This window comes from Gordonia sp. ABSL11-1 (assembly GCF_030315685.1).
GTDB lineage: Bacteria > Actinomycetota > Actinomycetes > Mycobacteriales > Mycobacteriaceae > Gordonia.
Genome location: NZ_JASXSI010000014.1, coordinates 57,672 through 164,700, shown reverse-complemented (window position 1 = coordinate 164,700; position 107,029 = coordinate 57,672). Strand labels below are relative to the sequence as shown.

The 107,029-nt window shown below is 65.9% G+C and carries 100 protein-coding genes and 4 pseudogenes (1 of these 104 running past the window's edge); 28 read left to right on the top strand and 76 right to left on the bottom strand.

The features are described from left to right. Positions 1–15 precede the first annotated feature (15 nt). Both QSJ19_RS16740 and QSJ19_RS16735 read left to right on the top strand, forming a co-directional pair. Positions 16–1,086, top strand: a complete 1,071-nt coding sequence (locus tag QSJ19_RS16740; RefSeq protein ID WP_286322011.1) for an HNH endonuclease — start codon at positions 16–18, stop codon at positions 1,084–1,086. A 5-nt stretch (positions 1,087–1,091) separates the two neighbouring features. Continuing rightward, complete coding sequence (locus QSJ19_RS16735) at positions 1,092–2,057, top strand: alpha/beta fold hydrolase (protein ID WP_286322009.1); 966 nt, start codon at positions 1,092–1,094, stop codon at positions 2,055–2,057. Between the two features lie 5 nt (positions 2,058–2,062). Here the strand turns inward: QSJ19_RS16735 and QSJ19_RS16730 are convergent, their stop codons facing one another. The 7 genes from QSJ19_RS16730 to QSJ19_RS16700 all read right to left on the bottom strand — a co-directional run bounded on the left by QSJ19_RS16730 (position 2,063) and on the right by QSJ19_RS16700 (position 5,916). Continuing rightward, a complete protein-coding gene (locus QSJ19_RS16730) occupies positions 2,063–2,476 on the bottom strand; it encodes a PIN domain nuclease (RefSeq protein ID WP_286322008.1) in 414 nt (137 codons plus the stop codon). Next, positions 2,467–2,688, bottom strand: a complete 222-nt coding sequence (gene vapB / locus QSJ19_RS26810) for a type II toxin-antitoxin system VapB family antitoxin (protein ID WP_353507151.1) — start codon at positions 2,686–2,688, stop codon at positions 2,467–2,469. Before vapB ends, QSJ19_RS16730 begins: the two co-directional genes overlap by 10 nt. Before the next feature lie 147 nt (positions 2,689–2,835). After that, a complete protein-coding gene (locus QSJ19_RS16720; protein WP_286322006.1) occupies positions 2,836–3,591 on the bottom strand; it encodes an SGNH/GDSL hydrolase family protein in 756 nt (251 codons plus the stop codon). A 39-nt stretch (positions 3,592–3,630) separates the two neighbouring features. Further along, positions 3,631–4,392, bottom strand: coding sequence for a hypothetical protein (locus QSJ19_RS16715; protein ID WP_286322005.1), 762 nt, complete (start codon positions 4,390–4,392; stop codon positions 3,631–3,633). Positions 4,393–4,501: 109 nt separating this feature from the next. Further along, positions 4,502–4,867, bottom strand: coding sequence for a hypothetical protein (locus tag QSJ19_RS16710; RefSeq protein ID WP_286322004.1), 366 nt, complete (start codon positions 4,865–4,867; stop codon positions 4,502–4,504). Positions 4,868–4,909: 42 nt separating this feature from the next. Beyond that, positions 4,910–5,338 (bottom strand): ABC transporter permease, encoded by a 429-nt coding sequence (locus tag QSJ19_RS16705; RefSeq protein ID WP_286322003.1) that lies wholly within the window; start codon positions 5,336–5,338, stop codon positions 4,910–4,912. 62 nt (positions 5,339–5,400) lie between these two features. Beyond that, positions 5,401–5,916 carry a hypothetical protein gene (locus QSJ19_RS16700; protein WP_286322002.1) on the bottom strand — a complete coding sequence of 172 codons (516 nt, stop codon included), beginning with the start codon at positions 5,914–5,916 and terminating at the stop codon, positions 5,401–5,403. Positions 5,917–6,153: 237 nt separating this feature from the next. Here QSJ19_RS16700 and QSJ19_RS16695 point away from each other — a divergent pair, with 237 nt between their 5' ends. Continuing rightward, complete coding sequence (locus QSJ19_RS16695) at positions 6,154–6,525, top strand: hypothetical protein (RefSeq protein WP_286322001.1); 372 nt, start codon at positions 6,154–6,156, stop codon at positions 6,523–6,525. 11 nt (positions 6,526–6,536) lie between these two features. On the opposite strand, the gene QSJ19_RS16690 is transcribed toward QSJ19_RS16695, so the two are convergent. From QSJ19_RS16690 to QSJ19_RS16650, 9 genes are all read right to left on the bottom strand, one after another. Next, positions 6,537–7,199: a YoaK family protein gene (locus QSJ19_RS16690; RefSeq protein ID WP_286322000.1), complete on the bottom strand. Its 663-nt coding sequence runs from the start codon at positions 7,197–7,199 to the stop codon at positions 6,537–6,539. Positions 7,200–7,246: 47 nt separating this feature from the next. After that, positions 7,247–7,717: a RidA family protein gene (locus tag QSJ19_RS26805; RefSeq protein ID WP_353507150.1), complete on the bottom strand. Its 471-nt coding sequence runs from the start codon at positions 7,715–7,717 to the stop codon at positions 7,247–7,249. Between the two features lie 170 nt (positions 7,718–7,887). After that, complete coding sequence (locus QSJ19_RS16680; RefSeq protein WP_286321998.1) at positions 7,888–9,489, bottom strand: gamma-glutamyltransferase family protein; 1,602 nt, start codon at positions 9,487–9,489, stop codon at positions 7,888–7,890. Further along, the gene (locus tag QSJ19_RS16675) at positions 9,486–9,845 is read right to left on the bottom strand and encodes a Rieske (2Fe-2S) protein (protein ID WP_187585766.1); all 360 of its coding nucleotides are present in this window, start codon (positions 9,843–9,845) and stop codon (positions 9,486–9,488) included. Before QSJ19_RS16675 ends, QSJ19_RS16680 begins: the two co-directional genes overlap by 4 nt. 27 nt (positions 9,846–9,872) lie before the next feature. Beyond that, positions 9,873–11,330, bottom strand: a complete 1,458-nt coding sequence (locus tag QSJ19_RS16670) for an aldehyde dehydrogenase family protein (protein WP_286321997.1) — start codon at positions 11,328–11,330, stop codon at positions 9,873–9,875. After that, positions 11,327–12,559, bottom strand: a complete 1,233-nt coding sequence (locus QSJ19_RS16665) for an NAD(P)/FAD-dependent oxidoreductase (RefSeq protein WP_286321996.1) — start codon at positions 12,557–12,559, stop codon at positions 11,327–11,329. The genes QSJ19_RS16670 and QSJ19_RS16665 overlap by 4 nt, the downstream gene beginning before the upstream one ends. Further along, positions 12,556–12,933 carry a Rieske (2Fe-2S) protein gene (locus QSJ19_RS16660; protein WP_286321994.1) on the bottom strand — a complete coding sequence of 126 codons (378 nt, stop codon included), beginning with the start codon at positions 12,931–12,933 and terminating at the stop codon, positions 12,556–12,558. Before QSJ19_RS16660 ends, QSJ19_RS16665 begins: the two co-directional genes overlap by 4 nt. Before the next feature lie 85 nt (positions 12,934–13,018). Next, the gene (locus QSJ19_RS16655; RefSeq protein ID WP_286321992.1) at positions 13,019–13,738 is read right to left on the bottom strand and encodes an iron-containing redox enzyme family protein; all 720 of its coding nucleotides are present in this window, start codon (positions 13,736–13,738) and stop codon (positions 13,019–13,021) included. Between the two features lie 200 nt (positions 13,739–13,938). Then, positions 13,939–14,388: a GlcG/HbpS family heme-binding protein gene (locus tag QSJ19_RS16650; protein ID WP_286321991.1), complete on the bottom strand. Its 450-nt coding sequence runs from the start codon at positions 14,386–14,388 to the stop codon at positions 13,939–13,941. A gap of 246 nt (positions 14,389–14,634) precedes the next feature. On the opposite strand from QSJ19_RS16650, the gene QSJ19_RS16645 reads away from it, so the two are divergent. Continuing rightward, entirely contained in the window at positions 14,635–16,290 is a 1,656-nt protein-coding gene (locus QSJ19_RS16645) for a PucR family transcriptional regulator (RefSeq protein WP_286321990.1), read from the top strand. Here the strand turns inward: QSJ19_RS16645 and QSJ19_RS16640 are convergent. Further along, positions 16,281–17,678 carry an MFS transporter gene (locus QSJ19_RS16640; protein ID WP_286321988.1) on the bottom strand — a complete coding sequence of 466 codons (1,398 nt, stop codon included), beginning with the start codon at positions 17,676–17,678 and terminating at the stop codon, positions 16,281–16,283. The two genes, QSJ19_RS16645 and QSJ19_RS16640, sit on opposite strands and share 10 nt — an antisense overlap. Positions 17,679–18,058: 380 nt before the next feature. On the opposite strand from QSJ19_RS16640, the gene QSJ19_RS16635 reads away from it, so the two are divergent. Further along, the gene (locus tag QSJ19_RS16635) at positions 18,059–19,669 is read left to right on the top strand and encodes a hypothetical protein (protein WP_286321987.1); all 1,611 of its coding nucleotides are present in this window, start codon (positions 18,059–18,061) and stop codon (positions 19,667–19,669) included. A 116-nt stretch (positions 19,670–19,785) separates the two neighbouring features. Next, the gene (gene def / locus QSJ19_RS16630; protein ID WP_286321986.1) at positions 19,786–20,349 is read left to right on the top strand and encodes a peptide deformylase; all 564 of its coding nucleotides are present in this window, start codon (positions 19,786–19,788) and stop codon (positions 20,347–20,349) included. 123 nt (positions 20,350–20,472) lie between these two features. On the opposite strand, the gene QSJ19_RS16625 is transcribed toward def, so the two are convergent. Beyond that, entirely contained in the window at positions 20,473–21,774 is a 1,302-nt protein-coding gene (locus QSJ19_RS16625) for a lipase family protein (protein WP_286322019.1), read from the bottom strand. Positions 21,775–21,972: 198 nt separating this feature from the next. Here QSJ19_RS16625 and QSJ19_RS16620 point away from each other — a divergent pair, with 198 nt between their 5' ends. Continuing rightward, positions 21,973–22,644 (top strand): TetR/AcrR family transcriptional regulator, encoded by a 672-nt coding sequence (locus QSJ19_RS16620; RefSeq protein ID WP_286321985.1) that lies wholly within the window; start codon positions 21,973–21,975, stop codon positions 22,642–22,644. 149 nt (positions 22,645–22,793) lie between these two features. After that, a complete protein-coding gene (locus tag QSJ19_RS16615) occupies positions 22,794–24,416 on the top strand; it encodes a long-chain fatty acid--CoA ligase (protein WP_286321983.1) in 1,623 nt (540 codons plus the stop codon). Positions 24,417–24,527: 111 nt separating this feature from the next. Here the strand turns inward: QSJ19_RS16615 and QSJ19_RS16610 are convergent, their stop codons facing one another. The 9 genes from QSJ19_RS16610 to QSJ19_RS16570 all read right to left on the bottom strand — a co-directional run bounded on the left by QSJ19_RS16610 (position 24,528) and on the right by QSJ19_RS16570 (position 33,312). Beyond that, positions 24,528–25,340, bottom strand: coding sequence for an aspartate dehydrogenase domain-containing protein (locus QSJ19_RS16610; protein WP_286321981.1), 813 nt, complete (start codon positions 25,338–25,340; stop codon positions 24,528–24,530). After that, positions 25,337–27,724, bottom strand: coding sequence for a xanthine dehydrogenase family protein molybdopterin-binding subunit (locus tag QSJ19_RS16605; protein WP_286321980.1), 2,388 nt, complete (start codon positions 27,722–27,724; stop codon positions 25,337–25,339). Before QSJ19_RS16605 ends, QSJ19_RS16610 begins: the two co-directional genes overlap by 4 nt. Then, positions 27,721–28,263 carry a (2Fe-2S)-binding protein gene (locus tag QSJ19_RS16600; protein WP_286321979.1) on the bottom strand — a complete coding sequence of 181 codons (543 nt, stop codon included), beginning with the start codon at positions 28,261–28,263 and terminating at the stop codon, positions 27,721–27,723. Before QSJ19_RS16600 ends, QSJ19_RS16605 begins: the two co-directional genes overlap by 4 nt. Then, the gene (locus QSJ19_RS16595; protein ID WP_286321978.1) at positions 28,260–29,090 is read right to left on the bottom strand and encodes an FAD binding domain-containing protein; all 831 of its coding nucleotides are present in this window, start codon (positions 29,088–29,090) and stop codon (positions 28,260–28,262) included. Before QSJ19_RS16595 ends, QSJ19_RS16600 begins: the two co-directional genes overlap by 4 nt. Then, complete coding sequence (locus QSJ19_RS16590; RefSeq protein WP_286321976.1) at positions 29,090–29,893, bottom strand: ABC transporter ATP-binding protein; 804 nt, start codon at positions 29,891–29,893, stop codon at positions 29,090–29,092. Before QSJ19_RS16590 ends, QSJ19_RS16595 begins: the two co-directional genes overlap by 1 nt. After that, positions 29,886–30,776, bottom strand: coding sequence for an ABC transporter permease (locus QSJ19_RS16585; protein WP_286321975.1), 891 nt, complete (start codon positions 30,774–30,776; stop codon positions 29,886–29,888). The genes QSJ19_RS16590 and QSJ19_RS16585 overlap by 8 nt, the downstream gene beginning before the upstream one ends. Continuing rightward, complete coding sequence (locus tag QSJ19_RS16580) at positions 30,773–31,564, bottom strand: ABC transporter permease (RefSeq protein ID WP_286321974.1); 792 nt, start codon at positions 31,562–31,564, stop codon at positions 30,773–30,775. The genes QSJ19_RS16585 and QSJ19_RS16580 overlap by 4 nt, the downstream gene beginning before the upstream one ends. Positions 31,565–31,567: 3 nt before the next feature. Further along, positions 31,568–32,548, bottom strand: coding sequence for an ABC transporter substrate-binding protein (locus tag QSJ19_RS16575; protein WP_286321973.1), 981 nt, complete (start codon positions 32,546–32,548; stop codon positions 31,568–31,570). 218 nt (positions 32,549–32,766) lie between these two features. Beyond that, positions 32,767–33,312 carry a MarR family winged helix-turn-helix transcriptional regulator gene (locus QSJ19_RS16570; protein ID WP_286321972.1) on the bottom strand — a complete coding sequence of 182 codons (546 nt, stop codon included), beginning with the start codon at positions 33,310–33,312 and terminating at the stop codon, positions 32,767–32,769. 178 nt (positions 33,313–33,490) lie between these two features. On the opposite strand from QSJ19_RS16570, the gene QSJ19_RS16565 reads away from it, so the two are divergent. Beyond that, complete coding sequence (locus QSJ19_RS16565; RefSeq protein WP_286321971.1) at positions 33,491–34,483, top strand: XdhC family protein; 993 nt, start codon at positions 33,491–33,493, stop codon at positions 34,481–34,483. Between the two features lie 9 nt (positions 34,484–34,492). Here the strand turns inward: QSJ19_RS16565 and QSJ19_RS16560 are convergent, their stop codons facing one another. The 20 genes from QSJ19_RS16560 to QSJ19_RS16465 all read right to left on the bottom strand — a co-directional run bounded on the left by QSJ19_RS16560 (position 34,493) and on the right by QSJ19_RS16465 (position 55,291). Next, positions 34,493–35,677, bottom strand: coding sequence for an FAD-dependent monooxygenase (locus QSJ19_RS16560; RefSeq protein WP_286321970.1), 1,185 nt, complete (start codon positions 35,675–35,677; stop codon positions 34,493–34,495). 183 nt (positions 35,678–35,860) lie between these two features. Further along, positions 35,861–37,138 carry an MFS transporter gene (locus tag QSJ19_RS16555; protein WP_286321969.1) on the bottom strand — a complete coding sequence of 426 codons (1,278 nt, stop codon included), beginning with the start codon at positions 37,136–37,138 and terminating at the stop codon, positions 35,861–35,863. Between the two features lie 60 nt (positions 37,139–37,198). After that, positions 37,199–37,597, bottom strand: a complete 399-nt coding sequence (locus QSJ19_RS16550) for a RidA family protein (RefSeq protein WP_286321967.1) — start codon at positions 37,595–37,597, stop codon at positions 37,199–37,201. Beyond that, a complete protein-coding gene (locus QSJ19_RS16545) occupies positions 37,594–37,959 on the bottom strand; it encodes a hypothetical protein (protein ID WP_286321966.1) in 366 nt (121 codons plus the stop codon). Before QSJ19_RS16545 ends, QSJ19_RS16550 begins: the two co-directional genes overlap by 4 nt. Next, positions 37,956–39,053 (bottom strand): Rieske 2Fe-2S domain-containing protein, encoded by a 1,098-nt coding sequence (locus QSJ19_RS16540; RefSeq protein ID WP_286321965.1) that lies wholly within the window; start codon positions 39,051–39,053, stop codon positions 37,956–37,958. Before QSJ19_RS16540 ends, QSJ19_RS16545 begins: the two co-directional genes overlap by 4 nt. Before the next feature lies 1 nt (position 39,054). Beyond that, positions 39,055–39,288, bottom strand: a complete 234-nt coding sequence (locus QSJ19_RS16535; RefSeq protein ID WP_286321963.1) for a recombinase-like helix-turn-helix domain-containing protein — start codon at positions 39,286–39,288, stop codon at positions 39,055–39,057. Next, positions 39,285–39,740: a hydrolase gene (locus tag QSJ19_RS16530; protein ID WP_286321961.1), complete on the bottom strand. Its 456-nt coding sequence runs from the start codon at positions 39,738–39,740 to the stop codon at positions 39,285–39,287. Before QSJ19_RS16530 ends, QSJ19_RS16535 begins: the two co-directional genes overlap by 4 nt. Continuing rightward, positions 39,737–41,434: a thiamine pyrophosphate-binding protein gene (locus tag QSJ19_RS16525; RefSeq protein WP_286321960.1), complete on the bottom strand. Its 1,698-nt coding sequence runs from the start codon at positions 41,432–41,434 to the stop codon at positions 39,737–39,739. Before QSJ19_RS16525 ends, QSJ19_RS16530 begins: the two co-directional genes overlap by 4 nt. Before the next feature lie 33 nt (positions 41,435–41,467). Further along, entirely contained in the window at positions 41,468–42,250 is a 783-nt protein-coding gene (locus QSJ19_RS16520) for an SDR family oxidoreductase (RefSeq protein ID WP_286321959.1), read from the bottom strand. A 46-nt stretch (positions 42,251–42,296) separates the two neighbouring features. Then, positions 42,297–43,052, bottom strand: a complete 756-nt coding sequence (locus QSJ19_RS16515) for an SDR family oxidoreductase (protein WP_286321958.1) — start codon at positions 43,050–43,052, stop codon at positions 42,297–42,299. Further along, complete coding sequence (locus QSJ19_RS16510) at positions 43,049–43,849, bottom strand: alpha/beta fold hydrolase (protein WP_286321957.1); 801 nt, start codon at positions 43,847–43,849, stop codon at positions 43,049–43,051. Before QSJ19_RS16510 ends, QSJ19_RS16515 begins: the two co-directional genes overlap by 4 nt. Beyond that, complete coding sequence (locus QSJ19_RS16505; RefSeq protein ID WP_286321956.1) at positions 43,846–44,844, bottom strand: VOC family protein; 999 nt, start codon at positions 44,842–44,844, stop codon at positions 43,846–43,848. Before QSJ19_RS16505 ends, QSJ19_RS16510 begins: the two co-directional genes overlap by 4 nt. Positions 44,845–44,856: 12 nt before the next feature. Continuing rightward, positions 44,857–45,804, bottom strand: coding sequence for a PDR/VanB family oxidoreductase (locus QSJ19_RS16500; RefSeq protein ID WP_286321954.1), 948 nt, complete (start codon positions 45,802–45,804; stop codon positions 44,857–44,859). 31 nt (positions 45,805–45,835) lie between these two features. Next, positions 45,836–46,354 carry a cupin domain-containing protein gene (locus QSJ19_RS16495; RefSeq protein WP_286321952.1) on the bottom strand — a complete coding sequence of 173 codons (519 nt, stop codon included), beginning with the start codon at positions 46,352–46,354 and terminating at the stop codon, positions 45,836–45,838. Positions 46,355–46,400: 46 nt separating this feature from the next. Beyond that, positions 46,401–46,769: a RidA family protein gene (locus QSJ19_RS16490; protein WP_286321950.1), complete on the bottom strand. Its 369-nt coding sequence runs from the start codon at positions 46,767–46,769 to the stop codon at positions 46,401–46,403. 38 nt (positions 46,770–46,807) lie between these two features. Then, positions 46,808–48,346 carry an aldehyde dehydrogenase gene (locus QSJ19_RS16485; RefSeq protein ID WP_286321949.1) on the bottom strand — a complete coding sequence of 513 codons (1,539 nt, stop codon included), beginning with the start codon at positions 48,344–48,346 and terminating at the stop codon, positions 46,808–46,810. Positions 48,347–48,584: 238 nt separating this feature from the next. Next, positions 48,585–49,124: a MarR family winged helix-turn-helix transcriptional regulator gene (locus QSJ19_RS16480; RefSeq protein WP_286321948.1), complete on the bottom strand. Its 540-nt coding sequence runs from the start codon at positions 49,122–49,124 to the stop codon at positions 48,585–48,587. Between the two features lie 267 nt (positions 49,125–49,391). Then, a complete protein-coding gene (locus QSJ19_RS16475; protein ID WP_286322017.1) occupies positions 49,392–51,134 on the bottom strand; it encodes an ABC transporter ATP-binding protein in 1,743 nt (580 codons plus the stop codon). A 5-nt stretch (positions 51,135–51,139) separates the two neighbouring features. After that, complete coding sequence (locus QSJ19_RS16470; protein ID WP_286321947.1) at positions 51,140–53,767, bottom strand: ABC transporter ATP-binding protein/permease; 2,628 nt, start codon at positions 53,765–53,767, stop codon at positions 51,140–51,142. Between the two features lie 228 nt (positions 53,768–53,995). Next, positions 53,996–55,291, bottom strand: coding sequence for a lipase family protein (locus QSJ19_RS16465; protein WP_286321945.1), 1,296 nt, complete (start codon positions 55,289–55,291; stop codon positions 53,996–53,998). Positions 55,292–55,384: 93 nt separating this feature from the next. On the opposite strand from QSJ19_RS16465, the gene QSJ19_RS16460 reads away from it, so the two are divergent. From QSJ19_RS16460 to QSJ19_RS16440, 5 genes are all read left to right on the top strand, one after another. After that, the gene (locus QSJ19_RS16460) at positions 55,385–55,945 is read left to right on the top strand and encodes a DUF1990 domain-containing protein (protein WP_286321944.1); all 561 of its coding nucleotides are present in this window, start codon (positions 55,385–55,387) and stop codon (positions 55,943–55,945) included. A gap of 97 nt (positions 55,946–56,042) precedes the next feature. Beyond that, complete coding sequence (locus tag QSJ19_RS16455) at positions 56,043–56,531, top strand: enoyl-CoA hydratase (protein ID WP_286321943.1); 489 nt, start codon at positions 56,043–56,045, stop codon at positions 56,529–56,531. A gap of 74 nt (positions 56,532–56,605) precedes the next feature. Beyond that, on the top strand, positions 56,606–57,106 hold the full coding sequence (locus tag QSJ19_RS16450) for an enoyl-CoA hydratase (protein ID WP_286321942.1): 501 nt from the start codon (positions 56,606–56,608) through the stop codon (positions 57,104–57,106). A 48-nt stretch (positions 57,107–57,154) separates the two neighbouring features. Further along, complete coding sequence (locus QSJ19_RS16445; RefSeq protein WP_286321941.1) at positions 57,155–58,417, top strand: hypothetical protein; 1,263 nt, start codon at positions 57,155–57,157, stop codon at positions 58,415–58,417. A 36-nt stretch (positions 58,418–58,453) separates the two neighbouring features. Then, entirely contained in the window at positions 58,454–58,936 is a 483-nt protein-coding gene (locus QSJ19_RS16440) for an enoyl-CoA hydratase (RefSeq protein ID WP_286321940.1), read from the top strand. A 773-nt stretch (positions 58,937–59,709) separates the two neighbouring features. Here the strand turns inward: QSJ19_RS16440 and QSJ19_RS16435 are convergent. After that, the gene (locus QSJ19_RS16435; protein ID WP_286321939.1) at positions 59,710–62,034 is read right to left on the bottom strand and encodes a TPR repeat domain-containing protein; all 2,325 of its coding nucleotides are present in this window, start codon (positions 62,032–62,034) and stop codon (positions 59,710–59,712) included. Positions 62,035–62,058: 24 nt separating this feature from the next. Beyond that, positions 62,059–62,307, bottom strand: a complete 249-nt coding sequence (locus QSJ19_RS16430; RefSeq protein WP_286321938.1) for a hypothetical protein — start codon at positions 62,305–62,307, stop codon at positions 62,059–62,061. Between the two features lie 414 nt (positions 62,308–62,721). On the opposite strand from QSJ19_RS16430, the pseudogene QSJ19_RS16425 reads away from it, so the two are divergent. The 4 genes and pseudogenes from QSJ19_RS16425 to QSJ19_RS16410 all read left to right on the top strand — a co-directional run. Then, positions 62,722–64,327, top strand: a pseudogene (locus QSJ19_RS16425) (SulP family inorganic anion transporter); the annotation flags it as partial. 109 nt (positions 64,328–64,436) lie between these two features. Continuing rightward, complete coding sequence (locus tag QSJ19_RS16420; protein WP_286321936.1) at positions 64,437–65,312, top strand: hypothetical protein; 876 nt, start codon at positions 64,437–64,439, stop codon at positions 65,310–65,312. Between the two features lie 73 nt (positions 65,313–65,385). Then, complete coding sequence (locus QSJ19_RS16415) at positions 65,386–66,747, top strand: MFS transporter (RefSeq protein ID WP_286321935.1); 1,362 nt, start codon at positions 65,386–65,388, stop codon at positions 66,745–66,747. Between the two features lie 137 nt (positions 66,748–66,884). After that, positions 66,885–68,126 carry a TY-Chap domain-containing protein gene (locus QSJ19_RS16410; RefSeq protein ID WP_286321934.1) on the top strand — a complete coding sequence of 414 codons (1,242 nt, stop codon included), beginning with the start codon at positions 66,885–66,887 and terminating at the stop codon, positions 68,124–68,126. Positions 68,127–68,130: 4 nt separating this feature from the next. Here QSJ19_RS16410 and QSJ19_RS16405 read toward each other — a convergent pair whose 3' ends face one another. From QSJ19_RS16405 to QSJ19_RS16395, 3 genes are all read right to left on the bottom strand, one after another. Beyond that, on the bottom strand, positions 68,131–68,841 hold the full coding sequence (locus tag QSJ19_RS16405; protein ID WP_286321933.1) for a GNAT family N-acetyltransferase: 711 nt from the start codon (positions 68,839–68,841) through the stop codon (positions 68,131–68,133). Between the two features lie 185 nt (positions 68,842–69,026). After that, positions 69,027–69,347 carry a nuclear transport factor 2 family protein gene (locus QSJ19_RS16400; RefSeq protein WP_286321931.1) on the bottom strand — a complete coding sequence of 107 codons (321 nt, stop codon included), beginning with the start codon at positions 69,345–69,347 and terminating at the stop codon, positions 69,027–69,029. Between the two features lie 16 nt (positions 69,348–69,363). Beyond that, the gene (locus QSJ19_RS16395; RefSeq protein ID WP_286321930.1) at positions 69,364–70,140 is read right to left on the bottom strand and encodes an SDR family oxidoreductase; all 777 of its coding nucleotides are present in this window, start codon (positions 70,138–70,140) and stop codon (positions 69,364–69,366) included. Positions 70,141–70,239: 99 nt separating this feature from the next. On the opposite strand from QSJ19_RS16395, the gene QSJ19_RS16390 reads away from it, so the two are divergent. Beyond that, positions 70,240–71,136, top strand: coding sequence for a LysR family transcriptional regulator (locus QSJ19_RS16390; RefSeq protein WP_286321929.1), 897 nt, complete (start codon positions 70,240–70,242; stop codon positions 71,134–71,136). 15 nt (positions 71,137–71,151) lie between these two features. Here QSJ19_RS16390 and QSJ19_RS16385 read toward each other — a convergent pair whose 3' ends face one another. Continuing rightward, positions 71,152–71,787: a TetR/AcrR family transcriptional regulator gene (locus QSJ19_RS16385; RefSeq protein WP_286321928.1), complete on the bottom strand. Its 636-nt coding sequence runs from the start codon at positions 71,785–71,787 to the stop codon at positions 71,152–71,154. Positions 71,788–71,892: 105 nt separating this feature from the next. On the opposite strand from QSJ19_RS16385, the gene QSJ19_RS16380 reads away from it, so the two are divergent. Next, the gene (locus QSJ19_RS16380; protein ID WP_286321927.1) at positions 71,893–72,915 is read left to right on the top strand and encodes a hypothetical protein; all 1,023 of its coding nucleotides are present in this window, start codon (positions 71,893–71,895) and stop codon (positions 72,913–72,915) included. Positions 72,916–72,966: 51 nt separating this feature from the next. Here the strand turns inward: QSJ19_RS16380 and QSJ19_RS16375 are convergent, their stop codons facing one another. The 6 genes from QSJ19_RS16375 to QSJ19_RS16350 form a co-directional block, all read right to left on the bottom strand. Then, positions 72,967–74,064: an LLM class flavin-dependent oxidoreductase gene (locus QSJ19_RS16375; RefSeq protein WP_286321925.1), complete on the bottom strand. Its 1,098-nt coding sequence runs from the start codon at positions 74,062–74,064 to the stop codon at positions 72,967–72,969. A gap of 14 nt (positions 74,065–74,078) precedes the next feature. After that, entirely contained in the window at positions 74,079–75,011 is a 933-nt protein-coding gene (locus QSJ19_RS16370) for a transporter substrate-binding domain-containing protein (RefSeq protein WP_286321923.1), read from the bottom strand. A gap of 37 nt (positions 75,012–75,048) precedes the next feature. Continuing rightward, positions 75,049–75,843: an amino acid ABC transporter ATP-binding protein gene (locus QSJ19_RS16365; protein ID WP_286321922.1), complete on the bottom strand. Its 795-nt coding sequence runs from the start codon at positions 75,841–75,843 to the stop codon at positions 75,049–75,051. After that, positions 75,840–76,850 carry an amino acid ABC transporter permease gene (locus QSJ19_RS16360; protein WP_286321920.1) on the bottom strand — a complete coding sequence of 337 codons (1,011 nt, stop codon included), beginning with the start codon at positions 76,848–76,850 and terminating at the stop codon, positions 75,840–75,842. Before QSJ19_RS16360 ends, QSJ19_RS16365 begins: the two co-directional genes overlap by 4 nt. A 102-nt stretch (positions 76,851–76,952) precedes the next feature. Next, the gene (locus tag QSJ19_RS16355) at positions 76,953–78,140 is read right to left on the bottom strand and encodes a low temperature requirement protein A (protein ID WP_286321918.1); all 1,188 of its coding nucleotides are present in this window, start codon (positions 78,138–78,140) and stop codon (positions 76,953–76,955) included. A gap of 101 nt (positions 78,141–78,241) precedes the next feature. After that, the gene (locus tag QSJ19_RS16350) at positions 78,242–79,069 is read right to left on the bottom strand and encodes a Mesocentin (protein WP_286321916.1); all 828 of its coding nucleotides are present in this window, start codon (positions 79,067–79,069) and stop codon (positions 78,242–78,244) included. A gap of 312 nt (positions 79,070–79,381) precedes the next feature. Between QSJ19_RS16350 and QSJ19_RS16345 the strand changes: the two genes are divergently transcribed. Continuing rightward, complete coding sequence (locus tag QSJ19_RS16345; RefSeq protein ID WP_286321915.1) at positions 79,382–81,106, top strand: DUF3556 domain-containing protein; 1,725 nt, start codon at positions 79,382–79,384, stop codon at positions 81,104–81,106. Between the two features lie 320 nt (positions 81,107–81,426). Here QSJ19_RS16345 and QSJ19_RS16340 read toward each other — a convergent pair. Further along, positions 81,427–81,567, bottom strand: a pseudogene (locus QSJ19_RS16340) (VOC family protein); the annotation flags it as partial. 52 nt (positions 81,568–81,619) lie between these two features. Further along, a pseudogene (locus QSJ19_RS16335) lies at positions 81,620–82,537 on the bottom strand (DMT family transporter); the annotation flags it as partial. Positions 82,538–82,609: 72 nt separating this feature from the next. Between QSJ19_RS16335 and QSJ19_RS16330 the strand changes: the two are divergent. Then, positions 82,610–83,215, top strand: coding sequence for a TetR/AcrR family transcriptional regulator (locus QSJ19_RS16330; RefSeq protein ID WP_286321912.1), 606 nt, complete (start codon positions 82,610–82,612; stop codon positions 83,213–83,215). 151 nt (positions 83,216–83,366) lie between these two features. Here the strand turns inward: QSJ19_RS16330 and QSJ19_RS16325 are convergent, their stop codons facing one another. Then, on the bottom strand, positions 83,367–86,765 hold the full coding sequence (locus tag QSJ19_RS16325) for a DEAD/DEAH box helicase (RefSeq protein ID WP_286321910.1): 3,399 nt from the start codon (positions 86,763–86,765) through the stop codon (positions 83,367–83,369). Positions 86,766–86,848: 83 nt separating this feature from the next. Between QSJ19_RS16325 and QSJ19_RS16320 the strand changes: the two genes are divergently transcribed. The 4 genes and pseudogenes from QSJ19_RS16320 to QSJ19_RS16305 all read left to right on the top strand — a co-directional run bounded on the left by QSJ19_RS16320 (position 86,849) and on the right by QSJ19_RS16305 (position 89,576). Continuing rightward, positions 86,849–88,033, top strand: a complete 1,185-nt coding sequence (locus tag QSJ19_RS16320) for an alkaline phosphatase family protein (RefSeq protein WP_286321908.1) — start codon at positions 86,849–86,851, stop codon at positions 88,031–88,033. 137 nt (positions 88,034–88,170) lie between these two features. Next, positions 88,171–88,576, top strand: a pseudogene (locus tag QSJ19_RS16315) (FAD-dependent oxidoreductase); the annotation flags it as partial. A 2-nt stretch (positions 88,577–88,578) separates the two neighbouring features. Then, the gene (locus tag QSJ19_RS16310) at positions 88,579–88,710 is read left to right on the top strand and encodes a hypothetical protein (protein ID WP_286321906.1); all 132 of its coding nucleotides are present in this window, start codon (positions 88,579–88,581) and stop codon (positions 88,708–88,710) included. Positions 88,711–88,844: 134 nt separating this feature from the next. Then, the gene (locus QSJ19_RS16305) at positions 88,845–89,576 is read left to right on the top strand and encodes a GntR family transcriptional regulator (RefSeq protein WP_286321904.1); all 732 of its coding nucleotides are present in this window, start codon (positions 88,845–88,847) and stop codon (positions 89,574–89,576) included. A gap of 115 nt (positions 89,577–89,691) precedes the next feature. Here QSJ19_RS16305 and QSJ19_RS16300 read toward each other — a convergent pair whose 3' ends face one another. From QSJ19_RS16300 to QSJ19_RS16235, 14 genes are all read right to left on the bottom strand, one after another. Further along, positions 89,692–90,789, bottom strand: a complete 1,098-nt coding sequence (locus tag QSJ19_RS16300) for an MSMEG_0565 family glycosyltransferase (protein ID WP_286321902.1) — start codon at positions 90,787–90,789, stop codon at positions 89,692–89,694. 4 nt (positions 90,790–90,793) lie between these two features. Further along, positions 90,794–91,669, bottom strand: coding sequence for a carbon-nitrogen hydrolase family protein (locus tag QSJ19_RS16295; protein ID WP_286321899.1), 876 nt, complete (start codon positions 91,667–91,669; stop codon positions 90,794–90,796). 30 nt (positions 91,670–91,699) lie between these two features. Beyond that, positions 91,700–93,142, bottom strand: coding sequence for an MSMEG_0567/sll0787 family protein (locus tag QSJ19_RS16290; protein ID WP_286321897.1), 1,443 nt, complete (start codon positions 93,140–93,142; stop codon positions 91,700–91,702). Between the two features lie 4 nt (positions 93,143–93,146). Continuing rightward, a complete protein-coding gene (locus QSJ19_RS16285; protein WP_286321896.1) occupies positions 93,147–94,202 on the bottom strand; it encodes an MSMEG_0568 family radical SAM protein in 1,056 nt (351 codons plus the stop codon). Positions 94,203–94,219: 17 nt separating this feature from the next. Further along, positions 94,220–95,665, bottom strand: coding sequence for an AMP-binding protein (locus QSJ19_RS16280; RefSeq protein WP_286321895.1), 1,446 nt, complete (start codon positions 95,663–95,665; stop codon positions 94,220–94,222). A gap of 6 nt (positions 95,666–95,671) precedes the next feature. Beyond that, a complete protein-coding gene (locus QSJ19_RS16275) occupies positions 95,672–96,073 on the bottom strand; it encodes a cupin domain-containing protein (protein ID WP_286321892.1) in 402 nt (133 codons plus the stop codon). A 35-nt stretch (positions 96,074–96,108) separates the two neighbouring features. Continuing rightward, positions 96,109–97,386, bottom strand: a complete 1,278-nt coding sequence (locus tag QSJ19_RS16270; RefSeq protein WP_286321889.1) for an MSMEG_0569 family flavin-dependent oxidoreductase — start codon at positions 97,384–97,386, stop codon at positions 96,109–96,111. After that, on the bottom strand, positions 97,383–97,706 hold the full coding sequence (locus tag QSJ19_RS16265; RefSeq protein ID WP_286321888.1) for an MSMEG_0570 family nitrogen starvation response protein: 324 nt from the start codon (positions 97,704–97,706) through the stop codon (positions 97,383–97,385). The genes QSJ19_RS16270 and QSJ19_RS16265 overlap by 4 nt, the downstream gene beginning before the upstream one ends. Next, positions 97,699–98,598, bottom strand: a complete 900-nt coding sequence (locus QSJ19_RS16260; protein ID WP_286321886.1) for a carbon-nitrogen hydrolase family protein — start codon at positions 98,596–98,598, stop codon at positions 97,699–97,701. Before QSJ19_RS16260 ends, QSJ19_RS16265 begins: the two co-directional genes overlap by 8 nt. A gap of 28 nt (positions 98,599–98,626) precedes the next feature. Beyond that, on the bottom strand, positions 98,627–99,151 hold the full coding sequence (locus tag QSJ19_RS16255; protein ID WP_286321884.1) for an MSMEG_0572/Sll0783 family nitrogen starvation response protein: 525 nt from the start codon (positions 99,149–99,151) through the stop codon (positions 98,627–98,629). Between the two features lie 349 nt (positions 99,152–99,500). Continuing rightward, positions 99,501–101,222, bottom strand: a complete 1,722-nt coding sequence (locus QSJ19_RS16250) for a dipeptide ABC transporter ATP-binding protein (protein WP_286321883.1) — start codon at positions 101,220–101,222, stop codon at positions 99,501–99,503. Beyond that, the gene (locus QSJ19_RS16245; RefSeq protein ID WP_286321882.1) at positions 101,219–102,109 is read right to left on the bottom strand and encodes an ABC transporter permease; all 891 of its coding nucleotides are present in this window, start codon (positions 102,107–102,109) and stop codon (positions 101,219–101,221) included. Before QSJ19_RS16245 ends, QSJ19_RS16250 begins: the two co-directional genes overlap by 4 nt. After that, positions 102,106–103,128, bottom strand: coding sequence for an ABC transporter permease (locus tag QSJ19_RS16240; protein WP_286321881.1), 1,023 nt, complete (start codon positions 103,126–103,128; stop codon positions 102,106–102,108). The genes QSJ19_RS16245 and QSJ19_RS16240 overlap by 4 nt, the downstream gene beginning before the upstream one ends. Continuing rightward, complete coding sequence (locus QSJ19_RS16235) at positions 103,125–104,792, bottom strand: ABC transporter substrate-binding protein (RefSeq protein WP_286321880.1); 1,668 nt, start codon at positions 104,790–104,792, stop codon at positions 103,125–103,127. Before QSJ19_RS16235 ends, QSJ19_RS16240 begins: the two co-directional genes overlap by 4 nt. 219 nt (positions 104,793–105,011) lie before the next feature. Between QSJ19_RS16235 and QSJ19_RS16230 the strand changes: the two genes are divergently transcribed. Both QSJ19_RS16230 and QSJ19_RS16225 read left to right on the top strand, forming a co-directional pair. Continuing rightward, complete coding sequence (locus QSJ19_RS16230; RefSeq protein WP_286321879.1) at positions 105,012–106,355, top strand: LLM class flavin-dependent oxidoreductase; 1,344 nt, start codon at positions 105,012–105,014, stop codon at positions 106,353–106,355. Then, positions 106,352–107,029, top strand: the 5' portion of a protein-coding gene (locus QSJ19_RS16225; protein WP_286321878.1) for an acyl-CoA dehydrogenase family protein. It continues 522 nt past the right edge of the window; 678 of the gene's 1,200 nt are visible here — the first part of the coding sequence; its start codon is at positions 106,352–106,354; the stop codon falls past the right edge of the window. Before QSJ19_RS16230 ends, QSJ19_RS16225 begins: the two co-directional genes overlap by 4 nt.

Below are 107,029 nucleotides of genomic sequence, written 5' to 3'. Positions count from 1 at the left end.
TTAGGCTGAACCTTGATGCCGCCCCTCACCGATCCGCTGACGCTCGGCCAGAAGTTGGTCGCGGTGCTCGAGAGCGGTCGTCGCACCGCCACCTACAAGCTGGCCGTGCTGATGGCGCTGCTGGATCTCGCGGTCGAATCAGTGCCCGACGATGCGAACGACGTCGTGGACATCAACCTCGACGATCTCACCACCCGCGTCATCGAACTCTACTGGCGACAGATGCGACCACTTGACGGTCACCGGTTGCGGCAATCTTCCGACGGCCGCGGTGTCATCTTCGACGCCGTCGCCCACCTCCGCTCGTCCGTCACCGGCGCGCATCGCACACCGTCGGTGGATCTGGTCGTCGCACAGGGCTCGCCTGAGTGCATTGCGGCACACGCCACGGTGAAGCAGGCGCTGGTTCGCTATCCGCTCAAGCTGCTGCAGAATCTCACCACCGGTGCAGATAACGAACGCTTTCTGTACGACGACTCGTGGATGGGCACGGGGTCGAAGCGGGTGATCGCCGAGCACGGCAACGCACTGACCCTCTTCCCCGGCGTCTGCGTGACCCTCGCGCGTCTCGCGCCACTGCTCAAGCCTGCATTTCAGCTCGCCTGGGTCGACGACGTGCGGCGCATGAACAGGTCCGTTCTCGACGACGGCCCCGACCTCGCTCACCACCTCTTCGGCGCGGATCGGATCTCGCTGCAGCGGGCCGGCGACGCACTCACTCAAGAGTTCGGCGCGTCGTGCTTCTACTGCGACGCATCGGTCCGCGCGGCCCGTCATGTCGACCATCTCCTGCCGTGGTCGCGAGTTGGCATCGACGGCCTGACAAATCTGGTGTTGGCGTGCGCGGGCTGCAACTCGAGCAAGTCGGACCTACTGCCGGCGCCTGAGCATGTCGGTCGAGCGCTCGCGCGTGGACGGACAGTGCTCGATCAGCTTGCTGTGGAGATCAATTGGCCTAGTCAATACGACCGTGTCGTGTCTGCTGGGCGCGGCCTCTACACAACGCAGCCGATGAGCACTCCGGTGTGGCAGGGGCGCAATCAGATTCAGATGCTGACACGAGTGGACTTCGTATGGCCGGGGTGAACAACATGAGTACCGAGACAACTACGAGAACCCTCGAGGTCAACGACATCGACCTCTCGATCACCGAACAGGGCAGCGGTGATCCCGTCATCCTCTGTCACGGCTTCCCCGGACTCGGCTACTCCTGGCGGCACCAGCTCCCGGCGATCGCCGGCGCCGGGTGGCACGCCCTTGCCCCCGACATGCGCGGCTACGGTCGCAGCAGCCGACGGACCGACGTCGGCGCCTACGACCGCGCGACCACCGTCGCCGACATGGAAGGCCTGCTCGACGCGCTGGGTGTCGAGCGTGCGGTCTTCGCCGGCCACGACTTCGGCGCGCACCTGGTGTGGGATCTGGCTCGCTGGATTCCCGAGCGCGTCGCTGGGCTGATCCAGCTGAGCGTTCCCCTGACACCACGAGCACCGATGCGGCCCAACGAGATCTCCGCATACCTCGCCCGTGACCATTTCTTCCACATGCACTACTTCCAGCAGCCCGGTGTCGCGGACGCGGAGCTCGACACCAACGTCAACGAGTTCCTCCGTCGGGTGCTCTGGGCCTTGAGTGACACCGACCGCTACCTCAGCTGCTGGGAGCATCCGACCGCCGACAACGGCTACCTCGATGTGCTGCCACCGGCTCCGCCACTCCCCTGGGAATGGCTGACGACCGACGAATTCCAGTACTACGTACATGAATTCATACGGACGGGATTCACCGGCGGACTCAACTGGTATCGCGCCGCCGACCTCGTGTGGGAACAGAACGCCGAGCTGCACGACAAACCGGTCCTCGCACCGACCGTCTTCATCGCGGGCGGCCGCGACCCCGTTCTCGCGATGATGGGCCGTGACCCGCTCGCGTCCATGACGGCGCTCGTTCCCGATCTACGCAACGTCGAGCTCATTCCGGGAGCTGGTCATTTCGTGCAGATGCAGGAGCCGGCTCGGGTCAATGCGGCGATCGTGGCGTTTCTTGAAAGTCTATGATCAGGTCACGTCGACAATCGCTCGACGCGCTGTCCCGTAATCCCGGCAATGAGCTCGAAATCCTTGTCCACGTGAAGGACACAATGACCGGCTAATTCTGCGGTTGCCGCGATCAACAAGTCTGGTATCGAGGGTGCGCGATGGTGTCCCTGCTCTGCCAACTCGAGTTGGACCTCGAGCGCTCTGTCTTCGATCACTGGCGTGAGGTATTCGACGGGCATCGCCGACAGCGGAGGCCGTCGCAGAGCTGTCCGCGCGTCGTGCACATTCCTAGCTGAGTAGCCAACCTCGAGTCGGGTCATCGTCGTGATGACGACAAGTCCCCGTTCGATCCGTCGCGCCCACTCAGGGGCGTCCGGACTACCGGCAAGCCGAACCAGTGCCGATTTGTCGATCAGCCACGAGTTCGTCACTGCCACGCTTGCGACATCAGGTGATCGTCAGCCAGGGCGGAGAACGTGTCGGCAAACGACTGCAGATCTTCGACGGACACTGGGGTCGACTCGACACCAGCATCGAGAGCAAGCCGACGGCGCAGGTACTGGGTCCGCGAAAGACCCAGCCGCGCGGCGCGCGCATCGACTGCGGCCACCACGTCATCGGGGACGTCTCGAATCAGGATATCGCTCACTGGAACCTTTCTACCTGGTGATATCGTACGCTATCGCAAGCAAGCGGGACACCGTAGCGGCACCACATACTGTTACGACGACGCGGGGTTCCGTGTGGCGCTCCCCATGACTCTTGGACGCAGACTCCTCCGGGTTGGTTCCCTCGCTCAGCGTCCCGATGAACTCGTCGAACCACACTCCGTCGGTGAGCCAGCAGCCCACAACTGTCGAATGATGTCCGAGGCAAGCTGTCGATGTCCGCGCAGGGTCGGGTGCGCGCCATCGGCCTCGAACAGCCGCGGGTCCGACAGCCAGTGCAGCGCGATGGGATCGATGAATTGGACATCCTTCGCCGCCGTCGCCTGCACCAGCGCATCGCGTACTCGTTCGAGCTGAGGCAATGGAACCGCCGGAACCTGGACCGGGCCGACCGCAACCAGGCGGGCATCTGGCAAGGTCGCACGGACGGCGTCGTAGGTGCGTTCGGCGGCGCGCGCGATCTGGTCGGATGGGTATCGAATGTCGTTGTCGCTGCCTTGAATCAACACGATGCGGGGGTGTGCAGTCACCGCGCGCGGGACCCGCTCGAGGTAGGTCGATTGCCCGTTCTTGCGCGAGCCCGGATTGACGTACCCGGTGCCGTCTTCACCGTCGACCTCCACGTCCCAGCACGTGCGGTCTTCGATGACCTCGGGATAGGCGTTGTCCTCGCCGTGGGTGAAGCCAGTCGCGTACGAGTCACCGAGGACGTAGAGGACGGGCGCACCCGTGGTCGGTGATGGTTCGGGCTCAGGTGATGCTGTGGCGCAGCCGGCAAGGAGCAGCGCCGCCAGGAAACACAGAAATGGGCGGAGCCTGTGGTCTCGCGAGGTCCGGCGGTCAGGCGTCGACGCAGTCGCTAACGCGGTCGACGACGAACTCATGTGTTCACGAAAGCACAGTTGGTCGGCAGAGGAGTGGTCTCACTGCGAAGAGCGCACCGTCAGCTCCACGCTTTCCTCCACGCCAACGTCGGCGGGCGGCTGAACAAGGAGCATGGCCTGGATCTCAGCAGGTGTGGCGCGACGACCGTCGGCATGCCAGGTCTGCAGTTGCTCGAGGGTAGAGAGCAAGGTGTTGAAATCCAGGCCGTATGGGCGATGCAGCAGGCGACGAGGTCGGCGGGTCACGCCTGGACTGGTGAGCTCGATCGTGGGTACGGCGTTGCTCATGACCATGAAACGAATTGTCGTCGAATCGAAGTCGAACGTCATGCCGTTGCCGAACCGGATTGATTCGGGGCCGATGAGCAGCGGACCGCGTTCTCGATAGCTGAAGAAGAGCAGCACTGGGATCACGGCGGCACCCATCAAAGACGGAACAAACATTCGTCCGGCGTCGTCGTAGCCAAGGAACACTGCTGCGAGCGACCCTCCAAACATGATCCCGATGACCGCAGACAACGTGATCCCCGCATGTGCGTAGAACGGCTGTCGATGGACCGCGACACAATCGCGCCGAATCACCAGTTTGGTACGGACAAGTACGCGAACCACGATCGGCAGCAACGCAACTCCGACAGAGAAGATCACCATCGCCGACATGGACAACGCCACCGAGACGACGCCGCACCACACCGCGATCACAAGAAGGCCGATACCCGACGCGCGAGACTGCTGATAAACCCAGTCGGTCCGTTTGGTCCAGATGAAGCGGACGTCGTGTCCGCCGGCGTTCAGCGACACGGCGCGGTCGATCTCATCATCGCCAGAAAGTACGAGAATCCGAACACCGATGACCAGCGGGACAATTCGGACACTGGCAGATCCTCGTCAGATGCCTTCCTGCGATGCGCTAGAACCCGCCCAGGTCGATCACCAATGCGATCGGTGCGGCGATGACAAAGATCGGCGTGAACCCCGCCCAGAAGGCGCCGAGGAACCATCGACACCTCGTGAAGCGGCCGAACGCGATGCCGCCGACGCCGTATACAACCAACACCGGCAGCGCCCAGACCAGCCAGAACGTGAGCGGCGGGTCCGACACGTTCGAGTTGTAGTGATCAGACGTCCCGACGGCGGCACCGGGCAGTTGCGGAGTGATTGTCGACGCCAAGTACGGTAAGTAGACGCCGAGAGCGGTTCCCACGAGGAAGACGAGGCCGGGAATCGCGATGTCGACGACGTCCAGCCACCGACGACGATTCGGATCGATTCTCAACGGCCTTTCCGCATTCACCCACCATGGTGGGACCGGTGCCAATCATCGCGTCGGCACGTCCCGACTCCCCGACAATGTCAGGAACTGGTGGACTGTCGCAAGGACAACCGCGACGAGTGCCATGGGGACGGCGACGAGAAGGAGAATCCAGAACCCCGCCCAATTCGCGACACCCGCGAACGACAGCCCGCCGTATGCCGCGACAGCCAGCCAGGAACTCCATCGTCGCATCACCAGTGCGGCCACCACCGCTTGCCCGCACAGAAGTAGCGCGAGCACAACGAACGGCCAGATGCCAAGCACTTCGACGATCGCGGTGTCGCAATCGGCTCCGGGCGCGCTGTCGAAATCGAGTCGCCCCATCTTGGAGCACCCCAGCGACACTGTCGACACGGGCTCTCGTGTGCTCGTCACGGCATACACCAGTGCGAGCACAGCCATGAGTGACCACACGACGCGCACGGTTCTCACGCGCGTAGTCTATGGTGCCGGTGGTTGCGCCTCGCGTCACACGGGCGTCGTGCCGGGCTCGTTCACAGCGACGGCAGATTCGCGAAGAAGTCATCAATATCGATGAGATGTCGCCACGCCGTGTCTTTCTCGCGGTCGTCGATCCAGTTGCAGACTTCGAATCCATCGGCACCATGTCCGATCAGCACTCGCGGGATCTGCATTCCCGGTGCGCCGAAGACGATGTTGTGCGTTGAGTTGTATTGGTAGAGCGCTTTGTAGACCAACAGTGCGAGGTCGACGTCCATGTCGTCATCGATGAACTCGTAACCACGGGCCAGAGTTTGACCGATGGTCTCCCCCGGCAACTGGGTCATCACAGGCGGGTCATCGCGGATCAACGCTTCGTTCGTTTCCAGCCATTCGAACATCGGTTCGAGAAACAGATCCGCCTGAATGAGCACCTCGGCTGGCTGGTCGTCCAACTCCAGGAGGATCAGGGACAGATCCGGACACATTGTGCCGAATCTCGGGTTGTCTTGGCGGGGGTCACTCTCGACGAACCGAAGACGTCGCACACCTTCGACGTTGTCACTCATTGCCACAGCTCCCCCTAACTGTCATCGGCAGATAGTACGAGGGTGCCAATAGCGGTTACCACCAGAACAATCCGGACAAACGAGGCGAACCGGCTCCGGCTGCGGTCGAATCTCGGCATCTGCCAATGAATGGCTACCGACTTCATCCGATCAAACGACAATCCCAGTCATTCACGCGCGCGACAATCAGCCTACGCGTTCAGGACTTCGTATCGTCGGCAGGCGGATCGCCCCACCGTGGCACTCGCCGCAGGAATCGTCGCACCCGTTACCGGCCCCGTGTCGGCGGCTCCCGCACCGACCGTCATCCACGACTGCTCCGGCAAAGCGTTTGTCGAACCCGAGATGATCGAGTCGATCTTCTGTGCCGATGTCGGCATCATCGTCACCGACATTCGGTGGTCACGATGGACAGCAGAGCTCGCCGTCGGAAACGGCGTCGAGCATCGCAAGACGTGCGTACCGAACTGCGCTGAGGGGCCGATCGCGGTGCAGCCTGTCGACGTCACCTTGCTCGCTCCGGTAAACGGCGAGTTCACCCAAATCCGACTCGGCGACGAGTACGGCGTCAGCAACACCTACAAACTCACGGGCACTCTGCGGAGGTAGCCCTCCACGAATCAACCGGTCCTCGTCCTGCTCGACGCATGACCGATCCCGACAACCGCCGCACCGATCCCCGCTGCGACCGCGAACACCAGCCAGAGCGCCACCTGTTCCAGGAGCGCACCGACCAACGCGCCCAACAGGATCGCGACGATGGCAGCAAGTCGGCGGTTGACGATCGTTGTGCGGTGGGGTCGGGCGAACATGTCGGTAGCCCAGACAGTGATGGTCGATGTCACGACGACCGTGGTGACGTCGGCGACCCCGACCTTTCGGGCCGCCGCGGCCTGCATCCCCATGGCGCACGCGGTCATCGCCGCGGCAACGATCACCACCGTCGGATCGGTCGAGCTGATTGCGAGCATCACTGCCGTCGCAGCTACGAGCAGAACCGACGTCACCGCCACGGCAGTGAGCCGCGAACTCCAGCCGGGCGGCGATGAGCGCATCGACAACCCGGCGAGGCCGGCGCCGAAAATGAATGTTCCCAACGCAAGTGCGGGACCGAACACGGGGAGTGCATCGGCGCCCGCGGCACCCATCCCGAGGATCACGACGTTTCCGGTCATGTTCCCGACGAAGACCCGGTCCAGGCCGAGGTAACCGCCAGCGTCGACGAGACCGGTGACGAAGGTCAGCGCGAGCATCAAGCCCAGGTGGCGGGACGCGTCTTCCATTCGAGCGAGGGTTGTCATCGGAGATCGGCGGGTGGTGGGCGTGAGGGTCATGGGGTGGCCCTTCGTGACGCCCGCTCGTTCCTCGCGGGCTCCTCAGGGGCCGATTTGGGTACGTCCAGCTCATACCTCGCGGGCTCCTCAGGGACCGATTTGGGTGCGCCCAGTTCGTTCCTCGCGGACTCCTCAGGGACCGATCTGGGCGCGTCCAGCTCATACCTCGCGGGCTCCTCAGGGACCGAGATCTGCGACCGAAGTCCCGCAACCGGAACGGCTTCCGCAACCAACGCGACTTCGACCGGCGCGCCGCCGGGCAACGCGTAGACCCCGACGGCGCTGCGGGCGGGCAGGCCGTCGAGACCGAACTCGACGGCAAGCGCATCCGAGGCACCGTCAGCCACCGTCGACAACGCGGTGAAGTCACTGCTACATGCGATGTAGACGGACATCTCGACGCAGCGAACGGACTCCCCGACCTCGAGCATCGATCGGGCGGCGACGACGGCATTGCGGACGGCCACGGAGGCGGCATCGCGCGCGGCGGCAAGGTCGACCTCGACTCCGACTCGACCGACCATCAACAACTGACCCGTCGCGGCGTGGAGTCATCCCGGCGGTACGGATCGTGGACCCGCTACGGGTCGCCGGAACGTACCGTCCCTGAGGCTTCGGAACATCCACGGTGGCACTCTCATTCGAGGCCAAGTGCCACCCCCTCCTGCCGCGGATCGCTGCCGCCGAGCAGGAAGCCCTGTGAGTCCATCGAGATCACCTGCGCGCTCCCTGCTTCGCCGAAGGGTTCGATATCGCGCACGCGAAATCCTCGGCGACGCAATTCATTGCGAGTGTCGGATGCCACGGTGGTCTCGATGCGCAGCTCGGACTCCTTACCGACGGCATTCGCGTCCGATCCGGGGAAGACGGTGAATCTGGGTGCGGACACCGCTTCCTGCGGGTCCAGACCATGGTCGAGCAGATGAGACAGCACCTGCATGTTCCACTGCACCTGACCATCACCACCGGGCGTGTTGCCGACAGACATGAGCTTTCCGGAATCGTCGGTCGCGACCCAGGCGTTCAAGGTGTGCAAAGGCTTTCGTCGTGGATTCACCTCGCTGGGGTGGCCGTCGATCAGGTACGCGCCGCGGCCCAGTCGGTTATTCAGCACGATCCCGGTACCCGGAACACTGAACTTGGCACCGAAGGTGAACGCCAGGGAATGGATCAGACTGACCGACCTGCCCTCATCGTCGACCACAACCAGTGACGTGGTGTCGCCTCCGGCCACGGCGAACTCACGGGAGCTCGTGGATCGTTCCACCATACGTCGACGGCCCTCGGCGATCATGTCGGCAGTGAGCGCCCGACCTGGGCCGTCGTTGTCGGATCCGCAGAACGCGAACCGATCCTCGAACGACACCCGCGCGGCGCCGGCCAGACGCTCGATGGCGTCCGTGCTCATCCACGGAGTGAGTCCCAGCTCAGGTCCGCACAGCCCTGCCTGTTGCAACACCATCCACCCGGCCGATGGTGACGGTGTCTGATGGATCACCGCGCCGCCGTACTCGGTGGTCAATGCCACATCCGGCGCAACGGAACCGGTCAACTGCCACTCGTCGCCGCTGAAGGGCGCTCCGCCTTCCGTGAGCGCGGTGACACACTGCTCAGCGAGTTCGCCTGTGTAGAACGACGTCGGGTCGGCCGCAAGTCGCCGGATGGTCTCGGCGAGCTCTGCTTGCGCCCGTCGCGATCCGACCAGAGGCACGCGACCGCCGTCGGTGAAGGCGGTGCGCAGATTCTCGTCGACCTGGATCGCAGTCAGGGCGTCGCCGACATCATCGCGGGTCTTGGCGGAGCACGGCAGACCGCGCTCTGCGATACGGGCGGCAGGCTCCCAGAGCTCTCCGAGACTGCGGGTGGCACCGTTCGCGTGCAAGGCGGCAAACGCGGCCGGTGCACCCGGAACCGCCACGGCTAGTGGGCCGTCCAGAGGAATCGCCGACAACCCACACTCACGGTAGAAGTCGGGCGTCCCACCGTCCGGCCCGAAACCGCTTCCGTTGACGGTCCACACCGTCCCATCCGGCTCGGCGACTACGGCGAACGCGTCGCCACCGATCCCGCACTGGCCCGGCAGAGTCAGCCAGGTGATGGCGGCGGCGGCCAACGCGGCGTCGACCGCGTTGCCACCCGACGACAGCACTTGCAATCCGGCGGCGCTGGCCAACGGATGGCTGGTGGCCACCATTCCGCGCGTGGCGATGGTGGGTGGGCGTTGCGGAATGCCGGTCATGAGGAGGCCCTGAGCTTCCGGCGTCGCGGTCCCTCCGGCGGTTCGGTCGGATCGATGCCGACGAAGATCTCGCCGTCGCGCTCTTCGCACGGATAGGTCTTGATCGGTTCGGTGGCCGGCGGGCAGATCGGCTCGCCGGTCTCGAGATCGAATGCGCTTCCATGGCAGGAACATCCGATGCCGTCTTGGACCAGCTTGCCCGACGAGAGCAGGCAGTCCAGATGTGAGCAGTAGTTGGAGGTGGCGTAGGCCTTGCCGTCGAGTCGCGACACGGCGACCTCGTACTCCTCCGCGTAGAACCGCCGGACGATACCTTCGGGGACCTGACCCGACCGGGCAACCCGCTTGAATTCCATGGCTTTTCCTCTATGAGAGTCGGTCCGTCAGCCGGTCGGCGTCAGGTAGATGGTCTTCTCGGACTGGTAGAACTGCATCATCGACGGTCCGGCCTGCTCCTTGAACGTCTGGGTACTCGACGCCTTGTACCCTCCGAACGGCGCGTTCATCGCCATACCGGTGGTGGGCTGATTGATCTTCACCAGACCGGTCTGCGAGGCGTGCGCGAACTCCATGGCCCGCTGAAGATCCCGGGTGATGATGGCGGCGCTCATCCCGAATCTGGTGGCATTCGCCAGCTCGATCGCCTCCGCGTGATCGCGTGCTCGTTGAACCGCCAGGACCGGACCGAAGATCTCCTCGCGCACGATGCGCATGTCGGGAGTGGCATCGGTGAAGATCGCTGGTCGGGCGAAGTAGCCTGCACGCTGGTCGGATTCAGGTTCCGGAGTCCGCAGCACGGCACCCTCGGCAAGCCCGGACGCGACGTAGCCGCGGTACTTCTCGAGCTGCGCCGCACTGGCCAACGGCCCCATGGACACATCGCCATCCAGACCCGCGCCGACGACCAGTTTCGCAACTCGCTCGACAATCGCATCAACCAGCGCGTCGTGGATCTCGTCGACGACGATCAGTCGGCTGGTACCGGTGCACGCCTGCCCGGACAGACCGAACGCACCTTTGACGACGGTCGCTGCGGCCACGTCGATATCTGCGTCGCCGAGTACGACGGTCGGGTTCTTGCCGCCCATCTCCAGTTGCACACGGCGCTGCGGCCCCACCTGGCGGTGGATGGCGTGGCCGACGTCCGTGGAGCCGGTGAACGTCACCGCGTCGACCCGGTCGTCGGCGGCCACCGCGGCGCCCGCCGAGCCACCACCCTGGACCAACGCGATGGCTTCCTTCGGCAGTCCTCCGGCCAGGAGTGCTTCCACCAACCGCTGACCCATCAGCGGGGTGACCTCGGACGGCTTGAACAGCACGGTGTTTCCCGCGGCGAGCGCCGGACCGATCTTGCGAGATGGGATGTTCAGTGGGAAGTTCCAGGGGGTGATCGCCCCGACGCATCCGACCGGTTCGCGGACGGTGTACACCAGACTTCCGGACGCCGCCGGGTACGTGGTGCCGCCCGACCGGACGGCCTCTGCCGCGTAGAACCTCAGATTCATGGGCGTACGACCGACTTCCATGGTCGCCTCGGCACGCGTCTTGCCCTCCTCCCGCACCATCTCTTCGATCAGCTGGGACGCATGGGATTCGAGTTCTGCAGCCGCAGCCTCGAGGACGCGAGCGCGTCGCTCGGGTGCAGTGCCGGCCCAAGCGGGCGCGCCCTTCACGAGGGCGTCGACAGCGGCGTGGACGTCCTCGGCGGCGGAATCCGGAAAGGTGCCGACGACCTCAGCGGGATCGGCCGGGTTCACGCTGACGAAGGTCTCGCCGGAGGTTGCGGGAACCCACTCGCCGCCGATGAAGTTCGCACCGTCTACCGGGTTGCGGGCGGTCATGCCGGCACCTCTTCCTCGCCGAGTTCCCACAGGTCGATGTCCTCATCAGCCAGCACTGCTCGATCGACCGTGCGGCCGATCATCTCGCGGGCGGCCATGATGTCTTCACCCCGATCGATGGCGAAGGCACCGCACATCTGGCCCTCGCGCAGGTAGAAGGCCGAGAACTCGCCGTCGTCGATGTCGCCGCGGAACACCAGATCGTCGACGCCGACGCAAGTTCCGGTGAACTGCAGGTTGAGTTCGTACTGATCGGACCAGAACCAGTGCGCGCTGTCGTCGGGCCTGTCCTCGCCGAGAATGGCACGGGCGACCACCGCGCCCTGACGGTTGGCGTTGTCGACGTGTTCGACTCGCACGTGGCGGCCGGCAGACTCGGAGAACCGTGCGGCAACGTCCCCGACGGCGAAGATCCCCGGCACTGAGCTGCGGCCACGGGCATCGACGACGATCCCGTTGTCGACCCTGATGCCTGCGGCGCTCGCCAGTTCGGTATTGGGTTCGATTCCGATGCCGACGATCACGTCGTCGACGTCGAGCACGGTCCCGTCAGACAGCGTGAGCTGCGCACTCGAGTCGGTGATCTCCGAGGACGTGACGCTGACGCCGCATCGGAGATCAACGCCCCTGCCGCGGTGGATGTCGGCGCACAGATCGGCGATTCGGCTTCCGAGGCGTGGCTCGAGAATCTGGGTGCCGCTTTCGATCAGGGTCACGCCCAGTCCGAATCCTCGAGCGGTGGCAGCGATCTCCAACCCGATGAACCCACCGCCGATGATCGCCAGGCGCGCACCATGGCGGAGCCGATCACGCAGCGTTCGAGCGTCGTCGAGGGTGCGTAGATAGTGCACGCGCGGCGACGACCTGATCGTGAATCCGGGCAACTGGCGCGGTCGACCGCCGGTGGCGATGACGATGGCGTCGGCGGTCAGGGTGTCGCCGCCAGCGAGTCGGAGGACTCGACGCTCAGCGTCGATCCCGTCGACTCGAGTACCGGTCCGGATGGTGATGTCGTTGTCGGCGATGACCTTCGGGGTCAGCAGCGCCATCGTGGACTCATCGGAGGTTCCGGCCAGGAACTCTTTCGACAACGGTGGGCGCTGGTAGGGCGCGTGGAGTTCGTCGCCGAGAAGGGTGACGGTGCCGTCGAACCCGCGCCGACGGAGAGTGCGCGCGGTGACGGTTGCGGCGTGGCCGGTGCCGACGATCGCGACACTTCGGATGCTCATGAGATCTTCCTCTCCTGGTCAACACCCGTGCGCGGGGCGGCCAGGTCCACATAGATGGTGTCGTCGACCACGCGCACCGGATAGGTCGGTTGGCAGACGTCTTGATCCGATTCGTATCCGGTGTCCAGATCGAATCGCCACTGGTGTCCCGGGCAGATCACCCGCCCGTGCAGTAACGTGCCCTTGGCCAGAGAGCGGTCTTGATGAACGCACAGGTCGGCGAACGCGTAGACGTTGTCGCCGACACCGAAGAGGGCGATCGCGGTGCCATTCACCTCCACGCGTAACTTGCGTCGGCGCTTCAGTTCTCGTGTGGTCGCGGCGGCGAGCCATTGTCCGGACCCGGTCACCGCCGTGGACGAATCGTCTGCCATGTGGTCTCTTCCCTCCGGGGCTCGCCGCCGTGAGGTCCCGGGGATCGGGGCCCTCACGGCGCGATGCCGCTCACAGATGCCTGCGTCAGACGCCGGCCAGCTCCAGGTCGGACGCGACGTAGGTGTCGTACAGACCCTTGGTGTAGGAGAACCGCATCTCGGCTCCCCACCGCACCAGCTGCAGGCACCGCTCCTGCAACTGTGGGGTGTCCGCGCAGTCGAGCACGATCTGGTAGCCGCGCTCGCCATGGACCACGTCCGAGGTGATGTGCAGGTCGAAGAACTCGATCTCGTCCTCGGTGAAGCCGTACACCTCGCGCAGCGGGATGATCTGCTTCTTGTAGATGCTCGGGACCTGGGACTCGAGGCCGACGACCAATGCCGCGGTCGCCACCACGAAGTGCTCGCGCTGCGAGACCGCATAGCACCACGACTGCAGACCACGCGTGATGGCGTTCATGTTGCTCGGATCCTCGATGCGCTCACGGGTCGTCCCGCATGCCTCACCGAACTTGATGAGCAGGTCGGTGTGCCGGATGTCCGCCAGTTCCTCCTCGTACATGTTCTGCAGGGTGAAGTCCTTGGCATCGGTGAAGTGGTCCGGCGTGTTGGCGTAGATGTTCGCGAGGTAGTCGGCGAACGGACCGACGTAGTGGTAGTGATTCTCGGCCCACCGAGCGAAGTGGTCCTTGGTGAGTTTGCCGTCGGCCCAGGCCTTGCTGAACGAGGCGTTCTTGGCCTCGCGTCCCTTGATCGCGTTCTCGAGTGCGGCCCGGAACTCGTCACGTCCCATGAGAGTCGTCATGGTTGGTCCTTTCAGAAAATGTTGGTGGAGAACATATGTGGGCTGGATGCTGACTATCTGCTCCGCAACAGTGCGGGGAAATGTCGAGAAGCGCTCGCCCTGAAATGCTTTCGACACTGGCGAGACTAGGAGCGCCTGCAGGTCGTTGCCACGGTCACTGTGTCCGCATATCGGCAGCCGATCCGGTGAAAGTGCACGTCTCAGCTGACACCGGCGGACACGACGGCCTCGAACTCGGCGAGCATCGCGGCGCCGACGGCCTTGTCCTGTTCGCCGTTGCCGCCGCTGATGCCGACGCCACCGACGATCTGTCCTTCGTGGACGAGCGGGAATCCGCCCACGAACGTGGCGAACCTTCCGGGCAGCATGTGCGAGATTCCGAATGCCTCGTTGCCGGGAAGCGCCGGACCGTTCGGCGGTTCGTTGAACAGATGGGTGGCGCGCTCGTGACCGGCAGCGGTGTAGGCCTTGGCCATCGAGATCTCGACACCGGTGATGCGTGCTCCGGGAAGTCTGTGCAGGGCAATGACATTGCCGCCGTCGTCGCAGACACAGAGCGTCTGCTTGACGCCGATCTCCGCCGCCTTGGCGGCGCCGGCCGCGAGAATCGGGAGTGCGTCGTCAAGAGTGATCCGCAGAATCCGATGCATGTGAGTCAACCTTTGATCGCGTGGTGGGGCTGGGGTGCTCGCCGGTCGAGTGCGGCGTAGTGATCATGAAACCGGATCCGTCGCCGTCACGAACGTGTCAACATGACCTGAGAATGTGCGATTCGTTGACTACTCTGCACATAGTGATGGTGTGAGTGCCCTGGTAACTGAACAGGGACGGCACTTTCGTGTCAGGTGCACAGCCCCGCACCGCCCTACCGACAGCCCCGGTGAAAGCAGGTCCAGATGGAACCGCACCCCCGCTTGACCCTTGGTGGTCTTCTCGATGAAGCGCTCATGGAGGGTGCGCGAGTGGTGTCCACCCATGCCGACAGCGAGTCGCCGGTCACCTGGGCGCTGCCGTTCGCCGAGGTGATGACCCGGTACGACGACCTCGCCGCCACCGTTGTCTACGCACGCCCCGAATCACTGGCCGCCAAACCATCGAGCATGAGTTCCCTTGCCGCACGAGGAGCCTCGGCGGTCATCGTCGACGGGCCACTCCCACCCGCGGTCACGCGTGATCAGATTCCGGGCGATCTCGTGGTGATCGAGATGGGCTTCCCGATCGGTTTCTCGGCGCTCAATCGTCTGCTGGCTGAACGGACGCTGACGCAGGAGGTCCACGTCATGCGTTACGCGACGCATGTGCATCAGTCTCTGGCGGGACTGCTGCATCGCGGCGCCGGCATGTCGATGTTGCTCCGTGAGGTCTCTGCGTTGTCGCATTCTCCGGCACTCGTGTTCGACGCCCGGTGCGAGATCGTGGCGCACAACGCTCTCGAGAAGTCGTCGCTCGACCTGCTCGTCCCGACGCTGCGCGAGCGTCTTGCCGAGCGCGAGGACATTCGCGATCATCACGACGCGGCCACTCTGACGGTGACGACGCCGGGCGGCGACTGGACGTGCACCGTCGCGCCGATCCACCTCGGCAAGTACTTCGAAGGATGGGTCGCGATCCTCCACCACGGCGATCGCCCCGGAGTACACGAACTGGCTCAGCATGAGGTGGTCGCCTGCCAGGCCACGGCGATCATCGGGTCGGAGATGTTGCGGCAGCGCAGCGTCGAGGAGGCGGAGGAGCGGGCACGCGGCGACTTCGTACAGGCGTTGGTCCACGGCGGTTTCGTCTCCGAGTACGAGATGCGCACTCGCGCGGAGTATCACGATATCGATCTCAATGCCACCTTCGCCGTCTTCGTCACCCGGACGTCGGTGTCCCGGGTGGAGGGCGCCGAGCCCCAAGCGGACCGGACGCTGCTGCGGTTGGCCCGTTACGCGGCAAGTCTGATGCCGCGCAAAGGGGTTCGCTCGTACATCACGGTGCTCGGCGACATCGTGGTGGTGGTCCGCACGGTCCTGGCCTCCACCCCGGCCGAGGTCGACGAGGAGGTACGGGAGTACGCGGTGGCGATGGCCGACGACCTGACGGATCGAGGGCATGCGTTGTCTGCCGTTGCATTCGGTGCGGCAGCGGTCGGCGCGACGCAGATCCGGGAGAGTTATCGGGAAGCCCGCGTCGCCCTCGACATCGCCGACCGGATGCACATCACCGGTGCGATCGCGTACCAGGAACTGCGGTCCTTCGGGGTACTCGAGCAGATCGCCGACACCGATCGCAGTCGTCAGTTCACGTCCGATGTGCTCGGTCCGATCCGGCTCGGCACCGAACTACACACCATTCTTCTCGCCTATCTGGAACACGGCGGCAACGTGAACGCGGCGGCCCGAGCGTTGACCATGCATCGCAACACGATGTTGTCCAAGATCGATCGGCTCTCCCGTGCGTGCGGTTGCGATATCCGAGTTCCGGAGAACCAGTTCACCGTGTGGCTGGCGTTGCGGCTCGAATTGCTCGACAGCCTCGGGTCGTCACTGGCACGTGAGATGAGCTACCGCTGACCGGATAACTCGGGTTCGGGCTTCTCGGCGGCCTCGGGATTCGCACCGAGGAACGACGCGGCCAGACCGCAGGCGGCGATGGCGGTGGTCAGTGCGAACAGCACGGGATAGTCCCATCGGTGCAGCGCCACCGACACCCAGGCCGCCCCCAGGGCCGAACCACCGAATCGGAGCAGGTTGAACAAGCCGAGACCGGTGCCCTGCGCTCCCGCTGCGGATCGGGTGGAGCCCGCCGCCGCGGGAGTCTGCACGAGGGCGACGCCGATACCCGTGAGGATCAGGACGGCGGCGAGCCATCCGATGTCGACCGCGACGCCGGTCGCCAACGCCAACGCCGTCTGCGCGACGATGAGGATGATCAGGCCGGTCCGCAGGATGGGTCGCGCGCCGAACTGATCGCTGACCCGTCCGACCGGGGGCGCCAGGATCGCCATCGTCGCAGGTAGCGCAAACAGCAGGACTCCCGCCACGGTGGTGCTCGCTCCGTGCGCGACAGCATAGAGCGGGATGGCGAGCAGCGTCGCGCCGAGCGCGAACATCTGCGCAAACGCTGCGCCGGCACTCCGGGCGAATCGTGGCTCGGTGACGGCCCGCATGTCGATGAACGGCACTTGCACGCGTAGGCAGTGCCAGATGGCAAAGGCCAGCAGGATCACCGACGACGCGAGCAGCGCGGCGATGATCCATCCCGCGGTCGACTCCGCCCCGACCAATGTGACGCCGAGGATCAGCAACGCCGACCCGAGTGTCAGGGCGACCGCACCGACGATGTCGAGCCGCATCACCTTGCCCGGATAGCGCGGGACATTTTTCAGGGTCAGGAAGAGACCGAGCACCGCGATCGGTGCCAGCGGCACGAACACCCAGCGCCACCCGGCGACGTCGGCGAGCACGCCCCCGACGGATGGACCGATCGCTTGACCGATGCCGTTGACACTGGCCCACGCACCCACCGCGCGAGCTCGTCGTCGGGGTCCGAACAGCCACGCGATGAGGCCCATCACCGCCGGCGCGAACACCGCGGCCGCCAGCCCGGCGAGCGCCCTCCACGCGATCAGGATCTCCAGGGTGGGCGCCGTCGCCGCCCCGATCGAACAGACCGCGGTGACCACCAGCGCCACACAATAGATTCGTCTCCGCCCGAACCGGTCGCCCACATATCCGGCCAGGGGCATGGCGGCCGCGAATGTGATGAGGAATCCGACGACGACGAGCACGCCGCTACCGAGCGGGGCGTCGAAGTCCGCGAGGATGGCCGACAGCGGCACATTGACCACACCGTTGCTCAGAGTCCCGACGAACGTGCCGGTGAGCAGCGCCGCGAGCGCGAGCGGGGTCCCGGAGTCGTCCCCGTCCGTCGATTCGGGATCGGTTCTGCCTGCCGTCATCGCATCCTCTGCCTGGTGCTCTCGGATTCTCCGGAATCGTGTTCCTGAGCCCCGACTTGTGGTCACGATGTTTCCACCCGAACGGGAGGATACGAACTCGTGCACACCCACAGAATGCACACGGAAGGGACCTGCTCCCTGTGCACAGTGCCCATCGACACCGCAGCGATACTGACCGCGGTGACCTCGCGCGAAACAACCCATTCGCAGCCGGGTTACACGACGGTCACAGGACACGACGAAACTGCGAAAACAGTTCAGTGTGCACACGAAACCCGGGAGCTACGTGTGCATCGTTCTGATTGACCGGTGAGGAAGGCGGGTGGAGTGTCTTCACCACCACAGCCCCGTTCGTTCCTCTCCCGTTAAGGATCTTCACTGTGCAGCCCATAGATCTCACTGCCGCCCATTGGGTTTACCTGGCCGGCGTCATCGTCATCATCGCAACAATGGTCATGCGCAAGAACATCGTCGTTCCTGCCGTCATCGCAACGTTTCTCACCGCGTTCGCGTTCTCGGACAGCATCGTCACGGCGATCGCGTCGATCTTCAACGCCAGCCTGGTGGCGGCGGAGGAGTTGTTCAACATCTTCTTGATCATCGCCCTGGTGACCGCCATGCTCGGCGGCCTACGCCAGATGGGCGCCGACAGATTGATGATCACACCCTTTCGAAAGGTGATGCGCAGCCCGACAAGCAGTTTCATCGTTCTTGGTCTCGTCACCTATCTGATCTCACTCTTCTTCTGGCCGACCCCCGCGGTGCCTCTGGTCGGCGCGGTGTTGATCCCGGTGGCGATCCGCGCGGGGTTGTCTCCGATGTCCGTGGGCATGGTGATCGCCATTGCAGGACAGGGAATGGCGCTGTCGTCGGACTACGTGATGAAGGTGGCCCCCGGAATCTCCGCGAAGGCCGCCGGAATCGATCCCGATGCGGTGGCGGACAAAGCGTTGATCCTGTCACTCATCGTCGGTGCGGTAGCGATGATCATCACGTGGGTGATGCAGCGACGCTCGTGGCGTGCGCCGTCTGCGGAGCTGTTGACCGAGTGGGAGAACGAGGCCGACCGTACTGTCGCGACTGCAGACGCTTCCCCCGCCGATGAGGCGGCGAGCGGCGAGATCGACATCGCAACGGCCTCCACCGGTGGCCGTTCGGCCGGCACAGTCGCACGTGCTTCGGGAGGCTCGGCCTCGGTCGATTCACCCGTGGTGACAGGCGGGCCGACCGGGACCGCAGTGATCGACCCGAACCCGCCGACCGGGGACACTGATGGACCCGATCGCACCCGCAAGGCAGTCATCTTCGCCTGCTTGGTGCCGTTGGTCTACTCCGTTTTCATTGTCTACCTGGCTCTGGGCAAGATCGGCGCGGTCCCGGCGCTCGAGGGCGGTGATGCAGCGGCGATGGTCGGAGGTCTCGCGGCCTTGTTGCTGTTCGCGGTCTGCGCAGCGGACGAGCCCAGCAAGTTTCTGGAGACGACAGCGGAACACCTCGTCGATGGTTTGGTCTTTGCATTCAAGGCGATGGGCATCGTCCTGCCCATCGCGGGCTTCTTCCTCATCGGAAGCTCTGATTTCGCCGGCAAGATCCTGGGCTTGCCCGATGACGCGTCGGCACCTGCATTCCTGTTCGACTTGGTGACCGCCGCAGAGTCTCACCTGCCCAACATCCCGATCGTCACGACGTTTGGGGTCTTGATCGTCGGACTCGTTGCCGGACTGGAGGGCTCCGGATTCAGCGGCCTGCCGCTGACGGGCGCACTCGCCGGAGCCCTCGCCCCCGGCTCCGGCATGGATTCGGCCACCCTGGCTGCGATCGGGCAGATGGGCAACATCTGGTCGGGTGGTGGCACTCTCGTCGCCTGGTCGTCTCTCGTCGCTGTGGCCGGTTTCGCTCGTGTGCCTGTCCTCAGCCTCGCTCGAAAGTGCTTCATCCCGGTGATGAGCGGGCTGATCATCGCGACGGTGATCGCGACGTACTTGTTGTAGGCGTCCATGTTTCGGTAACCGTGGCCCCACCGTGATCGATGCGGTGGGGCCACGGTCCGGTTGGAATCGGATCGACCGGATTGCCAGAAGGCGCTGCGCAGCGGACGATGATCTCCATGCCGGTAGCCGAACTACTCCGAATAGGAACAGCACGACCGATCGTCCGATGGGGTTCGCCCGTCCTGCACATGCCGGCCCGACCGGTGACCGACTTCGGCGGCGAGCTCCAGGCACTGCTGGCCGACATGTTCGCGACCAACACCGCCGCTGATGGCGCCGGGCTCGCCGCGCAACAGATCGGTGTCGACCTCGCGGTGTTCATCTACGACTGCACGGACGAAAGCGGGACACGCCGCACCGGCGTCGTCTGCAATCCGATCGTCGAGCTCCCCGAAGGCCGGGAGCGTCGGCTCGTCGACTACGGCGAGGGGTGCCTCTCGCTTCCCGGCGCCCACACCGACGTCGCACGCCCGGACGTCGCCTCCTGTCGAGGTAGCGACCAGTTCGGAAACGACGTCGAGATCACCGCGGGCGGAACTCTCGGCCGATGCCTGCAACACGAGACCGACCACATCAACGGGATCGTGTTCGGCGACCGGCTCTCGAACCGCGTACGCAAGCGACTCCACCGTGACCATCAGGCAGTCGCCGGTCAGTACCCACTTTCCTGGCCGACGTAGCAGGCCGACGCCCGCGCCGGTCGGGCACAGTCGGTGAAATCTAGGGCACGGTCGGCGAATCCTTGGGCACGGTCGGCGGATTGGAAACGGCTGGGACAGCCGGGGTCTCACGGCCCTAGGTTCTCACGTCCCCGGAAACCCCTCTGGCAAGGGGGCCGGATAGTCGAGCTTGAACTTCGGCCCCGGTGACGCTCCGCGCAGCACCGCACTGATCCATGCCTGCGCCGGCACCCAACCGACGGCAGCGTTGGTGACATGCTCAGGCAGCGGCAGGGTGACGAAACGCAGGTCGGCACCAGCCTGCCAGTACTTGCGGACCACCGGGAGCACCACCGTCGACGGCGGGATCAGTTCGTCCCAGATCCCGTGGAACCACAGGACCGGCGTATCCGGAATGTGCTTGTCCAGACTGAGTTCTCGAAGAAGCGGCATCACCCCGGGCGCCTTCTCGAGTGTCTTGCCCGGCTGGAAGTAGTCGCGGATCGGGCGCCACATCCCGGTCATCGCGGCGGTGTAGACACAGCGGTCGCCGACGTCGGCAACGATCTTCTGGCCCGCCGGGGTGAGCAGCTTCTCCGCGTCGAAGATGTCGGGATACTCGCGGGACAGCGCGGCGAACCCGAGCCACATGGTGAAGTTGCTGATTCCGGTCACGCCCGGCTGGGGTCCCGTCGCATAGCGCGCTTGTGCCGCCAGGTCCGCGGGTGCGCCACCCATGGCTGTGCCCAGGATTCTCACGTCCGGGGCGTAGGTCTTGCGCAGACCGGCCGCTCGGATGGAACCCGAACCACCACCGGAGTATCCATACAACGCAAACCCAGAGTTCCGCAGGCCCAACGTCTTGTCGTTCTTCACGGCACGCAGGCTGTCGAGCACCATCTTGCCCTCGTCCCAGGTACTGAACGTATTGAACTTGCCGTCGAAGTCAGGCACGTTGACGGCGAATCCCTGTGCGAGCCAACTCGTTGCAAGGGTCGCCTCTTTGAAGGTACCGGTCTGCAGGGTGTACGACGGATTACACGACGAGCTGGTGGAGTCGATGGCCTCCTGAAACGACACAACCGGTCGCGGGCTGCCGGTCCACGGGATGCCGGGGATGATCACCGTGGTTGCTGTCACGATCGGCCGGCCGTGCGCATCCTCCGACCGGAACAGCAACTGTTTGGTGTGGACGGGAAACGGAAGCCCGAGCACCCGGGTCTGGACGATGCGTGTCCGCACGACCTGGCCCGGCTCATATGCGCCGATGTTCGGCGGATCCTTATACCAGGGATCGCGATCCGGGGTCGTGATCGGCAGTGCGCGGTAGATGTCGGGCTCGCGCGGCAATTGCGGAAGCTGGTTCTGGTTCGGTGGAAATGTCTGCGGGAAGCCTGGATTCGCCTCAGCGGGCACCGACATCAGCAGTCCGGATGCCGCCATCATCGTGGTCACGACGATGAGCACGCGTCGCCATGCTCGTCCCCTCGACCTCCCTCCGCGCGTGTTCGTTGATCGAGCCGGATCGCAATGCTGAGTGTCCACGCGCGCCCCCGTCGTCGGTGATGTCGGCCACAGCAGTACAGCACACGGGCTTGTTCTGAACAAGCGCTCTTGTTGATAATTGGCTCTACACTTCGAGAGGTGACCGGGAAAGCACGCAGCGCCGCGAAGCAGTCGACGGCCGGGCGCCGCATCAAGGGCCTGGACGCGACCGAGCGCGCGCAACAACGGCGTGAGTTGATCCTCGACGCTGCGCTCGAGCTCTTCGCCCGGGACGGTTACGCGAACTCGTCGATCGAGACCATCTGCCAGATGGCCTACGTCGGCAACAAGGCTTTCTACGAGCACTTCTCCACCAAGGAGGCCTGCTATCTGGAACTGCTGCAACGTAATACGCATACGATCTTCGAGAAGCTCTACGCGGCGCCCGACAACCCGGACGATTCCGAGGCCGACGTCACGCGGCAGCTGCTGACGATGTTCGTCGACGCCCTGGCCGACGACCCCCGCGTCGGCGTCGTCACCTTCGGACAGTCAGGCGGCATCTCCCCCACCGTCGAGCGGCAACGACGCGCCAACCGCCGCCAGGCCGCCGACCTCATCCGCTCGGTGTGGTCGCGCTTCGACGATCCCGCCGGCGAGCGCCCGCCCGAGCACATGGCGATCGCGGTGACCGGCGGATTGTTCGATCTCATCGCCGACGCGCTGGACCAGTCCGACGGCGTGCTCACCGCCCGGACGAGGACACCGCTGGTCGACGACATGACCGACTTCGTACTCACGGTGCGGGCAGGTATGCGCGCGGGTTCATGACCGGGGCAATCCTGCGGAGTCATTCGCGCCGGTGAATGCCGGACGGTCTGCCGCTGTCGGACAGCGTGGTCCGTCAAAACGGTCATCCACATCGGTGCCGCGCGAGACAATCGTCTGGCTTCCACGCAGTCATCGACGAGGAGAGACCGATGCTGAGCACCATGCAAGACGCCCCGCTGTCCATCGCGCAGCTACTCCGTCACGGCAGTACCGTCCACGGCACCGCCGAGGTGGTCACCTGGACCGACGCGGGCGGCCGACGTCGTAGCTACGCCGAGGTCGGCCGACGCTGCGCCCAACTTGCGCACGCGTTGCGGGGCCTCGGCGTCAGCGGCGACGAACGCGTCGGCACGTTCATGTGGAACAACGCCGAACACCTCGAGGCTTATCTCGCGGTGCCGTCGATGGGCGCGGTGCTGCACACCCTCAACATCCGGCTGTTCCCCGAGCAGTTGATTCATGTCGCCAACCACGGCGAGGACCAAATCATCATCGTCGACCCCACCCTCCTTCCGCTGCTGACGCCTCACCTGCCGCAGCTGACGACCGTCAAGCACGTCATCGTGACCGGCGGCTCGGCCGACGGCGTCGACGTGCCCGACGGGGTGCAGGTGCACGCCTACGAAGCCCTCATCGCCGATCAGCCCACCGAGTTCGACTGGCCCGAGGTCGACGAACGGTCGGCCGCCGCGATGTGCTACACCTCCGGCACCACGGGCGACCCGAAAGGTGTTGTCTACTCACATCGTTCGATCTATCTGCACTCGATGCAGGTCTGTATGAGTGATGGGCCCGCGCTCAAGCAGGGAGATCGGGCGTTGGCGATCGTCCCCCAATTCCACGCCATGGCATGGGGTCTGCCGTACGCGGCCTTCATGATCGGCGCGTCGATGATCATGCCCGATCGATTCCTGCAGCCCGAGCCTCTGGCCGCGCTGATCGCAGCGGAGCAGCCCACGTTCTCCGCAGCCGTGCCGACGATCTGGCAGGGGCTACACCAGTATCTCGAACAGCATCCGCAGGACATCTCGTGCATGCACGACGTCCTCATCGGCGGGTCGGCGGTGCCGCCATCGCTGATGCACACCTTCGACACCGACCACGGCATCCAGATCCTCCAGGGTTGGGGCATGACCGAGACCTCGCCCCTGGGCTCGGTATCGCGACCGCCGGCCCACACCGAGGGCGAGGAGCGGTGGCGCTACCGCTACACGCAGGGCCGGTTCCCGGCGTCGGTGCAGGCACGGCTCGTCGACGACCTCGGCGAGGTGATGCCCAACGACGGCAAGGCGGTCGGCGAGGTCGAGGTCCGCGGACCGTGGATAACCGGCTCGTATTACGGCATCGACGCCGCCGACAAGTTCGACGACGGGTGGTTGCGCACCGGCGACGTCGGAACCATCACGCCGGACGGCTATCTCACGCTCACCGACCGCACCAAGGACATCATCAAGTCCGGCGGCGAGTGGATCTCTTCAGTCGACCTCGAGAACGAGGTGATGGGACATCCCGACGTCATCGAGGCCGCGGTGATCGGTGTGCCCGATGCGAAGTGGGATGAGCGGCCGCTGGTGGCCGTCGTCCTGCGCGAAGGTTCCGACGCGAAAGTCGAGGACCTTCGAGAGTTCCTGTCCGACAAGGTCGCCAAATGGCAGCTGCCGGAGAACTGGACGGTGATCAACGAGGTCCCGAAGACCAGCGTCGGCAAGTTCGACAAGAAACGGTTGCGGTCGCAGTACAGCGATGGGGATCTGGAGGTCACGCGGATCTGAGCCAGGATCGCCGTGGGTTGCCGGCCGGATGGTTCGTCCCCCGAAATCCGCAAGAATCCACGTGAATTCGCGGAGGGTTTGACGAATCGGGAGGACGAATCGCGGTGGAGCTCAGACCGACACCGGGCGCCGACCCACCAGCGATCCGATCGTCTGCAACACCGAGTAGGGAACGATCGCGCTGCTGCGAGGGTTATCGGTACTCGGCCGGTTCTCGAACACCATCGAGTAGCGACCGAACGCGCCGTCGGCGCTGATGGCGTGCCGGGTCATCGGCGTGTGCGGATCGGCGATCAGTTCCACCACCGTCCTACCCTGTCCGCCGGCCGCGAGGTCGACGGCGAGTGCGACATTGAGCGACTCGGGGAACAGCCGCGCCGCCTCGTCCGGCGTTCCGCGGAACGCCCGAACCGGCTTTGAGGCGTCGGTGAGGCGTTGCTTCTCGTCGGCGGACATCCACGGCCGCAGCAGGCTTGTCGGCTTCTTCGTCGAGGTGAGGGTCACGGTGTCCAACCCACCGGCCGCGTGCGCTGCGGCGAGCATGTCGAGTCCGCCGATGGCCCCGTTGGTGATCATCATCCGGCCGGGGCCCGCGGCGCTCAGCCGAGCGCGCAGATCGACGTCGCTGAGCGCTCCTACCGAGGTCAGCACCAGGTCGACACCTGCCTCGAGGATCGCGGCTGCGCGGTCGCGAACCGCCTGTTGGCCGGCACATTCGACGATCACGTCCGCGGTATGGAGCGCATCATCCAACGTCGTCCACGGCACCGTCGAATCACCGTGCGGGCGACGGCAGATGACGCCGCAGAGTTCGGCGCCGGCAACCTTTCCGGTCATGAGTTCGGCTGCCACCACCGAGCCGATGGTTCCGTGTCCGAGTACGGCGACCCGACGGGCAAGTGGTCGGTGAGCGAACGTCGTCATTGGGGCTCCCCCGATCTGCGTATCGCCCGATAGACGCGCTCCGGCGTCATCGGCAACTCTGTGAGTTGCGCGCCGGTGGCGTCGGCGATGGCCTGCGCGATCGCCGGAGCGACAGGGAGCATGCCGCCCTCGCCCATACCCTTGGCGCCGAATGGTCCGGCTCCGTGACCTTGCTCCTGGGTGATCGAGGTGAATCGTTCGGGAATGTCTTCGGCGAGCGGCACCCGGTACAGCAGCGCCTCCGCGTTGAGCAGTTCACCGTCTTCGTAGCGCATCTCTTCGAACAGTGCCTGTGCGAGTCCGAATATCGCGGCGCCCTCATCCTGCCCGCGGCACCCGATCTTGCTGATCACCTTGCCGGCGTCCCCACTCACGGCGAGCTGTAGGACCTTGACGCAGCCGGTCTCGACGTCGACCTCCACTTCAGCTGCTGCCCAGCCGATCTCCCAGAACACGCAAGGCGCCTCCAACGGGGCGCGGTGATCGTTGCGAGCCTTGTAGAATCCGTCGGCGGAGAACTCGAAACCGGTGTTGCCGAAGATCTCCATGATGCGCGGGAACAGCGGATGCGGGTCGCCACCGTCGCCGCGGACGGTCCAGTCGTCGAGTTCGGCCCGGGCCGGGTCGAATCCGAACTGGTCGCCGGACCATTCGAGGACTTGCCTCCGGAGCGTCTCGGCGGCGTTGCGTACGGCCTGACCCATCACTGCCACACCGGAACTCGCGTTGGTGCCTTGATCGAACGGCGTGTTATCGGTGTCGATCCGGGCGTAGGTCACCCGCTCCGTGCGGGTGTGCAAGATGTCGGCGACGAGCTGACACATCGCCGAGTGCCCGCCCTGGCCCATCTCGGTCAGCGCACAGTTCAGGATCACGTCACCTTTCGACGTCACCTTGACCCGCGCCATTGCCGGCTTGTTGATGCCGCCGCCGTCTTTCACGCCGACCGCGACACCCATGCCGCGCCGCAGCGGACCGGTTGAGTCCGCCGGGCTTCGCTGGTGGTAGCCGATGGCGTCGGCGACGACGCGTAGCCCCTCGTCGAGGTCTGAGTCGATGCCGGACTCGCCGGGCACGAACTCTTCACCGAGTGCCTTGAAGTTCCTGACCCGTAGAGCATACGGGTCCAGGCCGAGACGTTCCGCGATGAGGTCCACCTGGCGTTCACTGGCCCAGGTGGCCTGGGTGCCGCCGAAGCCGCGCATCGCGCCCGCGGGCACCGTGTTGGTGGTGACGACCTGGCAGACCGAATCGATGTGGTCCCACCGATACGCGCCGGGCATGCGGTAGCCGGCCTTCTCCGCCACTGGAGGGCTGTGCTCCGCGTACGCGCCGCCGTTGAGCAGCACCAGCGATTCCCGGGCGACGAACGTACCGTCCGAGGTGACACCGGATCTCACGACGAGTTTGGCCGCGTGTTGCGAGACCGTCAGGAAGACCTCCTCGGTGGTCATCGCGAACCGCACCGGCCGGCCACCGCACAACTGGGACAGCCGAATCGCCACCGGGTCGGCCTTGGGTCCGTTCTTGGCTCCGAACCCGCCGCCCAGGAGCGGAACGTGGACCCGAATCCGGTTCTCCGGCAGCGAGAAGATCCGTGAGAGCTCCTTGCGGAGGTTGAACGGGCTCTGCGTCGACGTCCACACCTCGATCTCGTCGTCGCTCGCCTCGGCGACGGTGACGAACGGCTCCAGATGCATGTGGTTCATGCGGGAGAAGTAGAAGGTGTCGGTGAAGATGTGATCGCAGCGCTGCCACGCGGCGGGATCACCGGTGCGGTAGCGGAACTCATACGGGACGTTGTCGCGGGGCCGCAAGACCGCGGAGGCGCCGTCGCCGTACCCGGGGACCACGCCGAGCGGCGGCTCCGGGTGGATCACCGGAGCACCCTCGGCCAGCGCGTCGTCGACATCGAAAACGGCCGGGAGGATCTCGTACTGCACGTCGATGAAGTCGAGGGCCTCGAGCGCTGTTCGCTCGTCGACGGCGGCCACCGCGGCGACGATGTCGCCGACATATCGGACGGTGTCCATGGCGACGGTGGGCTGGTCCTTGACCATCGTCCCGTACGGTTGCAGCCCAACGGCTTCCGCGCGGGTCAAGACGGCTTTGACACCGGGCACGCGACGTGCCGCAGCGGCGTCGATGGACACGATGCGGGCGTGGGCGTGTGGGCTGCGCAGCACTTTCGCGTGCAGCATCCCAGCGCGCGCCAGGTCGGTGCCGTAGATGGCGCGTCCGGTGACCTTGGCGCCGGCGTCAGCACGTGGTTTGTCCCGCCCGGTGATGCGCCGATCCGGATCGACCGTGGGTAGCTCGTGAATGACATATCCGCGGTCGGGATCGTTGACGACGCCGTGCTGGAACGACTCGACGGCGGTCACCGATGCTCCTCGGCTTTCGGCTGCACCGGAACGTTGTGGGGTGCATCGGCTGCTGCGATGCGCGCGGCACACTCCACCGACTCGAGGATCGTCTCGTATCCCGTGCATCGGCACGTGTTGGACGAGATCCACTCGCGGATCGTCGCGCGATCCGGTTCGGGGGTGTGCCGGAGTAGGCCCGTGGTGAGCATCAGCATTCCCGACGTGCAATAGCCGCATTGGAATCCGCCGCACTCGGTGAAGCCGCGCTGCGCCGGCGACGGGGTGCCGTCGTCGTCCGCGAGCCCTTCGACGGTCTGTACGGAGGCACCGTCGACGGCGAACGCGAAGGTCGAACACGCCGCGACGGGCAGGTCGTCGATCAGCACGGTGCAGGCGCCGCATACGCCCCGTTCACACGAGGCACGTACACCGCGGCAGTCGAATTCGGACCGCAGCATGCCGAGGAGTGTCTCGTTGGTGTCGACCCGGACGGCCTGGGTGTGCCCGTTGAGTTCGAACTGCACTGTGGCAGTGAGCTCTCCATCGTCTGGAATCATGGTGTCGGTGTCCTCTCCACGCCGTCGTCGACGGCCGCACGCAGGATACGGCCGGTCAGCACCTTCACGAGGTGACGGCGGTAGTCGGCCGATCCGGTGTGGTCGGCGCACTCGTCGGGCAGCTGATCGGCGAGAGTCGCGGCGAGTGCGGACGGGGCCAGATCGCGCAGGTCGTCGCCGGGAGCATGCGCTGTCAGGGTATAGCCGGGCCGGTACTCGGAGCCTGCGACGGCGCGTATGTCGAGCCCGCCGGCCGGTGCTGCGCGGACCGCGAGTGCCAGCGTTGCTGTCGGCCGCATCGACCGTTCGTACCCGAACCAGCGGAGTCCGGTGGTGTCCACGCGGGCATTGCAGAGCAGCCGACCCGTTGCGTCGTAGTCGTATTCGGCGCCGAGCGCGCCCAGCAGCAGCGGCATCTCGTAGCGGGTCCGGGCGGCCATGACGTTGCCGCCGATGGTGCCGGTGTAGCGGATGCGGACCGTTGCGATCGAACTCCATGCCGCCGCGAAACCCGGTATCGCCGTGCGGACGATCGGGTGCATCGATCCGTCGTGATGACTCACTGCTGCACCGATGCGCAGCATGCCGTCGGACTCGTCGATCTCGCGGAGTTCGGCGACGCGTTGCAGCGAGATCAGTCGCTCGATGCGTTCGCCCTCCCGGATACGGGCGACGAGGTCGGAGCAGCCGGCAGCGATGGTCGCCTCCGGGTACTCGGCGACCAGGACAGTGGCCTGCGTGAGGGTGGTGGGCCGATGCAGTCGAAACGGGGCGATCGCCGACTGGGACTGCGCGAGCATTCCCGCCCCCAGAGCCTGCGCACGCATCAGCGGCGGTCCGTCGCGGGCACCTCCACGCCGCGCAGCAACGACGTGACGTGCGCGCGGGTTTCGACGAACACCGGGTCTTCCTTGGTGAGGATCTGATCGCGCGGACGCGGCAGGTCGACGTCGATCACCTCGGCGACCACACTCGGCGGCTTCGACAGCACGATGATGCGGTCGGCCAGGTAGACACTCTCGTCGATGTCGTGGGTGACCACCAGCACGGTGATGCCCAGCCGCGCCTGGATGGTGAGCAGCAGATCTTCGAGCTCGGCGCGGGTCTGGGCATCGACGGATGCGTACGGCTCGTCCATCAGCAGCAGCGCGGGATGGCGAGCGAGGGCGCGGGCGATGGCCACGCGCTGCTGCATGCCGCCGGACATCTGCCAGGGATAGAGCTTCTCCTTGCCGGCGAGCCCGACCGCTTCGATGGCCTCCTGCACACGCTGTGTACGTTCGGCCGTATCGAGGTGCTTGAGTGGGAAGGCGACGTTCTTGTCGACACGCATCCAGGGGAACAGCGAACGCGAGTAGTCCTGGAAGACCATCGCCAGCCCGTCCGGAACGCCGCGCACGGGAGTGCCGTTGAACTCGACTCCACCGTCGGTGGGCGTGTCGAGTCCGCTGATCATCCGGAGCAGTGTCGACTTTCCGCAGCCGGACGGGCCGACGATGACGCTGACCTTGCCGGCGGGGATCTGCGCGGTGACGTCGCTGACGGCGAGGTTGTCGCCGTAGGACTTGGACACACCGTCGAGAGACAGTGCCGCCGAGATGGTTTCGGGTATAGTCGTTGTGCTAGTCATGTTGGGCTGTTGCTCCTCGATGCCAGGCCAGGACTCGTCGTTCGATGCCCTTGAAGATGAAATTGAGTACCACCCCGAGGGCGGCCAGGACGATCAGGACCGCCCAGAATCCGGTGTAGTCGAAGTTTCGTTGGGTCTGGATGAGCAGATACCCTAATCCGTTCTCCGACTTCTGCAATTCGGAGATGATCATGATGATCAGGGATAACGACATCGCGGTCCGGATGCCCGCGAAGATCTTGGGTGAGGCGCCCGGCAGGACGATGTGTGTCAGGGTGTCGAAGCGACCGATCTTGAAGACCGCGGCCGCCTGCATCCGTGCCGTGCCGACGCTGCCGACACCGTCCATGGTGTTCAGCAGGATCGGCCACACCACGCTGAAGGCGATGAGGAAGATCTTCGGGCTGTCGCCGGTGCCGAACAGGAAGAAGAACACGCCCAACAGTGCCGGGCTCGGCAGCGACCTGCCGAGATGAATCAGTGGTTGGAACAGCGCGGTCATCACGCGGCTCATCCCCAGCAGCACACCGAGGCCCACCCCGATGACGATGGCCAGGCCGAGGCCGGCCATCGCTCGCCACAGACTCGGGATGAGGTCGTCGTAGAAGGCGTCGCCAAGGAACAGCTTGCTCGGGTCGGTACTGAAGAAGTCGCTGAACACCCGGCTGAACGCGTCGGCCGGCGCGGCGACGAACAGTCCCGACGTCGGTGATTGCGACAGCGCATACCAGATGACGAGCAACAGCACGGGAACAATCAGACGTAGACCGCCACGACCGAGAAGTCGGCGGGCCTGCAGGGTGCGCGCGCTACGCGCCGGGGGTGTGTTCGCGATCGTGTGATGCTGTGTGACCGTCGCGCGATCTGCCTGTGCCAGAGTCATTGTGCGAGGCCTTTCTTCCATCCGAAGGCGGTCGAGTCGACCACCGCGAACACACCGCTGACGGCCATGCCGAGCAGGCCGGCGACCAGTGTGGCGGCGTACACGACGTCGAGATCGGTGGCGTTTGCGCTGTTGACGAGGATGTACCCGCCGATCCCCTGGCCGTTGCCGATCAGCAGTTCGGCGCTCACCGCCACGATCAGTCCGATCGATGCGGCGATGCGAATGCCGGTGAAGGCGAAGGGCAGTGCGCTCGGGATCTTGACCCGTCCGAGGATGCGTAGTTCGGAGAGCCCGAAGCTGCGGGCCGTCTGCACGGCGGTCACGTCTGCGCCGCGCACGCCGTACATGGTGTTGAGCAGGATCGGCCAGAGACAGGCGAGCGCCACGGTCAGTGACAGCGGCAGCATCCCGGCGCCGATCAGCAGCACGAGGATCGGTCCCACCGCCACCGACGGCAGCACCCGGAACACCTCGACCGGAAGCTCGAGGGCGACGAACACCGAGGTGAACGCACCCATGAGACCGCCGATCAGCACGCCGACAACGGACGCGATCAGCACACCCAGCAACCACTCCTGCAGCGTGAAACCGACTGCTTCCCAGAATGTCCCGTCACCGATCAGGTCTCCGACACCGCCGGCGACCTGGGTCGGGATGGGTAGACCCGGCTTACCGATGACCGACGGCTGGAACAGCAGCTGCGCGACGGCGGCCGTCCCGAGCGTTCCCACGACTCCGTACGCGATCACCCGCGTCCGACTCAATGGTTCGTTGTCGACGCGCATCGGTCAGTCCGTGGGCAGCTGATAGACGTGGTCGCTGATGTCGAAGTCCGCGGGGATCAAGCCCTGCTCCTTCAGCATGTTCGACACCTTCTCCAGCGCCGCGACATCCATACCCGACGAGTAGGTCGGCATCACCATCGTCTGGGCCACGTCCGCGGGGACCTTGGCGACACTGGGAATCCAGTTGCGCACGGCCTGCTCGTCGGCGGCCATCTCTCCACCCGCGGCGTAGATGGCGCGGGCGAATGCCGCTGTGGTGTCCGGGTTCTGGCCGACAAAGCGGTTGCCGGCGACGAAGATCGACGCGGCCAGTCCGGCGTTGGGTCCGTTGGTCAGATCGACCACGCGGCGCATCCCGGCCTGCTGGGCGGCCGACCAGAATGGTTCCGGCGTGTACCCGGCGTCGATGGAGCCGGCCTGCACACCGGACACCATCTCCGGGAACGGTACCTCCACCCAGTTCGGGGAGACCTTCTTGCCTTCGGACCGCGCCAGGTTGGCGAACGTCACGTCACCGATGTTGCGAGTCGTGTTGGTACCGACAGTCTTCCCGTTCAGATCGTCGATCGTCTGGATCGGGGAATCCGGTTTGACGAAGATCGCCCCGGAGCCGTTGCCGAGGGATGCGGTGTAGGCGACGTCGGTGACCGGCGCGCCCTGCGCCTGGGAGATCGAGGCGGAGATGGTGTTGGCGATCGCGTAGTCGAGTTCGCCGGAGGCCACCTTCTGGATGCCGATGGGTCCGCCCTGGATGGGCTCGAGGGTCACCTCGAGGCCTTCCTTCTCGAACAGGCCGTTCTCGTTGGCCCAATAGACGGCGCCGTAGTCGGCGAGTGGGAGGACACCGACCGTGATCTGTGTCTTCTCCAGGCTGCCGTCCGGGGCGACCGCTTCCGTTCCCCCGCCACCGCTACCGCCGCAGGCGGACAACACCATGACACCGCACGCCGCGGCTGCGGCGAACGCGGTACGAATCTTGTTCATCGGGCTGAATCTCTTTCGTTCCGCGGAGGGTCAGACTGACACATCCGTCTTAGCGCCAAACATCTTTGCTGTAAGAGAGTGTGCCTGTCTTTGCGCTAAGAGGTCAACGGTTTGGCGAATTTCGCGGGACGTTTTACGTAAGCTTCACGTTAAGGACTCGGAACCCGATTCAGATGAACGGCGGGGCGGCACCGGTTTCGGTGCCCGACGAATTCTGCTCAGGCGCTGGCGGCTTCGTCCTCGATCCCTGCCCCGGCGGCACGCAGGGAGTCCTCGAGACGGAACAACAGGTGAGCGAGTTGTTGACGGTCGGGGTCGTCGATGGGCTCGAGCAACCGGGCGAGCATGGCGAAGTGTGCATCAGAGACCTCGTCGACCAGCTGTCGTCCCGCGTCGGTGAGGGCGACGTAGACGACGCGGGCGTCGTCGTTGTCCCGTTGCCGTGTCACGAGTCCCGCCTTCTCGAGCCGGTTGACCCGCAGGGTGAGTCCCCCGGTCGTGACGAGAGTCTGCTTGGCCAGCTCGCCGGCGGTTCGGCGGTAGTGCGGCTCCGCACGCCGGAGGCACGCGAGCACGTCGAAGCCTGCCTCGTTGATCCCGAAACGCTCGAAACCGGCGTTGATCTCGGACCGATACAGCAAGTAGCTGCGGTGCAGCCGGCCGAAGATCTCCAACGGTTCGACACCCAGTTCCGGACGCACGGACGCCCATCCGCGGATGATCCCCGCGACGCCGTCGTCGAAGCCCCCTGATGCGCTTGGCATTGGCATCCACCCCTCATACGATTCCGGCCGAGCCGGTCGGGATGGCGATCGGCTCGGCTCTTTCCAAATTACCTTAGCGCAAAAGTTGTGTACGCTTCTCTGTATCCCGCCGGTGTGGGACGTTCATATCCTGCTCCGGTACAGAGCATTCGCTCACGTATCCAGGAGATGGTCGTCGATGGATCCCGTGCTCGCCACGTCCCAGCCCGTGCTCGCCGAGGCCTACCGGGTGTGGCAGGAGGACCACTCGTGCGCCCTCGCCACGGTGGTCGCCACGCACGGCTCCGCGCCACGTGATCCCGGCGCAATGCTGCTGGTGCACGAGGACGGATCGGTCGTCGGCAGTATCTCCGGCGGTTGCGTGGAGAGCGCTCTGTACGAGAGTGCCCTGGAGACACTGACCACGGGGGTCCCACGGCTCGAGAGTTACGGTCCGGACGGGGATCTGGTCGCGCCGGGTCTCACCTGCGGTGGCTCATTGAGTGTTCTGGTGGAACGCGTCGATCGCCGGCAGTTCCCAGAGTTGCCGGTGGTTGTGGATCGGTTGAGCGCAGGTGTGCCCTGTGTTCTGCACACAACCACACCGGAGAGCGGCGCCATGCACACGGTGGTAGGCGGCGTTTCGGGCGCGACTCGCCTCGAACAGGACGGGTCGATCATCCGGCGATTCCTGCCGGCACCGAGGATGGTCATCGTCGGGTCGACCGACTTCGCGGCCGAGATGTCCGTGCTCGGTGCGCGAATGGGGTATCGCGTCACGGTGTGCGACGCACGTCCGGTTTTCGCGACTCCGTCGCGGCTATCGCACGCGCATGACGTTGTCTGCGGTTGGCCGTCGGATCATGTTGTGCGTGAGCGTGACTCCGGCGCGTTCGACGAGCGGTCCGTGTTCGTGGTGCTCACGCATGATCCGAAGATCGACATCCCGGTCCTGGTCGAGTGCCTCGACGACTCCCGATGGCCGGTTCTGCCGTTCTACGTCGGGGCGATAGGGTCGCGGAGGGCGGATGCCCGACGGCGGCGCGAACTTCTCGACACGGGTGTCACGCCAGACCAGCTGAATCGACTGCATAGCCCGATCGGTCTCGCCATCGGCAATCGCGGACCGGCCGAGACCGCGATCGCCATTGCTGCCGAATTGATCCATGCCCGTTCGGTTTCCGCTGTCTGACCAGTCGCGTCAAGCGTGGGCTGTGGCGGTCCCACCGAGCGGTACCGACCAGGCGTCGTACTCGTACACCCAGTCACCGTTGCCGGCCTCCTTGAGCCACTCGTTGCTGCGTGAGCCGCGCTGGATCGCCGCGGTCCGCTCTCGACGGGTCTCCTGGTAGCGAAGTACCGCGGTGGCAGTGTCGTCGCCGGTCGCGAGGCAGCGCGCCAGGACGGCCGCGTCCTCGATCGCCTGTCCCGCGCCCTGCGCCATGAACGGCATCATCGGATGGCAGGCGTCGCCGAGCAGAACTCCCTGACCGTTGGTCCAGGATTGCAGTGGATCGCGCACGTACAGTGCTGATTTCATCACCTCGTTGCACGCATCCAGCAACGCGGTGGCCTCGGGATGGAAGTCGCGGTAGGCGGCGCGGAGTTCGTCCACCGAACCACGCGTCGTCCACGACTCCTCGGTCCATTCGGGTTGGCCGATGGTCGCGAAGACGAAGATCTCCTTGCCCTGGTTGAGCGGGAAGACGACGATCTGGGTGTCCGGGTCGGGACCCCACCATTTGGTGAACGAATCCATGTTCGGCAGATGGGCGACCTGCTCGCGGTCCAGCACGGCACGGTAGGCGACGACGCCGGTGAACTCCGGATGCTCCGGGCCGAACATCGCTGTGCGAACCCGTGAGTGGATTCCGTCGGCGCCGATCACGACGTCGCAGTCGTGCCGGGTGCCGTCGTCGAACACCAGCGTGGCCCGCTCACCGAAATCGATGGTCTGCACTCGCCGACCCATCCGCATCCAGGAGTCGGGCACCGCATCCCGCATCGCCGACATCAGATCACCACGGTGCAGCGTCAACTGCGGTGCACCGTAACGCTCTTCGGCACTCGCACCCATGGGGATACGGGACGTCTCCGCGCCCGTGTCCCACATCCGGCTGATCCGGAAGCGGGGCTGTGCGCCGCCGTCGCGCAGGCGCGCACCGAGGTCGCCGCCGACGGTGTCGAGCACACGGACGGCGTTGGGGGTGAGGTTGATGTCGGCGCCGACGCGTGCGAACTGCGTTGTCTGTTCGAAGACCACGGCGTCGAGTCCGGCGTTGCGCAGTGCGATCGCTGCGGCAAGCCCGCCGATCCCGCCGCCGACGATCGCGATGTCGCGAGCGGGTGGTGTTGCGGAGGTGGTGTGTGCCGGTGTTGCGGTCATGGGGTGCGACCTCTCGGTGGTGGGGGGTTTCAACTGATCCCTGAGGTGGACCGTGGTAGAACAACCGTTCACTGAGGAGGGCCGGAGCGCTAGCGGAGGTCCGTCACGAAGGGGGCCCGTCGTGACGCTCGGCTAGCGCCTCGCTCCTCAGGGACCGGGGTGGTGACGCTCGGGGACCGGGGGTCAGCTCACGCCGACGGAGGCGGGCCGTCCGCCTGCTACTTTCGCGGGGCGTCGCCGTGCCGACCGGCCCAAGGCGACGACGATCACCGCGGCGACGGCAACGGGGATGCAGGCGAACAGGACGATGGTGCTGGTGGCCAGGCCCATGCCGATGAGGGCGCCGCCCACGATCGGGCCGACGACCGAACCCAGGCGGCCCATCGACGACGTCCAGCCGACTCCGGTGGCGGCGGTCCGTTGCGGGTAGAGCGTGACCGCGACGGCGGCCTGGCCGATCATGCCGGCCTGCAAGCCCAGGCCCACGCCGCCGAACACGATGAGCAGCATCGCCTTGTCGGCGCCCAGGAAGGTGGACAGCACGAGGAACGCGATGGCGACCACGGAGGTGGTGGCGAGGACGGAGGTCATGCGGAACCGCAGCGCTGCGACCATCAGGACACCGGCGCCGATGATGCTGCCCACGCCGAGTGCCGCCGAGCCGAGCGGTGCCAGTCCCGTGCTGAAGCCGTAGCTGGTCAGCAGGGTCGGCAGCCACGACGAGAAGATGTAGTACACGCAGAAGATCAGGAACGAGAACGCCCACAGCAGGATCGTTCGGCGCCGGACCTGCGGATCGAAAAGACGGGCCACGGAGGCGTCGCGCTTCGCGGTGTCGGGAGCATGCTGCGCCCCGGTGACCGCGCGCTCGTCGGGCAGCCAGATCCATAGCATCGGCAGCAGCGCCGCCGAGGCGATCGCGCCCACGATGAACACCGACGGCCAATCAAACCACCGGATGAGGGCGGCACCGAGAACGCCGGCGATGAGCGCACCGAGCGAGATCCCGGTGGTCACGAAGACGGCGATCTGCTGGCGGAAGCGGGCCGGGTTCAGCGCCGTCGCCTGCGCCACCGCTGCAGGCATCACGGCTCCGAGACCGAATCCGGTCACGAATCGCAGCACGGTGAGCTCGATGATGCCGCCCGCCCATGCGGTGAGCAGCGACCCGAGGGTGAACACGACGACCGCGGCCAGGACAACGTTGCGACACCCGAACCGTGCGGTCAGCCGGCCCACCGCGATGTAGCCGAGGGCCACGCCGAGGCTGGTCAGCGACAAAGCTGGGGTGAAGTGCGCCGGGTCGACGCCCCAGTCGTCGGAGAGTGCGGGGACAGAGAGTCCGAGGGCGATGGTGTCGTAGCCGTCGAGCACGACGGCGACAAAGGCGAGGATCAGCACCGGCCAGTTGGGTCGGGTGATGTCGGCGGGGTTGACGCTGGAGCTGTGCGGTCCGTTCATGACGGGTCCTCGGGGTGTTGCGGCGGGCTGCGCCGGTGGGGATTGGTTGATTCTAGTCGGCTACTGCCCGGTCGAGCGGGGCAGGAAGCCCTGGGCTTCGATCTCGACGGTGAGTCCCGGCTCGACGAGCCGGGACACCTCGACGAGGGTCGAACAGGGGAAATCACCGGAGAAGATCGCGCTGCGGGCGCGGCCGACCGCGGTCTTCTCGTCGATGTCGGTGAGGTAGATGCGCAGCACGACGATGTCGTCGATGGTCGCACCGCACGCCTCGGTGAGCGCTTGCACGCGGCGGAGAGCCTCGACTGCCTGCGCGTATGTGTCCGACCCGCCGACCGGTCCATCGGGTGTACCCGCGTGCATGCCGGACAGGAAGAACTGGTCGCCGACGACGCGGGCGTTGCTGAACATATCCGGGCGCGGTGGCTCCGCCACGGCGGTGTGCGCGACGCGGGTCATGCGACGGACTCCGCTCGTTTCGGCGCGAGGTCTCGCCGGGCGTCGGACTCCCGGGTGAGACGTTCGCGGACCGGCAGGAAGTCATACGTCGGGTAGAAGTCGGTCTCGAAGGTGCCCCATGCGCGACGTTCCAACTCGACGTTGACCACAGCGAGGCGGGAGGCCGGGAGCCGAAGGGTGACGATCTGACCGATACCCATCGCAACCACCCAGGAGACGATCTCGCAGCCGTCGGGCGGGAAGCCGTGCCACCAGTCGTTGGCGTCGAGGCGGCCCTGCAACTGTTCGAGATTCTGACCTTGGTCGTGACGCAGCACCACGGTGAGCATCATCGTGTCGTCGTCGGTTTCGCCGACGGTCATGCGTTCAGTTCCGCGAGTTGCTTGGCCTGAGCGACCGCGTCCGCGCGGTAGATGCGCCGGATGCGGGAGACACCGAGGTCGTGCTGATACAGGTGCTCTTCGCGGTCGGCGTCGCCGGACAGCGCCTCGAGCACTTCTCGGTCCTGTTCGAGGACCTCCCAGTGCTTCTCTTCCAGGGTGGTCCGGTACATGAATCGCCACGTCTCGCGTTCCCATCCGCTGACGCGGCGGGTGCGCCAGTGGAAGATCGCCGACGACGACCGGTCGATGGGTGTGCTCATGCCGACGATGCCGAACACCCCGCCGGGCCCGGCGCCCGGACCGTAGGGGATCTCGAGGTCCACGTGGTCCATGGAGCCGCGGACGAACTCGACCCAGTCGAAGTTCACGCCGCGCTGATCGGTCTTCTCGAAGAAGAATCCGCGATCGGTCTCGCGGATACGGAAGCGTGCGGAGACGTCGCCGCCGAACATGGAGTGTGAGTTGCGGTGCAGGAACGCGCCGTGCATCGGGTCGAGGACATTGTCCATGTAGAACCGCCATGGCCCGGCCCACTCGGCGAAGTTGCCGAACCACGAGACCTCGGGGTCGGACAGTCGATCGGGCAGGACGAACGGCGTGGGTACCGATTCCGCGGTGAGCGGGATGAACGCGAAGATGGTGTCGGCGGCCTCGACGACCTCGAGTGACACTGTGGCCCTGCGTCCTTCGAGTGCACACCCAGGCATGCCCGGTACGGAGACGACGGTGCCGCCGCCGTCGACCTGGACCCCATGGTAGGCGCAGGCGATGCGGTCACCGAGGTGCTGTCCGACCGACAGCGGTGCGCTGCGGTGCGGGCAGCGGTCCTCGAGCATGTGCACCACGCCCTGTGCGTCGCGGAACAGCACCCAGTCGACGTCGAGCCGGCGGACCGGCACCATCGCGCCGGCTTCGACCATGTGCGACGGCAGGATCGGATACCACCGGTCACGCAGGCCGGTGGCCGCGATCTCGTCGGCGTCGAGGTGGCGGCGTGTGCCGACGGCGAAGGTCGGGCGGCCGCGGGCGGGGCGGCGAGGAGCCTCGGTACGGGTGGTTTCGGTGGTGGTCATGTCATTTCCCCAATCTGCGCATCTCGGCGCGGAATGTCTGCTCGGTCCACGGACCACCGTCGGGACCGTTGAGTCCGAGCGAGTTCAGTCCGTCCACGACTTCATCGAGAGTCGTTGCGCCGCCGCTGAAGATCTCCGTCAACGATCCGGCGAGTTTGCGCTCGTAGGGCGTGATGGGTTCCGGATGTGTCTGGTGGGTTTCCAGATACGGCTCGCGGGCTGTGCGAGTGATCATGGGTGGGCTCCTTCGAGGAGAGGGGTGGGAGGGGTGAGCAGTCGTCCGTCGCGGGCGGCGAGTCCTTCGGCGATGGCCATGAACGATGCGGTCCACTCGCGGAATGATTCCGCGCTGCGCAGATGCACCGGCTGCGGGGAGCCGTCGATGATGACGAAGACGCCGTTATCGATCTCACCGGCGATGTGTTGCGCGGCAGACAGATCCGTGTCCGGGTGCGGGGCCGATGCGAGGACCAGGGTGGGTACGTCGACGTCGGTGAGCAGTGCGGCCTCGGTGTCGTCGAGGGCTTCTGGTTCGGCCAGTACCAGGCTGAGGACGGTGCCGGGATGTGCAATCGCCAGCCGGATCGCGTCGATCACGTCCGGGCCCGCCGCGTGCACGTGCACCTGTTCGCCGGCTTCGACCGTGGGCTGCGCGCCATCGGGCCACCACACGGTGCGGGGGCTCATGACCGTGCCTCGTGCTCGTCGGCGGTGGGCACGTGGACGGGCGGGACAAACGGTCCCGGCGCGGGGTCGAGGGCCTCCACATCGACCTCGATGACTGTGGGGCCGGGGTGGTCGGCGGCGGCGGCGAGTGCATCGCCGATCGCGCCCGGCCCCTGCACCAGTTGGTAGCGGATGTCCATGGATGCGGCGAGCAGGTCGAAGCGCGGGGTGTGCAGGTCAACCCCGGAACGTCGGAAGCCGTTCTTCTCCTGCATGTTCCGCAACACTCCGTAGCCGCCGTCATTGAAGACCACAACGATGACGTGGGCATCGGCGCCGGCCAGGCTTGCCAGCTCCCCGAGGTGGACGGCGAGTCCGCCGTCGCCGGCCATCACCAGCGTCGGGACGTCCGGTCGGGCATGTGCCGCACCGATTCCCATCGCGAGTCCCTGGCCGATGCCGCCGCCGAGCGGGAAGATGTTGGTGGCGCGGTCGAGGATCGGCAGGAGTCGGTTGCCCCACTGACTCGACGGGATGGTGACGTCGCGGGCAATGACCGACCGCGCGGGCAGTGCGTCCCGGATGGCTGTGCAGATCTCCGCGTAGCCGCCGATGTAGGCGGTGAGATCGGCGCGCACGCGGTCGCGGACCTTGGTGACGCGGTCTGTCCACTCCGACGACGGGTGGCGGTCAGCGGGCAGGGTCTCGGCGATCCGGTCGAGGACGTGGGCGGCGTCGCCGACCACACCGACCGTTGCCGGGTAGACCCGTCCGATGGTGGTCGGTTCGATGTCGACCTGGACGATGGTGCCCGGGAGTCTCAGACTGTACGACGCGGTCTCGTTGGAGCGGAAGTGTGTGCCGACGGCCAGCAGGAGGTCAGCGTCGGCGAGAAGTTCCCGGACCGCGGGGGTGGTGGCGAAGTTGCCGATGACCAGCGGATCGGTCTCGGGGACGATGCCGCGGCCGGAGTTGCTGGTGAGGATTCCCGCGCCGAGTCGCTGGGCGAGGTCGGTGATCTGATCGCCGGCGTCGGCCGCTCCGCCGCCGAGCCAGATCAGTGGGCGCTGCGCGTTTCGCAGCAGATCGGCAGCGCGCTCGACGGCGGTCTCGTCGAGGTCGGTGCCGGTGTCCCCGGCGAGGTCGATGGGTCGCTGGGACTCCGGCGCGGCGAGGTATTGGAGGTCGGTCGGCCATTCCACACTGGCCGGCCCGTGTGGCGCGGTGCGGATCTTCGCGATGGCCGATTCCAGCTCGGCTGCAACGTCTTTTGCGTCGACGATGGTGGTCGAGTGGGCGGAGACGGCGGCCAGCATCTCGGGCTGGCGCGGGAACTCGTGGATCACCCCGCGGCTCGGTGCGGGCCGTCCGGGCGCCAGGTACTCGCTCTCGATCTGCCCGGTGATGTGCAGCACCCGGCTGCCTGCGGTCAGCGCTTCGACCATCGAGCCGGCCGCGTTGCCGGCGCCGGTGCCTGTGCTGGTCAGGGCCACGCCGATGGTGCCGGAGGCGCGGGCATATCCGTCGGCCGCGTTGACGGCGGCGGCCTCGTGCCGCATCTCGACGAAGGTGAGGTCGCGGTCGACGGCTTCCACCAGCGGCAGGTTGTGGATGCTGACCACACCGAATGCTGTGGTGATGCCGTGTCGGCGCATGACCTCGACCAGAACGTCGCCGCCGGTGCGGCGGTCGTTCGCGGGCTGCTGTGCGGACATGTCGTGTACTCCTGTGGGCTGGGGTGTGAAAGGTCAGACGTAGCGGTGGACGCCGCCACCGACGTCGAGGGTGGCGCCGGTCATGTAGCTGTTGAGCGGGGACAGCAACGTGGTGACCGGGAAGGCCAGCTCGTCGGCGGTGCCGAAGCGTCCCAACGCGATTCCACGGTCGCGTGCGATGTCGGCGCTCCAGGTGTCGAAGTCGTGTTCCGATTCGCTCTCCTGATACCGGCGGTGCCACTGGCCGGTGTCGACCAGGCCGAGCAGCACTGAGTTGACCCGGATGCCTTCCGGCGCGAGGTCGCCGGCCAGGGAGCGCGACAGGTTGAGCAGCCCGGCGCGGGCCGCGGCGGTGACGGCGAGTCGGAGTTCGGGCTGCCGGGACAGGATGGCGTTGACGATCACGATCGATGCGGAGTCGGAGTCGGCCAACGCTTTCCGTCCGGCACGGATCACGTTGAGAGCGCCGAAGATCTTCAGGTCGAACTCGTCGCGGATCTCGTCGTCGGTGGTCTCGTCGAGGGTGCGCATCAGCGACCGTCCGGCGTTGCAGACCATTCCGTCGAGGCCACCGAGCCGGCCGACGGCGTCGTCGACGAACGCTGTCACCGAGGCGCGGTCGGTGACGTCGCAGGAGGCGGTGACGACGTCGGTCATTTCGGCGAGGTCGGCGGTGGCGGCGCGCAGCCGGTCCTCCTCCCGGGCGCACAGCGCGAGGCGGGCGCCTTCGGCCGCGAGCATCCGGGCCGTGGCGAGACCGATGCCGGAACTCGCTCCGGTGATCAGTATCCGGCGGCCCTTGAGCTGCAGGTCCATGGGTACTCCTGGGTGGTGGTCGGGGTCGTGTTCTGCGGGATCGGTTTCAGCGGAATATGAATCCGCCGTCGACGACGACGGTCTGTCCGGTGACGAAGGCGGCGTCGTCGGAGAGCAGGAACCGCACGACTCCGGCGACGTCGTCGGGGGTCTGCTCGCGTTTCAGCGCCCGACCTTGGGCGTAGGTGCGGTAGCGCTCGTCGGGCACCCCTTCGGTGGCCTCGACGCGGATCAGGCCCGGGGCCACGGCGTTGACGCGCACGCCGTACTCGCCGGCGTCGCGTGCCATCGAGCGGGTCATGCCGATCACCGCCGCTTTCGACGACACGTAGTGCACGAGTCGCGGTGAGCCGTACATCGCGACATCCGAGGCGATGTTGACGATCGCGCCCTGCGTCGCCGACAGCAGCGGCCACAGGTACTTGGTGACCGCCCAGGTTCCCCGGACGTTGACCTGCGACAGCCGGTCGAACTCGTCGTCGCCGAGTTCGAAGAACGTTGCGCCACCGACGCCGTCTGCGATGGCGGCGTTGTTGACCAGTCCGACGACGCGGTCACCGTCGCGCTCGAGCCGGTCGGCCAGCGCCCGCACCGAATCGACGTCGCCGATGTCGGTGACGATGGCGGTGGCGTCGACGCCGTCGGCGGTCAGTGCTTCCTGGGCGACCCTGGCGTTGGCGGCGTCACGTTCAGCGATGACGACGCGGTGGCCCTCGCGGCCGAGGCGCTCAGCGATGCTGCGGCCGAGGCCGCGGCCGCCGCCGGTGACGACGATCGTGCCGGCGGCCGTTGCGGCGGTCATGACAACGCCTCGAGGAACTCGACGACCAGTGCGCCCACGGCGGCGGGTTGTTCCTGGATCGCCACGTGTCCGGCGTTCGCGATGATGCGCAACTGTGCGTTGGGGATTCGCTCGGCGAGCAGACGGGATTCGTCGACACCGGTGATCACGTCGTGCTCACCGACCACGACAAGTGTCGGACAGTCGATCTCAGTGAGATGCGGCCCGAGATCGGTCGCGGCCATGAACTCGGCTGCCGCGGTGAAACCCGGTATCCGCACCGACGTCATCGATTGGCGAACCTGTCCGGTCACATCCGGATCAGCCTCGGGTGCGGTGAGCCGAGCTGCGCGAGCAGCGGCGACGACGCTGGCGCCGTGCTCGCGCAACTCGGTGATTCGTGATCGCATCGCCGCTGCCTTCTCGACGCTGGTGCCCGATCCGCGGGTGCTGTCGGCGAGAACGAGGCCGGCGACCCGGTCAGGACGGCGCAGCGAAACCGACATCGCGATGACGCCGCCCCAGGAGGTTCCGAGAATCACCACCGGCCGGTCCGGGGAGAAGTTGTCGAGAACGTCGATGACGTCAGCGACCACATCGTTTGTGGCAGTGGGGTCTGCGGATCGGCCATAGCCGGGCGCGTCGACGGCGGCCGTTCCCACCCCGGCGGCGGCCAGGTGCTCGGCCAGCGGCGCACACGACTCGGCGGAGCCACCGATCCCGTGCAACATCACCACGGTCGACTGAGTCGCGTCGGCGGGGCGCACGACGACGTGGAGGCGGGTCGTCGAAGCGGTGGCGGTGGATCCGGTGGTCATGACGCGGGCGCCATCTCGGGTGCGCCGTAGAAGTAGTCGGCGTCGCGCGGAGTGACCAGCGAGCGGGCGCCGAGGTCGGGGATGCCGGCCATGGCCGACCGCACGGTTGTGCTGGGCGGTCCGGCGGTGCCCCAGGTGTCCGACAGTTCCGGGGTGCGGCGCCACGTGCGGCACAGCCACGCGTCCTCGTCGATCTGGGCGACCTCGGAGGTGTACTCGCACACCAGTCCGGCGGGGTCGGTGAAGTAGGAGAAGGTGTTGTCGCCGGGTCCGTGCCGGCCGGGACCCCACTGTGGTGCGATTCCGTGTGCCCGCAGGCTTCCGATGCCGCGCATGAAGTGGTCGATGGATGTCATCTCGTAGGCGATGTGGTTGATCGATGGCCAGGTCGCCTGGTTGAGCGCGATCACGTGGTGGTCGGAATTGCAGCGCAGGAAGGCCATCTGGCGTTCGGACCAGTCGGAGATCCGCATGCCGAGGACCTGGGTGTAGAACTGGGCGGTCCGCTCGATGTCGGTGGTGTTGAGCACCACGTGGGTGATCTTGCGGGGCACTGCCCGGCGCCCGCCGGGCTCCTGGCTCGACACCGCGAAGGTGTCCGCCGACAGCTCGATGGTGCGACCCTCCGGGTCCACGAACTGCAGCCCGTACCCGCCGCCGGCGTCGTCGAGCAGGCCCGGGGTGCGGAGCAACGGAACCCCGATGCGCTCGAGCGCGATGGCGGCCTCATCGACCTCGCGCGGCGTGCCGAGGGCGAAGCTGATGCCGCCGAGCGAGTTCGTGTCACCCGGCCGGAGGTCGAGGACGTGATGCTCGGTTCCGGTGGCCCGCAGCCAGAACCGATCGCCGTCCTCGTCGACGGCGGTCAGTCCCCACACCTCGTGGTAAAAGTCGCGGGAGGCTTTGGGATCGGGCACCGTCAGCGCCACCGATCGGAGGCTGCGCAGGGTGCACACAGGCTGGACGGTGATGACGGGGCGCTGAGAGTAGAGCATCGTGGAACCCTTCTAGAGGTCGAGGACGAGTTCGGCGGAGCGGCAGCGGGATACGCACGGGAACATTGTGGTGTTCTGTTCGTGTTCGGCGTCGCTGAGCAGGAAGTCGCGGTGGTCGACATCGCCTTTGACGACGGCCACCTCGCAGGTGCCGCAGATCCCCTCGGTGCACGAGCTCGGCACGTCGACACCGGCGTCGAGCAGCGCGTCGAGCACCGACACATCACAGCCGACCGGGATTCGGCGTCCGCTCTGGTCGAGGATCACGTCGAATGCGGTGTCGTCACCAGACGGTGCGGCGACGACGGGTGCGGCAAAGCGTTCGGTCCGCAGGGCCGCACCCTCGGGGACCACCTTCTCCACCGCGTCGAGCAGGGGCGCCGGGCCGCAGCAGTACACGACGGCACCCGACCCTGCGCCTCCGATCACGGCGTCGAGGTCCGGGAGTCCGCCGACCTCGTCGTCGGCGTGGATCGTCGCGGTGCCGTGAGCGGAGACTTCGTCGACGAATGCCATCGACTTGCGTGACCGTCCGGCGTACAGCATCTTCCACCGGTGCCCGGCCTGATCGAGGTGACGCATCATCGCCACGATCGGGGTGATCCCGACGCCGCCGGCCACGAGCACGTGTTCGGTGGCGTCATCGTCGACGCCGAACGCGTTGCGGGGGCCGGCGACCTCGATCTCGGCGCCGACGGACAACCGGTCATGGACGTGCATGCTGCCGCCCCGGGACTGCTCGGTGCGCAGCACCGCGACCGTCCAGTGGGAGGGGTCACGCGGGTCGGAGCACAGGGAGTATTCGCGCGTCAGTCCACCCGGAAGGTGTAGGGCGATGTGTGCGCCCGGCTCCCACGGCGGCAGTTCTGCACCGCTGGGGTCGACGAAGGTGACGCTGGTGATGCCGTCGGCCTCCCACGTCTTCTGTTGGACGCGAAGGACTCTCGTGTCTGCGGACATCGGTGATCCTCTCGGACGGTCGGTGACGGTGTCAGCGGGTGACGCCGTACATCTCCGAGCTCGGCGGGTAAGTGGGCAGTTCCGGCTTCTTGGAGCCGATGATCACGCAGAACAGCGCGTCGACGTCGCCGACATTGGCGAGGCTGCGCGGAACGCCTGCGGGCACGCGGATCAGGTCGCGGTAGCCGAGCTTGCGGACGGCCTTGCGGTTGCCGTCCTCAACGTCGTGCACGGCGACCTCGAGTTCACCTTCGAGGACGAAGAACACTTCCTCGACATCGTGGTGGGTGTGCTCGGGTCCGACGGCCCCAACCGGCAGTCGCATATTGGAGAAGGTGAAGTGCTCGGACGGCAGGGTGCGGTTGTCACCGTCGTGGTTGCCGGTGGCGCCCGAACCGATGTAGCGAATCTGGGCTCGCTTGAAACGATCTCCGCCCTTGGCGGCCTGGAAGCCGAGGGTGTCCCAGTCCTCGTAGCGTGACTCGCGGCCGGCGATGCACGAGTCGATCTGTGCCTCGAGGTCGACGGCCTGCTTCTCTGGTGCACTCATGATGTGTCCTTTCGGTGGTGGTGATGTTCGGGTGGACAGCTGTGGGTCAGCCGCGATGGGCGATCGCTTCGATCTCGACGGTTGCGCCGTAAGGCAGTGCGGCGACCTCGACGAACGACCGGGCCGGACGCGGGGTGGCGAAGATCTTCTCGTAGTGCCGGTTTGCGGCGTCGCGGAGTGAGACGTCAGTGACGAAGTAGGTGGTCTTGACGACGTCGGTGAGCGCCATGTCGACGGTGGCGAGTCGTTCGGTCAGGCGGGCGACGGCGGCGTCGAGTGCCGGTTCGATGCCGGTGACGGCACGACCGTCTTCGTCGACGGACAGTGCGCCGGAGACGAATCCGAATCCGGCCACGGAGTAGGCGGGACTGTACGGATGCGCCGATTCGGTGGCGGCGGGTGCTGGGGTGGACATGGGGTTCCTCTCGGTGGTGGCTGAGGTGTCGGTTCGGTCTATCGGGGTGTGCCCCACCGCATGGGGGCGTCGCTGCGGTCGAGGTAGATGCTCTTCTGGTCCGAGTACTGCCGTATCGCGTCACGCCCCTTCTCGGTGCCCAGTCCGCTGTCGCGCAGGCCGGTGAAGGGTGTGGAGATGGAGAACTGCTTGTAGGTGTTGACCCATACGGTTCCTGCGTCGACGGCGTCGCCGACGCGCAGCGCACGGCGGTAGTCGCGAGTCCAGATGCCGCAGGCCAATCCGTAGACGGTGTCGTTGGCCTGGGCGATGACGTTGGTCTCGTCGTCGAAGGGGATCACGACGCCGACCGGACCGAAGATCTCCTCACGACTGATGGTGTCGGCGTTGGTGACGCCGGTGAGGATCGTCGGAGCGTAGTAGCTTCCGTCGACGAGGTCTGGGTCGGTGGGAATTTTTCCGCCGCACCGGATGTGCGCTCCGTTGGCGACGGCGGCCTCGACCATCGCGGCGACCGAATCGCGGTGGGCCCGCGTTATCATCGGAGCCACGTCGGTGCGTGGGTCGGTTCCCGGACCGAGTCGCAAGCGCTCCGCCCGTCGCACCAGTTCGTCGGTGAAGGCATTGAAGATGCTGCGCTGCACAAAGATCCGCGATCCGGCGATACAGCTCTGTCCGCTGGAGGAGAAGATGCCGAACAACACGCCCTGCAGTGCCCGTTCGAAGTCGGCGTCATCGAACACGATGGTGGGTGACTTGCCACCGAGTTCCAACGTGATCGGCATCAGCTTGTCGGCGGCGACGTGTGCGAGGTGCCGGCCGGTGGTGGTGCCCCCGGTGAAGCTGATCTTGGCGACCTGCGGATGGCGAACCAACGCTTCACCGACGGTCCGGCCGGGGCCCGGGAGCACCGAGAGCAGTCCGTTCGGCAGGCCTGCCTCCTCACACAGACGGGCCAGCAGCAGGGTCACCCAGGGCGCCCACACCGGCGGCTTGCTGATCACCGCGTTCCCGGCGGCCAGCGCAGGGGCGAGCTTCTGGGCGTCCGACGCGATCGGCGAGTTCCACGGCGTGATGGCACCGACCACGCCCATCGGCTGGTGGGTCGACATCGTCAGCCACGGTCCGCGCGGGGTGGTGACCGTGTCGTCGGCGGTCTCGAGCGCGGCAGCCATGTAGCGGAACGTGTTTGCCGCACTGGACGCCAACGCCTTTGTCTCGCTGAGGGTCTTGCCGGTGTCGAGGGTCTGCAATGCGGCGATGCGGTCGGCGTGGAACTCGACGGCGTTGCCGATGCGATGCAGGACGGCGGCGCGCTCGTGCGGGAGCATCGCGGTCCACCCGCTTGCGTGTGCCGCAGCGAGTCCGGTGGTGACCGCGTCGTCGACGTCGTCGGGGGTCGCGGCGCGGAGGGTCGCGAATCGGCGACCGGATGCCGGATCGATGGACTCGATCGTCTCGCCCGCCCCGGTCACCCACCGACCCGCCACATAGATCTCGTCGAGGAGATCGCGGCCGGGATCGACGCCGGCCCGGGTGTGGGCGGGCGCTGTTTCGGTGCTCGCGACGAGTGACATTCGATGGTCCGTTCCGACTGGGCGAGCCGACGACTGCGTGGCTCTGGCTGGGCTGACGCGCAGGTCTTTATCTTTGCGCTAAGACAGTTGTAGAGCCTTAGCGCTAAGACGTCAACAGCAGAAACCGCAGAACAGAGTTTTGTAACACCGGGTTTATATGCCTGAAACGGAAGCGACGCAGGTCACATAGGGTGTGTCGCCGGTCACGAGACGTTGGAAAAATTTCTCGCCGAGATTGTCAGCCGGCGGTAATCGGGTCCGACTCGCCCGGATCGAGACCGTCCCCCAAGTGAGCGGATCGGGCCGACTTCTCCAGCCTCCCGAGCAGGCGCGCCAGTTGGGCGGCATCCCGGTCGGATAGCTCGTCGAGCATCGATGTGAGCTTCGCAAAATGTTCGTCGGCCACCCGGTCGACGAGTTCGGCACCGGACGGTGTGAGCGTCACGTAGACCACCCGCGCGTCGTCGGAATCCCGGGTTCGCGTGACGAGGCCGGCCTCCTCGAGGCGCTTCACTCGAAGCGAGAGACCGCCTGTGGTGACGAGGGTCAGCTCGGCGAGTTCACCCGCGGTCAGCCGGTGGTCAGGAACCGCTCGGCGTAGACATGCGAGCACGTCGAACCCGGAATCGGTGATGTTGTGTTCCTCGAAGGTAGCCGCGATCCGCGCTTTGTACACAAGGAAACTGCGGTGGAGCCGACCGAAGACCTTCAGCGCCGAGACGTCTAGTTCAGGGCGCGCCACGGCCCACCGGGAAACGATCTGATCGACTCCGTCCATGATGGGTCGAGATTACCCACACAAAAGGCGTCTGGTGCTGCGGGGACGCGCCATCGTCGGTCTGAATCCGGGATCAATTGGGCGTCGACGTCGTGATCGCGGACCGCGACCGGTCCGCGTCGCGCTGAGCGCCCTACGTCACCGGTATCCCGCGGTGGCGAGATACTGCGGGCGTCCTCAGCGCTGCAGGATATCGATAGTTGGTGGGCAGATGACGGAGAACGTAACGGTGGGCGTTACGTTCTCCGTCACGTGTCGGCGTCTCCATCAGACTTCGGCGTCGGTGAGCTTCCAGCGGGCCGAAGCGTCCTGACGGTCCCAGAACGTGGCGAAACGTCCGTCCGCGGCCAACAACTCCTCGCGAGTCCCTGACTCCACGACCTTGCCGTCCTCGAGCACGATCACCCGGTCCGCGTGACGAATCCCCGCCTGACGATGCGCGACGATCACGCGGGTGCGATCGGTGACGTCAACCGACAGCGCATCCACCACGGCCCGTTCGTTCTCGTTGTCCAACGCACTGGTCGCTTCGTCGATCAACAACACCGGCGCAGGCTTCACCAGCGCACGCGCGATACTGATCCGTTGGCGTTCACCGCCCGACAGCACCGAACCTGCCTCACCCACCCGAGAATCCGCACCGTCGGGCAGTCGGCCGGTGATCTCGTCCACTCGGGCCAACCGTGTCGCGGCCTCGATTCGCTCCGGTGACGCGGTCGGATCGCCCGCCAGGACGTTGTCGATGATGCTGCCCTCGATGAGGTACGGCTGCTGAAAGACCACACTCGTCAGGGCGCGCCTGGTGTCATGGTCGAGAGTGACCGCGTCCACCCCGTCGAACAGAATGCGACCTGTGGTGGGTGTGTAGAGGCCGGCAATCAGGCCGAGAACCGTGCTCTTGCCCGATCCCGACGGTCCGATGATCGCGGTGGTCGACCCCGCTTCCAGCACCAGATCCACACCGTCGAGGACCGGCTCGTCAGAATCACCGTAAGCGAATCCGACGTTCTCGAACTCGATGCGCGGAGCCAGCAGGAACCGTTGCGACACGTCGCCACTCGGATCGACCGGCGCATCGATCACCGCCTGGATCTTCTCGAGCACGGCGCGCGCATTCTCCAGCCCCGATGCCAGATCACCCAGCGCAGCAAAGGGTTCCAGATACCGAACCGCAACGACGATCAGCGCGACCGCCTCCGCGACCGACAACGTACCCCGCACCGTCAACCATGCGGTGACGCCGGCTAGCGCGAACAACGCGACCTGACCGGCAATGCTGAACAACACCTGCCCCGGAACCTGCATCGCGAGCAGTCGCGTCGTCGCACCATGTTGCCTGGCGAGTGCCGCCCCCGCGAGGCTCCGCTCGGGCTCCACCCGACGCGCCACCCGCAGCGCCTCCTGGGTCCGTGCGAACTCGACGATCCGCTCGGTCAGTTCCGAATTCGCCTCATCGGCAACACGATCGGCACGGCGGGTCATCGCGCCGGTCGCCCCCAGGGCGCCGAGCAGCAGCGGCACTCCGGCCAACGCCACCACAGCGAGCTGCCACGACACCCCGAGCAACACGAGTCCGATGGCCACCGGCAACAGCACGGCATTGACCACCGGCACCAGCAAATACACGACCACACCGACCAGGTCGGGGCCGGTGGCGGCGATCGCCTGGCGCGCGGTGGCGGTACTGGCGGCGGTGAACCAGCTCAGCTGAATACGCGAAAGACGCTCCGCCACACGATGTTGCGTGGTGTCGAGAAGCGTGAAGCCCAGGAGCGAACCCACCTTGGAGGCCGCAGCGTCGATCAGCCAGCCGATGAGCGTGACCACAGTCAATCCGGCGAGCCACAGAAGTGCGGTGCCGTGTTCACCGTCGACCAGGCCGGCGATCAGCGGCACCAACATCACGACGCCGACGGCGCGCAGGAGAACCGACAGGATCGCGAAGCCGAAGAACCGGTTGATCGCGGGCCGGGACTCAGACGGCAGTAGCGCGAGAAGAGTACGGATCATCGCGATCATCGGTCGATTCCTGCCGTCTCGTTGTGCTTGGCCCCTACCGGTACCCGCTGCTCGTCTACATCCCGCTCCAGTGATTCCCACAGGGCCGTGTATCGACCTCCGCGCTCGACCAGGTCGCTATGGCGTCCTTCTTCGACGATCCGTCCGCCGTCGAGCACGACGATGGTGTCGGCATCGACAACCGTGTGCAGTCGGTGCGCGATCACCAACACTGTTCGGTCGGCGGCCAGACGGCTCAGACTCTGCTGCACCAGATACTCCGACTCGGGATCGGCGAAAGCAGTTGCCTCGTCGAGGATGATCACCGGGGCGTCGGCGAGCAGTGCACGCGCGATGGCGAGGCGTTGGCGTTCGCCACCGGACAGCGCTGCATCGGGGCCGAGGACCGTGTCGTAGCCCCCCGGCATCCGTTGGATCCGGTCGTGGATGTTGGCGGAATGGGCCGCTGCCTCGATCCGTTCGCGTGAGGCGTCGGGGACGGCGAGCGCAATGTTCTCCGCCACTGTCCCATGCACCAATTGGGTCTGCTGCAAGACGAATCCGAGCTGATGGTACAGCTCATCGGACTCGAGCGACCGAATGTCACGGCCTCCGATACGGATCGCACCGGAGTCGACGTCGTGGAATCTGGCGAGCAACGCGGCAAGCGTCGACTTACCGGACCCGGACGGACCGACAAGCGCGGTCACGGTTCCCGGTTCCAGCCGTAGTGATATGCCCCGGAGCACTGGGGTGTCTGGCCGGTAGCCGAAGGTCACGTCATCGAATACGACCGCGCCGGCATCGTCGTCGACGGTCTCGATCGGCGCTGTCGACAGCTCTGTGGCATCGATGGTCTCCTGGATGTCGCGGGCCGCGATCATGCCCGTCTTGAGGCTCTGCAGGCCGTAGCTGATTCCGAGCAGTCGGGCCCCGAAGGTGGTGCCCAACAGGAGGAATGGCAGCAGGTCGACGGGTTCCGCCCATCCCCACACCACGAAGAAGGTGCCGACCACCGCGATCAGCCACAGGAAGGTGGTGGGCCGCGTCATCAGGTCCATCACGGTCTTGGCTGTGATGAACGGACGCTGCCAGTTGTTGAGGAACGAGAGGTAGCCGTCGAGGTTGTGGCGGAACCGCGACGACATCACCCCGCCGAACGTCCGTATCACCGGCTGCGCTTCCAGATAGGCGGCGGCTTCCCCGTTCATTCGTTCGGCCCAGGTTTGGGCCAGCGGAATCTTGGGCCCCGACACCACCATCATCCGCGCCAGCGTCACGATGTAGGCAAGCACCGGGATGAGCAGGAACAACGCGATACGCCAGTCGACGACGAAGAGGTACACGAGCACCGCGACCGGTGCCACCACGGCCGCCACCGCGTCGGGCACCGCATGTGTCACCAGGTAGTGCAAGGACAGCGTGTTGTCCTGGACGAGGGTCTTGATACTGCCCGCATTGCGGTCGGTGAACCACCCCAGCGGGAGGTGAGACAGCTTGGTCAACAGTCGTTGTCGCAGGTCACGGGAGAACGAACCGTCGACGGCATGCAGCCAGATCAGCAGCGCCGACTCCAGGATGGTGCCGAGTCCCAGCAACACGACGGCGACGATGCCCACGAGCCAGAGTTCCGACGAGTCGGCGCCGCCGAGGAGACGTCGCCCGAGTTCGACCAGCAGCAGATATGGGGCCAGCTGAATCAGCGTGACGATGGCCTGCAATACGCCACCGGCAATGAGTGTGCCTTTCAGTGGTCCCAGCAATCGGCCGGCGCCGGCAGCGCGCCAGGTGCCCTGCGTCGGGAGGTCGCCGGTGGTGCTCGCTGCAATCATCGCCTCGGGTTCGTCGGCGACGATCTCCGGCTCGATCGTCTCGACCTCCGGCGCGGCGGTTTCGGCGTCGGGATCGCGCTCTTTGCCCATCGCTTTGCCCTGCACCCAGTAGGCCTGCGCATGGATCTCCGACTTGGGGAAGCCGAACTCCTTGATCCGCTTGCGTAGTTCTTTGAGCGACGCCGACTCCGGTCCCAGCCAGGCGTACCAGTTGGACCAGTCGCGCGTCTCCAGAGCTGCGGCGACCGACGAGGCGTCGGCCCGTTTCACCCAGTGGATCCGCAGCCGTGGATGCTCGGCGAGCGGCAGGTCCCGGTCGAGCACATCGTGTTCTTCGAGATACAACTCGATGGGCAGGTCGTCGGGGACGATGCCGATGATCGTGCGGATGGCTGGGAGGGAGGCCGAGTCACCGATCAGCAGGTACCCCGCCGGACGGTTCTCGTCGGGAATCTCGAACGGTGACGAACTCATCGAGGTCATCTCGATGGATGCGCCAACGTCGGTTTCCTTGGCCCACTGTGACGCGGGACCGGCTGGTTGGTGCAGAACGAAGTCGATGGCGAAATCGCCTGTCTCCGGATCGGCCTCGGCGAAGGTGTAGCCGCGTTGGAACTCTTTGCCCTTGTCATCCGGGAACCACGCCCGAATCCAGCTCGTCGGCCCGAACACGAGGTCGTCGAACAAGGTGTCCGAATGAAACCGCACCCGCACACAATGATCGGTGAGTTGCACCGACCCGGTCCTCGTCGCCACGTGGTCGATCGCACCGTATGCGCGCATCACCGCGCCGGTGAATCCCCGTCCAGCCATCTGCACCCTCCGGTCTCGCTCCGGAGTGGCTTCGCGGTGCCTGACCGACACACGTTCGCGCTCGTCCGACGCGCGGGACCGAAGCCACCCCTGGTTCGACATCAGGTTAGTGCGGCCTAAGTTGCCGGGGTAGTCCCTACTCGGGTGACTCCGGCCAATCGGTGTGCCGGAAGAGTGACCGGCGGTCAGGCCGCACCCGTCGCGCGGTTTCCGATCGATGGCACGGTGTCACGCCGCCGAGTGCTCGCCTCCGTCGTCGGCAGACGTCTCGCTCACATCGGTGCGCACGCTGACCAGCCGCTTCGCCCACCGCGGCCCACGCTGTCCCGCGACCGCGGTGACCGTGTGGTCGCGCGCCGGCCGGCCCTCGAGCCGGTGCGACAGCCACGACACCGCCAACGGGCCCGACAATGGCAACAGCAAGTAGTGCTCGCTGAGCTGATCGCGCACATACGTCACCGGCACACCGCGATCGCGATACCGCGCGACCTGTCCGTCGACGTCGTCGGCGCTGATCACTTCGTCGTGCACCGCCTGCACCACCAGCAAAGGGATGGTGGGCGCATGGCTGCCGAGTTGCAGGTCGTCCATCATCTCGACGATCTCGGGTTGGGCCAAGACGTCGGCGAGCGGGAGATCGAGGAAGTCGTCGATGTCGTGGTGCCGGAATCGACGGATCGCGTCGAGCGTGGGCAGGGCGGCTATCTCATCGAGTTGTCGACGGCCGGCATCCGTCGCGTGATCGTCGATCACCCTGTCGAGCTGTGGATACACACGCCGCAGCCCGGCGATCGCCATGATCGGGAGGCCGGCGTGCAGGCCGCCGTTGAGCCGCATCAGCGCCGACGCCATGTCGCCGACGGGTGATCCGAGGACCGCGCCGATGAGGTTGAGTTCGGGGGCATACTGCGGGGCCATCTCGGCTGCCCATGAGGTCGCCATTCCGCCACCCGAGTAGCCCCATAGTCCGACGGGTGTGTCGTCGGCGACGTCGAGGTCGTCGAACGCGAAGGCCGCGCGGATGCCGTCGAGGGTGTGGAAGCCCGGTTCGCGCGGCGCTCCCCAGGCCCCCAGCATGCCCTCATGGTCCGGAATGGACACCGCCCATCCCTTGGCAAGGGCGCGTCGTACCACGAGGAACTCGAACGGCGCGATGGTGCGCGCCGAGTCGGCCCCCTTGCGAAGCGCGTACGACGGGAAACACTGCGAGGTGACCGCATCGATCGCGCATTGGAACGACAGCAGCTGAAAGGTGCTCTTGGGAGCGCGCTTTCGTGGAAGCACCAGCGTGGTCGTCGCCACGTCGGGTACGCCGTTCAAGTCCGACGATCGATACAGGAGTTGCCACGCTCGGCTGCGGTGCTGTGATGCCCAGTAGTCCTTGAGCTCCACCTGGCGGGTGCGGATGATCTCGCCGGGACGCAACGAGTCGAGGGTGTCCGGTGCGTCGTAGAAGGGGTCGTCCGCAGGAAGGATCAGGTCGCTGTCGACTGCGTCAATCGGTGTCTCCAGCTGTGCGGTCATTCTGCACCTCGATTCCAGGATTCCAGGCCGGAGCCGCATCCGGCTCGTCCACGTTGGTTTCAACGACCAGGCCGGGGTGACCATTCCGGTCGAATGGGGTTGAATCGCGACATGGGTCGACGATGGCGTCCGCTCGACGACGACACCGCAGCACGTCTGCGGGCCGCCCCTCTCACGTATCCCGAGGTCGGCGGGACCGGCGGCCAACTCCCCGCCGGCTACCACCACCTGAGCCAGACGGTGCGCCTCGGCACCGGAGGTCCGTGCTTCGACCGCGCCCGTGAATCCGTCCTGACGTGGCGGGTTCAACTCGGTGCGGGTGTCGGGGTGTCGAGTTCCGACCCGCGGGTCGTCGACGGTGCGGTTGCCGTCGTGACCATCGGAATCGGGCGTCTCGGGCTCCGGGCACCGGTCCGCGTGGTCGAGGTGTTCGACGACGGCCGCCGTGCCGGCTTCTCCTACGGCACCCTGCCCGGACATCCCGAGTGTGGCGAGGAGCGGTTCCTGGTCGGGCAAGACCATGACGGCACAGTCACTTTCACGGTCACGGCATTCTCGAGGCCGCACACCCTGCTCGCTCGGGCGGGTGGACCGATCGGTCGGGTGGCGCAGAAGGTTGTCACGCGGCGGTATCTGGGTGCGCTGAAGCAGTGACCAGGAGCTGTCGTTCAGCCGAACGACAGCGCTGCACCAGAACCATACCCAGGTAGATTGTTCCCGTCGTTGACGTCGGTGGGGGGATCGATTTCTCATGCGCAAGCTTGTGGTGCTGCTCGTTGTGATGGCGACGGCTGGTTTGTCGCTACTGGGGGCCGGGAGGGTGGCGGCGGAGCCGCAGTTGCCGCGGATCACGCTGTACAGCGAAAACTTCGGAACAGTGGGTGACCACGACTACTGTCGCGGCGCGGTCCACGTCGGAGTCGTCGCTCCCAAAGGAAAGCGCGGAGTTATACGAGTCAGCCTGACCTCGTACGGCTTCACCGGCAACGGGCCCGGGTGGAAGCGCGACCCCAACTGCCGGTTTCTCCTGTACATGAGCGAGATCAGCGCGAAGTACCCGCTGGGGCGCGAGCATTTCTCCAAGGTGTCGTTCGGTCCCCGCCCCGGCAGCAAGATCGTGCGCGAACTTCACCCAGGGTCCGGGCCCGGCTCGTTCGGCGTCGGTACATACGCGATCAATCAGCCCGTCCGTGTTCCGCAGTCCTACGGCGGCAGCGGGTTTCTCGCCGTCGTGCCATGACGACGGTCGAGTGCGGAGCGCATCCGTTACCAGTTCCCGACGTTCCGCGGAACGTTCTGACAGCTACACAAACTATGGGGGTCGTGATCAGTATGCGAGGAATCTGTGCGCTCGTATGCGCGCTCACTGTGGGAGCGCTCGCGTTTGTGGATAGCGGTTCTGCCCACGCTGAACCACAGCTGCCGAGGATCGTTCAGTACACCGAGAACATCGGCACCTTCGGCGACCACGACTTCTGCCGCGGTTCGCTGAACCTGGGCACTGTCGCCCCGAAGGACAAACGTGGCGTCGTTCGACTCACGGTCGCCTCGTTCGGCTTCACTGGTAATGGTCCCGGTTGGAAGCGTGACCCGAACTGCCGATTCAACCTCAACTACTTCGTGATCAGTGCGGCCGTACCCTACGAGTGGGTCTCCGTTCCCGTCTCCTTCGGGCCGCGCCCCGGCCAGAAGTATGTTCGTGAGATATTCACTGGCTCAGGGGTAGTCGACCTCGGTGTCGGAACTGCTCCGCTCAATCAAGGGAAGGGCACGCCGAAGTCGTTCGGCACAGGGATGTACATGATCGTGCCCTGAAACCGGTTCCGCAGCCTGCTCATCATCTACCACCGAAAGCCCGTAGACATGGTTCAACCCACCCAACGTCCTCGCCATCGAAATGCACCTGCTGCCGATCGCCGCACACCCGCGCGGCTGGCGATGACCTCGGCGGCGCTTGCCGCATCCATCGCCGCCGGTATCGGTTCTGGCGCAGCCTATGCCGTTCCCGAGCAGGGTGGGACGAGTCCTAGTGACACCGCCCCGCAGCAGGGCGGCACGAGTCCGACGCCGAGTCCGGGTTCGCCGGAACAGGGCGGCACCACACCCACGCCCGAACCCGAGGTCGCGCCGATCCATTCGCCCGGCCCGGGTTCGATTCCGGGTCCGCCGCAGGAGGCGCCCTATCAGCCGTATGTGGAGCCGGGTTCCTACACCGCGCCCTCGTACGACAATGCCTACAACCCGGTGCCGAATCGGCCGCTGTCGGCGCCGAAGCCGACGGCCCCGGTGCGTCCGATCGCGCCTCCGCCGGAGAAGATCCGCGTGGGCAACTTCGTCGCCGATATCCCGAAAGGCATGTCCGACAAGGACGTCAACTCCGTCAACGCCTGGTCGGCCTACGGTGAGGCCAAGATCGCGCAGGGCTTGATCTCGGTGGGTGTGCCGGCGGACGAGGCGTCGCGGCAGGCGGCGTCGACGATCATCGGCGTGATGACGGGCGGGACCGCGGGGGCGGTCACGTTGGGGATTCCGGCCGCGGTATTGGGCGGCGTTGGCGGCGCCATCATCGGCACCGGAGTGGGCGCAGCGGTTGGCTACGGAATGTCCTACGGGACCGGAGCACTTGTCGGTCCGGGCGTCGCGATCGGTGCAGGAGTTGGAGCCGCTGCAGGTGCGGTAGGAGTTGGCGCTGCCGGCGCTGCCCTCGGGGCCGCAATCGGCGGAACAGCGGGCGGAGCACTCGCCTATGCACTGGGCGCCGGGGACCCAGGTGCCGACCCGCGCGAACCGTGGAAGCAAGGAAATCCGAACGCTCCGAAAAGCAACCCGCTCCCCAATCCGGATGGCAATCAGTTCGAGTACAAGCTGTCGTCGCACGATGCCCGCAAGTCCGGTCTGCCCGGTGTCGAGTACATCGTGAACAAACGAGGTGATGTCACCCTCGACGTCGGTGGCAGAAAAGCCCAGTGGAGTGTCGAGCAGGCACTCGCACCCTATGGACTCCTGGGCGGCGCAGCAAAGCAGGGTGAGGACTCGGCTCGCGCCTTGACCAAGCAGCGGAGTGGGCAGATCGAGTCGGGGGTGCCTGGCGGTGAGGTGTCGTGGCCACAGGAAACTGGCCGCTAGGTCCGCTGAAAGTTTGCGCTAAGTAGAGGAGAAACTATGAAACGGGCTCTGCCTACCGTTCTTACATCGATTGTTGCACTCGCGATAACGTGGACGGGCGCCGGTTCGTCGTCAGCCGAACCCCAGATTCCGAAGTTCACCACCATCGGCGAGGATTTCGGCACCTTCGGAGATCACGCATACTGTCGTGGCGCCGTGAATCTGAAGATGTTCGCGCCCAGGGGAAAACGCGGCGTGGTTCGCGTATCGCTCACCTCGCACGGGTTCACGGGTGACGGCTCGTCGTGGACGAGGAATCCGCGTTGTCGAGTTCTGCTGGTGATCAATCAGACCAGCGGAAACAGCTTCATGAAACAGACCCCGATCCTCGCTGCATTCGGGCCGAAGGCCGGGCAGAATGTCACTCGCGACATCGTGACCGGCTCGGGTCTGGCGCTCGTCTCAGTCATTCCGTACACCGTCGGTCTTCCGCGGGTGGCGCAGGGAAACGGAACGGGTGCATACGTCCTGGTTCCATAGCTCTACGATCGCGGCGTTACGGCGGCTCACGCCGGGGCGCGATTGCCACCTGCGTCACGCCGCCCTAGTTGCCAGCGAGGGCTGGCCAACCAGGACGCGAAGGGCCTGAAGCTGGTGGCGGGTCCATCGGTCCGCACTCTTGGCGGGGGTCGGGCTTGGTCAGATCACCGTTTTCCCAAGAACGTTCGATCTCTGTGATCCTCCAGCCACCGAACACGTTCTCGCTGGGAACCACGGCTGGGCCGCGTTGATGTGCTGGAGGCACAGCCCCGACGCGCTCGTAGTGGATGAACACCATTCCAGGACCTGACTCGGTGATCTTGTTCGATGGACTTGGGAGGCGCAATCGCTCCATCGTGCAGATACGTCCCAGAGCGGAACCATCAGATTGTGCATCGATGCGAGAAATCCGCAATCGAAGACTGTAGGAGTATGCCAGGTCATACCCCCCACCGCTGTCGTAGGTGCTCAGAATCCTCGTGTCATCAAGAGCTGGTCTGTAGCCAGGAAAAGCTTCAGCGAAATCACCGCTGATCCACACCCGATAGTCGGATTCAAATGCGGCGCGCAGGAATGTGGAGTCGGGTGAGTCGATTCTAGCCGCTCCCCCATCCCATGAGGTTCTCAGCTTAAGATTCGACTCCTGACCCGGCTGCACTGACGAACTGGAGGACTGGACCTGGTCCTTCTCACTCGCCGGTCCTGATGAACAGTTCGTGAGCGTGACAGCTAAGAGAGCTGCTGTTCCGATATTGATGATACGAAGCATCGAGTTAGCTCGGCGGTCGGCGTGAATCGTTGGGCTCAGGTTCCTTGGACAAGTCGATCTGCGAACCACCGACCAATGAGGTCGTATTCTCGTTGAAGTTGTCATCGAGTACACCCAGATTCTGGTCGTAGAAAGTCGTAAACCGAGACCTGTTCTCCACAACAGTGTTCCAATCCAAATCACCATTGGAGTCGAAGAAGTCGATCGGTCCTTTACCATCGCCATTCCAATTCCTGTCGACTAACTCTGGATGATCTACCAAGAACGGCTCGATCATCAGGTAGGACCTCGGCACGCCTGTGGTCAGTTGCTGATGTGTATCCCTGTAGTTCTCGATCTGCGAACTCCACGGCTTGATCTCCCGCGGATCTCCAGGTGGGTCACCAAGTTCCATACCCTTGATCGCCGGGCCGGCGATCGTCGCCGCGTCTGAAAGGCCAGGCACTCCGCTGCCTTGGAGAAGAGCCAGAACCCCGTCGATCTTCTCGCCGCGCGCATTGAAGTCGACGTTCTCGTTCCACTGATGATTGTCGGTGAGAGTGGTGTCGAGATCATCGATACCGGCTTCGACGGCTCTATGCATCTGCCCTGCCGCCACGCCCAGACCCGACTGACGGGGGTCGTCGCCGAACTCGTGCGCGATGTGGTTCTCCCACGCGGACGAACTACGGACCATCATCTCGCCCGCGGTACCGTCCGTGCCGAGGACACTGAGCAGGCTGGCGAAGTCACCTTCCTTGCCGAGCGGTCCGACCGTGTGATTGACCAACATGTCATCGGGCAGTCCAAAATAGTTGCCGATGTACGGCGCGGCGCTGCGAGCTATGGCTTGAGCCAGTTCGGGATTTCGTTGCCCGAAGGTCGTGTACTGGTCGTCACCGAGGTCCAACTTCGTCAGCTGATGTTCATGCCGAACAATGAAGTCCGACAGTGCTTCCATCGAGCGCCCGGCGGCGACGCCTTCGTGCCCTGACGCGCCGGCAGAGTCCCCGAACCAACTCATCACAGATTTCGCTCCGAGTTCGTCAGGCTCCCACTTCGTGGTCATCAGGTCCCAGATGTGGTCGTCCGCGTTGTAGTGCGATCCAGCGGTGACAGTCACGTCCATGTTGTCACCGGTGAGGAAGTCCGCAACGGCCTGGTGGTCGCCTGCACCATTCTGGAACATCGCATCGACAGTTTCTCTGAGCTCTGATGCGTCGATGGCGTGGTGATAGTTCCCGTAGTTGGTGTCGGCTCCCCGTGGGGACATGTTCCCGCCGATCTCGGCAGCCTGCTTCAATAGGCCGCGATCGATGTCGGCGCCGAGTCTGAGTCCCTGGTTGCCATCACCGAGCAACCCATTCAGAGCCTTGAAGTCGTCCAGTCGAGGGATATCGGTGAATGTCCTCAACTGCCCGTTTGCTACAACCGTGTCAGTCCGAACTGCCTTCTCTCGCAACAGAGTCTGCACTCCGACAGGAAGGCGATTCATTCCTCCGGACTCGCCTCCAACAGTATGGACATTGGGTATCGACATCAGCCTCAGTGCATCCCCGAGAGCACCTGGATTGCGCTCATCGATGTCCTTCATCTCCTGCAGACTCACACCGTCGAATTCACCCATCAGCGACTTGAGATAGTCGAACTGGCCCTGGGACATGAAGGCGGGCCGCCCCTCCCGCAGCTCCTCCAGTTGCTGCGGTGTCAACGTGGTTGCAGCCCTGAGCCTCGCGGCCTGTTCTGGTGTCATGCTTCCGGCCCGCATGGCCTTCAGATCTCCGGCGGCCTGACCGCCGACCAGCCCCGCGCCGATCGGCGCCATCGCAGTGATCTCCTCATTGGCGCCGCGGACCGCGTTCGCGCATGCGGTATCAGCTGCCTCCAAGTCCTGCGCGAGCCGCGTCAAACGTACGGTCGCGTTGCGCGCCTCCTCGGCGCGCTGCCGTTTCAGCTCTTCGATCCGGGCCTGTTCATCCTTGTCACCGGCTGCGAAAGCTTCCGCCAATCCGTACTTGTACGCGTCGGTCACCGTCCAGTTGTCCGCCACGTCGTAGCTCGCAGCTTCCAGGTTTCGCGCCGATGATTTGAGGGAGTCGACCATCGGCGCCATCACCGACTGTCCGTTTGTCAGGGCGGTTCGCAGATTCGTGACAGCACCACTCACTCCATACATCTGCGACTTCTCGCTGTCGGCGCGACCGATGGCCTCTACTCGGGCCTGCCCGGTCCAGTCGAGTCCGTGGATGGTCCGATGAACGTTATCCGCGGCCCGACTGATTCCATCGCCAACGGGTCTCAGCGAGTTGGCCACTGAGCCGAGTTGGCTCACGTCGGCACGTTCGACCACGCCACGCGTCATTCGAGTCATGGATCAGGTCCCAGAGGGCTCGTTCAGATCGCCGACGGACCGTAGTTGCCGCGCAGCGATAGCCTCAGACGACACGATGGCGTGCGCTCCGACCTTCAGCGCGCCGGCGAACTGGTCGCACCGACCTGTGATCGTTGACAATGCCTGGCGGACCGCTTCATCAGAGTGGCCGATTGCTTCGGCGGTCTCGAAGCCGGCCAAGGCACCGGCTGCAGCATTGGGACTGGCGATGCCGGGCATGACCGACGCCATCGAACTGAAGGATCCCGATCCCAGCTCACGCACGGACGACCCGAAACCAGCGATGGCTGAGCCTGCTGCCTCCAGCTCACTCGGATCGACCCTGACATTCGGTGAAGTCATTCAGTCCCCGCCCCCGTTATCCGACGCCGCGACGGCTCGGCCCACACTTGAATATAGGACGCAGGCGCGACACTTTCGGTTCCGGGTAGTTCCAGATTTGTTTCCGCCCGCAGGTGTCTGCTCGCTGAACCACCGCTCCGAACTGCACAAAGTGGTCTGATCAGCCCATGCCACCCCCGGCCCCCCACCCGACTGGCCCGCTACCTCCCGGGCCTGGTCACGTTACGCTCCTACGACCGCAGCTGGCTGCGCGGGGACATCGTCGCCGGCGTCGTCCTCACCGCACTGCTGATCCCTGCAGGCATGGGCTACGCCGAGGTCGCAGGGTTGCCTCCGGTCACGGGCCTCTACGCGACGATCATTCCGCTCATCGTGTATGCCCTCGTCGGCCCGTCGCGGATTCTGGTACTCGGCCCCGATTCGTCGCTCGCGCCGATCATCGCGGCCGCCATCATCCCGTTGGCCGCGTTCGACGGCGAGCGCATCGCGCTGGCCGGACTACTGTCGATCGAGGTGGGCATCGTCCTCATCGTCGGCGCGCTGCTGAAACTCGGATTCGTCACCGACCTCCTGTCCAAACCGATCCGCATCGGCTACCTCAACGGCATAGCGCTGGTCGTCTTGCTGAGCCAGCTGCCGAAACTGCTGGGCTTCAGCGTCGAGGGAGATTCGGTCGTCGAGGAGGCCGTCAACATCGTCAAGGGCATCGCCAACGGTGAGATCGACTGGCTGGCAACCGCTATCGGCAACGTCTCGCTCGCTGTGATCCTCGGACTCAAGTTCTGGCGCAAGACCATTCCCGGAGTACTGGTGGCGGTGGTGGTGGGCGCGATCATCGCAGTCGCGGTCTTCGGCTGGCAGGACGATCTGTCCGTCGCGGGCGCCATGCCGCGCGGATTCCCCACTCCCGCACTGGGTGGTATCACCGTCGACGACGCGATCAATCTCATCGGACCCGCTGTCGGTATCGCGTTCATCGCCTTCGCCGACACCAGTGTTCTCGCTCGCACATTCGCCGCGCGAGCGATCACCACCGTCAACGGGAATCAGGAGATGGCGGCCGTCGGCGCTGGCAATGTGGCAACCGGGTTCCTGAGTGGCTTCGCCATCTCCGCGTCGTCGTCGCGAACCCCGGTCGCCGAACAGGCCGGCGCGAAATCTCAACTCGCGCCGCTCATCGGCGCAGGGCTGCTCGTGGTGTTCATCTTCGCGGCACCGGGCATCACCGAGTACCTGCCGTCGGCGGCGCTGGCCGCGGTGGTCATCTCCGCGGCGATCTCCCTCATCGACATCCGCAGTGTCGTCGAGCTCTTCCGCCTGAACTGGGTCGAGGCGGCATTGTCGATCGCCACCTTCCTGGGCGTCGCGTTGATCGGGGTGCTGCAGGGCACCCTGGTGGCCATCGGGCTGTCGTTCATCGCCTTCGACAATCAGGCCTGGCGACCGTATCGCACCGTATTCGGCCGTGTGCCCGGAGTGCGGGGCTACCACGACGTCACCCGCCACCCCGATGCGGAGCGGATCGCCGGCGTCCTGATCTTCCGGTTCGACACTCCCCTGTTCTTCGCCAACGGCGGCATGTTCGACGACTACGTCCGCGCCGAGGTCGTCAAGGCACCGTGCGGCCGGCCGCGCACTCCACACCGTGATCCTCGCAGCCGAGCCGATCACCGAGATCGATGCCACAGCCGTCGACGAACTGGTCGAACTCGACGACTACCTGACCTCACACGACATAACTCTGGTCTTGGCCGAGATGAAAGACCCTGTCCGCGAACAGCTTACTCGCTATCGACTCACCGTCGACAGGCGTATCCGATTCGATGAATCCCGCTTCGCGCCGACGACGGGAGCCAAGATCGACTCGATCACCGGGAACCTCCGCACCGACATCGGCCCGGATTCCGACGACACGCCGCCGTTCCTCTTGACGTCGGGTTTCCAGGAATTCAGCCAACCTTCAGCATCGGATGCGCACACTCGGACCGACCAGCCCGCACTGACACCGGAGGTCGGAGATGTCATGGTCTCTTCGCGTCGGCACGCTGGCGGCGATATCGGTCGCGGTGCTCGGCGTGCTCGCCGTCCCGGCCGCTGCCCGCGCCACTCCTGTTGTGACCGTTCACCACTCCGCGATCCAGCGGCCGATGCCGCCGCCACCCGGCGCCCTCGCCGCGGCCTTCGTCGCCAATCAGTTCACCTACTGCTCGCTGATCTGTCCGCACATCGTCGACCTCGTGATCGACGTCCCGGTCGCCGTCGTGCGCGCCCCCGGAGTGTTCACCGTTGCGCAGGCCCGCACCCACTCCGTCGACCGATCCGCCGGCATCGCCTTGGCGTCGGCGACAGCCCCGGCCAACTCAGCGATGACCGGCATCATCGGCAATGACCTGGACCTGGTGCTGCCACGCGCACAGAACGCGCTGGAGGTGGCCGTCGTCGAGATGCTGCGCGTCGCCGACACCGCGCAGTCCGGTTCGGCGCCGAGAGCGGTCGGCAGCGCCTCCGACACCGCGCGCTCCCGCATCCTCGACGCACTCCATGCGCCCGTCGTCGTCGACCCTCCGCAACTCGCGTCGCCGACCACCCCCGCGCAAGCAGCTGCTCTCGACGCCATCGACGTGGGCTCGGCCGTGCTGTTCCGGGCGCCGGAGATGCTCATGGTCGGCGCGACGTCTGCAGCAGATGACGCCGCCGACGACCTCGCGACCAACGGAAACATCGCCCGCGCGCGGGATGCGGGAGCCGCGAGCTTCAGCACCGTCGTCGAGCAGGCGAACGAGGTGATTCACCAGGCAATCACGAATCGCCATCGTCCGGTACCGGCCCTCCTGCCGACCGGGTCCAAGTACTCGCCGACCGGGTCCGGGTTGGGCACGCTCGACGAACAGTAGGGCACGGTCGGCGACATTCTCGGGCACCCACAGGGCAGGATTGGTTCCTCCGATCCGCTGCCCAAAGGACCCGATGACCGATCAGCACAGCTCAGGACGAGCCCTGCTCGCCGCCACCTCGGCGATGGCGATGCTGGTGCTCGACTCCAGCATCGTCGGGGTGATGCTGCCGAGTATGCGGAGTGACCTCGATCTGACCGCCACCGATCAGACCTGGACGGTGTCCGCCTATCTCCTCACACTGGCGGTGTTGCTGCCGATCGGGGGACGTGTCGTCGACGCGGTCGGACCAGTGCGCGGATTCATCGCCGGGATGGCCGGTTTCGCGATAGCCTCTCTGGTCATCGGTGTCGCGCTGGGCCCGTACGAGCTGATCGCCGCGCGCGCCATCGCCGGTGTGGCAGCGGCAGTTCTGATGCCCGCCACCCTTGCGCTGATCTTCGCCGCCTTCCCACCCGACGGCCGTGCCCGCTCAATGGCGATCTATACCGGCTCAGGCCAGGCACTGGTCACGGTCGGTCCGGTTGTCGGTGGACTGTGTGCCGAGTTCCTCTCCTGGCGCGTCGGATTCCTGATCAACGTTCCAGTCGGTGTGCTCGGTATCGGACTGTTGCTGTCATCGAGCATGCCGCGGTCGCCGATCACGCGACCCGACTGGGATCTGTTCGGTGTGTTGTCACTGAGCGCCGGGCTCGGTGGGGTGTCGTTCGGGCTGATACAGATGCCGGCGTGGGGCGTCGGGTCGCCGATCATCTGGATGAGCATGGCGGTCGGCGTCATCTCGATCGTGGTGTTCGTCCGACGCGGACTGCGTCGCGGCGACAGCATCCTCGATCTGCATGTGTTCTCCGACAGGATCTTTGCCGCATCGGTCGTCGTCCTCGCCTGCCTGGGCTTCGCCATGACCGTGCTCACGATCTATCCGGCGATCTCGCTGCAGACCGCTCTGTCGCTGTCGCCGGCCGCTGCCGGTGCCGCGCTACTGCCACTCGTGGCGCCGCTCCTCATCGCGACCCGGTGGGCGGGAAGGCACTTCAACGACGTCGGGCCACGCCGGATCGCGGTGTGGGGTTCGGTGGCGATCGCCGTAGGCGCCGCCGTGGTCGGGATCGGTCTCGCCGCCGACAGCACGGTCACGCTGTGCATCGGCCTGGTTCCGGCCGGAACCGGCATCGGACTGCTGCTCAGTCCGATGACGACCGTTGCGGTCGGCACCGTCGACGAGTCAGTTCGGGGTCAGGCGTCGGGGTCGAGTGCGATGCTGCGCCAACTCGGCGGCATCATCGGGCTCGCGGTGTTCGGCATCATCACCTCCGCGGCGTCGTCGGCGGGTGTCGCGAATGCGATCGGATTCGGCGTGACCGCGGCCGTCATGCTGACCGCCGCCGTGGTCGCGGGGCGGATGCTCCCGGCGCGGGTGGATCGCACCCACTGAATTCCACAGGTGGACGGCGCTTGTGGACAACTCCGACGACACCGTCGTGATGTCTCCGTAGATGACTAGGGTTCGTGCTGTGGCGTCGTCGACCGCGATCGACACCACGACCTGTCGGTCGGAGAATTGGAGTTGTCATGTCCAGCAATCTGTTCGAACCTTCACCCGATGACTCCTGGGAAGGGTATGCGGCGCGGTTGGCCGGCCGATTGACGGGATTGCAGCGCAATGAGTTCGTCGAGATCGCCCGGACCGACACCGGGACGTTCCGCTCCCTGATGGAGTTCCGGGTCACCGGGTCCGGTCGTGTTCGGTGCAGCATCGGCGGACAGGCGTTCCCGATCGCCGACGTCGCGACGATTCGGCAGCGCAGGGAGACCCTCGAGGAGATGGGCTGGCGATATCTGCCGCGCAAGTGGGTCTATGTCCGCGACGTCGGTCGCACCGCGCTGGACGATCTCACCGCTCTGGTCACCCGCACACTGCGTGAGACCTGCGGGATCTCCCAGCCGTCACAGCTGACCACTCACGATCCGTTCCTACCTGCCGATGAGCCGCCCGTCGACGCCCCGAACGAGCGGCCGACGCGCCCGCTGGCGGCGGTGGCCGATGTGAACGCGCCGGCCGATGCCGAGTCGGACAACGAACCGCTGACCACCGAGATCGGGATCATTCCCTGCTGTGCCGATGGCCTTCTGGACCTCGCGCACACGGTGGTGTCGACAGACTTGCAGCGGGACGTCACCATGGTCGACGGGTTGATCGAGTTGCCGCACATTGATTTTGCACCGTCTCGAATCTTCGTCACAGACGAGGGTCTGAAGCTCGTCTTCACGACGACGTTGACTCATCGACTGATCGACCCCGCACTGCTCGGCCGGTTCATCATCGAGCATTCGGCCTTCTGGCAGAACATCTCGTTCACCGTGAGTCATGATCACGTCTACGCGCAGCGCGTCGTCGACTGCACGGTGTTCCACCCGCGGATCGTGTCGTCGGCGCTCACCGACTGGCGACACTTCCTCAACGAGGCGGGTCCGTCGATGATCCGTCAACTCAATCCCGGCCCCCCGGGCTCGCACGATTGCAACCACAACGGTCTGCCCGTCGGATTGCAGACCCTGGTGGACATGCATCTGGCCGACCCGCTCACCCCGGACCGGATCGTCCATCTGACCAGCGGCAAAGTCGAGCGGCTGCGTGAGTACCTGGCGGCCGCCGAGACGACCGCCGCAGACTGGCAGGCGTCCGCCCACACCGACAGACCAGGCCAGCCCGACGACGAGATCGAACTGTACGACAACATGTTCCGCCTCTTCGACGCCATGAGCGGGCTTCTTCGACAGGCGATCGAACTGGCGAGCCGCTCGGAGAGCTGAGCGGTCAGCCCGGCACGCGGACGGCGGCGAAGGTGACCTGCCGCCGGAGACGGAACCCGAGCGAGACGTAGAGCCCGATCGCGTGCGTGTTGTCGGCGGCGGCGTGCATGAACGGCATCTCTCCGCGCTCCCGGATACCTTGCGCAAGAGCGAGAACCAGCCTCGTGGCGAGTCCCTGCCCACGGTAGGCGGGATCGGTGCAGACGGCGCTGATCTCCGTCCATCCCGGCGGGTGCATCCGCTCGCCGGCCATGGCGACGAGCTTTCCGTCGCGGCGATGTCCGAGGTAGGTGCCGAGTTCGATGGTGCGTGGGCGGAAGGGTCCTGGTTGGGTGCGTGCGACCAGATCCAGCATCTCGGGAACGTCGTCGACGGTGAGGATGACGGCGTCAGGATCGGGGGCGGCCTGCACACCGTCGTCCACCAACTGGACTCCGGGGATGTCCATCACGACCTCCCAATCATCGGGCGGCTGCACCGAGATCGCCGCGAGCGGGACGACGCCCCCGGCGCCGACGAGCGCGGCGACGTCCTCCCAGACCTGAGCAGACGCATGCTCGGGGATGGTGAGGAACGGCGACATGTCCGACGGATAACGCAACACGTCACCACGGCGTTCGGCCAGGTGGGCCTGCGGACCGGTGAGCGCGGCGTACGCGGGATTGTCGAGGACGCGCTCATCCGAGCGGCTGCCACAGTGGTCGTCGACGGTCATCTCTCGATTGTGCCGTCAGCTGTGTGACGGCTCGACGGCGAACCCCGATCGGGCCCGAGGCACGCAAGGTGCTCTGCTGCGATGGCGAATCGTCCCCCTGAACAACCGCCGCCGGAATGGTCCCTCGGTGCGGCGTCAGGGGGACGATTGGCGTCACCGGTTCGTGTGCGCCCATCGGTCATCCGTCACTCGCGGATCGTCATCCCGCTCACCTGATCCCCACGAACACCGAACGTGAACGTCGACGGGCCGTTGAATCCGTTGCCGCCGACGGTGGCGATCACGGTGACAGAGTCGCCCTCGCCGGTCACCTGCGTGGGCGCCAATGTGGCTTGTTTGCCGATCAACTCATTGTCGCTCCACCCCTTGATAGCGTCGCCGCCGGTGAAGACGCGTCCCCAGTCGTCGACGAACCCGTCCTCGGTGAACGATGCGAGGAAGGCGTGGGTGTCACCGGCATTGACGGCGTCGAGGAGGCGCTGGACGGGAGTGGATGTCTCGCTCATCGTGAGGTCCTTTCGGTCAGCGGGTGGTGTATCCACCATTGGCGAGCAGGGTCTGCCCGGTGATCCACCGTCCGTCGGTGCACAGGAAGGTGACGATCGGCGCGATGTCCTCGATCTTCGTGAGCCGGTTGCCCATGGCTTGCGACTTGTGGAACTCGACCCGCTCCGGGGTCTCCTGAGGATAGAAGAACGGGGTGTCCATCGGGCCTGGTCCGATGGCGTTGACCGTGATATCTCGGTCAGCGAACTCCTTCGAGGCGGCGCGGTTGAAGTGTTCGACGGGGCTCTTACCGCCGGCGTAGGTGGAGTAGCCGTCGGTGTAGGCGGCGAGCAAGCTGGTGACGAGGGTGATGATCGTTCCGCCGTCCTCGAGATGCTTGCCCGCCTCCTTGATGAAGAAGTAGGCGGCCTTGGAGTTGATGGCGAACATCGAGTCGTACTCGTCCTCGGTGGTCTCCACGATGGGCTTGCGGAGCACCTTGCCGACGGTGTTCACCGCGATGTCGATCCCGCCGAACTCCCGCGCAGCGGAGTCGAAGAGGTCGGTCACCGCCGCGGCGGTGGTCAGATCGGCCTGATAGGAGGCGGCTTCGACGCCGAAGTCCTTGAGTTCGGCGACGGTGTCGTCGGCAGCGGACTTGGTGGCGTCGCTGTTGTAGTGGACGAACACGTTGGCGCCACGTCCGGCCAGGTCGAGGCTGACGAGTCGTCCGAGGTTCTTGGCCCCGCCGGCAACGAGCGCGGCCTTGCCGTCGAGTCGGGTCTGGGTTGCGGTCTGCTCGTTCGTGGTCATGACTCCAGTCTTCGAGCACTACTCACAAACGTCAATCGACTATGTATGGTGATAGCACAAGTTGTGTTTGTTCATCGACGTGTGGTTGCGAGGAGAGGCATGACCGACGCGGACCCATCGACCCTCGACACCCGACGGTTGCATCAGTTCGTGGTGGCGGTGGAGTCGGGCACGCTGTCTGCTGCGGCGCAGCGGCTGTTCCTCACGCAGCAGGCGTTGTCGGCGTCGATCCGCCAGCTCGAACGCGACATCGGCGTCTCGATCTTCGACCGGAGTCGTCGCAAGTTGCATCTCACCGAGGCGGGAGACGCCCTGTACGCGGGCGCCAAGTCGTTGCTCGCAGGCAACGCCGCGCTGATCGGCACCGTGCGAGAGGTCGCGCAGGGTGCACCCAAACCCTTCGTCGTCGGCCACTCCCCCGCCATCTCCGGCGAGGAGGTCTATCGGCTGCTGACACCCGCCATCGCCGCCCACCCCGACCAGCCGATCACCGCACGGCAAGTCTTCCCCGGCCAGCTGCGGGAGTTGTTGTTCGCCAACGAGATCGACGTGGCGTTGCGTCGTGGGGTCGACTCACCACCAAACCTCGCGTCGGCGGTGTTCGCCTACCACGAGTTGCGCATCGCGGTCGTCGCCGATCATTCACTCGCCGCGAAGGATTCGGTGACCGCCGACGATCTCGCCGACACCCCGATCGTCGTTTGGGCACCGGAGCGACGATCGTTCTACACCGATTTCCTCGTGTCGTATTGTCGGCGCAAGGGTTTCGAGCCGACGCTGATCGTGAACCCGATCCAGGGCACGCCGCCGTTCACCGCGGTCCAGCGCTACCCGCAGGCGTGCGCGTTCGTGACAGACCCGGCCGGCGACATCCAGGGAGGCGCCGTCAAGTCCATCGATTTCGTCGACCCACCGTTGGCGCCAGTACAGGCGATGTGGTTGCCGCACACACACTCCGATACCCGATCCGCACTGATCTCCGGATCGCCGTCCTGACAGACGGTCGGCTGGTCACACGAGACCCTCCGCGGCGTCCAGTGCGGGGGCCAAGGGAAGCAATGATTCACGGAGTCCGTCGGAAAGCGCACCTGAGATTGCGACCAGACCGGTCGGCGACGGAGGGTCTCCGGCAGGTTGCAGCCACCTGTCGAGCGCGATGCGGACCGCAGCAGCCACGCTCGCGGCGAGCACGCGGGACGTGCCCCCCGCGCGGTTCTCCAGGCGATCGTCGATGACGGCCTCGAGCGGGTACTCCATGGCGCTCGTCGAACTCACGAATCGTTCCCGTAGCTCCGGATGCGTGGCCACCAGCAACAGCGCGTCGCGACGATGCTCGGTCGGGTCTGTGTAGATCTCGACCACTGCATCGACGATCGCATCGAACAGGCGGACGGACGGCGACCGCACGGCCACCCTTGCCGCGACGCGTGCCTCCCGGTCGGCGGTGAGACCCGCGACGATCGCGTGCTCTCGACTGGGGAAATAGTTGTTGTATGTCCGTGGCGAAACGCCCGCGGCCTCCGCGATGTCCTCGGCCCGAACGTTTTCCGGCCCGAGCTCGCACGCCAGTCGTAGTGCCGACTCACCCAGGGCGCGACGGGTGGCCTGCTTCTTTCTCTCTCGCCAGCCCGCCTGATTCGTGGTCACCGAACCATCATGGCAAACATTTTGCGTTGCCGCAATATTGCGTAAGCGCAATATTTCTCTTTAGGCTGAGCCCGTCCGTCATCCAACCGTCGAAAGGCATGGGACATGCGAGGCAAGGGCATCACGTACGACACCGGATTCGTCCGGAACGGCATGACATCGCGCGAGCAGTTCGATCCCGATGTGGTCAGACGCGAACTCGCCATCATCCGAGCCGACCTGCACTGCACCGCGATCCAGATCACTGGGGGTGATCCGAACAGGATCGAGTTCGCCGCCCGGTGTGCCGCCGAGATGGGTCTGGAAGTCTGGTTCTCCCCCTATCCCTTGGAGCTCGCTCCCGACGAGATCATCGACCTGTTCACCGACTGCGCCGACCGCGCCGAGCGTATCCGAGCCTCGGGCGCAGAGGTGATCTTTGTCGCCGGCGTCGAGCTGAGCATCATGAACCGCGGGTTCGTCTCTGGCGACAGCACTTCCGAGCGCCTCGAGCACCTGTTGAATGTCCCCGACGCCCGGTCTGTTCGATTCGCCGAGGTGAGCGCTCGTCTCAACGACTTCTTCCGGACAGCGCTGCCCATCCTTCGTGAGCGATTCCGCGGCAAGATCACCTACGCGTGCATTCAGTTCGAGCAGATCGACTGGACCCCGTTCGACTTCCTGTCGATCGAACTGATCCGGTCAGCCGAAGTGGCCGACCGATTCCGCGACGGTGTTCGCGGCCTCGTCGCTCAAGGAAAGCCCTTGGCCGTCACCGGGTTCGGAACAGCGACGTGGCTCGGCTCCGGCGAGTCGGCGCCGAGAAGCATGGAGATCGTCGAGTACGACGCCGACGGTCAGCCGATTCGATTGGATGGACACTACACCCGGGATGAGGCAGGCCAGGCCGCGTATCTCCGCGAACTGCTGGGAATCTTCGACACCGAGGGCGTCGACAGCACTTTCGTCTTCCTCTTCGCGCTCTACAACTACCCGCACCGTGTGGGCGGCGACCCGCGCGATGACCTCGACCTCGCCAGCCTCGGGATCGTCAAAGTCCTCGAGGGTCGCCGCGGAGACACGTACCCCGACATGCCGTGGGAGCCCAAGGAGTCTTTCGCTGCAGTGGCCGAGCACTACCGGGACTGACATCTCACCATGCGCCGGCCGGCGCCGACAGTCGACCGACCTAGAGAGACCTCACGATTGCGACGCGCGTCCCACAGCGACCGACTCCGCCCCTGACTCCGGCGAACCCCACCCCCACGGCGGGTCCGGGATGTCGCGGCGCAGGGCCGGTGCGACGGCGGACTGGAAGAGTTCGAGGCTCGCCCGATGCGCGCTCGGGTCCAGGCCGCCGGCGTCGGCATGCAGGTGCATGACCGTGTGTCCGAACTGCTCGTGGTAGCGGTGAACCTTGTCGATGATCTGCGCCGGGCTCCCGATCAACGCCGACGAGCGTTCCACGAAGTCGTCGAGGGTCGGGAACACCGGCGCCACCCCGAGTCGTTCCTGAAACGCCCGGTACCCCGCGTACACGGGCCGGTAGGCCTCGACAGCATCCTGAGATCGTGCTGCGACATGAAACCCGGCCGTACCCGCTCCAACGGCTATCGTCGACGGATCGTGCCCGTGGTGCTGCCAGCGCTCGCGGTAGTGGCGGATGAGATCGGCGTACGGCTCGATCGGGTTGGTGACGTTCGCCGAGAACAACGGATCACCGACACGCGCGGCCAACTCGACCGACTCACGGCTGGTGGCACTGCCGTGCCAGATCCGGATCGGCTGCTGAAGCGGCAACGGCCAGACCTCGGCGTCGTGCAGCGGCGGACGAAATCGTGTGTCGGCGGTGATCCGGTTCTCGTGCCACAGCCGGCGGAACACGTCGAACGACTCGGCGTTGCGTTCCCACTGATCCTCCGGGCTGACGCGGAACAGCTCCCGCTGAGCGGCACCGTTGCCCTTGCCGACGATAAGTTCCAGACGCCCACCCGCGAGGTGATCGAGCGTAGCGTAGTCCTCATACGCGCGCACCGGATCGAGTAGGGACAACGTCGTGACGGCGGTGAACAGCCGGATGTGTTCGGTGAGCGCGGCGATGTGACTCAGCACGACGGGCGGCGACGACGAGATGAATGGTCGCTCGTGCCGCTCCCCCACTCCGAATCCGTCGAAGCCGAGTTCCTCGGCGAGAACACCATTCTCGACGACTTCGTGGAAGCGTTCGGCCGTGGTCTTCTGCAGTCCGGTGGTCGGATCCGGGCTGTGAGTGATCAGTGTGATCGTGATGAATCGCATCGGGTCCCGACCCGTCAGAATGTGGTGGGCGGGTTGACGACGGAACGATCGATCTTGGTGTCCGGGACATCCCATTTCGCAAAGATCTTCGCGTAGTCGCCGGTCTCGATCAGTTTGTTCACCGCGTCGGACAGCGCCGGCGCCAGCGGCGAGCCCTTCGCGGTCACGAAACCGACCGGCGTGGAACTGATCTGGCCGAGGAACTTCGTGCCCTCGATGTGCCTCTCGTCGTACTTCAACGACAGCGTCGGGCCGAAGTAGATGTCGACCTTGCCATTGGCCAGCCCGAGGAAGATCGGCGCAGTGTCCGCGAAATACTGGACGGTCCAGGGCTTCTTACCGGCTGCCGCGCACTTGCCGACCTGGGAGGACAGCAGCGTCTGGAATGTCGACCCGGGTGTCGTGGCGATGGTGTAGCCGCACACGTCGGTGATCGACGTGGCCTTGTCGAGGTCGACGTCGGAGGCGGCGAGGAAGCCCTGGCCGTCGTTGAGGTAGGTGGCGAAGTCCACGACCTGCTCGCGTGCCCGGGTCGCGCCGAAGTTGGCTTGTCCCACCTGATACTTGCCGTTCTCGACACCGGGCAGGATCGTCGCGAACGTGCCGTTCTCGACGGTCAGTCGGACGCCGAGGACCTTGGCCACCGCGTTGCGGAGGTCGACGTCGAGACCGACGTCCTTGCCGTCGACCTTACCGCCGTGGGGCAGTTGCGATGTCCCCGGCTGAGGCGGCGTCCCGACGGTGAGTGTGCCGGCTGCGCGGATCTCCGCGGGCAGTTCGTTGCGGATCGCGGGGTCGGCGGTCACCGAGGACACGACGTCCTGTGTCGGGATAGCGGTGGTCGCCTCGTCGGTGGTGGCATCGGACGAGCCACACGCGGCCAGGGTGACTACGGTGATGACCGTGGCGGCGACGGCAAGTGGTCGCGCCAGGGGGTGTCGGAACACGACGGGGTCCTCTCGGGTGATGGGCTGAACGGTCGGGTCACAAGACCGCGGACAGGAAGGCTTTCGCTCGTTCGTTTCTCGGTGCGTCGATCGCCTCGGACGGCGGTCCGGATTCGACGATGCGGCCGTCGTCGAGAAACAGTGCGGTGTCGGCGACCTCACGCGCGAAGCCGATCTCGTGGGTGACCACGATCATCGTCATCCCGCTGGCGGCGAGATCGCGGATCACCGCGAGGACCTCGCCCACGAGTTCGGGGTCGAGCGCACTTGTCGGTTCGTCGAACAGCATGAGGCGCGGCTTCAGGGCGAGGGCGCGTGCGATCGCCACGCGCTGTTGTTGACCACCGGAGAGCTGACGCGGGTACGAGCTCTCGCGACCGTCGAGTCCAACGCGGGCGAGCAGTTCACGGGCGGTCCCGACGGCGTCGCGTTTGGGGACGCCGGCCGCGACCGGACCTTCGATCACGTTGTCCACCACCGACAGATGGCCGAAGAGGTTGAACTGCTGGAAGACCATTCCGATCGAGGTGCGTTGTCGGGCGATGTCGCGCGGTGACAGTTCGTGCAGCGCTGCGCCGGATCGGCGGTATCCGATGATGTCGCCGTCGACCTCGACGAACCCCGCGTCGGGCTTCTCCAGATGGTTGATGCAGCGCAGCAACGTGGACTTTCCCGATCCGGAGGCTCCGAGCAGCGCGGTCACCTCGCCCTCCGCGACGTCGAGGTCGATCCCGTCGAGCACCCGCTGCAGTCCGAAGTGCTTCGTCAGTCCGCGGATTCGGACGAGCGGCCACCGGTCGCTCGTGCTCGTCGGTTCGTCGGTGTGGCTCACGCGGGTGCCTTCCGGTCGAGGTCGCGAAGGTTGGCGCGCAACCGGCCGAAGATTGTCAGGTTCTCGGTCACGATCCGTCGGAAGCCACCCGGCCGGTCACCGCGGGTCCCGCGCGAGTAGTGCCGTTCCACGAAGTACTGCCCGACCGAGAGGATGGTGGTCACGATGATGTACCAGATCGTGGCGACCATGAGGAGGGGCAGGATTCGGTAGTTCTGCTGGTAGATCAGCTGGACGGAGTAGAGCAGATCCTGCACCGCGATCACGCTGACGATCGAGGTCGCCTTCAGCAGTCCGATGAGCATGTTGCCGGACGCGGGGACGATGGCCGGCATCGCCTGCGGGAGGACGATCCGTCGGAAGATCCGGAATCTGCTCAGGCCCAGAGCTTCCGCCGCCTCTGTCTGACCTCGGTCGACCGACAGGATGCCGCCGCGCACGATCTCGGCCGAGAATGCCGCCACGTCGATGGTGAGGCCGACGAACGCCGCGAGTACTCCGCTGAAGAGGTGCGCGGTCTCGACCGTCACGAACTCCGGGCCGAACGGGATTCCCAGTGAGAGCTTCGGATACAGCGACGCGAGTTCATACCAGAACAGGATCTGCACGAGCGGCGGCACGGATCGGACAATCCATACATATCCGAAGCTGAGTGAGCTGAGGATCTTGTTGGAAGACAGTCGCATCGCGGCGAGGCCGATCCCGAGGAGGAAGCCGCACACCATGACGGAGGCGGTGAGCCACAGCGTCAGGAGCAAGCCATCGAGGATCGAGCGGGACAGGAAGTACTTTCCGACCACCGGCCACTGGAATCGCTCATTGGTGACCAGGGTGTTGATCAGCATGGCCATCAGCACGAGCAGGACCGCCGTGATCACCCACTGCCCTGGGCGTCGTGCGCGAACGAGCCTGGCGGTCAGCAGGCGTGCGTCGTCTGAACCTTCGGCCAGCGGACGCCCGGGCTCGGCTGCAACTGCTGCGGCAGCGGGCAGCGTTCGTGTGACCATTCCCTCACCCCTTCCCTGGCAGGACGGGGGATCGAGTTGTCGCCGCACCGCGCCCCCACTACTTGTTTGGGAGGCTAACGACCGCGGGCCACCTACCCGAGGCTATAAATCGTTGCGATCCAAAGGCGTTGTCGGGTTGCTGTCCGGGAGCGGTGGACGCACCACGAGGACGACGACGATCGCGATCAGGAACACCGCGGTCAGCGCGAACGGGATGGGGATCACAGGATCGAGCAGCACGAGCAGCGCACCGGCCGGGACGACGATGTTGACGACGCGATCGGCGTTGTCGCGGATGGCAATCCACCAGATCCCGAGGATGAACACGGCGATCGGGATGGTCACGGTGAACGATGCCTGCGTCTCGGTCAGTTCACTGTGATGGGTGAGGGCGTCGATCTCGACCTCGATTCCCGCGGAGAATGCTCCCGCCGCAGCGAAGACGAAGTAGTGGACATACCCGTAGCGAAGGGATGTGGCGAGTGAGCCGATCGCCCGATGGTGCGGCGGCCAGAAGTAGATCCACCAGAGGGCGGCCGTCGCGATGAAGGTGAGGATTGCGATCGAGATGAGCGGCGCGAGTTCCTGATCGCTGTGCAACGCCTCGATGATCGCGTTCGACGACGCGAGGAGGCTCTCACCCAACAAGATGAGAGTGAACAAACCGTAGCGCTCGGTGATGTGGTGCGGATGCCAGGGAGTGTTGCCCTGTCGCTCGGCGACCACCGGGACAGCGAGCTCGGCGCCGGCCAGCACGATGAACCCGATGATCGCCGCGGCACCGGACGGGATGATCAGCCACAGCAACCAGAGCACCTGGACGAATGCGATACCGCCGGCGTAGATCTGGGTCGTGCGGCGCTGCTCACCTGCCGATCGTGAGGCCCGCAACCACTGCGCGACCATTGCGATACGCATGATCACGTAGCCGGCGACGACGACCACATAGTCACGGTCGACGTACGCGGGCTCGATCCCGGCCGCGAGCACCAGGACTCCGGCCATCTGGACGAAGGTCAGGACCCGGTACAGCCAGTCGTCGGTGCCGAACGAGGTGGCGAACCAAGTGAAGTTCATCCACGCCCACCAGATCGCGAAGAACACCAGCGCGTACGACGTCAGGCCGTCGACGATGTGGTTCTCGGTGAGTGCGTGATGCAGTTGGACGGCCGCGATGCTGACCGCGACCACGAAGACGAGGTCGAAGAAGAGTTCGAGAGTGCTTGCGGTGCGGCCGGGTTCCCCCGGATCGCGAGGGCGCATGGCAGTCAAGTGAAAACGTGTGGTCATCGCTCCGGGTTCCTGATCAGTGCGAGTGGTGGTGAGGCGAATCATGCCATCGGCCGGCGACGTCCCGCTGGGGACGCCACCGGCCGATGCTCACCACGCGTTCAGTTGGCGCCGTCACCGCCTTCCGGTGCGTCGGTGGTTGTCGGAGCATTGTCCGGAGCCGGTGGGTTCTCTGTATCGGGGGTGTCGTCGCCGGCGCCCTGGTTGGGGTTGGTGCAGATCGAACCCTCGCACGGCACATAGCGATTGGCGCCGTCGGGACTCTGGATCGCGTTCGGTGCGACATAGGTGCCCTGCGGGCACGACGGATCCTGGTTCTGGGCGCAGTAGGCCTGCGTCACGTTGTTACCGGTCGATCCATCGGCGCCCTGCGGGCCGCCGTTGACGGGCTTGCCGTCGGCATCCCAGGCGCCGGTGCCCTCGCCGCCACCGTGATTGGGATTCGTGCAGATCGTGCCCTCGCATTTCACGTAGGAATGGCTGCCGTCAGGATTCTTGACCGCATTGGCTGCCACGTAACTGCCCTTGGGGCAGGCGGGATCCTGATTGCGGGCGCAATACTCCTGGGTCTTGTTGTTGCCGGTCGAGCCGTCCGCCCCGGTGGGACCACCGTTGACCGGATTGCCGTCGGCATCCCACGATCCGCTTTTCGCATGCGCGGCGACGTGCGCGCCCAGATAGCTGCCGGTGGGACACTTCGCGTCCTTGTTGTGGGCGCAGTAGTCCCTGGTCAGGTTCGACCCGGTCGTGCCGTCCGACCCCGCCGGGCCGCCGTTGACAGGCTTGCCCTCCGCATCCCAGGAGCCTCCGGCGTTCTGCACGCTCGCCGATGTCGTCGAGGACTCCGCAGAGTCGCTCGACCCGGAACAGCCCGCCACGATCAGACACAGGGCGAACACAGCGGCGATTGCCGCGAACACACGCTTCACCTCAACACCTCCGGTAGTACCGCCCTGATGGCGGGTTCACGACAGCAATGCCACTGTCCGGGATATCCAAGCACGGATGAAGCGGGTATTTGCGACGGTCAACCGCATTTTGTCGGCTCACACATGCTGGTTGTGGACCGCCGGGATGAGGTCTTGCGCATGAGAGTCACGAGAGAGCGTCGCAAAGTGGATTATCCACTTTGCGACGCTCTGCGGTGACTCTCATGCGGGCCGTCCTCGGCGTTACCACTCGGACGTCGCGCGACCTCGAACCCCTACCAAGCACTAGCTTGGTTTGCTAGGTTCCCAACGGTGGGATTCCTGAAGCAGACGACCCCCGACATCGACTTCCCGACCTGGAGTCAGGGCACTCGCGCGGACAAGATCCGGCCGATGGCCCGGCACTGGGCCGAGGTGGGTTTCGGGACGCCGGTCACCCTGCACCTGTTCTACGTCGGCAAGATCCTCGCCTACATCGCGGCCGGATGGGTCGTCGTCGTCCTCACCCCCGGTATCGACGGATTCTTCGACGTCACCTCGTGGTACGCCGAGCCGATCGTCTTCCAGAAGGTCGTGCTCTACACGATGTTGTTCGAGGTCGTCGGCCTCGGCTGCGGGTTCGGACCGTTGAACAACCGGTTCTTCCCACCGCTCGGTTCCATTCTGTACTGGCTGCGGCCCAAGACGATTCGACAACCACCCTGGCCGCGTATCCCGCTGACCGCCGGCGACACCCGCCAGCCGTTCGACGCACTGCTCTACGCGGCGTTCCTCGTCATGATCCTGGTCTCCCTGTTGAGTTCCGGAACCGGTCCGATCCCCGCCCTCGACACCACCGTCGGTGTCCTGCCGAAGTGGGAGATCTGGACGATCCTCGCGCTCCTCGCCGTACTCGCGTTGCGCGACAAGACGATTCTCCTGGCGGCCCGCGGCGAGGTCTACGGCGCGCTCACCGTGACGTTCCTGTTTTCCGGCCTCGACATGATCATCGGCGCCAAGCTGATCTTCCTGTGCATCTGGGTCGGTGCGGCGACGTCGAAACTGAACAAGCACTTCCCCTTCGTCATCGCCACGATGATGTCGAACAATCCGATCTGGCGCTCGCCGGCCGTCAAGCGGAAGTTCTTCGAAAACTTCCCCGATGATCTCCGACCCGGTCGGCGGTCGAGGTGGATCGCACACTTCTCGACGGTCATCGAGATGTGTGTGCCCATCGTGCTGTTCTTCTCCGGCGGCGGTTGGTTGACGGCCGTCGCCGCGACCATCATGCTCATCTTCCACTTCGGCATCCTCTCGTCGATCCCGATGGGCGTGCCGCTGGAATGGAACGTCTTCATGATGTTCGGTGTCGTCGCGCTGTTCGTCGGGCACTCCGACATCGGTCTGGGGGACCTCACGTCGCCCTGGCCGATACTGCTGTTCGTGGTGTCCGCGGGAACGGTCGTCGTCGGAAACCTGATGCCACGCAAGGTGTCCTTCCTCCCGGGCATGCGGTATTACGCCGGCAACTGGGATACGGGGTTGTGGTGCGTCAAGCCGTCGGCGTCGGCGAAGATCGAGAACGGGGTCGTCGCGATCGCGTCGATGCCCGCCGCCCAGCTCGAACGCTTCTACGGGAGTCCCGAGGCGGCGCAGATCCCGCTGTACATGGGATACGCGTTCCGCTCGTTCAACAGTCACGGTCGGGCGCTGTTCACGTTGGCGCATCGGGCGATGGCAGGCGCTCCGGAAGGGGGCTACGTCCTGACTGACGGCGAGCGGATCTGCAGCACCGCCATGGGTTGGAACTTCGGGGATGGTCATCTCGCGAACGAGCAATTGATCGAATCTCTCCAGCGCCGTTGCCAATTCGAGCCCGGCGAGGTGCGCATCGTCCTGCTCGATGCACAGCCGATCCATCGGCAGACCCAGGAGTATCGGTTGGTCGACCCTGCGGTGGGCGAGTTCGAACGCGGGTTCGTCCGGGTGGCGGACCTCGTCACCCGACAACCGTGGGACGACCAGGTCCCGGTGACGGTGACGTGGCGTCAAGAATGAGTGCCCCTCCAACGCGTTGAATCCTGCTCCGGATTCCGAAGCAGGACTCAACGTGGGCGTCTCGCGGGGCGCGGATCAGGTCACTGCCAGACCCAGATCCAGCGGCGCTGACGCTGATCGAACTTGCGCACCCGGCGCCGACGACGCTGCGGAGCGGGGTTGTTCTTCTGGTTGTTGTTGTGGGTCGGCATCGTTGCCCCTTTCGGTTCATCCGGCGGGTGCCGGCTCGCTCTGACATCACCAACGATGCGGCGTGAACCTGGAAGGGGGATCGAGCATTGCTGGGAGGTCGCTGGGGGCCCAAAACCCTTTGGCGACGGTCAACCGGTGAAGTCGTGGTGAACGGCTTCGACGTTGTCGTCGTCGATGTCGCGAAGGAAGACCCCGTGGTAGCCGGGGTGATATTCGGGCCACAGCCGTGGCTCGTGGAGGATCGTCGCTCCCGCTGCCTGCGCGGCGGCGCATTGCAGCGCGACATGATCCGGCATGGTGTCGAACCCACCGTCCCACCGCCTCGCGCACGGGCGAATCCGCATCCCCGTCACCGGATGACGGCTGATCCGACCCGACCCGGTTCACCACCCATGTCGCCCCGATGGCCATGGCGAGACCGACAGCGGTTGCCCACGTGAAGGGTTCACCGTAAACGGCGGTTCCCCAGACGGCGGTGACCGGCGGCATCAAGAACATCAGCGAGTTCACGGAGGTGACGCCCACCCGTCGCAGAAGCGCCCAGTACAAGCCGTATCCGCCGACCGTCGACAGAACGGTGAGCCATGCGATCGCGGCCCAGAACCCGCCTTGCATCGGCGGGACGGCGCCGCCGGCCACGACGGCCGCCGCGCTGAAGATCACCGCCGACGCCCCGCAGTGGATGGCGAGACCCAGGATCGGTGGGATCGTCACCGTCACAGAACGTTCCAGGAAGGTCGCCGCCACCAGACTCGCCATGCCCAGCAGGGGGACCAGGTAGGCCCACCACGGCGCCTGTGCCACCGATGAGGTGGCGTCGGTCCACGAGACGACCACGACCCCGGCCGCGCCGACGAGCAGCCCCCACCACTGTCGGCCGTGCGTGGCGGCGCCCAGGATCGGCCCGGCGAGTGCCGCGACCACCAGGGGTTGCACACCGTCGATCAGGGCGGTCGTCCCGGTGCTGACACCCAACTCGATCGCCCAGTACACGGCTACGGTGTAGCCCGTCTGGGACAGCGCGCCGATGATCGCCTGAATCATCCACTGGCTCAGCGACATCCGCGGCGACGACCATCGGCGCGATAGCACGGTGACGACAGCTCCGAGCACGGCGGCGATCACGACGAAGCGCCACATCAGGACCGTGAGGATCGAGGCATCGGATGCCCCGAGTTTGGCCCCGATGAACCCGGACGACCACGACACGACGAACAGTGCCGAGAGCACGGCGGTCATCCAACGGTCAGGTATACCGATCGGTGAAGTTCGCATGTGTCGGACTTTACCGATCGGTGTAGTCTTTGTCATGTGAGTGCCACAGATCAGGGGGACACCGAGGGTCTGGCCAGCGCGGTCGAGTGGACCCCGAAGGCCAGGATCATCCTCGATGCCGCGTCCACGTTGTTCTACGAACACGGCATCCATGCGGTCGGCGTCGAGACGATCGCGGCGGAGGCGGGTGTCACCAAACGCACGCTGTATGACCGCTTCGGATCGAAGGAGCACCTGGTCGTCGAATACCTGCGGGCACGAGATGACCGGTGGCGCTTGTTCCTGCAGGGACGTCTCGACGCCGCCGACGACTCACCCGAGCAGCAGCTGACGGCGGTGTTCGATGCCAGCCGCGTGTGGGCCGCAGATCACGGACCCAAGGGCTGCAGCATGATCAACGCTCACGCCGAGATCAGTGACCCCACCCATCCGGCCTACGCGATCATCGTCGGACAGAAGCAGTGGATGCTCGACCTGTTCACGACGATCGCCCGCGACGCGAGCGCCCACAACACCGCACTCGTCGGCGAACGACTCCTGCTGCTGCACGAGGGAGCGCTGGTGACCGCCGGGATGGGCGTCACCGCGGATGCGTTCGATGTCGCATGCGAGGTGGCCGTGGAGGTGTTGCGGCAGGCATGAGCCGTTCATCATCGACGATCGAGACAAGCGGGGGGTCAAGGAGTTCATCGGCACGCACATCCATTTCGGCCGGCCGGGGTTGACGACCTGAGCCGAGGTCATGGACCACATGCGGCCGCTGGCGTGAGGTGCGGGCGACCGTCGGAACAGGTCAGAGATCCCCGATCATCGCCCGTACATCGTCGGGGGTGAGGCCGGCTCCGAAGAGGTCGCCGTCGTCGACGACGGCGTCGAACAGCGCACGTTTCTTCGCCTGCAGCGCCACGACGTTCTCCTCGATGGTCCCCTTGGACACCAGTCGGTAGACGGTGACGGGACGGGTCTGGCCGATGCGGTGGGTGCGGTCGACGGCCTGCGCCTCGGCGGCGGGATTCCACCAGGGATCGCAGACGAAGCAGTAGTCGGCCTCGGTGAGGTTGAGCCCGAAACCGCCTGCCTTGAGACTGATCAGGAAGACTTTCGAGGTGCCGCTGGTGAACTCGTCGATCGCATTCTTGCGCTGCGACGCCGACATCGAGCCGTCGAGGTAGCTGTGGGCGATGCCAAGTTCGACCAGTCGTTCGCGGACGAGGCCGAGGAAGCCGGTGAACTGGCTGAACACCAGCGCGGCGTGACCTTCGGCGATGAGTTCGGGCAACTGTTCGGCGAGGTAGTCGATCTTGGCGGAGGCCACGGCGAGGTGGTCGTCGTCAATCAGGCCGGCGTGCAGACTCAGTTGGCGGAGTTTGGTCAGCGAGGTGAAGATGGCGAACCGGTTGTCCTCCCAGTCGCCGAGCAGACCGAGGACCTTCTGCCGCTCGCGGTTCAGATGGGTCTGGTAGATCCGTTCATGCTTCACGCCGAGCTCGATCGCCAGGACCTGCTCCTGCTTGACGGGGAGGTCCGATACGACCTGATCCTTGGTCCGCCGCAACATGACCGGCCGGATCCGCCGGCGCAGCTCGGCCAGTCGTTCCGGATGTTGCCCGCTCTCGATGGGTTTTCGGTAGTAGTCGCCGAAGACCTTCGGGGACGGATACAACCCGGGGGCCGTCAGCGACAGCAGCGACCACAGTTCCATCAAGTTGTTCTCCATCGGCGTGCCGGTGATGGCGATCTTGATCTCGGCACCGAGCCTGCGTGCGCACTGGTGGGTCTTGCTGTGGTGATTCTTCACGAACTGCGCCTCGTCGAAGATCACGCCCGTCCAACGGATCTCGTTGATCGCTTCGAACTGCAGGCGGAGCAGGGTGTACGACGTGACGACGATCTGGGCCCCACCGACCTTCTCGCCGAATGGAATTCCGCTCTTGGCCTCGGTCGTGGTGACCGACACCGCCTCCAGTTCCGGCACGAATCGGTTCGCCTCGCTGACCCAGTTGGCGACGACACTGGTGGGTGCGACGACCAGAAAGCACCCGGTCGGGACCTCCGCCGAGGCCTCGGCGATCAGGGCGAGCGCCTGGACCGTCTTGCCGAGGCCCATGTCGTCGGCGAGAATTCCGCCGATGCGGTTCTGCCACAGGAATCTGAGCCAGTCGAGGCCGGCGGCCTGATAGTCCCGGAGGTCGGCGTGCAGCCCGACCGGCGGCCCGGCGGGCGGTGGGACCGAGGCCGTCGCGAGTTGCCGGACGCGGGAATGCCACTGTGCCAGTTGTTCATCGACGGTACCGAGGCCCAGGAGCTCGTCCCAGAGAGTGGCGTTGTAGGTGTTGCGGCGGATCAGGCCGTTCTCCACCTCGCCGAGGGCCTGGGCCTCGCGGAGCAAATCGGCAAGGCGCTGCAGCTCCGGGGTCGTCAACGAGAAGTACGTCCCGTCGGGCAGGAGCAGGTGGGTGGCGCGGCTCGCGATGCCGCGGATGACATCGCCGAGCGGCACCCGATGCCCATCGACTTCCACGCCGATCCGCAGGTTGAGCCAGTCGTTGCCGACCGGCGACTCATCCTCCCCGATGACGATCTCGGGTTCGTTCTCCGTCGGCCGGAAATCGGCGGGCTCACCGATGACCTCGACGAGGATGTCGTCGCCGAGCTCGGGTACCAGTTCGCCCAGGAGTATCGCGGTGTCGAGCAGCGAGTAGGTGAAGGTTCGGCGCAGCAGTCCGGTGGTGGCGCTGCGCACGGCGTCGGTGATGTCGGCGGCGACGACCGCATCGAGGTCGCGGTCGTCGGCTCGCAGTCCCGCGTGGCGGGCCTGGGTGATGATGCGTCCGGCCTGCTGCTGCCATCGTGTACACCGCTGAGCGACCAATTCCATGGCGGGACGGGCAGACTTCCACGCCTGGGTCTCGGCGCTCGCATCCCGGATGGTGTTCTCGGCCACGCGGTCGTCGAGGGTGAAGTCACGGGGACGACCGTTGACGAGGTAGCGGATCTCCCAGTCGACCGTGGACGACTCGGCACCGACGCGGATGACGAGCAGCGGCAGCGGGCCCTCGATGGTCGGGTTCGGGAGGGCGTCGTCGTCGACGGCCACCGGGACCGTGGCGGCCAACGCCGGCAGGAGTTCGGTGGTGAACTCCTCGATCTCGTCGTCGGGCACGACGATCCCGCCCGCGGTGACCAGCGACTCGAGCGCCCCTCGATCCGGCGGCGACTCGAACGGGCCCATCAGGAGGACGCCGTCCTCGGTGACCGTGAACGCACCATGAGGTGTGCCGAATCCGATCAGGCCGACCCGGGAGCCGTGCCACGCGTCGTGGTCCACCTGCATCTCCGGCGTCACGAGCACGCCGCCGGCTCCGCGACTCACGTGAAACGAGATCCGCGACGACCTGAACAGTTCGACCGATGTGGCATCTGTCGTGTGGTGCGGGTGCAGCGTCACCCCGGCGTCGCACGCCTGCTCGATGAGTTCCCAGATATCGGGCGGCCCGGACGACAAGCTGATCACGCTGCGGTCGCCCGGCGTGCCGGTGTCGCGGGCGGCCCGGACGACGGCCCGTACCGCGCGGAGGTGTTCGGGATCGAACGCGCTCGCATCGAAGGATGTCGACCGCCACAGTCTGCTGTGTTGTTCCGCGACCGATCCCCAACTGATCCCGGTGCGTACCCAGGTGCGGCGCGCGCCGAGGGTGACCAGACGCAGGACCGGGCCGGGTTGGGGATCGTAGGAGGTCGCCGCTGGAATCTCGACCTGGATGCCGATGGGCGCCACCGGTGCGTCCTCGTCCGGCTGGGCACGGACGAAGGCACCGAGTGCGGTCCGCCATTGCGCCGGCAACGTCGCGACCTGGGCGCCGCGTGTGTGCGGGCGCTCGCCCCACGTCTCGTTGTCGAGTGCGGTGAGCAGCAAGGCCACCCCGTGTTTGCACATCATGCCCACGGGGCAGGAGCACTCGGTGTGGGTGAGGGTTCGTTTCGTGCCGTCCGCGGTGAAGACGGCGTGCATCTCGTAGGTGTTCTGGCCGGATCCCTCGCACAGACCCCGGAGGACCAACTGGTCGTCGGACCACTTCATGTCGAAGACGCGACCGTCGTCCGCATAGTCGCTGCCGCGGTCGAGGGTGCCCTCGTCGAACTCCATGAAGAAGTCGCTCGCTGAGTCACCCAGCGGGTCGTATGTGGACATGCACCCAGGCTAGGGCCGGAGCACGACGGGATCGAGGATGTGCGGCCGTTGTCCACAAAAGGTCGACGGATACCGTGACGTCTGTGAGTACATCGGCGCACGAGCTGCACCCTCGCGACTGGAACGGCTATGCGACTCTGGCCGACGTGCTGCCCGCGATCGACGACGCGTTCGGTCGGTGGCCCTCGACGACCCTCCCGATCCCCGCGAGCAAGGACGTCGTCCTCCTGCTCGTGGATGGGCTCGGCGCCTCACTGCTCGATCAGCACGCGGAGATCGCCCCCACTCTCACCGCCATGCGAGCCTCGACGATCCGTGCGGGATTCCCCGCGACGACCGCGACCAGCATCACCAGCCTCATGTCGGGCACATCCTGCGGCCGGCACGGGATCATCGGCTACGCCTTCCGGACGGATCGGGAGGCCACCCGCGGTCCGAATCGGCAGACCCTCAACGCGTTGCGGTGGACGCTCAATCGGTCGACCGGGCCGTCGGCGTTGGGTACCTATGTGCCCGAAGATGTACAGCCTGTGGGCGGAACGCTCGTCGACCTGGCGGCCCGCGGCGTCGAGGTCACCTATGTGATGCCGGGGGCCTATCGCGGTTCAGGGTTCAGCAGGGCCGCGTTCCGGGTCGACGGCACCCACATTCCAGCCCAGTCCCCCGCCGAGATCGCCGACGGTGTCTCGTCCGCCCTCTCTGTGCAGACATCGCGGCATCGGCTCGTCTATGCCTACTGGCCGGACCTGGACGCCGCAGGACACCTGTTCGGGCCGGGCTCCCCGCAGTGGGTGACCACCCTGGGAGCGGTCGATCGGATGGTCGCCGACCTGGCCTCCGAATCGCCCCGGGGGACCACTCTCGTGGTGACCGGTGATCATGGAATGGTTCAGGCGGACAACAGGATCGACATCGACACCACGGACGAGATGCTGAAGGGTGTCGAATCGGTCTCCGGTGAGATGCGCGTCCGGCAGGTGTACACCCGTCCCGGCGCTCGCGATGACGTCCAGTCCTTCTGGGCGGGGATCGTCGGCGACAACGCGCACCTCGCGCCGCGGGAACAGGTCCTCGACGAGGCGTGGTTCGGGACCGAGGTGACCGACGTGGTCGCAGAGCGGATCGGCGATCTCGTGGCAGTCGCCCGCGGAACCACGATCCTGACCCGGAGCCGCACCGATCCGGCGCCCGAGGTCACCATGCCCGGGCACCACGGCGCGTGGACCGCGTCCGAACAGTTGGTTCCACTGCTCGTGCAGAAGGTCTGATGGGCTCTATCTGGAGTATTTTTTTGTTTCACGTGCAACCCGGCATTTACCCAGCACAGCACTCTCGTGACCATCGTTGTATAGCTTTCTTGTGCATACGTCTTGATATGATCCGGTGCCGGCGGGAAGGTATGGCCATGATCACAAAAGACACCGGGTTCGACGTCGTTGTCGTGGGAGCCGAGATCGTCGGCCTTACGCATGCTTATCACGCGCATCGTCGCGGACTGTCGGTCACGGTCCTCGACCACGCCGACCGGGTGGCCGGTGACCGCACAGTCCGGCGAGGTGCTCGACTGCGCCCGCGCAGGCCGGGCGCACTGGCTCGGCCTGGCACGCCGCGCCGGGTTCTGGGCGGCCGAGACCGGTACGGTCGCGATCGCCCGGCACGACGACGAGCTGGCCGTCATGGAGCAGTTTGCCAGTGACAGAGGCGCTTCCGACACTTGAATCCTCGATCGCAGCGAAATCCTCGATCAGGTGCCGGCCGACGGTCACGCTGTCGTCGGCGGGATGTTCATGCCACGCGACCTACAGGTGGATCGGTGCTGTCGGTGATCGGGCTGACGCTCTACGGTACCGACGCGATGGTGTCGTGCGTGTCGCCAGTCGACTTCGGCACGTCGAAGCATGCGGGCGCCGCGACCGTCGCCGCGCTGATCCCGCTGCCGCACTGAAATCGAGTACCGAGCACCGACGGACCACTCCTGTCCGACACCGGGTGGCCACCCGCGCACGGGCGGCCACCTCGTCGTCCTCGGCTAGGGTAGGTAGACAAGTTCCCAGGTGTACCCACGGCACGGAGGTCGGGTTGTCCCCTCGACATCAGGAGATCTACCAGGTGATACGTGCCCAGATCGTCGACGGCAAGTACAGACCCGGCGACGAACTGCCTCCGGAGACGGCGCTCATGGAGGAGTGGAAAGTCAGTCGGGGGCCGATTCGTCAGGCCTTGTCCAACCTTCGGTCCGAAGGATTGATCTACACCACCCGGGGACGTCCGGCACGTGTCCGCCGACCACACCAGCCGACACAGACACTCGCGTCGTTCACCCCGTTCTCTCAGTGGGCACTACCGTCCGGCCGCGAACCGGGTAATCACACACTGAGCGTGTCCCGTCGGCGGGCCGACGGTGAGGTCGCCGACGGACTTCAGCTCGACGAGGGTGCATTCATCGTCGAGGTCGTGCGACTCCGGACGCTCGACGGTGTCCCCGCGCTTCTCGAGCGCAGCAGATTCACCCTCGACACCGGCCAGAGCCTGTTCGAGTTCGACGCCGACAAGGGTTCCATCACCGACCACCTCGTCGACGTCGGCGTGGAGTTCGCCTCCATGCGACACGAACTCGACGCGATCGCGGCAGATGCCACGGACGCCGAGGCGCTGCAGATACCGGTGGCGGCACCGTTGCTGCGGGAGCGACGCACGAGCTTCGACCCGCAGGGTAAGCCCTTCGAGTACTCCGACGACCGCTACCGCCCGGATCAGGTCACGTTCTCGATCATGAACACGATGACCGGAGAGGGTCAGGTTTCGCGCTGAGCACGGTCGGCGAAATTCTGGGCACGGTCGGCGAAATTCTGGGCACGGTCGGCGGATTCTTGGACCCGTTCGGCGAGGTCGGGGAGGGGTCCGGGGTGGCGGAGGTCGGCGAGATTCAGTGCGGGTAGGGGTGGCGGGCGTAGAAGTCGAGGTGGGAGCGGGCGGCGGCGTCCCAGGTGAGGGACCGCGACAGCGCACGTCCCCGGGCGCGGCGCGCGTCGTCGGTGGTGCGGGCGGCGAGGAGCGCCCTGGCAAGTGAGTTCACGTCGTCGGCATAGACGACGCTGTCGCCGAACACTTCCCGCAGGATCGGTAGTTCTCGCGCGACGACCGGACGCTCGGCCGCGAGTGCTTCCATCGCGGCCAGACCGAATCCCTCCTTCGTCGACGGGAACGCGAACACGTCGCAGGCGGCGACCAGCGACGGTAGGTCGTCGTCGGCGACCGAGCCGAGCACGATCGGCTCGATGCCGAGAGCGTCTCGGCGCCGGTCGAACTCGGCCCGATACTCCCGATAGTCGAACAACGTCTCTCCGCCGGCGAACACCAGGGACAGGTCGGGTGCGTCGACACGCATCCGGGCGAAGGCCTCGAGCAGATCGATGCTGCCCTTGCGCGGTTCGATGCCTCCGACGGCGAGCACGTACGGTCCGAGCTTCTCGCTCCACCGTCGTCGGGCCGTCGCGGCGTCGGCGGCGTCGGATGCTGCTGAGGCGAACCGTTGGTGGTCAACGCCGTTCGGGATCACGGTGGGTTCGCGACCCCATCCGTCGAGCACCTCGGCCGCCACCGCCCTGGAGACGCAGATCCGCGCATAGGGCTTCACCACCGCCTTCTCGTGGCACTCCACCAGGATCGGTGTCGTGAACTGGTCGAGGTGATGGATCGTCCGAATACAGATGCCGACGGCATTCGCACTGATGCAGTCCTGTGCGTGGACGATGTCATAGGCGCTCGGGTCGAATGCCGAACCTAGCGCGTCGATGGACCGCACGATACGGTCGGTGATGGTCTCGTCAGGGACGTCGTCGAAGTGGACGAGTCGCTGCTCGACGGCGGGATCGACCTCTCGGAAGAAGCGCTCGTCGCCACCGCGCGCGAGACTCCACACGGTGACGTCAGCGCCCGACCGGGCGAGAGCCTCGGCGAGGTTCAGGGTGTGCACGACGCCCCCGCGCGGCTTCGTCGAGTAGGTGAGCAGGGCGATACGCATCGGATCAGCCACCTGCTACCGGATTCTCCAGCCGCGCATCCGGTTGCCCCCGGCGGGAGCGGTAAGTGTCGTGACGTAGTTCGGTGAGATGGTCGAGAACTCTTCGGGCACGAGCAATCTCGGCGTTCACGTCGACGATGGTCTTCGCCAGACCGCCTTTGGAGCGCGTGGTTGCGAGGATGTCGCCGCCGGGTCCGACGACCTTGGCCTGCCCGAGGAACCTCAACGACCCGGTGACGCCGGTGAGGTTCGACGACACGACGAACACCTGGTTCTCGGCGGCCCGCGCGCAGTCGTAGAGATCGAAGAGCCGGGATTGGCGGTCCGCGGGGAGACGGGCGGCCCGATCGGTGACGCTCGCCGGCCAGGCCGACAGTGCGGCGATGATGCGCGCACCGTCGAGCGCCAGGGTGCGCGCCGACTCGGGAAATGTCTTGTCGTAGTCGATGAGCATCCCGATCCGTCCGACGGGCGTGTCGAAGGCGTCGAAGGAATCCCCGGCCGCATAGGCCATCGACTCGCCTGCGGGTTGATGGACCTTGCGGTGAGTGCCGAGAATGCCGTCACCGGACAGACATACGGCGGTGTTGTACCGCTTGCCCTGTGCCGCTTCGGTGTAACCGATGCAAACGGTCATGCGTCCGGCGGCTGAGGCGATGGCCGCCAGTTCCGGACCGTGCGGATCCAGGGTCGGCGGCAACTCGGCCGGATCGGGATGACGGAGATCGCCGATGTAGCCGCCGATGGATGCATCCGGAAACACCAGCAGGTCCACGCCGTCGCGGGCTGCGGCCTCGACGATGCCCACGGCCTTGGACACACCTCGTTCCACATCCCGTCCGAAATGTGCTGCGAGAGCGCCGAGCGTGACCGCGGTCATGTCACCGAACTCTACCCACCGGGAGGGCCCTCACGCCGCTCCCAAGCCGGTGACCGTCGACGTCACCGCCACGGTCACCTCCCCGTCGGGCCAACGCAGGCGCACACCCGGTTCTGCGGTGAGTCGACCGCAGCCCGCCGACGTCGTCGGACCCGGCACATCGTCGACGGCCAGGCGATCGGCCATCAGCATCGCGTAGCCGGGAAAGCATGTCAGCCACGATCCCATCGCGGCGTCACGCGGGCGCGGTATCGCGGCCACGTCGAGTTCCGCCCCGGTGCCGGAGGCCTCGGCGAGCATCCCCAGCGTCCCCGCGATACCGGCCATGCTGACGTCCTTCGCTGCAGCAGGCCGCAGTTCGGCCGGCAGTCGCGCCATCCGGGTGAGTTCGTCGGCGGTACGCGAACTGGTGCTGTCCCATTGCCGTCCGTGATAGCCGGGTCGCCACGAGCCGCCCAGGTCGGCGACCATCGACACGATGTCGCCGACCCTGCCTGCCCCGGCGGGGATCGCACGTTCCGCGTGGCCGAAGGCCGTTACCGACAGCGATGCATGGACCCCCACCTGGGTGTGTCCACCGAGGACCGGGGTGCGCCACGCCTGAGCGGCCGACGCGATGCCGCGGATGATCCGGGTGAGGTGCGAGCGCGTGGGGGCGCCGACGGCGTCGAGCACACCGAGGGGCCGCGCACCCATGGCGGTCAGGTCGTTCATGTTCACCAGGATCGAGCACCAGCCGGCCCATTCCGGGTCGCGTTCGACCATCGCCGGGATGATGGCGTCGCAGGCCGCGATCAGCTCCGAGCCCGGGATCGGCACCCCGTCGTCACCGCGGAACCCACTGGGTCCCAGGCCCCCGGGCTGCTCCGAGAACGGGGAGAGTACCTCCGCCAGCATCGCTTTCGTCGAGTCGGCGGCGCGCTGGATCTGCCCGATCGGCCACATCATCCGTCGATGGTCGCGGCCACGGAGGGTGGGACCGGCGCCGCGATCCTGCCAGCCCAGCGATCGGAACATCGGTACGTAGCGGTCCTGGACCGTGGCGTCGAACCGGGCCACCCCCGCGGATTCGGCGTGTGCGCACGCTGCGCGTACCAAGGCTGCCCCGACGCCTGCCGCGTGCGCCGGATCGGCAACCACCAGGCGGCTCCCCGCCCACCATCCGATGTCGTCGTCGGTGCAGGGTGCCACCCGGACACCCCCGATGACCGTGCCGTCGGGCGCGGTCGCCACCAGGACGACGGTACGTGGGTCGTCGTCGGCGTCATCACGGTCGTCCTGATCGAAAAGCCCTTGCCGCTCGACGAATTCACCGATGCGCAGGGATCGGTGCGCAGCGAGTAGTCCGGCGTCGTCGGCGATCCTGATGAGGAAGCGCGCCGGCGCGCTCGCCGGGCGCGCCCCCGCGAGGATGGACAGGTCGGTGCGTGCAGCACGCAGTTGATGGACGGGTGCGGTCGTGCCGTCGAGCATCGCCTCAGCCTCCCACGTTCTGCAGGACACTGCAGGCCCCGCAGGCAGCACATCCGGCGCGCTGGTCGGAGCCGGTCATACCGATCAACTGCAGGTGTGCCGCCACCTCCCGGCTGATCTTCTCCACGGCGGCGGGCTCCGGGGCCTCCGCCCGATCGACATCGACGGCGAGGGTGCCCGCATGCGGCCGGAACGGGACGATGAACGGATACACGCCCATGTCGGCGAGTTCCCGTGCCCCCTGGATCATTTCGTCCGAGTCCTCGCCGAGCCCGACCAGCAGGTAGGTGGAGACCTGGTTGCGCCCGAAGACGCGCACCGCCTCCGCCCAAGCTGCTCGGTACTCCTCGAGGGGCACCGACGACTTGCCGGGCATCCATCGGCGACGGACGTCGTCGTCGAGGGACTCGACGTGGATGCCGATCGCGTCGGCACCGGCGTCCCGGAGTTCGGTGATGGTGGACAGGTCGGCCGGCGGCTCGCACTGCACCTGAATGGGCAGATCGGGCACGGCGTGCTTGACGGCGCGAACGCAGCGCGCCAGATGCCTTGCGCCACGGTCTTTACCGGCGGACGTACCGGTCGTCATCACCATCTGGGTGACACCGTCGAGATCGACGGCGGCGCGTGCGACAGCAGCGAGGTCGTCGGGCTTCTTCACCGCGACCGTCGACCCGGATCGCAACGACTCCTCGATGGAGCAGAATCGGCATCGCTGGTCCTCGGCATAGCGGATGCAGGTCTGCAGGACGGTGGTGGCGAGCACGTTCGCACCGTGCAGCTTCGCGATCTTCTCGAAGGGGATGCCGTCGTCGGTGGTCAGCTCATAGAAGCGCGGTCGACCGATCGCCTCGATCCGGACTCCGGCGTCGACGCCGTCGTAGAGGACGCGATCACCGTCGAACACGAAGGGACTGTCCGGATTTCGCGGTATGGCGGCGTTGAGACCGTCGATCAGGAGGTGGCCGTCGTCGGTCGGCCCGGCGCCACCGGTCCGATGGACGGGCGGCGTGCCGCGGATGCCGAGGAGGGCGAGATCGACTCTGGTGGACACGGTCACGTGGAAACTCCGTTCGTTCAGATGATGCGACGGCCGCACCCGGCCACCGCTCGTCGGCGGATCTTGCCCGCATCGTTGCGGAGTTGTCGGCGGGTGACGCAGATGCGGTCTGGTCGGGCTGCGGGAGCGAGACGCCGGGTCGCGAACCGGCTGAGCTCGTCGACGGTGAGGGTTGAGTCGGCGATGTCGACGACAACGGTGAGGCTCGTCGCGTCGGCGGCGTCCTCACCGACTGCGACGGCGCCCCGCACCAGCGGGTGACTCTCGAAGGTCTGCTCGACGTCTGCGGGATACACGGTCGTCCCGCCGCGGTGGATCGTGTCGGCCTCGCGATCGAGCACCGTGAGGTAGCCGTCGTCGTCGAGGTATCCGATGTCTCCCAACGTGTCCCATCCGTCTGTGGTACGGCGTGACGTCGCGCCGACATAGCGGTAGGAACTCCGGATGCCGCGGCGCATCCAGATGGTGCCGGGTACGCCGGCACCGACGACCGCTCCGTCGTCGGATTCGATCCGGATCTCGGTGCCGCCGATCGGACGGCCGACGGAACCCGGGTGTTCGAGCCAGTCGTCTCCGCGGATCATGGTGAGCCCGTTGGACTCGCTGCCCGCATACACCTCGACGACGCGGTCCGCGCCGAGCCACTCGATCAGTGCGCGTTTGTCCGGTTCGGGACAGCGTCCGCCGAGGTGGAGGATCGAGTCGAGGGCGGTGATGTCGCGGCGTTCTCGCACCTCATGCGGTAGGCGCAGGAGCCGTCGAATCGACGGCGGCGACAGCACCGCCCAACTCACGCGATGGCGTTCGATGCAGTCCAGGAACGCCATCGGATCGAAGGAGGGCTCGATCACCAGGCGATGCCCGGCGGTGAGTCCTCGGAACGCGTAGGTGAATGCGGTGGAATGCCACATCGGCGACGACACCAGCTGCGTCGCGCGGTGCGGGACGAACGGTGCCACCGGAGCATCCGGGTCGACGAGAGCCGGCGCGGTGCTGGCGATCACCTTCGGCCGACCCGTGCTACCCGACGACGTCGGCGCCTTCCAGCAGCGCGACCACCGATCCACCAGCCGCGCGGTCGACATAGATTGCGATTGCGCTTCGGAGACATGGACGATGCCGGTGTGGATGGGCGCGCGCCCGAACGCCGCCACCGGTTGCGCGAGCTGTTCGATCGTGGAGCGTTCGTCGTCAGCGAGGCTGGGGTCGAGAGGCATCGGGGTCGCCCCGACCCGCCAGATCGCGATGCATGCCACGACGAACCCGATGCCGTTGGGCAAGGAGATGATCACGCGGTCGTCGCGACGGGCACCGTGCTGGATCAACAGTCGCGCGACCCGTGTCGCCCGGATGTCGAGCTCGGCGGCCGTCGCCGTACCCGATCGTTCTCGGACGAGGATCTCGTCCGGAGCGCGACGCGCTCGATCGGCGATGACCGCGGAGATCGGTCGGCGTGCCATCATTGCCGGTCAGACTTGCGTCATCGGATACGGATGGTCTGGGTCGGACTCATAGCAGATGGAGAACGGCTTGTTCGTGATGAACAAGAATGTCACGTCGTTGTCCGGCGTGGCGCCGTGCTCCATCCACCCGCCCTCGGGGAACCAGACAAAGCTTCCAGGCCCGTATTCACCCTGGTGGGTGACCAACACTCCATCAAGGACATACATGCCGTGTGCGCATGGGTGCGTGTGCCAGGTGTTGGTGAAACCGGCGTCGTACCGAAGCAGCATCACCTGCATGCCGGTATCAGGATCTGCGAGCAATGATTTGAACGGAATCTCTGCGCCGATCTGTTTGACGGACAGTATCTGCCACGGAAGTCTGCTGGAATCGGCGACTTCGAGATCCACGAGGTTGGTGGGCGTCATCATTATGTCCTTCTGCAAGAGCATGGTTTGGTATGTCAGGATGCGGCGCGAACGTGACGTGCGATTCCAGCGACGACGCTGTCGGCGACATGACGGGCATCGCGGTCAATGCCGAGGAATCGGCCCGAACCCCAGGTGTGCATCCACGGCAGCCCGATGAAGCTGAGCCCGGGAACCTGGGTGATGCCGCGAGTCTGCATCGGGCGGCCCGCGCCGTCGAACGCACTCGCGTCGATCCATCGGTAGTCCGGCCGGAAGCCGATCGCCCACACGATGCTGGTGATCCCCGCAGCATGCAGGTCGAGGTCGGTGGGGTCGGACTGCGGTTCCCATACCGGCTCGTATCGGCGGGGCGGCGGGGCGTCGATGTCATGCGCCTCGATATAGCGGTCGATGTCGGCACAGATCGAGTTGTAGACCGAGTCGGCCTTGTCGAGGGAGGCCGTCAGAGACGGTGCGAATCGCAGGTGCGCGTCCTTGCCGTCGGCGAGTGCGCCGTAAAGGGACATGCCCTCGGCGGCGAACTGGCGCAGGTCGACGTCGCGACCGCCCTCGCGACCCGTGACGTAGTGATTGGTCTTCTCCTGCGCTGCTCTGCCTCCCGGGTACTCCTGCGTCGGGGTGTCGTACAGACCCATGTCGGCCAGCCACGTCATGCAGTCGCGCCCACGGTAGAACCGGGCGACACGCGGTGCGTTGCCGATCGCGAGGTGGACGTCGCGGCCGGCGAGATGCAGATCCTCGGCGATCTGAGCGCCGGACTGTCCCGACCCGACCACCAGCACTGCACCGTCGGGCAGCTGGTCGGCGTTGAAGTACTGCTCGGAGTGGATCTGCAAGACAGCCGGATCCAGCGACGCCGCGTACGACGGGATGACCGGCAGCGGGTAGCCGCCGGTGGCGACGACGACCTGTCCGCAGGTGATGGTCTCGATACCGTCCGCACTGTTGAGGGTGAGCTCGAATCCGGCGTCGCCGGTCTGCCGGAGGTTGGTGACGGTGGTGTGTTCGCGGACGGGTGGGGTGAAGGTGTCGAGCCAGCGGGCCAGCCAGTCGACGACCTCGTCACGGGTCATGAATCCGTCCGGTTCCGGCCCGTCGTAGGCGTAGCCGGGTAGTCGGCAGTGCCAGTTGGGTGTGACCAGGGTGAAGTTGTCCCAACGGGAGTCGGCCCAGGCGTGGGTCGGTGTCTTCGACTCGATCACGAGGTGATCGACGCCGGCGCGGCCGAGGTACCAGCTGACCGAGAGTCCGGCCTGGCCGCCTCCGACGATGACGACGGGATGGTGGTTGGGGGTTGTGGTGGCGCTCATGATGTCTCCGGAGCGATGGAAGGTGTGGGGGTCGGCAGGGGTGGATGCATGTCGAGGATCTCGACGATGGAATCGGTGTCGTATCGGGCGGCGTTGCGGGTGATCTCGCCGGCGGTGGCGGCGGCCGACGTACAGGCGAATCCGAACCTGGCGCGCACACGTTCGGCCGCCTCGTCGAGCGCAGTCGTTGCACGCGAACGGAAATCGCCGACGGTGTAGTGGCCGCCGATGTCGAGGTGATCGTGCATCACCAGACTCGGTGAGTAACAGTTCTGCACCCGGCCGTCGGGCCACCGGACAGTGAAGGTCATCTCAGGCATGGGACAGGTCTCGCCATGCCGCTGTGCCGGTGGCATCGAGGTCGGTCAGCACGCCGTAGACGTCGGGCCGGCGGTCGCGGAGATGGAACATCCCACCGCGCATCGCGGTGAAGGTGCCCGCGATGTCGACGTCGGCGACGGCCATCCCGCTGTCGAGCAGGGTCGTGTCGAGGATGTTGCCGCCCGGATCGACGACCTTTGCGTTCCCGACGTACCGCAGCGATCCGAACGTGCCAGATTGGTTGGCGGCGAGCCAGAAGACCTGGTTGTCGAGGGCACGTGCGGTGTCGAACAGGTTGAACCGGTAGGTCCAACGATCGTCCTGCAGGTTCTCCGCGGTAGCCGTGCGTGCGGCCGGCCACGCCGACAGGCTCGCGATGATCTCCGCCCCGTTCAGGGCCATCACCCGGGCGGCCTCGGGAAACGCCTTGTCATAACAGATCTGGAGTCCGACGCGGCCGACGGGGGTGTCGAACACACCGTAGTGCGATCCCGACGAATACGACATGTTCTCACCCAGCGGCTGATGAACCTTGCGATAGCTCCCGTAGATACGGGTGCCGTCGAGCACGGCAGCGGCGTTGTAGCGGGTCTCGCCGTCGTCGGCGAGCTCGCAGAATCCGATGGCGATCACGAGGTCGCCGATGATCGACTGCACGCGTTGGATTTCCGGACCGTCGAGCCGAATGGCCGGCGGCAAAGATCTCGTCGTGTTCTTGACCGTGTCCCCGTGGTTGCCGAGCGACGACAGGTAGCCGCCGATGGCTGCTTCCGGGAATACGAGGAACTCGACGCCCCGCCGTCGGGCCTGATCGACGTAGTCGGCGATGGTCTCGTAGTTCTGCTCGAGATCGCGGGTGAAGTTGGCCGCGACCGCAGCGATGGTGGTCATGTTGGTCCTCGGGTGGTGTCGGGGTCGGTCACACCATGTAGGTGGAATTGATGATCGCGCCCTTGCGCGCGTAATGGATGATGGCGTCTTGCACGTCGAGCGGATGGGCCGGGATGACGCCCTCGATGAGGTCTTCTTCCCGTCCGCCGTGGAGGGCGAGGCCGAATCGGCAGCAGAACACCGTGCCACCCTCGGAAATGAAGGTCTCCAGCGAGTCGTTGATGTTCTGCTCGCCGGGGAATCCCGAGTCACCGGTCTTCGGAAAGCCGCGGGTGGCAAGGCAATTGATGGCACCGGGTCCGTAGAAGTAGACAGCGGATTCGAAGCCCTTGCGCAGCGCCCGGGTCGCCTGCAGGACGGCGACGAACGACACGGACGACTCGTGTGCGATCCCGTGCACCAGGGTGAAGTAGGTCTCGCCGTCCTCGGCCTGGTAGTCGGGGAAGATCTTGGTCCCGCCGTAGATGTTCGATCCCTTCGGAAGCGAGGGATGCGGGATCTCGGCGAGCGAGGTGGCGATGTTGTCGGTGATGGTTTCGTCGAAAGAGGACACGGGGTCTCCTGTAATGTCTGCGACGGGTCGATTCCGTCAGCACAGATCTGATGGATGAGGCGACGCTGCCTCAGACGGTGGAGCAGATCCCGGAGGATCTCGGTGAGTAGCCCTGCTCGGCTACGACATTCAGTTCACGCCTGTTGTATTGCGCGGTGGTTACCGGCGGAATAATTGAGCAGCGGATCCAGTTAACATGGCGCCGCGCGAGGTTCGGCGGCCGCCGAGATTCGCGGGCCGCGAACACGCACCCTCCATGGCAAACACCACCTTGGTTCTGAACCAAGGTGGTGTTGCAGAGAAGGGGTGGGTGTCGGGACGGCGGTTCAGGCCGCCCCCGGCGGGTGGCTCAGGCCACCGACTCGCTCTCGTCGATGGTCGGGACGGCGGCGAGCAGTTCGCGGGTGTACGGATGGTCGGGGTCGCCGAAGACCTTGTCGGCATCGCCGTACTCGACGGCCTCACCGTCGCGCATCACGAGGATGTCGTCGGCGACGTGATGGATGACGCCGAGGTCGTGGGAGATGAAGACAAGGGCGACACCGGTTTCCGCTTGCAGCCGGGCGAGCAGGTCGAGGATGCGCGCCTGGATCGAGACGTCGAGCGCGGAGACCGGTTCGTCACAGACGATGACCGACGGCTCGGGTGCCAAGGCCCGCGCGATGGCCACACGCTGGCGTTGCCCACCGGACAGTTTGAGGGGATGGCGGTGCCGGAAGGCGTCGGACAGACCGACATGGTCGAGCAGCTCGGACACCCGCTCGTCGGCCGCGCCCCCGCGCAGCCCTCGTGAACGCAGACTGTCGCGCAGGATCCGTTCCACATCCCAACGCGGATCGAACGAACTCAGCGGGTCCTGATAGATCACGGAGATCTGATGACGGTTGGCGCGGCGCTCCTTGTCCGACAGCGCGCTCCATGCGCGACCGTTGAGCTCGACGGTGCCGGCGTCGGGGCAGGTGAGACCGAGCACGATGCGGGCGGTGGTGGTCTTCCCGGAGCCGGACTCACCGACGATGCCGAGGGTGCGGCCGGGCGCGAGATCGAAACTGATGCCGCGCACCGCGGCACGCTCGGTCTTGTCTCGCGCGGCGAACGACTTGCGGACATCGCGCACTCGCAGCGCCAGCGGCTGGTCCTCGGCCGACGAACCCGGTCCGGACTCGGTGTCGGCCACCGTCAGGGTCTCGCCGGTGGTGAGCAGCGAGCCCTTCGACGTCCGTGAGGGGATCGAGGCGAGCAGGCTCCGCGTGTAGTCGTGCTCGGGAGCACGCAACACCTCGGCCGTCGGCCCGTACTCGACGATCTCACCGCGGCGCATCACGGCGACTCGGTCGGCCAGCCGAGCGACGACGGCCAGATCGTGCGAGATCAGGATGACACCGTTCCCCCGTTCCTTGGCCTCCCCCAGGACGTCCAGGATCTGGGCCTGCACGGTCGCGTCGAGCGCCGTCGTCGGTTCGTCGGCGATCAACAGCTTCGGATCCTGCGCGATGGCCGAGGCGATGAGCGCGCGTTGCCGCAGACCACCGGACAGTTCGTGCGGGCGCTGTCCGGCTCGCACCCGGGGTTCGGGTACGCCGACGAGACCGAGGAGTTCGACGACCTTCTCGTCACGCTCCGCCCGTCGTAGGGCGGCCGGTCCCAGCCGCAGACCGTGGTGGGCACTCCAAGCCTCACCGATCTCGCTGCCGACCGTGCGCAACTGGTCTAGCGACACCAGCGCGTCCTGCAGGACGAACCCGATCTCCCGACCTCGGATCTGCCGCCACTGCCGATCGGTGAGACCCAGGAGCGAACGTCCGCCGAACGTCACGGCGTCCGCATCGATCCGAGCGCCGTCACCGGTCAGGCCGATGAGCGTGCGCGCGGTGACCGATTTCCCGGACCCCGACTCCCCGACGATGGCGAGGCATTCGCCGGCATTCACCTCGAAGGAGACTCCCCGGACGACTTCGCGACCGCCGAAGGAGACGCGGAGGTCGCGGACCGCGGCGAGCGGCTGATCGGCGTCCCGGACGTCGTCGGCCAGGTCTGCCGCGCCTGATGTGGTGGAGGCAACGGTGGTCATCGGGTCGTTCCTTCCAGTCGGGCGCCGAGGTGGCGTCCCACGGTGGTGAATGCGAGGGCGGTGAGCACGATGACGAGTCCGGGGAAGATCTCCAGCCACCAGGCGACCGTGATGTAGGTACGGCCGGCGTCGAGCAGCGCTCCCCACTCCGGCGATGGCGGCGCGACACCCAGCCCCAGGTAGGCCAATCCGGACGCCCAGATGATTGCCTGCCCGATGCCGAGTGTCGCGGTGACCACCATGGGACGTAGTGCATTGGGTGCGATGTGCTGCAGCAGGATTCGCCGTCGTGAGTGTCCGAGCGCGGTCGCCGCCTCGATGTACGGGGCCTCTCGGACGGTGAGCACCTGGCCGCGGACGATCCGCGCGTACCCCGGCGCGATGCCGATCCCGATGGCGAACACCAGGGTCCACGGTCCGGGCCCGAACACCGAGGTGATGAGCAGGCCGAGCAGAATCGTCGGGAACGCAAACATCACGTCGATCCAGCGGTTCGCCAGCGCCTGCGCGACCCGGCCCGACAGACCCGCGGTGATCCCGAGGACGATGGCGAGGACCAGCGCCACACCGACAGCACCGAAGCCGATGGCCAACGACTGTCGGGTCCCGAAGATGACCCGGCTCAACAGATCCCGACCGGACAGATCCGTTCCGAACGGATGCGCCCAGCTCGGCGGCGACAGCGTGGCGTCCAGGTTGATCGCGAGCGGATCGTACGGGGCGAGGAGCGCGGGCACGACGACGGCGACGGCGAGCAGCGCCAGGACCACGATGGCAGCGGCGACGGTCGGCGGCACCGACCAGCGCCGGCCGTTGACGTCGACTGCAGCATTCGCACCGGCACTTCCGCCGGCATCTGCGGTGGGGCGTGGCGACAGAATGGTCATGGGACCTCGATCCGTGGGTCGATGACGGTGTAGAGCACATCGACGAGCAGGTTGGCGACGATGTAGATCGCGGCGACGAGGACGACGATGCCGCTGACGAGCGGGACATCGCGTGAGCTGGCCGCGGCGACGAGGGTCTGTCCGATCCCGGCCCGGGCGAACACCGTCTCCGCGATGACCGCCCCCGACAGCAGGGCGCCCATCGCCCAACCGGATACCGTGATCGCAGGGATCACAGAGTGCCGCAGCACATGTCGTGCGCGGACGGACAGATCCCCGAGGCCTCGGCTGCGGGCGGTCAGCACGAACGGTTGGTCGAGAGCGCGGGCGAACTCGTCGCGGGCCACGCTGCCCAGGAATCCGGCCAGCGGGATCGCCAGCGTCAGCACCGGCAACACCAGGCCGTACAGACCAGTGCCGCTCTCCACCGGGAACCAGGCCAGGTTGATGGCGAAGACCACCAACAGGATGGAGCCCAGCCAGTACTGCGGCAGGCCGGCGCTGACCGTCTCGACGAGAGCACCGATCGCTCCCCACGGTCCCCGACGGCCCGCCGTCAGCGTCGTCGTGACGAGCACGAGCAGCCACGCGACGATGAGCGCACTGACCGTCAACACCAGTGTCGGGCCGATCTGCTCACCGATGACCTGGGTGACCGGCTGCTGCAGTTGATACGACGTCCCGAGGTCACCGTGCAGCAGTCCGCCGAGGTAGTGCAGATACTGCTGCCAGATCGGATCGGTGAAGCCGTATTGTGCGTTGACGGGTGCGATCTCGTCGGGAGTGCGTTCGCGACTCTGGCCGGACGACAGGTTGAGCAGCAGCGTCGCCCGATCGCCGGGCGCGAGCACCTGCAGCAGGAACGTGACCGTCGCAGCGGCCCACAGCACGAAGACCGCGGAGCCTAGCTTGCCGAGCCAGCGCAGCCATGCCCTGCCGCTCCCCCGTCGGCGACGATCACCGGTCGTCCGGTCACCGTCGCCGCGGGACGCCGTCGTCTCGTCGATCAGTGTCGTCATCGCACAAACCTCGCATCCGAGAAGACCGGCTCACCTTGGGATTTCTCGATCCACACGTCATGCAGCTTCGGGTTGGTCGCGATCGAGGTGGTCTGGGTGTAGAGCCCGATGGCCAGTGCCTGATCACCGATGACCTGTTGCGCCCGCGTGTAGTAGGCCCGCTGCTCGGCGGGATCTGCTGAGCTGTTTGCCTTTTCGATGAGGCCCTGCAGCGTCGGATCGTTGTAGAAGGCGTTGTTGTACGGATTCGGGTTGTCCTCGAGGCGCTGTCGCCAGTTGATATAGAGCAGCCCCGGGGTCGGACTGGTCCAGTAACCGACGTACGCGTCGTAGGTGTCGGCCTTGGCGTACTGCCCGCCGAAGTACTCGCTCTGGGTGGCCGGCACGAGCTGGATGTCGAAGCCCACCTGCTTCGCCTGGTAGGCGACATCCTGCAGGATGGCGGCGCCCTCCGGACCGATGATCGCGTCGGCGGCGTAGACGACGCGTGCGCTGAGTCGGCGACCGTCCTTGGTGCGGACACCGTCGTCGTCACGCTGGGTCCACCCCGCCTGGTCGAGCAAGGCGTCCGCCTTCGCGGTGTCTCTGGGGTATGCGCCGGCGGTGGGGTCGTAGTCGGGGGTGCTCTGGCTCAGCGCACCGTTCGGGTTGTAGGGCACCACACCGAGATACGCGGTCTCGACCGCCTTCTGACGATCCGCGGAGTAGGCAAAGGCCTGCCGGACCCGGACGTCGTCGAACGGTGCGTGGTCGACGTTGAGGGTGATCGCGTTCGGGCGACCCGGGGTCACGTACTGCTTCGTCTGGAAGCGTGTCGTCGCGTCGGCCCAGTTGATGGGCGGCACGTTGTAGATCACGTCGGAGGATCCGCTGGTGAGTGAGCCGTAACGCAGCACCGGGTCCTTGAGGAACTTCCAGATCACCTTGTCCACGTAGGCCGGGCCCTGGTGGCGGGCGTTGGCCGGGGCCGAGTTGTAGTTCGGATTGCGCACGAAGGTGATACTGCGGTTGCGGTCCCAACGATCGATGACGAACGGTCCGGACCCGACGGGCCGGGAGCAGTTGGCCTCGGCGCCACGGGCCAGGGCGGTCGGTGACTGGATACCGAAGTAGCCCTGGGTCAGTACGGTGAGCAGCGGACTGTACGGCGACTTCAGGTGCAGTGCAATGGTGTTGCGGTCGACGACCTCTCCACCCTCGTAGTACTGGCCGATGTAGGCGGCGACCGTGCCGTTCGGGTTCTCGGGGTTCAGGTAGGCGTCGAAGTTGGTCTTGACCGCCGCGGCGTCGAGCGGAGTGCCGTCGGTGAACTTCACGTCCGGCTTGAGGTGGAACGTATAGGTACGCCGGTCGGGTGAGATGTCCCAGCTCGTCGCGAGCCACGGCACCGGTCGGCCGTTGTCGTCGAGGGACACCAGGTTGTCGAGGTATTGCCGTGCGAGATAGGCATTCTGGACCCAGCCGCCGTGGACGCACGGCGGTTCCTGCTCGTGGCCGTACTCGATGACACCGCCGGACACGTAATCGCCGTCAGCGGCCGCGACCCCCGTGGAGGTGCCGTCGCCCGTCCCGGGTCGCTGACCGCATGCCGACAGCAACGCCGCGGCGGAGAGACCCACCGCGAGGAGCACTCGGGTCCGCGGTCGGCGGACATATCTGAACACGGTGGAGCTCCTCGATGACGGGTGGTGCACGACCAGGCGAATGATGGGTGACGGATCGTGCGCAGCAACGACCCGCGGTTCGGCGAGAACGCTAACGAGATGTCGGCGGACAGTCAGGTCTTCGGTTCACGGTGAGCGCAACGGCGCGCCGAACGATCGCGGTTGACTAGCGTCGGGCGGGTGGCAGACCCAAAACCCCTGCGTTTCTCCGCTTTCGTGATGAACACCACGTCCCACATCCTTCATGGGGCGTGGCGTGTCCCGGGTGCTCAGCAAACGGACTTCAACTCCCTCGAGCACTGGATCGACCTCGCGAAGACGCTGGAGGAGGCCCGGTTCGACTTCATCTTCTTCGCCGACGTCGTCGGTCTGTACGACGACTACCAAGGCGATTGGAAGAAGTTCGTCGACACGGGATTGCAGATCCCCAGCAACGATCCGCTCGTCCTCGCCTCGGCGCTGGCCTCACACACCGAGAATCTCGGCATCGCGATCACGAGTTCGATCCTGCAGGAGCACCCGTTCGACTTCGCCCGCAAGATCTCGACGCTGGATCACGCCTCGCGCGGTCGGATCGCGTGGAACATCGTGACGAGCCTGTCGTCGAACGCCTGGCGGAACTTCGGGCACGACGGCATCACCGGGCACGACGACCGGTACGCGTGGGCCGATGAGTACGTCGACGTCGTCTACAAACTGTGGGAGGGCTCCTGGGACGACGACGCCCTCATCCAAGATCAGGCCAGCGGCATCCACGCCGACTTCGACAAGGTCCACAAGATCCATCACGTCGGTGAGCACTACCGCGTGGAGGGACCGCATCTGTCGGCGCCGTCACCGCAGCGCACCCCGGTCCTTTTCCAGGCCGGATCGTCACACACCGGTCGACGTTTCGCCGCGCGCAATGCCGAGGCGCAGTTCATCGTCTCGCCGAGCCCGGCCGCCGCGAAGGGTCTCGTCGACGACACACGCCGTCTCGTGGCCGAGGCCGGACGCGATCCGCACGATCTGAACTTCTTCCAGGGTTTGTCCTTTGTGATCGGCAGCACCGAGGAGGAGGCGAAGCGCAAGTCCGCGGAACTCGACGAGTTCATCGATCCGAGCACGATGATCGCCCACTCGGCCGGCGGACTGGGATTCGATCTCGGCTTCTACGACCTCGACACCCCTATCGGCGAGATCCGCACCGAGGGCACCCAGAGCACACTGCTGTGGCTGCGCGAGGCGGTGCCCGATCGTGAGCCAACGGTTCGGGATCTCGCCGAGTTGCGCAGTCGGAGCGGCCGGATCGTGGGCACACCCGAGCAGATCGCGGATCGTCTGGAGCAGTGGCGCGACGCGGGCGTCGACGGTGTGAACGTCATCAACGCGACGATCCCGGGGAGCTACATCGAGTTCACCGAGCACGTGCTGCCGGTGCTGCGTGATCGCGGCCTGGCCCAGCGCGAGTACGCGCCGGGCACCGTCCGCAACAAGCTCACCGGCCGCGACCGCCTCCCGGACTCGCATCCGGCGGCCCGCTACCGCGGCGCGTTCGCGCCGGCCGTCGAGGTGTCGGCATGACCGTCGTGACGCGCGTCGCCGCCGATCGCGATTCCGTCCTCACCGACATCGCCACCGATTCCGCGGCGCGCGAACGGTCGGGCACCGACCCCCACGCGCAGGTGCGCCTGCTCAGTGATACGGGCTATACGGCCCTGACCCTCGACGACGCGGCGTCAGCTGGTGCAGACATCGTCGAGTTCTTCGATTTCCTGATCGATCTGGCCCGCGCCGACCCGATCGTCGCGCACATCCTGAGGTCGCACTTCTGGTTCGTCGAACAGGTCCGACGCCTACCGGCGGGGCCCGTGCGAGATCGCTGGAGCGCGGAGATCGCCGCCGGAAAGATCTTCGGCAATGCGACCAGTGAACGCACGGGCACGGCCGGGGCGAAGGCGTTCGCGACCGAACTCCGCCCGATCGACGGCGGCTGGCTGCTCTCGGGCGCCAAGTTCTACAGCACCGGGACCGCGTTCTCGGATTGGGTGACGGTGGCCGCGACGATCCGCGGCGGTGCAGGCGGTGACCAGATCGCACGGGTCGTCCTGCCGATCGACCGCGAGGGTGTCGCCGTCGTCGACGACTGGGACGGGATCGGTCAGCATCGAACGGGCACCGGCACCACCACTCTCACAGACGTATTCGTCGGGCACGACGACGTTCTCGAGCTCACCGATCCGGCGGCCGACCGACCG

Bases quoted from the DNA above. Each gene is read 5' to 3' on its own strand.
- QSJ19_RS16250 (WP_286321883.1), bottom strand. From the start codon at position 101,222: ATGACCACCGTTGCCTCCACCACATCAGGCGCGGCAGACCTGGCCGAC.
- QSJ19_RS16610 (WP_286321981.1), bottom strand. From the start codon at position 25,340: ATGACGACGTTCGCTCACCGACCACTTGCCCGTCGGGTCGCCGTACTC.
- QSJ19_RS16270 (WP_286321889.1), bottom strand. From the start codon at position 97,386: ATGAGCGCCACCACAACCCCCAACCACCATCCCGTCGTCATCGTCGGA.
- QSJ19_RS16510 (WP_286321957.1), bottom strand. From the start codon at position 43,849: ATGACCACCGGATCCACCGCCACCGCTTCGACGACCCGCCTCCACGTC.
- QSJ19_RS16405 (WP_286321933.1), bottom strand. From the start codon at position 68,841: ATGACCGTCGACGACCACTGTGGCAGCCGCTCGGATGAGCGCGTCCTC.
- QSJ19_RS16540 (WP_286321965.1), bottom strand. From the start codon at position 39,053: ATGACCACCACCGAAACCACCCGTACCGAGGCTCCTCGCCGCCCCGCC.
- QSJ19_RS16515 (WP_286321958.1), bottom strand. From the start codon at position 43,052: ATGACCGCCGCAACGGCCGCCGGCACGATCGTCGTCACCGGCGGCGGC.
- QSJ19_RS16360 (WP_286321920.1), bottom strand. From the start codon at position 76,850: ATGGTCACACGAACGCTGCCCGCTGCCGCAGCAGTTGCAGCCGAGCCC.
- QSJ19_RS16355 (WP_286321918.1), bottom strand. From the start codon at position 78,140: ATGACCACACGTTTTCACTTGACTGCCATGCGCCCTCGCGATCCGGGG.
- QSJ19_RS16650 (WP_286321991.1), bottom strand. From the start codon at position 14,388: ATGCATCGGATTCTGCGGATCACTCTTGACGACGCACTCCCGATTCTC.
- QSJ19_RS16660 (WP_286321994.1), bottom strand. From the start codon at position 12,933: ATGGCAGACGATTCGTCCACGGCGGTGACCGGGTCCGGACAATGGCTC.
- QSJ19_RS16395 (WP_286321930.1), bottom strand. From the start codon at position 70,140: ATGACCACGAACGAGCAGACCGCAACCCAGACCCGACTCGACGGCAAG.
- QSJ19_RS16460 (WP_286321944.1), top strand. From the start codon at position 55,385: ATGGGGTTGAATCGCGACATGGGTCGACGATGGCGTCCGCTCGACGAC.
- QSJ19_RS16550 (WP_286321967.1), bottom strand. From the start codon at position 37,597: ATGACCCGCGTCGCGCACACCGCCGTGGCGGAGCCACCGCGCCCGGAT.
- QSJ19_RS16545 (WP_286321966.1), bottom strand. From the start codon at position 37,959: ATGACCGTCGGCGAAACCGACGACGACACGATGATGCTCACCGTGGTG.
- QSJ19_RS16325 (WP_286321910.1), bottom strand. From the start codon at position 86,765: ATGTCCACATACGACCCGCTGGGTGACTCAGCGAGCGACTTCTTCATG.
- QSJ19_RS16585 (WP_286321975.1), bottom strand. From the start codon at position 30,776: ATGACTCTGGCACAGGCAGATCGCGCGACGGTCACACAGCATCACACG.
- QSJ19_RS16275 (WP_286321892.1), bottom strand. From the start codon at position 96,073: ATGACGCCCACCAACCTCGTGGATCTCGAAGTCGCCGATTCCAGCAGA.
- QSJ19_RS16450 (WP_286321942.1), top strand. From the start codon at position 56,606: ATGGGGGTCGTGATCAGTATGCGAGGAATCTGTGCGCTCGTATGCGCG.
- QSJ19_RS16575 (WP_286321973.1), bottom strand. From the start codon at position 32,548: ATGAACAAGATTCGTACCGCGTTCGCCGCAGCCGCGGCGTGCGGTGTC.
- QSJ19_RS16280 (WP_286321895.1), bottom strand. From the start codon at position 95,665: ATGATGGCACGCCGACCGATCTCCGCGGTCATCGCCGATCGAGCGCGT.
- QSJ19_RS16375 (WP_286321925.1), bottom strand. From the start codon at position 74,064: ATGCGATTCATCACGATCACACTGATCACTCACAGCCCGGATCCGACC.
- QSJ19_RS16645 (WP_286321990.1), top strand. From the start codon at position 14,635: ATGGAACCGCACCCCCGCTTGACCCTTGGTGGTCTTCTCGATGAAGCG.
- QSJ19_RS16290 (WP_286321897.1), bottom strand. From the start codon at position 93,142: ATGCTCGACGGCACGACCGCACCCGTCCATCAACTGCGTGCTGCACGC.
- QSJ19_RS16735 (WP_286322009.1), top strand. From the start codon at position 1,092: ATGAGTACCGAGACAACTACGAGAACCCTCGAGGTCAACGACATCGAC.
- QSJ19_RS16480 (WP_286321948.1), bottom strand. From the start codon at position 49,124: ATGGACGGAGTCGATCAGATCGTTTCCCGGTGGGCCGTGGCGCGCCCT.
- QSJ19_RS16565 (WP_286321971.1), top strand. From the start codon at position 33,491: ATGGATCCCGTGCTCGCCACGTCCCAGCCCGTGCTCGCCGAGGCCTAC.
- QSJ19_RS16665 (WP_286321996.1), bottom strand. From the start codon at position 12,559: ATGAGCATCCGAAGTGTCGCGATCGTCGGCACCGGCCACGCCGCAACC.
- QSJ19_RS16475 (WP_286322017.1), bottom strand. From the start codon at position 51,134: ATGATCCGTACTCTTCTCGCGCTACTGCCGTCTGAGTCCCGGCCCGCG.
- QSJ19_RS16670 (WP_286321997.1), bottom strand. From the start codon at position 11,330: ATGACCGCCCGCAACCCGGTAGACGGTGCGAACTTCATCGGCGGCGAG.
- QSJ19_RS16530 (WP_286321961.1), bottom strand. From the start codon at position 39,740: ATGAGCCCCCGCACCGTGTGGTGGCCCGATGGCGCGCAGCCCACGGTC.
- QSJ19_RS16295 (WP_286321899.1), bottom strand. From the start codon at position 91,669: ATGACCGCGGTCACGCTCGGCGCTCTCGCAGCACATTTCGGACGGGAT.
- QSJ19_RS16690 (WP_286322000.1), bottom strand. From the start codon at position 7,199: ATGGAAGACGCGTCCCGCCACCTGGGCTTGATGCTCGCGCTGACCTTC.
- QSJ19_RS16465 (WP_286321945.1), bottom strand. From the start codon at position 55,291: ATGACCGCACAGCTGGAGACACCGATTGACGCAGTCGACAGCGACCTG.
- QSJ19_RS16590 (WP_286321976.1), bottom strand. From the start codon at position 29,893: ATGACTAGCACAACGACTATACCCGAAACCATCTCGGCGGCACTGTCT.
- def (WP_286321986.1), top strand. From the start codon at position 19,786: ATGCCGGTAGCCGAACTACTCCGAATAGGAACAGCACGACCGATCGTC.
- QSJ19_RS16300 (WP_286321902.1), bottom strand. From the start codon at position 90,789: ATGCGTATCGCCCTGCTCACCTACTCGACGAAGCCGCGCGGGGGCGTC.
- QSJ19_RS16380 (WP_286321927.1), top strand. From the start codon at position 71,893: ATGCGAGGCAAGGGCATCACGTACGACACCGGATTCGTCCGGAACGGC.
- QSJ19_RS16415 (WP_286321935.1), top strand. From the start codon at position 65,386: ATGACCGATCAGCACAGCTCAGGACGAGCCCTGCTCGCCGCCACCTCG.
- QSJ19_RS16580 (WP_286321974.1), bottom strand. From the start codon at position 31,564: ATGCGCGTCGACAACGAACCATTGAGTCGGACGCGGGTGATCGCGTAC.
- QSJ19_RS16740 (WP_286322011.1), top strand. From the start codon at position 16: ATGCCGCCCCTCACCGATCCGCTGACGCTCGGCCAGAAGTTGGTCGCG.
- QSJ19_RS16410 (WP_286321934.1), top strand. From the start codon at position 66,885: ATGTCCAGCAATCTGTTCGAACCTTCACCCGATGACTCCTGGGAAGGG.
- QSJ19_RS16485 (WP_286321949.1), bottom strand. From the start codon at position 48,346: ATGTCACTCGTCGCGAGCACCGAAACAGCGCCCGCCCACACCCGGGCC.
- QSJ19_RS16560 (WP_286321970.1), bottom strand. From the start codon at position 35,677: ATGACCGCAACACCGGCACACACCACCTCCGCAACACCACCCGCTCGC.
- QSJ19_RS16495 (WP_286321952.1), bottom strand. From the start codon at position 46,354: ATGAGTGCACCAGAGAAGCAGGCCGTCGACCTCGAGGCACAGATCGAC.
- QSJ19_RS16555 (WP_286321969.1), bottom strand. From the start codon at position 37,138: ATGAACGGACCGCACAGCTCCAGCGTCAACCCCGCCGACATCACCCGA.
- QSJ19_RS16505 (WP_286321956.1), bottom strand. From the start codon at position 44,844: ATGCTCTACTCTCAGCGCCCCGTCATCACCGTCCAGCCTGTGTGCACC.
- QSJ19_RS16675 (WP_187585766.1), bottom strand. From the start codon at position 9,845: ATGGAATTCAAGCGGGTTGCCCGGTCGGGTCAGGTCCCCGAAGGTATC.
- QSJ19_RS16240 (WP_286321881.1), bottom strand. From the start codon at position 103,128: ATGACGACACTGATCGACGAGACGACGGCGTCCCGCGGCGACGGTGAC.
- QSJ19_RS16430 (WP_286321938.1), bottom strand. From the start codon at position 62,307: ATGGCGTCGGTCATGCCCGGCATCGCCAGTCCCAATGCTGCAGCCGGT.
- QSJ19_RS16595 (WP_286321978.1), bottom strand. From the start codon at position 29,090: ATGCGTGCGCAGGCTCTGGGGGCGGGAATGCTCGCGCAGTCCCAGTCG.
- QSJ19_RS16230 (WP_286321879.1), top strand. From the start codon at position 105,012: ATGAACACCACGTCCCACATCCTTCATGGGGCGTGGCGTGTCCCGGGT.
- QSJ19_RS16440 (WP_286321940.1), top strand. From the start codon at position 58,454: ATGAAACGGGCTCTGCCTACCGTTCTTACATCGATTGTTGCACTCGCG.
- QSJ19_RS16625 (WP_286322019.1), bottom strand. From the start codon at position 21,774: ATGATGGCGGCATCCGGACTGCTGATGTCGGTGCCCGCTGAGGCGAAT.
- QSJ19_RS16245 (WP_286321882.1), bottom strand. From the start codon at position 102,109: ATGACCATTCTGTCGCCACGCCCCACCGCAGATGCCGGCGGAAGTGCC.
- QSJ19_RS16680 (WP_286321998.1), bottom strand. From the start codon at position 9,489: ATGACCGGCATTCCGCAACGCCCACCCACCATCGCCACGCGCGGAATG.
- QSJ19_RS16570 (WP_286321972.1), bottom strand. From the start codon at position 33,312: ATGCCAAGCGCATCAGGGGGCTTCGACGACGGCGTCGCGGGGATCATC.
- QSJ19_RS16720 (WP_286322006.1), bottom strand. From the start codon at position 3,591: ATGAGTTCGTCGTCGACCGCGTTAGCGACTGCGTCGACGCCTGACCGC.
- QSJ19_RS16615 (WP_286321983.1), top strand. From the start codon at position 22,794: ATGCTGAGCACCATGCAAGACGCCCCGCTGTCCATCGCGCAGCTACTC.
- QSJ19_RS16535 (WP_286321963.1), bottom strand. From the start codon at position 39,288: ATGATCACTCGCACAGCCCGCGAGCCGTATCTGGAAACCCACCAGACA.
- QSJ19_RS16525 (WP_286321960.1), bottom strand. From the start codon at position 41,434: ATGTCCGCACAGCAGCCCGCGAACGACCGCCGCACCGGCGGCGACGTT.
- QSJ19_RS16640 (WP_286321988.1), bottom strand. From the start codon at position 17,678: ATGACGGCAGGCAGAACCGATCCCGAATCGACGGACGGGGACGACTCC.
- QSJ19_RS16400 (WP_286321931.1), bottom strand. From the start codon at position 69,347: ATGAGCGAGACATCCACTCCCGTCCAGCGCCTCCTCGACGCCGTCAAT.
- QSJ19_RS16455 (WP_286321943.1), top strand. From the start codon at position 56,043: ATGCGCAAGCTTGTGGTGCTGCTCGTTGTGATGGCGACGGCTGGTTTG.
- QSJ19_RS16420 (WP_286321936.1), top strand. From the start codon at position 64,437: ATGTCATGGTCTCTTCGCGTCGGCACGCTGGCGGCGATATCGGTCGCG.
- QSJ19_RS16265 (WP_286321888.1), bottom strand. From the start codon at position 97,706: ATGCCTGAGATGACCTTCACTGTCCGGTGGCCCGACGGCCGGGTGCAG.
- QSJ19_RS16445 (WP_286321941.1), top strand. From the start codon at position 57,155: ATGGTTCAACCCACCCAACGTCCTCGCCATCGAAATGCACCTGCTGCC.
- QSJ19_RS16390 (WP_286321929.1), top strand. From the start codon at position 70,240: ATGACCGACGCGGACCCATCGACCCTCGACACCCGACGGTTGCATCAG.
- QSJ19_RS16600 (WP_286321979.1), bottom strand. From the start codon at position 28,263: ATGATTCCAGACGATGGAGAGCTCACTGCCACAGTGCAGTTCGAACTC.
- QSJ19_RS16700 (WP_286322002.1), bottom strand. From the start codon at position 5,916: ATGAGTGACAACGTCGAAGGTGTGCGACGTCTTCGGTTCGTCGAGAGT.
- QSJ19_RS16490 (WP_286321950.1), bottom strand. From the start codon at position 46,769: ATGTCCACCCCAGCACCCGCCGCCACCGAATCGGCGCATCCGTACAGT.
- QSJ19_RS16470 (WP_286321947.1), bottom strand. From the start codon at position 53,767: ATGGCTGGACGGGGATTCACCGGCGCGGTGATGCGCGCATACGGTGCG.
- QSJ19_RS16655 (WP_286321992.1), bottom strand. From the start codon at position 13,738: ATGACGACTCTCATGGGACGTGACGAGTTCCGGGCCGCACTCGAGAAC.
- QSJ19_RS16520 (WP_286321959.1), bottom strand. From the start codon at position 42,250: ATGGACCTGCAGCTCAAGGGCCGCCGGATACTGATCACCGGAGCGAGT.
- QSJ19_RS16260 (WP_286321886.1), bottom strand. From the start codon at position 98,598: ATGACCACCATCGCTGCGGTCGCGGCCAACTTCACCCGCGATCTCGAG.
- QSJ19_RS16500 (WP_286321954.1), bottom strand. From the start codon at position 45,804: ATGTCCGCAGACACGAGAGTCCTTCGCGTCCAACAGAAGACGTGGGAG.